The sequence below is a fragment of the Paenibacillus terricola genome (assembly GCF_014779765.1).
GTDB classification, from domain to species: domain Bacteria; phylum Bacillota; class Bacilli; order Paenibacillales; family Paenibacillaceae; genus Paenibacillus_T; species Paenibacillus_T terricola.
The window spans coordinates 115,344-203,676 of sequence record NZ_JACXZA010000009.1 but is presented as its reverse complement, the minus strand read 5'-3'; the positions used below and the strand labels follow the sequence as shown (position 1 = coordinate 203,676).

84 protein-coding genes, 21 tRNA genes, 1 rRNA gene, 2 pseudogenes and 1 other annotated feature (1 of these 109 running past the window's edge) are annotated in these 88,333 nt (G+C 52.1%); of the genes and pseudogenes, 87 read left to right on the top strand and 21 right to left on the bottom strand.

Annotation, left to right across the window (positions count from 1 at the left end; translation table 11 throughout):
- The 25 genes from H8B09_RS27795 to H8B09_RS27675 all read left to right on the top strand — a co-directional run.
- Positions 1–90 (top strand): 23S ribosomal RNA (locus H8B09_RS27795); the annotation flags it as partial.
- Between the two features lie 146 nt (positions 91–236).
- Positions 237–313: transfer RNA gene (locus tag H8B09_RS27790), tRNA-Ile, on the top strand.
- A 14-nt stretch (positions 314–327) separates the two neighbouring features.
- Positions 328–403: transfer RNA gene (locus H8B09_RS27785), tRNA-Ala, on the top strand.
- A gap of 6 nt (positions 404–409) precedes the next feature.
- Positions 410–485: transfer RNA gene (locus H8B09_RS27780), tRNA-Asn, on the top strand.
- A 5-nt stretch (positions 486–490) separates the two neighbouring features.
- Positions 491–581: transfer RNA gene (locus tag H8B09_RS27775), tRNA-Ser, on the top strand.
- A 13-nt stretch (positions 582–594) separates the two neighbouring features.
- Positions 595–669, top strand: a tRNA-Glu gene (locus tag H8B09_RS27770).
- A gap of 16 nt (positions 670–685) precedes the next feature.
- Positions 686–761 (top strand) — tRNA-Val (locus H8B09_RS27765).
- A gap of 10 nt (positions 762–771) precedes the next feature.
- Positions 772–848 (top strand) — tRNA-Met (locus tag H8B09_RS27760).
- Between the two features lie 15 nt (positions 849–863).
- Positions 864–940, top strand: a tRNA-Asp gene (locus tag H8B09_RS27755).
- A gap of 21 nt (positions 941–961) precedes the next feature.
- Positions 962–1,037: transfer RNA gene (locus H8B09_RS27750), tRNA-Phe, on the top strand.
- Between the two features lie 18 nt (positions 1,038–1,055).
- Positions 1,056–1,131 (top strand) — tRNA-Thr (locus tag H8B09_RS27745).
- An 8-nt stretch (positions 1,132–1,139) separates the two neighbouring features.
- Positions 1,140–1,224: transfer RNA gene (locus H8B09_RS27740), tRNA-Tyr, on the top strand.
- Positions 1,225–1,234: 10 nt separating this feature from the next.
- Positions 1,235–1,308, top strand: a tRNA-Trp gene (locus H8B09_RS27735).
- Positions 1,309–1,324: 16 nt separating this feature from the next.
- A tRNA-His gene (locus tag H8B09_RS27730) sits at positions 1,325–1,400 on the top strand.
- A 9-nt stretch (positions 1,401–1,409) separates the two neighbouring features.
- Positions 1,410–1,484: transfer RNA gene (locus H8B09_RS27725), tRNA-Gln, on the top strand.
- Positions 1,485–1,495: 11 nt separating this feature from the next.
- Positions 1,496–1,568: transfer RNA gene (locus H8B09_RS27720), tRNA-Lys, on the top strand.
- A gap of 15 nt (positions 1,569–1,583) precedes the next feature.
- Positions 1,584–1,669: transfer RNA gene (locus tag H8B09_RS27715), tRNA-Leu, on the top strand.
- Between the two features lie 10 nt (positions 1,670–1,679).
- Positions 1,680–1,766, top strand: a tRNA-Leu gene (locus tag H8B09_RS27710).
- 73 nt (positions 1,767–1,839) lie between these two features.
- Positions 1,840–1,914, top strand: a tRNA-Gly gene (locus tag H8B09_RS27705).
- Positions 1,915–1,918: 4 nt separating this feature from the next.
- Positions 1,919–1,992: transfer RNA gene (locus H8B09_RS27700), tRNA-Cys, on the top strand.
- A 16-nt stretch (positions 1,993–2,008) separates the two neighbouring features.
- Positions 2,009–2,085, top strand: a tRNA-Arg gene (locus tag H8B09_RS27695).
- Between the two features lie 15 nt (positions 2,086–2,100).
- Positions 2,101–2,174, top strand: a tRNA-Pro gene (locus H8B09_RS27690).
- 225 nt (positions 2,175–2,399) lie between these two features.
- Positions 2,400–3,809: an ABC transporter substrate-binding protein gene (locus H8B09_RS27685; protein WP_191206837.1), complete on the top strand. Its 1,410-nt coding sequence runs from the start codon at positions 2,400–2,402 to the stop codon at positions 3,807–3,809.
- 62 nt (positions 3,810–3,871) lie between these two features.
- Complete coding sequence (locus H8B09_RS27680; RefSeq protein WP_191206836.1) at positions 3,872–4,849, top strand: carbohydrate ABC transporter permease; 978 nt, start codon at positions 3,872–3,874, stop codon at positions 4,847–4,849.
- A 3-nt stretch (positions 4,850–4,852) separates the two neighbouring features.
- Positions 4,853–5,707 (top strand): carbohydrate ABC transporter permease, encoded by an 855-nt coding sequence (locus H8B09_RS27675; RefSeq protein WP_191206835.1) that lies wholly within the window; start codon positions 4,853–4,855, stop codon positions 5,705–5,707.
- A gap of 101 nt (positions 5,708–5,808) precedes the next feature.
- Here H8B09_RS27675 and H8B09_RS27670 read toward each other — a convergent pair whose 3' ends face one another.
- Complete coding sequence (locus H8B09_RS27670; RefSeq protein ID WP_191206834.1) at positions 5,809–6,870, bottom strand: Gfo/Idh/MocA family protein; 1,062 nt, start codon at positions 6,868–6,870, stop codon at positions 5,809–5,811.
- Between the two features lie 1,273 nt (positions 6,871–8,143).
- Between H8B09_RS27670 and ilvB the strand changes: the two genes are divergently transcribed.
- The gene (gene ilvB / locus H8B09_RS27665; protein WP_191206833.1) at positions 8,144–9,841 is read left to right on the top strand and encodes a biosynthetic-type acetolactate synthase large subunit; all 1,698 of its coding nucleotides are present in this window, start codon (positions 8,144–8,146) and stop codon (positions 9,839–9,841) included.
- Positions 9,838–10,062, top strand: a pseudogene (gene ilvN / locus H8B09_RS27660) (acetolactate synthase small subunit); the annotation flags it as partial. The gene ilvB and the pseudogene ilvN, both read left to right, overlap by 4 nt.
- An 87-nt stretch (positions 10,063–10,149) precedes the next feature.
- On the opposite strand, the gene H8B09_RS27655 reads toward ilvN, so the two are convergent.
- Positions 10,150–10,983 carry a hypothetical protein gene (locus H8B09_RS27655; protein WP_224754079.1) on the bottom strand — a complete coding sequence of 278 codons (834 nt, stop codon included), beginning with the start codon at positions 10,981–10,983 and terminating at the stop codon, positions 10,150–10,152.
- Between the two features lie 208 nt (positions 10,984–11,191).
- Between H8B09_RS27655 and H8B09_RS27650 the strand changes: the two genes are divergently transcribed.
- The 11 genes and pseudogenes from H8B09_RS27650 to H8B09_RS27600 form a co-directional block, all read left to right on the top strand.
- A complete protein-coding gene (locus tag H8B09_RS27650; protein WP_191206830.1) occupies positions 11,192–12,706 on the top strand; it encodes a spore germination protein in 1,515 nt (504 codons plus the stop codon).
- Positions 12,703–13,917: a Ger(x)C family spore germination protein gene (locus tag H8B09_RS27645; protein ID WP_224754078.1), complete on the top strand. Its 1,215-nt coding sequence runs from the start codon at positions 12,703–12,705 to the stop codon at positions 13,915–13,917. Before H8B09_RS27650 ends, H8B09_RS27645 begins: the two co-directional genes overlap by 4 nt.
- Before the next feature lie 5 nt (positions 13,918–13,922).
- Complete coding sequence (locus H8B09_RS27640) at positions 13,923–14,150, top strand: hypothetical protein (RefSeq protein WP_191206829.1); 228 nt, start codon at positions 13,923–13,925, stop codon at positions 14,148–14,150.
- Between the two features lie 16 nt (positions 14,151–14,166).
- A complete protein-coding gene (locus H8B09_RS27635) occupies positions 14,167–15,297 on the top strand; it encodes a GerAB/ArcD/ProY family transporter (RefSeq protein WP_191206828.1) in 1,131 nt (376 codons plus the stop codon).
- A gap of 14 nt (positions 15,298–15,311) precedes the next feature.
- The gene (locus tag H8B09_RS27630) at positions 15,312–16,082 is read left to right on the top strand and encodes a hypothetical protein (protein ID WP_224754077.1); all 771 of its coding nucleotides are present in this window, start codon (positions 15,312–15,314) and stop codon (positions 16,080–16,082) included.
- Positions 16,083–16,106: 24 nt separating this feature from the next.
- Positions 16,107–16,574, top strand: a complete 468-nt coding sequence (locus H8B09_RS27625) for a hypothetical protein (RefSeq protein ID WP_224754076.1) — start codon at positions 16,107–16,109, stop codon at positions 16,572–16,574.
- 131 nt (positions 16,575–16,705) lie between these two features.
- The gene (locus H8B09_RS27620; protein WP_191206825.1) at positions 16,706–17,302 is read left to right on the top strand and encodes a TetR/AcrR family transcriptional regulator; all 597 of its coding nucleotides are present in this window, start codon (positions 16,706–16,708) and stop codon (positions 17,300–17,302) included.
- Between the two features lie 80 nt (positions 17,303–17,382).
- On the top strand, positions 17,383–18,594 hold the full coding sequence (locus tag H8B09_RS27615; RefSeq protein ID WP_191206824.1) for an MFS transporter: 1,212 nt from the start codon (positions 17,383–17,385) through the stop codon (positions 18,592–18,594).
- 85 nt (positions 18,595–18,679) lie between these two features.
- The gene (locus H8B09_RS27610) at positions 18,680–19,801 is read left to right on the top strand and encodes a GNAT family N-acetyltransferase (protein ID WP_191206823.1); all 1,122 of its coding nucleotides are present in this window, start codon (positions 18,680–18,682) and stop codon (positions 19,799–19,801) included.
- Positions 19,802–19,833: 32 nt separating this feature from the next.
- Complete coding sequence (locus H8B09_RS31130) at positions 19,834–21,606, top strand: cache domain-containing sensor histidine kinase (protein WP_191206822.1); 1,773 nt, start codon at positions 19,834–19,836, stop codon at positions 21,604–21,606.
- 1 nt (position 21,607) lies between these two features.
- Positions 21,608–22,522 (top strand): annotated as a pseudogene (locus tag H8B09_RS27600) (ABC transporter substrate-binding protein); the annotation flags it as partial.
- Here H8B09_RS27600 and H8B09_RS27595 read toward each other — a convergent pair.
- Complete coding sequence (locus H8B09_RS27595) at positions 22,440–23,519, bottom strand: MFS transporter (protein ID WP_224754075.1); 1,080 nt, start codon at positions 23,517–23,519, stop codon at positions 22,440–22,442. The pseudogene H8B09_RS27600 and the gene H8B09_RS27595 sit on opposite strands and share 83 nt — an antisense overlap.
- 113 nt (positions 23,520–23,632) lie before the next feature.
- Between H8B09_RS27595 and H8B09_RS27590 the strand changes: the two genes are divergently transcribed.
- Positions 23,633–24,448, top strand: coding sequence for an AraC family transcriptional regulator (locus tag H8B09_RS27590; RefSeq protein ID WP_191206820.1), 816 nt, complete (start codon positions 23,633–23,635; stop codon positions 24,446–24,448).
- A gap of 45 nt (positions 24,449–24,493) precedes the next feature.
- Positions 24,494–24,758: a binding site (T-box leader), on the top strand.
- Between the two features lie 75 nt (positions 24,759–24,833).
- Positions 24,834–26,498, top strand: coding sequence for a 2-isopropylmalate synthase (leuA, locus tag H8B09_RS27585; RefSeq protein ID WP_191206819.1), 1,665 nt, complete (start codon positions 24,834–24,836; stop codon positions 26,496–26,498).
- Positions 26,499–26,584: 86 nt separating this feature from the next.
- Here leuA and H8B09_RS27580 read toward each other — a convergent pair whose 3' ends face one another.
- On the bottom strand, positions 26,585–27,778 hold the full coding sequence (locus H8B09_RS27580; RefSeq protein ID WP_191206818.1) for an MFS transporter: 1,194 nt from the start codon (positions 27,776–27,778) through the stop codon (positions 26,585–26,587).
- Between the two features lie 189 nt (positions 27,779–27,967).
- On the opposite strand from H8B09_RS27580, the gene H8B09_RS27575 reads away from it, so the two are divergent.
- Both H8B09_RS27575 and H8B09_RS27570 read left to right on the top strand, forming a co-directional pair.
- Positions 27,968–28,267, top strand: coding sequence for a winged helix-turn-helix transcriptional regulator (locus H8B09_RS27575; RefSeq protein ID WP_318152798.1), 300 nt, complete (start codon positions 27,968–27,970; stop codon positions 28,265–28,267).
- A 20-nt stretch (positions 28,268–28,287) separates the two neighbouring features.
- The gene (locus tag H8B09_RS27570) at positions 28,288–29,166 is read left to right on the top strand and encodes a PhzF family phenazine biosynthesis protein (protein WP_191206817.1); all 879 of its coding nucleotides are present in this window, start codon (positions 28,288–28,290) and stop codon (positions 29,164–29,166) included.
- Between the two features lie 93 nt (positions 29,167–29,259).
- Here the strand turns inward: H8B09_RS27570 and H8B09_RS27565 are convergent, their stop codons facing one another.
- Positions 29,260–29,673 carry a VOC family protein gene (locus tag H8B09_RS27565; protein WP_191206816.1) on the bottom strand — a complete coding sequence of 138 codons (414 nt, stop codon included), beginning with the start codon at positions 29,671–29,673 and terminating at the stop codon, positions 29,260–29,262.
- Positions 29,674–29,884: 211 nt separating this feature from the next.
- Here H8B09_RS27565 and H8B09_RS27560 point away from each other — a divergent pair, with 211 nt between their 5' ends.
- Both H8B09_RS27560 and H8B09_RS27555 read left to right on the top strand, forming a co-directional pair.
- Entirely contained in the window at positions 29,885–30,871 is a 987-nt protein-coding gene (locus H8B09_RS27560; RefSeq protein WP_191206815.1) for an aldo/keto reductase, read from the top strand.
- A gap of 69 nt (positions 30,872–30,940) precedes the next feature.
- Positions 30,941–31,321, top strand: a complete 381-nt coding sequence (locus H8B09_RS27555) for a MerR family transcriptional regulator (protein WP_191206814.1) — start codon at positions 30,941–30,943, stop codon at positions 31,319–31,321.
- 65 nt (positions 31,322–31,386) lie between these two features.
- Here H8B09_RS27555 and H8B09_RS27550 read toward each other — a convergent pair whose 3' ends face one another.
- Positions 31,387–32,100 (bottom strand): MerR family DNA-binding transcriptional regulator, encoded by a 714-nt coding sequence (locus H8B09_RS27550; RefSeq protein ID WP_191206813.1) that lies wholly within the window; start codon positions 32,098–32,100, stop codon positions 31,387–31,389.
- Between the two features lie 159 nt (positions 32,101–32,259).
- Here H8B09_RS27550 and H8B09_RS27545 point away from each other — a divergent pair, with 159 nt between their 5' ends.
- Both H8B09_RS27545 and H8B09_RS27540 read left to right on the top strand, forming a co-directional pair.
- Positions 32,260–33,153: an alpha/beta fold hydrolase gene (locus tag H8B09_RS27545; protein WP_224754074.1), complete on the top strand. Its 894-nt coding sequence runs from the start codon at positions 32,260–32,262 to the stop codon at positions 33,151–33,153.
- A gap of 152 nt (positions 33,154–33,305) precedes the next feature.
- Positions 33,306–34,355 (top strand): DUF2332 domain-containing protein, encoded by a 1,050-nt coding sequence (locus H8B09_RS27540; RefSeq protein WP_191206812.1) that lies wholly within the window; start codon positions 33,306–33,308, stop codon positions 34,353–34,355.
- Positions 34,356–34,380: 25 nt separating this feature from the next.
- Here H8B09_RS27540 and H8B09_RS27535 read toward each other — a convergent pair whose 3' ends face one another.
- Both H8B09_RS27535 and H8B09_RS27530 read right to left on the bottom strand, forming a co-directional pair.
- Positions 34,381–35,970 carry a sensor histidine kinase gene (locus H8B09_RS27535; protein ID WP_191206811.1) on the bottom strand — a complete coding sequence of 530 codons (1,590 nt, stop codon included), beginning with the start codon at positions 35,968–35,970 and terminating at the stop codon, positions 34,381–34,383.
- Positions 35,967–36,653: a response regulator transcription factor gene (locus tag H8B09_RS27530; protein ID WP_191206810.1), complete on the bottom strand. Its 687-nt coding sequence runs from the start codon at positions 36,651–36,653 to the stop codon at positions 35,967–35,969. Before H8B09_RS27530 ends, H8B09_RS27535 begins: the two co-directional genes overlap by 4 nt.
- A 411-nt stretch (positions 36,654–37,064) precedes the next feature.
- Between H8B09_RS27530 and H8B09_RS27525 the strand changes: the two genes are divergently transcribed.
- The 3 genes from H8B09_RS27525 to H8B09_RS27515 all read left to right on the top strand — a co-directional run bounded on the left by H8B09_RS27525 (position 37,065) and on the right by H8B09_RS27515 (position 38,192).
- A complete protein-coding gene (locus H8B09_RS27525) occupies positions 37,065–37,283 on the top strand; it encodes a YwbE family protein (RefSeq protein WP_191206809.1) in 219 nt (72 codons plus the stop codon).
- Between the two features lie 114 nt (positions 37,284–37,397).
- Complete coding sequence (locus H8B09_RS27520; RefSeq protein ID WP_191206808.1) at positions 37,398–37,952, top strand: hypothetical protein; 555 nt, start codon at positions 37,398–37,400, stop codon at positions 37,950–37,952.
- 87 nt (positions 37,953–38,039) lie between these two features.
- Complete coding sequence (locus H8B09_RS27515; protein WP_191206807.1) at positions 38,040–38,192, top strand: hypothetical protein; 153 nt, start codon at positions 38,040–38,042, stop codon at positions 38,190–38,192.
- Positions 38,193–38,216: 24 nt separating this feature from the next.
- On the opposite strand, the gene H8B09_RS27510 is transcribed toward H8B09_RS27515, so the two are convergent.
- Entirely contained in the window at positions 38,217–39,131 is a 915-nt protein-coding gene (locus tag H8B09_RS27510) for a polyadenylate binding domain-containing protein (RefSeq protein ID WP_191206854.1), read from the bottom strand.
- A gap of 552 nt (positions 39,132–39,683) precedes the next feature.
- Here H8B09_RS27510 and H8B09_RS27505 point away from each other — a divergent pair.
- From H8B09_RS27505 to H8B09_RS27490, 4 genes are all read left to right on the top strand, one after another.
- Positions 39,684–40,925, top strand: coding sequence for an MFS transporter (locus H8B09_RS27505; protein WP_191206806.1), 1,242 nt, complete (start codon positions 39,684–39,686; stop codon positions 40,923–40,925).
- 137 nt (positions 40,926–41,062) lie between these two features.
- Positions 41,063–42,193 (top strand): metallophosphoesterase, encoded by a 1,131-nt coding sequence (locus H8B09_RS27500; RefSeq protein WP_191206805.1) that lies wholly within the window; start codon positions 41,063–41,065, stop codon positions 42,191–42,193.
- A gap of 66 nt (positions 42,194–42,259) precedes the next feature.
- Positions 42,260–42,892 carry a fumarylacetoacetate hydrolase family protein gene (locus tag H8B09_RS27495; RefSeq protein WP_191206804.1) on the top strand — a complete coding sequence of 211 codons (633 nt, stop codon included), beginning with the start codon at positions 42,260–42,262 and terminating at the stop codon, positions 42,890–42,892.
- A gap of 192 nt (positions 42,893–43,084) precedes the next feature.
- Positions 43,085–43,708 (top strand): FMN-dependent NADH-azoreductase, encoded by a 624-nt coding sequence (locus H8B09_RS27490; protein ID WP_191206803.1) that lies wholly within the window; start codon positions 43,085–43,087, stop codon positions 43,706–43,708.
- A 98-nt stretch (positions 43,709–43,806) separates the two neighbouring features.
- On the opposite strand, the gene catR is transcribed toward H8B09_RS27490, so the two are convergent.
- Positions 43,807–44,115 (bottom strand): catDE operon transcriptional regulator CatR, encoded by a 309-nt coding sequence (gene catR, locus H8B09_RS27485; RefSeq protein WP_191206802.1) that lies wholly within the window; start codon positions 44,113–44,115, stop codon positions 43,807–43,809.
- Positions 44,116–44,295: 180 nt separating this feature from the next.
- Here catR and H8B09_RS27480 point away from each other — a divergent pair, with 180 nt between their 5' ends.
- The 4 genes from H8B09_RS27480 (at position 44,296) to H8B09_RS27465 (ending at position 47,124) form a co-directional block, all read left to right on the top strand.
- Positions 44,296–45,066 (top strand): dioxygenase family protein, encoded by a 771-nt coding sequence (locus H8B09_RS27480; protein ID WP_191206801.1) that lies wholly within the window; start codon positions 44,296–44,298, stop codon positions 45,064–45,066.
- Positions 45,067–45,307: 241 nt separating this feature from the next.
- The gene (locus H8B09_RS27475) at positions 45,308–46,075 is read left to right on the top strand and encodes a MerR family transcriptional regulator (protein ID WP_191206800.1); all 768 of its coding nucleotides are present in this window, start codon (positions 45,308–45,310) and stop codon (positions 46,073–46,075) included.
- A 217-nt stretch (positions 46,076–46,292) separates the two neighbouring features.
- Positions 46,293–46,496 (top strand): zinc ribbon domain-containing protein, encoded by a 204-nt coding sequence (locus tag H8B09_RS27470; RefSeq protein WP_318152792.1) that lies wholly within the window; start codon positions 46,293–46,295, stop codon positions 46,494–46,496.
- A 184-nt stretch (positions 46,497–46,680) separates the two neighbouring features.
- Positions 46,681–47,124 carry an NUDIX hydrolase gene (locus tag H8B09_RS27465; protein ID WP_191206799.1) on the top strand — a complete coding sequence of 148 codons (444 nt, stop codon included), beginning with the start codon at positions 46,681–46,683 and terminating at the stop codon, positions 47,122–47,124.
- On the opposite strand, the gene hisG is transcribed toward H8B09_RS27465, so the two are convergent.
- Entirely contained in the window at positions 47,056–47,748 is a 693-nt protein-coding gene (hisG, locus tag H8B09_RS27460; protein ID WP_191206798.1) for an ATP phosphoribosyltransferase, read from the bottom strand. The two genes, H8B09_RS27465 and hisG, sit on opposite strands and share 69 nt — an antisense overlap.
- 210 nt (positions 47,749–47,958) lie before the next feature.
- Between hisG and H8B09_RS27455 the strand changes: the two genes are divergently transcribed.
- The 6 genes from H8B09_RS27455 to H8B09_RS27430 all read left to right on the top strand — a co-directional run bounded on the left by H8B09_RS27455 (position 47,959) and on the right by H8B09_RS27430 (position 53,923).
- Complete coding sequence (locus H8B09_RS27455) at positions 47,959–48,696, top strand: SDR family NAD(P)-dependent oxidoreductase (RefSeq protein WP_191206797.1); 738 nt, start codon at positions 47,959–47,961, stop codon at positions 48,694–48,696.
- Between the two features lie 46 nt (positions 48,697–48,742).
- Entirely contained in the window at positions 48,743–49,450 is a 708-nt protein-coding gene (locus tag H8B09_RS27450) for a response regulator transcription factor (protein WP_191206796.1), read from the top strand.
- Between the two features lie 14 nt (positions 49,451–49,464).
- Positions 49,465–50,622, top strand: a complete 1,158-nt coding sequence (locus H8B09_RS27445) for a sensor histidine kinase (RefSeq protein WP_191206795.1) — start codon at positions 49,465–49,467, stop codon at positions 50,620–50,622.
- Positions 50,623–50,698: 76 nt separating this feature from the next.
- On the top strand, positions 50,699–51,634 hold the full coding sequence (locus H8B09_RS27440; RefSeq protein WP_191206794.1) for an ABC transporter ATP-binding protein: 936 nt from the start codon (positions 50,699–50,701) through the stop codon (positions 51,632–51,634).
- A 12-nt stretch (positions 51,635–51,646) separates the two neighbouring features.
- Entirely contained in the window at positions 51,647–52,771 is a 1,125-nt protein-coding gene (locus H8B09_RS27435) for an ABC transporter permease (RefSeq protein WP_191206793.1), read from the top strand.
- A gap of 3 nt (positions 52,772–52,774) precedes the next feature.
- The gene (locus tag H8B09_RS27430) at positions 52,775–53,923 is read left to right on the top strand and encodes an ABC transporter permease (protein ID WP_191206792.1); all 1,149 of its coding nucleotides are present in this window, start codon (positions 52,775–52,777) and stop codon (positions 53,921–53,923) included.
- A 99-nt stretch (positions 53,924–54,022) separates the two neighbouring features.
- Here the strand turns inward: H8B09_RS27430 and H8B09_RS27425 are convergent, their stop codons facing one another.
- The 4 genes from H8B09_RS27425 to H8B09_RS27410 form a co-directional block, all read right to left on the bottom strand.
- A complete protein-coding gene (locus H8B09_RS27425) occupies positions 54,023–54,508 on the bottom strand; it encodes a GyrI-like domain-containing protein (protein ID WP_224754073.1) in 486 nt (161 codons plus the stop codon).
- A gap of 111 nt (positions 54,509–54,619) precedes the next feature.
- Positions 54,620–55,066 carry a GyrI-like domain-containing protein gene (locus tag H8B09_RS27420; RefSeq protein WP_191206791.1) on the bottom strand — a complete coding sequence of 149 codons (447 nt, stop codon included), beginning with the start codon at positions 55,064–55,066 and terminating at the stop codon, positions 54,620–54,622.
- 97 nt (positions 55,067–55,163) lie between these two features.
- Positions 55,164–56,024 (bottom strand): hypothetical protein, encoded by an 861-nt coding sequence (locus tag H8B09_RS27415; RefSeq protein ID WP_191206790.1) that lies wholly within the window; start codon positions 56,022–56,024, stop codon positions 55,164–55,166.
- 90 nt (positions 56,025–56,114) lie between these two features.
- On the bottom strand, positions 56,115–57,617 hold the full coding sequence (locus tag H8B09_RS27410; protein ID WP_191206789.1) for a malate:quinone oxidoreductase: 1,503 nt from the start codon (positions 57,615–57,617) through the stop codon (positions 56,115–56,117).
- Between the two features lie 570 nt (positions 57,618–58,187).
- On the opposite strand from H8B09_RS27410, the gene H8B09_RS27405 reads away from it, so the two are divergent.
- On the top strand, positions 58,188–59,354 hold the full coding sequence (locus H8B09_RS27405; RefSeq protein ID WP_191206788.1) for a glycoside hydrolase family 27 protein: 1,167 nt from the start codon (positions 58,188–58,190) through the stop codon (positions 59,352–59,354).
- A gap of 11 nt (positions 59,355–59,365) precedes the next feature.
- Here the strand turns inward: H8B09_RS27405 and H8B09_RS27400 are convergent, their stop codons facing one another.
- A complete protein-coding gene (locus H8B09_RS27400; protein ID WP_191206848.1) occupies positions 59,366–60,151 on the bottom strand; it encodes a helix-turn-helix transcriptional regulator in 786 nt (261 codons plus the stop codon).
- Between the two features lie 130 nt (positions 60,152–60,281).
- Between H8B09_RS27400 and H8B09_RS27395 the strand changes: the two genes are divergently transcribed.
- Entirely contained in the window at positions 60,282–61,871 is a 1,590-nt protein-coding gene (locus H8B09_RS27395; protein ID WP_191206787.1) for an RNA polymerase sigma factor, read from the top strand.
- An 82-nt stretch (positions 61,872–61,953) separates the two neighbouring features.
- On the opposite strand, the gene H8B09_RS27390 is transcribed toward H8B09_RS27395, so the two are convergent.
- Together H8B09_RS27390 and H8B09_RS27385 are read right to left on the bottom strand one after the other, a co-directional pair.
- Positions 61,954–62,712 (bottom strand): response regulator transcription factor, encoded by a 759-nt coding sequence (locus tag H8B09_RS27390; RefSeq protein ID WP_191206786.1) that lies wholly within the window; start codon positions 62,710–62,712, stop codon positions 61,954–61,956.
- Between the two features lie 3 nt (positions 62,713–62,715).
- Entirely contained in the window at positions 62,716–64,533 is a 1,818-nt protein-coding gene (locus tag H8B09_RS27385; protein ID WP_191206785.1) for a sensor histidine kinase, read from the bottom strand.
- Positions 64,534–64,694: 161 nt separating this feature from the next.
- Between H8B09_RS27385 and H8B09_RS27380 the strand changes: the two genes are divergently transcribed.
- The 14 genes from H8B09_RS27380 to H8B09_RS27315 all read left to right on the top strand — a co-directional run bounded on the left by H8B09_RS27380 (position 64,695) and on the right by H8B09_RS27315 (position 77,968).
- Positions 64,695–65,567, top strand: a complete 873-nt coding sequence (locus H8B09_RS27380; RefSeq protein ID WP_224754072.1) for a carbohydrate ABC transporter permease — start codon at positions 64,695–64,697, stop codon at positions 65,565–65,567.
- On the top strand, positions 65,564–66,397 hold the full coding sequence (locus H8B09_RS27375; RefSeq protein ID WP_224754071.1) for a carbohydrate ABC transporter permease: 834 nt from the start codon (positions 65,564–65,566) through the stop codon (positions 66,395–66,397). The genes H8B09_RS27380 and H8B09_RS27375 overlap by 4 nt, the downstream gene beginning before the upstream one ends.
- Positions 66,398–66,506: 109 nt before the next feature.
- A complete protein-coding gene (locus H8B09_RS27370; RefSeq protein WP_191206784.1) occupies positions 66,507–67,871 on the top strand; it encodes an ABC transporter substrate-binding protein in 1,365 nt (454 codons plus the stop codon).
- 141 nt (positions 67,872–68,012) lie between these two features.
- Positions 68,013–68,354, top strand: a complete 342-nt coding sequence (locus tag H8B09_RS27365) for an L-rhamnose mutarotase (protein ID WP_191206783.1) — start codon at positions 68,013–68,015, stop codon at positions 68,352–68,354.
- 6 nt (positions 68,355–68,360) lie between these two features.
- The gene (locus H8B09_RS27360; protein WP_191206782.1) at positions 68,361–69,131 is read left to right on the top strand and encodes an SDR family NAD(P)-dependent oxidoreductase; all 771 of its coding nucleotides are present in this window, start codon (positions 68,361–68,363) and stop codon (positions 69,129–69,131) included.
- 73 nt (positions 69,132–69,204) lie between these two features.
- The gene (locus H8B09_RS27355) at positions 69,205–70,281 is read left to right on the top strand and encodes an enolase C-terminal domain-like protein (protein WP_191206781.1); all 1,077 of its coding nucleotides are present in this window, start codon (positions 69,205–69,207) and stop codon (positions 70,279–70,281) included.
- Positions 70,282–70,304: 23 nt separating this feature from the next.
- Positions 70,305–71,324 carry a zinc-dependent alcohol dehydrogenase gene (locus H8B09_RS27350; protein ID WP_191206780.1) on the top strand — a complete coding sequence of 340 codons (1,020 nt, stop codon included), beginning with the start codon at positions 70,305–70,307 and terminating at the stop codon, positions 71,322–71,324.
- A gap of 34 nt (positions 71,325–71,358) precedes the next feature.
- Positions 71,359–72,195, top strand: coding sequence for an amidohydrolase family protein (locus H8B09_RS27345; RefSeq protein ID WP_191206779.1), 837 nt, complete (start codon positions 71,359–71,361; stop codon positions 72,193–72,195).
- A 51-nt stretch (positions 72,196–72,246) separates the two neighbouring features.
- The gene (locus tag H8B09_RS27340; protein WP_191206778.1) at positions 72,247–73,221 is read left to right on the top strand and encodes an aldose 1-epimerase; all 975 of its coding nucleotides are present in this window, start codon (positions 72,247–72,249) and stop codon (positions 73,219–73,221) included.
- A gap of 38 nt (positions 73,222–73,259) precedes the next feature.
- On the top strand, positions 73,260–74,363 hold the full coding sequence (locus H8B09_RS27335) for a fatty acid desaturase family protein (RefSeq protein ID WP_191206777.1): 1,104 nt from the start codon (positions 73,260–73,262) through the stop codon (positions 74,361–74,363).
- Positions 74,364–74,449: 86 nt separating this feature from the next.
- On the top strand, positions 74,450–74,767 hold the full coding sequence (locus H8B09_RS27330) for a MocE family 2Fe-2S type ferredoxin (protein ID WP_191206776.1): 318 nt from the start codon (positions 74,450–74,452) through the stop codon (positions 74,765–74,767).
- 64 nt (positions 74,768–74,831) lie between these two features.
- Positions 74,832–76,079, top strand: a complete 1,248-nt coding sequence (locus H8B09_RS27325; RefSeq protein ID WP_191206775.1) for an NAD(P)/FAD-dependent oxidoreductase — start codon at positions 74,832–74,834, stop codon at positions 76,077–76,079.
- 19 nt (positions 76,080–76,098) lie between these two features.
- Positions 76,099–77,085 (top strand): aldo/keto reductase, encoded by a 987-nt coding sequence (locus H8B09_RS27320; protein ID WP_191206774.1) that lies wholly within the window; start codon positions 76,099–76,101, stop codon positions 77,083–77,085.
- The gene (locus H8B09_RS27315; protein ID WP_191206773.1) at positions 77,063–77,968 is read left to right on the top strand and encodes a creatininase family protein; all 906 of its coding nucleotides are present in this window, start codon (positions 77,063–77,065) and stop codon (positions 77,966–77,968) included. Before H8B09_RS27320 ends, H8B09_RS27315 begins: the two co-directional genes overlap by 23 nt.
- Positions 77,969–78,024: 56 nt before the next feature.
- Here the strand turns inward: H8B09_RS27315 and H8B09_RS27310 are convergent, their stop codons facing one another.
- Positions 78,025–79,020: a DUF1835 domain-containing protein gene (locus tag H8B09_RS27310; protein ID WP_191206772.1), complete on the bottom strand. Its 996-nt coding sequence runs from the start codon at positions 79,018–79,020 to the stop codon at positions 78,025–78,027.
- Positions 79,021–79,109: 89 nt separating this feature from the next.
- Between H8B09_RS27310 and H8B09_RS27305 the strand changes: the two genes are divergently transcribed.
- The 3 genes from H8B09_RS27305 (at position 79,110) to H8B09_RS27295 (ending at position 81,415) form a co-directional block, all read left to right on the top strand.
- Entirely contained in the window at positions 79,110–79,526 is a 417-nt protein-coding gene (locus H8B09_RS27305; protein WP_191206771.1) for a VOC family protein, read from the top strand.
- Positions 79,527–79,566: 40 nt separating this feature from the next.
- Positions 79,567–80,358, top strand: a complete 792-nt coding sequence (locus tag H8B09_RS27300) for a class I SAM-dependent methyltransferase (protein ID WP_191206770.1) — start codon at positions 79,567–79,569, stop codon at positions 80,356–80,358.
- A gap of 274 nt (positions 80,359–80,632) precedes the next feature.
- Complete coding sequence (locus tag H8B09_RS27295) at positions 80,633–81,415, top strand: IucA/IucC family C-terminal-domain containing protein (protein ID WP_191206769.1); 783 nt, start codon at positions 80,633–80,635, stop codon at positions 81,413–81,415.
- 59 nt (positions 81,416–81,474) lie between these two features.
- Here the strand turns inward: H8B09_RS27295 and H8B09_RS27290 are convergent, their stop codons facing one another.
- Complete coding sequence (locus H8B09_RS27290) at positions 81,475–82,284, bottom strand: ABC transporter ATP-binding protein (RefSeq protein WP_191206768.1); 810 nt, start codon at positions 82,282–82,284, stop codon at positions 81,475–81,477.
- Positions 82,285–82,458: 174 nt separating this feature from the next.
- Between H8B09_RS27290 and H8B09_RS27285 the strand changes: the two genes are divergently transcribed.
- The 4 genes from H8B09_RS27285 (at position 82,459) to H8B09_RS27270 (ending at position 86,756) form a co-directional block, all read left to right on the top strand.
- Positions 82,459–83,229: a hypothetical protein gene (locus tag H8B09_RS27285; protein ID WP_191206767.1), complete on the top strand. Its 771-nt coding sequence runs from the start codon at positions 82,459–82,461 to the stop codon at positions 83,227–83,229.
- Between the two features lie 118 nt (positions 83,230–83,347).
- Positions 83,348–84,619 carry a stalk domain-containing protein gene (locus tag H8B09_RS27280; RefSeq protein ID WP_224754070.1) on the top strand — a complete coding sequence of 424 codons (1,272 nt, stop codon included), beginning with the start codon at positions 83,348–83,350 and terminating at the stop codon, positions 84,617–84,619.
- An 83-nt stretch (positions 84,620–84,702) separates the two neighbouring features.
- Positions 84,703–85,716 (top strand): FecCD family ABC transporter permease, encoded by a 1,014-nt coding sequence (locus H8B09_RS27275; protein WP_191206765.1) that lies wholly within the window; start codon positions 84,703–84,705, stop codon positions 85,714–85,716.
- A complete protein-coding gene (locus tag H8B09_RS27270; RefSeq protein ID WP_191206764.1) occupies positions 85,713–86,756 on the top strand; it encodes a FecCD family ABC transporter permease in 1,044 nt (347 codons plus the stop codon). Before H8B09_RS27275 ends, H8B09_RS27270 begins: the two co-directional genes overlap by 4 nt.
- 17 nt (positions 86,757–86,773) lie before the next feature.
- Here H8B09_RS27270 and H8B09_RS27265 read toward each other — a convergent pair whose 3' ends face one another.
- Entirely contained in the window at positions 86,774–87,691 is a 918-nt protein-coding gene (locus H8B09_RS27265; protein ID WP_191206763.1) for an aminoglycoside phosphotransferase family protein, read from the bottom strand.
- 149 nt (positions 87,692–87,840) lie between these two features.
- Here H8B09_RS27265 and H8B09_RS27260 point away from each other — a divergent pair, with 149 nt between their 5' ends.
- Positions 87,841–88,333: the 5' portion of an NAD(P)/FAD-dependent oxidoreductase gene (locus H8B09_RS27260; RefSeq protein WP_191206762.1), read on the top strand. 422 nt of this gene lie beyond the right edge of the window; only the first 493 of its 915 coding nucleotides appear in the window; its start codon is at positions 87,841–87,843; its stop codon lies off the right edge, out of view.

Here is an 88,333-nt window from a genome sequence, read left to right as displayed (position 1 = left end):
CCCTGGAAGACGACCAGGTTGATAGGCTCGAGGTGGAAGCGCAGCAATGCGTGCAGCTGACGAGTACTAATCGATCGAGGGCTTATCCTAAGCGTTTTGGCGAATGCCAAAATCGCAACTTCGGAAGCATATATTACTTAAGCTAAAATGGTTTGCTACCATATTCATATTCAGTTTTCAGGGTGTGATCACCATACAAGAAATCACACCACAGTGTTGTGGTTTTTTTGTCTCAATGGCCTTTAGCTCAGCTGGTTAGAGCGCACCCCTGATAAGGGTGAGGTCGGTGGTTCGAGTCCACTAAGGCCAACCATTTCAATATTATATGGGGCCATAGCTCAGCTGGGAGAGCGCCTGCCTTGCAAGCAGGAGGTCAGCGGTTCGATCCCGCTTGGCTCCACCATGTTATTCCCTGATAGCTCAGTTGGTAGAGCACTCGACTGTTAATCGAGTTGTCACAGGTTCGAGTCCTGTTCGGGGAGCCATTTATAGAGAGGTGTCCGAGTGGTCGAAGGAGCACGATTGGAAATCGTGTAGGCTCTAACCGGGTCTCGAGGGTTCGAATCCCTTCCTCTCTGCCAGAACTTTATATAAGGCCCGTTGGTCAAGGGGTTAAGACACCTCCCTTTCACGGAGGTAACAGGGGTTCGAATCCCCTACGGGTCACCATTAATACTTCCATTATGGAGGCTTAGCTCAGCTGGGAGAGCATCTGCCTTACAAGCAGAGGGTCGGCGGTTCGATCCCGTCAGCCTCCACCATAATGAATATCGCGGGGTGGAGCAGCTCGGTAGCTCGTCGGGCTCATAACCCGAAGGCCGCAGGTTCAAATCCTGCCCCCGCAACCAATTTAATTCTAGTGTGGAGCCGTGGTGTAGAGGCCTAACATGCCTGCCTGTCACGCAGGAGACCGCGGGTTCGAATCCCGTCGGCTCCGCCATTTTTAACAAACATGCATTAAGGCTCGGTAGCTCAGTTGGTAGAGCAGAGGACTGAAAATCCTCGTGTCGGCGGTTCGATTCCGTCCCGAGCCACCATTCTTGACAACTTAATATGCCGGTGTAGCTCAGTTGGTAGAGCAACTGACTTGTAATCAGTAGGTCGTGGGTTCGACTCCTATCGCCGGCACCATGTTTCATGGAGGATTAGTGAAGTGGCTAAACACGGCAGACTGTAAATCTGCTCTCTCTGAGTTCGGTGGTTCGAATCCATCATCCTCCACCATTTTCTTTATAGGGGCATAGTTTAAAGGTAGAACAAAGGTCTCCAAAACCTTTGGTGTGGGTTCAATTCCTGCTGCCCCTGCCACTTAACTGTTTGTATGGCGGTCGTGGCGAAGTGGTTAACGCATCGGATTGTGATTCCGACATTCGGGGGTTCAATTCCCCTCGATCGCCCCATTACAATATTGGGGATTAGCCAAGTGGTAAGGCAACGGACTTTGACTCCGTCATTCCTAGGTTCGAATCCTTGATCCCCAGCCATTTTCTAATAAGAGCCATTAGCTCAGTTGGTAGAGCACCTGACTTTTAATCAGGGTGTCGTAGGTTCGAGTCCTACATGGCTCACTTTTAACTTCATATGCGGTTGTGGTGGAATGGCAGACACGCTATCTTGAGGGGGTAGTGGGCGTACGCTCGTGGAGGTTCGAGTCCTCTCAACCGCACCAAACTTAATACGCGGTCATGGCGGAATTGGCAGACGCGCTGGCTTCAGGTGCCAGTGGTGTAACAACCGTGGAGGTTCGAGTCCTCTTGACCGCACCATAATCCCCACAAAGTGACGTGAAGCTCTGTAGCTTAATCCGATTACTTGCGTGGACCTCGCTAAAATCAATATGCGGAAGTGGCTCAGCGGTAGAGCATCGCCTTGCCAAGGCGAGGGTCGCGGGTTCGATTCCCGTCTTCCGCTCCATTATGGCGCCATAGCCAAGCGGTAAGGCAAAGCTCTGCAAAAGCTTTACCCCCAGTTCGAATCTGGGTGGCGCCTCCATTTTCTTATTATCCATGTGCCCTTAGCTCAGCTGGATAGAGCGTTTGACTACGAATCAAAAGGTCGGGAGTTCGAATCTCTCAGGGCACGCCATCTTTACAATACTTACGGGATGTAGCTCAGCTTGGTAGAGCACCTGGTTTGGGACCAGGGGGTCGCATGTTCAAATCGTGTCATCCCGATTAAATGAAAAAACCGTTATCCATCCAATGGATAACGGTTTTTTTTGTGCTGCAATAATGACATAATGTCATTATTTTGAACTATTATTCAAATCTACATCTTCAGCAACATCTAATAAAAGTGGTACTTTACCCAATGGCGGAATCCTTACGCAATTCGTACTTTCGTCCTACAATATGAAGGCGGTTACATTTAAACAGGGTTGTAAAAAAGGGAGGCAAAGTATGAAACGATTCAAACATGCTTTAATGGGAGTCTCGGCAATGCTTGTCGTAACAACAGCACTCACAGCTTGTGGCAGCTCGGACTCGAAGTCGAATTCAAACGCATCCTCAGACACTGGCTCTAGCACGACTGCAACGACTACTGACACTGCGACGAAGAGCAATGAGAAAGTAACGATCAATCTCTGGAGCTTCACTGACGAAATTCCGAATATGACGAAAAAGTATACCGAAACGCATCCGGACGCGAACGTAGAGTTCAAAACGACGGTTATCGCAACGACGGACGGCGCTTATCAGCCTGCACTTGACCAAGCACTCGCTGGCGGCGGCAAAGACGCTCCAGACATCTACGCAGCTGAATCGGCATTCGTACTCAAGTATACGCAAGGCGATGCATCCGACTATGCTGCTAACTATGCAGACCTGGGTCTCACGGATCAATTGGTGAAGGACGCTGGCATCGCTCAATATTCCGTAGATATCGGCAGCAAAGACGGCCAGCTTAGAGCACTCGGTTACCAAGCAACGGGCGGCGGCTTCATCTATCGTCGTTCGATCGCAAAAGAAGTATTCGGCACTGACGATCCTGCAACGATCAAAACGGAAGTTGGCCCGGGTTGGGAAAAGTACTTCGAAGCAGCTGACAAGCTGAAAGCAAAAGGTTATGCAATCGTTTCCGGCGACGGCGACATCTGGCACCCAATCGAGAACAGCTCCGATCAAGGCTGGGTTGTTGACGGCAAGCTTCACATCGATCCGAAGCGCGAGCAGTTCCTTGACTACTCCAAGAAGCTGACGGACAACGGCTACAGCAACGGCACGCAAGACTGGCAGGAAGCATGGTATGCGGATATGTCCGGCGCAGGCGCGAAACCAGTATTCGGTTTCTTCGGCCCAGCATGGCTCATCAACTATGTTATGAAGGATCAAGTTAAAGACACGAACGGCGACTGGGCTGTTACGGAACCACCAACAGGCTTCTTCTGGGGCGGCACTTGGCTGCTCGCGAACAAAGATGTTACTAAGGACGAAGCAAAGAAAAAAGCAGTTGCTGACTTCGTCAACTGGGTAACGCTCGACACGTCCGACACAGGCCTCCAATACTATTGGGCTAACGGCACGATGAAAGAAGGCGAGCAAGGTACGAAAGACAGCGTTGCATCGTCTGTTGTAATGGATAAGTCCAATGGCGAAGTTCCACTGCTCGGCGGACAAAATATGTTCGAAGCATTCGTTCCGGCGAACAAAAACGCTTCGGGTAAAAACCTGACGCAATACGACGAGTCCATCAACCTGATCTGGCGTGACCAAGTACGTGCATACGCAGCAGGCAACAAGACGCGCGATGCAGCACTCAAAGACTTCAAGCAAACAGTTAAAGACCAACTCGGTATCGAAAGCGAATAAGAGGCGCCGAAGGGGCGGGGCGGATTATCCCGCCCCTTTATATCAATTGATGAGGTGAGTACATGCGCCGCAAAGGAACAATTAATTACGCGAAATACGGCTATATTTTCAGCATTCCTTTTGTATTAGTGTTTCTCGTTTTCGCTTTGTATCCAACGCTGTATACGGCTTTTATAGGGTTCACCGATATGAAAGGGGTTATCCCGAAACCGGTTCATATCTTGGATAATCCGTTCCAGAACTTCAAGGAACTTATTTTCGACAATGCATCGTTCAGACAATCACTATCTAATACATTTATTCTCTGGATTACGAACTTCATCCCTCAGATTGCTCTTGCACTCTTGCTTACGGCATGGTTCACGAACCAGCGCCTGAATATTAAGGGGCAGGGCATGTTCAAAGTTTTGCTCTACATGCCGAATATAATCACGGCGAGTACGATCGCTGTGCTTTTCAGTACCTTATTCGCTTTTCCGATGGGTCCTGTGAATAGTTTGTTCGATGCACTCGGGTGGTCCGATGCGCCAATTCAATTCCTTCAACAGAAAAATACTGCAAGGGGCATTGTTTCGTTCATTCAGTTCTGGATGTGGTACGGTAACACGATGATCATTCTGATCGCAGGCGTCATGGGCATTAACCCGGCTCTCTTCGAGGCTGCGGCAATTGACGGCGCCAGCGGGTTCCAGACCTTCTTCCGCGTCACGCTGCCTAGTCTTCGTACGATCATGTTGTTCACGCTCATTACGTCGATGGTCGGCGGTTTGCAAATGTTCGATATTCCGCAGCTGTTCATTACCCCTGCGGGCGGTCCGGATAATGCGACTTTAACGACATCGGTGTTCATCTATGGGCAAGCATTCAAAGGTGCTTACATGTATAACAAAGCCGCTGCAGCAAGTATGATTATGTTCGTAATTGCAGCTGCATTGGCAGCATTGATGTTCTATCTGATGCGCGATCGCAGCGAAGGACAGCTGCGGAAGAAGCTCAGAGCGCAAAAGAAAGCTGCAAAAGCAGCAGCAAGGGGGATGTAATCAATGGCAAATTCAGTGACTGCAGCAAAGGCCACGCGCGGCATCAACAAGACCATCATCTATATCGTCTGCATCGGCCTTGCAGTGCTCAGCATCCTCCCGTTCTGGATTATGTTCGTCAATGCGACGCGTTCTACAGCTGAAATTCAAAGCGGCCTCTCGCTGCTGCCGTCGACTCATCTCAAGACCAACTGGGATGTGCTGACGAGCAAAAGCTTCGATCCGCTTAAAGGGTTCTTGAACTCGTTCATCATCTCGGCTTCATCAACCGCCTTGTCCGTCTATTTCTCGGCGTTGACCGCATACGGGCTCGTGGTTTACAACTGGAAGTGGCGTCAAGCGTTCTTCACTTTCATTCTGTGTGTCATGTTGATTCCGACACAAGCAAGTGCAATTGGCTTCTACAAGTTCATGTATCAGCTGCACTTGAACAACAGCTTCCTGCCGCTCATTCTGCCAGCGATTGCAGCGCCGGCCATGGTGTTCTTCATGCGCCAATACCTGCTGTCGACGCTGTCGCTCGAAATCGTTGAAGCATCGCGTATTGACGGCTCGGGCGAGTTCGCTACGTTCAACCGGATTATCCTGCCGCTCATGACGCCGGCACTAGCGACACAAGCGATTTTCGCTTTCGTCGCAAGCTGGAACAACTTGTTCATGCCGCTCATCTTGCTCACGGATAAGTCGAAGTACACGCTGCCGATCATGGTCAGCTTGCTCCGTGGAGATATCTATAAGACGGAGTTCGGCTCGATCTACATGGGTCTGGCGCTGACGGCATTACCGTTGTTCGTGATCTACTTCTTGCTGTCCCGTTACATCATTGCAGGCGTCGCGCTTGGCGGCGTTAAGGAATAGTACAGCAAACAGAGATAGAACGCGCAAGAATTGGGTTAGAAAAGTCAAACAAGCCTCTTCCATGTGGAAGGGGCTTGTTTGTTATCTGGCGGCCTTACTGACTATCCAATACGAACAGTGACAGCTCCCTTGCTCGCGAGCGCCTCGTCCATGCTTAACCCCAGGCGGACATCTGTTAATGCCTCGGCCAAGGAATAGAAGGAGGTGCCATCTTTCAGGAAGGTATGCATGCGTAGCAGCGCTTCGGCGATGCCGATCTCCTCATCCGACAGCGAGTGAGGATAGAAGGGATTGCGATAAAGGATGTCAGCGCCTGCTTGAAGCTGGGCAAGAGAAAGGTTGAACAAGCTTCCCTCCTGGCCATGCTGGGAACGCTGAATCGTAACGGTCTCGAAGTGATCTGGCCCTATTTTGCGCGTAATCGTATTGTCTTGGATCTCACCATGTGTGCCGCGAATGAGGATGCGATTGCTTCGAATGGTGGAGAAATATTGGGAGCGGGCGAAATCAAGCACAGCGCTCTTGCCATCGGCAAAACTGAAGATCGCGATGTCCTGCTGCTCGATGCCGGGTTCGTTCGACGAGGCTTGTCCTCGATGTGGGGTGTCTGCAATGGGCATAGAAAAGCGTCGTCCGATAATCTCGCACTCCAGCGTCGTACCGATGGACAGCCACTTGCGAATAAGGCTGATCCCATGGTAACCGTGACCGGCCGACACTTGAACGTGCATCACATCACCAAGTTTGCCGGAATTGATGTAGGCCGTGCGTGCTTGGTTATGCGGCAGAAACGGGTATTGCTCTGCAACTTGAATGCGGGGATTGCGTGCTGCAATAGTCGACAACTGCTCGTATTCGGCAAGACTTGTCGCGGGCGGCGTTTCGGCTAACATTGGGATATCGGAGGCAGCTAGGTCGGTAATATAGGCAGTGGCAGATGTTTTGGATACCGCTAGAACGAGAAAATCACTCTCGGCGGCAAGTTCCTCGGCTGAACGAAAGGCGCGAACACTCCAACGTGCGAGAAGGTCGCTGTATTTGGCCGGGTCGCGCAGGACGATCCCGGTTATATGAAACAGATGCGGAAGCAGGCTTGCAATACGAAGATAATAGGCAGCACGCCAACCACCTCCAATAATGCCGATCCGTAGCGGTGCATTCATACTGATCACTCATTTCTAATACAAGTTAACTCCATTGAAGCAAGCTTTGGAACAGAATGCAATGGCTTACCCGTTGTCATTAGTACAAAAATGATGTGACGCTGGCGGGCGAAACGCTGAATCTGCTCGGTGTCGGCCATTTGCTCATCGCGTTCGATTAATATTAATTCTCGAATATACACAATCAAGGTTGAATCTCCCTTAGTCCTTGTGCTAATATAAGTCCAATATCTTCGGCGTTGATGAGAAAAAATGACAAGAGCGCTTATGTCCAGAGAGCGAAGGGAATGCTGGAACCTTTGCCGTAATCTCCTGTCAGATGTCGTCTCGGAGCGGGTTGACCGAACGTTGAATCACTGCGAAGCAGTAGATTCGACCAGTAGGCTCAAACGGAGTGGCACACGTTATCGTGCTGCAGGTAAGGCGCGCCTTACCTCATGAGACCGGAATCGCAAGGTTCCTGGTAAATCAGGGTGGTATCACGAAATGTTCCCCTTTCGTCCCTGTGGCATGGCAGTCGAGTACTGTCTTTGCTGCAGAGATGGGAGGGGTTTTATTATTTCTATACACATATTTCCTAAGCAATGATGAGATTAAATGACAAGGGCTCTTATGCACAGAGAGCGGAGGGAATGCTGAAACCTCGGCCTTAATCCCATGTCAGATGTCGTCTCGGAGCTTGTCGACCGAACGAAAGGATTCACGCGCAGCGTGTGGATTCGATCAGTAGGCTTGAACGGGTTGGCACACGTTATCGTGCTGGAGGTAAGGTACATCATCGCATGTTCTTACCTCATGAGGCCGGAATCGGAAGGTTCCCGGTGAATCAGGGTGGTATCGCGAGAGGTCCCCTTTCGTCCCTGCAGCAAGACAGTCGTGTACTGTCTTGCTGCAGGGATGGAAGGGGTTTTTGTTTACCTCCAACCATATTGAATAAGCGATGAAAAGATTAAATGACAGGGCTCTTATGTACAGAGAGCAGAGGGAACGCTGAGACTTCCGCCTTAATCCCTGTCAGATGTCGTCTTGGAGCTTGTTGACCGAACGTTCTAGTCCACGCCGCGGGTGGATTCGACTAGTAGGCTCAAACGTAGTGGCACACGTTATCGTGCTGCAGGTGAGGCGCTGCCTCACCTCTTGAGGCCGGTACCGTAAGGTTGCCGGTGAATCAGGGTGGTACCACGAAAATTCCCCTTTCGTCCCTATGGCAGATCAGCTTCGTGCTGTCTGCCGCGCGGATGAAGGGGGATTTTGATTATAGGGAGGAAATACGATGGAACAGAAGCTGATGACGGGATCTGAAGTGCTGCTTCACGCTTTGCTGAAGGAAGGAACGGAGTGCGTATTCGGTTACCCGGGGGGCAATGTACTCTACATCTATGATGCGATGGTCGATAACGATGAGTTCAAGCACATTCTGACGAGGCACGAGCAAGGGGCTATCCACGCGGCGGATGGCTATGCGAGATCGACGGGTAAGGTTGGCGTATGTATCGCGACCTCGGGACCGGGGGCAACAAATCTGGTTACAGGTATCGCAACGGCTTATATGGATTCGGTTCCGCTTGTTGTTATTACGGGCAACGTTCCGACGACGGTGATGGGAAGCGACGCTTTCCAGGAGGCTGATATCGTCAGTATTACGATGCCAATTACGAAGCATAGCTATCTGGTTCGCGATGCACAGGACATTCCACGCATCGTTCATGAGGCGTTCCATATCGCAAATACAGGAAGAAAGGGACCTGTCCTTATCGATATCCCGAAGGATATCTCGAATCACAAGATGCAGTATGATCCGGCCCAGAGCGAAACGATCGACTTACGCGGATACACCGCCACGCCGAAGCCAGATCATGCGGCAATTGATCGACTGCTTGATGCGATCGCCCAAGCCGAGAAGCCTGTCATCATTGCAGGAGGTGGGGTTGTTTACTCTGATGCATCGAATGAACTGCTAGAATTCGTAAGACAGACGCAGATTCCTGTCACCACCACATTACTCGGACTAGGCGGGTTCCCCAGCGGTCACGAGCTGTCGCTCGGGATGCTCGGCATGCATGGCACGTATGCCGCTAATATGGCGGTTCAGAATGCCGACCTGCTCATATCGATCGGCTCCCGATTCGATGACCGCGCAACGATGAACACGGCAGGTTTCGCCCCGCATGCGAAGACGATTGCTCATATTGATGTTGACCCTGCGGAGATCGGCAAGAACATTAAGACCGATATCGGCTGCGTTGGCGACATCAAGGACGTTCTCCAGTATGCCAACAAGAGGGCGCAGCCTTATCAGATCGGCAGCTGGAGGGCGACGATCGAGGCGGACCAAACGGCGAGACCTCTAAGTTACACGGATTCCGAGACGGAACTGAAGCCGCAGTATATTATCGAGATGATCAGCGAGAAGACGAACGGGGAAGCGATCATTACGACTGACGTTGGCCAGCATCAAATGTGGGCTGCGCAATTCTACAAATTCAAGCGTCCTCGGTCCATTATCAGTTCAGGCGGATTAGGTACGATGGGCTTCGGATTCCCATCAGCAATCGGTGCACAAATCGGTAATCCTGACCGACTTGTTGTCTCGATTAACGGGGATGGGGGCATGCAGATGTGCGCGCAAGAGTTGGCGATATGCGCCCTAGATCAGATCCCTGTTAAGATTGTCGTTATCAATAATCAGGTGCTCGGTATGGTGAGACAGCAGCAGGAGATCATCCACGGCAATCGGCTCAGCCATATCGATCTGGCGGGAAGTCCTGATTTTGTTCGACTGGCTGAAGCTTATGGGGTAAAAGGACTGCGAGCAAGCACGAAGGCTGAAGCGGAGCGGGTATGGCAGGAAGCTGTGGAGACGAACGGTCCTGTACTGGTGGAGTTTGTTGTAGCGAGAGACGAGAATGTATATCCTTTCGTTATCGGCGGAACGAACTTGGATCAAATGTTATTGGGGGAGAACGAATGATGCAGACCTATACGATTAAAGTACTTGTAAATGATCAGCCCGGTGTCCTGCACCGGGTGACCGGGTTATTCAGCCGCCGCGGTTTCAACATCGACAGTATGACGGTTGGAGCCAGCGAAGAAGTTGGCTTGTCGCGAATGACAATAGTGTCATCGGGGGATGAATGGGTCATCGATCAGATCGAGAAGCAGATGAATAAGCTGATCGATGTTATTGAATTAACGGTTGAGAGTGGAAGCTAAGGGCGAATCGAACAAGGGAGATGGCTCTTGGCGATGGGGCTGTCCTGAATAATCAGGGCAGCCTAATCATTGCTTCAACCCATTCAACGCATACCTGGACTTCACGAGCAGCCAAGCAATTAGACCATGGCAGACAAGGAACATTGGGTAGAACAGCCAGAGTGATATATAGATGCGTATGATCCCTGTCGCGTAGAGAACGATCTGAATGGCAGTCACAATGGCAAGCGCGGCTATGATCCAGCGGAGAGCGGTAGTCCAGTAGATTGTGCTTGTCAGAATGATGCCGGTTCCCAAGATGAATAGAAAGCTCACGACAACGTTGTCTCGCGTTGGATTCGCGAACCATCCGATATAGAAATCATTCGATCCTGCAAGAAGCATTAGAAAGGAAACGGTGTTGCACAAGCATACACAGAACAGCAACATGGATAAGTATCGAAATAACTTGGAACCACGGACAGTCTGATTAGCCCAGAAACGCGAAAGCCAGAAGAAAAGCGTCATAAATACGAAGGTGTAGGACAATCTCCACCAGTGGTGCTCATAGATGCCGAGACGAATAAACAACCATTCGACCCCCGTGAAGAATAGCGCAAATACAATGAACCATATGAAACGAAGACGAAAGGTAACGATTGTAATTCCGACAACAGGGACGGCACAGAAGTTGGATACAAGTGCGCCAAATAGCGAATCCAGATAGGGGTTATCAATAAGTTCAGGATAGTAGGTGTAGGAATTGAAAAGCACCAGAACGATGAATTCGAACACGAAAATCAATCCCGAAAGAGCGAGGAACCATACAAGCGTTATATAGGCTCTCGTGCGTAGAAAGACATAGGTCATCGTTACGACGGACAGGAAAACTAAAATCAAGTATGGAACAGCATTTGGCATATTGATCAGGTTCCCCTTGCTTCACAATAAGTAGTATGATCCCGCCGGAAATCCTATGAAATTCCTCGAATTTCCTGATGTCATCATTACCCGATATGGATGAACTTATTCTTGCTTTAAGCTGAACGCATGATATCGATGGCGTTTAGAATAATTAACCTCCGTTAATAATGGTCGATAACAACCAAGATGACGGGAGGGATGCGAAATGCCGACGAATACGAACTTGAAGACGCAGACCAACCTGGAAACGAACATCGAGGAGATCAGAAGGCAGACATGTTACAGCGATGACCTTATTATCCGCAAGGTACGGGTCGGAGCGGATTCCTATCCGATCAAGATCGCACTTTTATATTTTGACGCCTTATCCGATGAACAATTGATTTATCAGTTTATTTTGGAACCGCTCATGCAGGAATCGGTATCGATGGAGGGCCGTCAGCAATCCGAACTGCCCGAACTTATGATGGATTCTATCTTGGCGGTTGGACAAATCAGCAAATTCGACAGCCTGGATTCAGCGGTGCAATCGCTGATGAAAGGCTGTGTTGTCGTTATCGTAGATGGCTATACGGAAGGGTTCATCATACCGATGGCCGGTTGGGAGCAGCGTGCGGTTGCGGAACCGACGAACCAGACTGTCATTCGGGGTCCCAAGGAGGCCTTCACGGAAAACATTCATGTGAACATCGCCTTGATTCGCAGAATCGTCAAATCCCCGAATCTCGTGATGAAGAGCCGTACCATTGGCACGATGTCGCAGACGAATGTCTCGGTCATGTACATGGAGGGGCTAGCCGACAAGGATGTGTATGAGGAAGTATTCAGACGGCTGGATTCGATCGAAATAGACGCTGTTCTTGAGAGCGGGTATATCGAAGAGTTTATCCAAGACGAAACGTTCACGATTTTCCCGACCATTATTAATACCGAGAGGCCAGATGCGATCGCTGCATCCTTGCTTGAGGGGCGTGTCGCCATCCTAATCGATGGAACGCCGCATGTGCTGCTCGTGCCGAGCTTGTTCGTGCAATTCTTTCAAGCGGCTGAAGATTATTACCATCGTGCCGATATCAGTACGATCATTCGGGGGCTGCGATATTTCGCTCTATTCATTGCAACGCTTGTCCCGGCCTTGTACATCGCCATTACAACCTATCATCAGGAGATGATTCCAACTCAGCTCCTGATCAGCTTAGCGGCCCAGCGCGAAGGGGTGCCATTCCCTGCTTTCGTCGAGGCGATCATTATGGAAGCGACCTATGAAATATTGCGTGAAGCCGGGGTGCGGATGCCCCGAGCAGTTGGACAAGCTGTTTCCATTGTAGGGACGCTCGTTATTGGCCAAGCTGCTGTAGAAGCGGGAATTATTTCAGCCAGCATGATTATCGTCGTATCCATCACGGCAATATCCAGTTACGTTATACCGGAATTCGATATGTCGATCGCGGTCAGGATCAGCCGGTTTTTCTTCATGGGTCTTGCCGCAGCCTTCGGCATGTTCGGGATTTTCATTGGAATTGTCGCTATCCTGCTGCATTTGACCAGCTTGCGTTCCTTCGGCGTACCATATATGTCCCCAGTAGGTCCGTTTAACTTCGGCGATCAGAAGGACGTTATTCTACGGGTTACCCAGCGAAAAATGAACAAAAGGCCAAGCATGTTCGGCAAGCTGAATCCGTTCCGTCAGCCTAATCCGAGAAGGTGGAAGCGTACATGAAGGTTAGCATGAAAAGGTGTGCGGTCATGTTAATCGTCGTGTTCTTGCTGCTGCCGCTGACTGGGTGCTGGGATCGTAGAGAATTGAACGAGCTGGCGATTGCGGTCGGACTGGGGATCGATAAGGTCGGGGAGCGCTATCGCGTAACGGCGCAGGTCGTGCAGCCTAGCGAAGTGGCGACCTCGAAAGGCTCTGCCGGTTACTCCACGCCGGTTACGACGTATCGGGCCAGCGGCGTTACGATATTCGAAGCGATCCGTAAGATGACGACGATCAGTCCGAGAAAAATATATGCGGCTCATCTTCGCGTTGTCGTGATTGGAGAGGAGTTGGCGCGAGAGGGCATCGCAGAAGCGTTGGATCTTCTATCCAGAGACTATGAGCTTCGGATGGATTTCTATGTAATCGTAGCTAAAGAAACAAAAGCAGAGGATCTGCTGGAATTACTCACCCCCCTCGATAAAATTCCAGCCTCCAAAATATACAATTCGATTCAAGTTTCAGAGAAAGCATGGGCGCCTGTGTCCGCTGTTACGCTGGACATGTTCATCCGAGACTATGAGAGCAAGGGAAAAAATCCGGTGCTCAGCGGAATCAAAGCTACAGGCAACGAAGAAAAAGGGAAGCAGAAAAGCAATGTGGAAAAGCTTCAGCCAGATGCGAGATTGCGGAATAACGGACTTGCCGTTTTTCGATACGATAAATTAATCGGCTGGCTGAGCGAAGAACAGAGCAAAGGATATAACTATATTGTGAATCGTGTAAAAAGCACGGTCGGCCATGTCCCTTGTCCGAGCGGTGACGGCAATATCGCGCTAGAGATTATTCACTCGAAATCACGCATGAAGACGGAAGTCCGTAACGGGAAGCCGAAATTGACCGTCGATCTGCGAGTCGAGGAGAATGTAGGGGAAGTCATGTGCCAGGCGGATTTAACGGAGAAAAGTGTAATCGATGCGTTAGAGCGCGAGGCCGAACAGTCGTTGAGAGACATTATAGAGCGAACGATAAAGACGGGACAAGAAAAGTTTCATTGCGATTTCTTCGGATTCGGAGAAGCCCTGCATCGCAGCAATCTGCGGGTCTGGAAGCAGATGGAGAATGATTGGGAAGAGCACTTTGTCGATGCATCAATTACCGTAAATGCCAAAGTCGTCATTAAACGTACGGGTACAGTAGACAACTCGTTCATAGTAGATAAGGAGAGATAACAGGCATGTGGACCATTGCAGGGATTCTCGTCATAGCTGCATTCTGTTTCTTAATCGAGATTCCTTCCCTCAAGAAGTTCAAGAAGGACCTTTGGACCTTCTGCATGATGATGCTGGTGGCCATTTCGCTGAGCATCGTCTCGGCACGGCATGTGCCCATTTCGAATCCATTGGATTGGGCAGCGGCCGTGTTCGAACCGATAGGCGAATCGATGAAGAAAGCCTTCGAGTAACGATCGAGAAAGTGGGATGGCTTTGCTTGATAACGGCAAAATAAATGGACGTCAGTTAATGGTGCTTGTTTTCTTATTTTCGGTCGGCACGACGGTTCTCGTCATCCCTTCAGGGTTAGCCGGTATTGCGAAGCAGGATGCATGGATCGCGGGGCTTGTCGGCATTCTGCTCGGGATTTTGATCGTCGGCTTATATGTTTTGCTGTGGCGCATGCATCCAGAGAAAACGTTTGTTGGCATTTGCGAAGCGGTGCTTGGGAAGTGGGCGGGGACCGTTGTGTCGCTGATCTATTGCTTGTATTTGTTCATGCTGACAGCAGCCGTGTTGTTCTATGTATCCAACTTCTTTCAGATACACTTTCTGCCGCGAACGCCCGTTGTGTTCACCTGCGCGTTGTTCGCCATCATTGTCGTCATGGGAGTTCGAATGGGGCTAGAGTCAATCGCGAGAACGTCGGAGCTGATGCTTCCGTGGTTCCTTATTCTATTCTTCGTTCTCGTCACGACCCTGACGCCACAGATTAACGCGGACAATATGCTGCCTGTCTATGAAGCGGGTACGAAATCGGTTATCTGGGCTGGAATCATATTTGCAGGTACCGCTTATATGCCAATGGTGTTCCTATTCGCATTGCTGCCGAAGGTGCAGGATCGTCAGATGAAGCTGGCTCGCTTGGGGGTTTTCCTTGCTGCGGCAGCAGGCGGACTATGTGTCGTGCTCGTTACGCTGTTGTGTGTCTTGATTCTAGGCCCCGATTATACGATGCGAAGCATTTTTCCAAGCTATGCCTTGGTTAAGAAAATAAGCATCGGAAATTTCATTCAGCGGATCGAGGCCATATTAGCGGCCTTGTGGTTCATAACAACTTATATGAAGACGACCTTCTACTTCTATTCCTGGGTCACGAGTTTGTCGGAAATATTGCGGTTGAACAACTATCGAACGCTCACCTTACCGTGCGCGATCATTATGATCGTATTCTCGCAGATTGTTTACCCGAACGTCATCTATATGCAGCACTGGGATGAGACTGTCTTTCCGCCTTATATCATAACGATTGGAGTAGTCATTCCTGTCGTACTATGGATTATTGGTCTTATGAGGGGAACCACGGACGTTTCGCGCCAGCCCAAAATAACAGATTAGGAATGAGACAACCAATGCAGCGCACGACGGCATCCAAGTTTCCGAGAAGATTTACGAGTATCACAACAGGGTTCGATATCAACCAAATTTGGACGCGCAATCCTTGGGTCGTTGCATGGTGGTCTGCTGCTTTTCCCGGATTCGGGCATTTACTTCTTGGCTACTATACGAAAGGATTTGTACTGATCGCTTGGGAATTGTTCATCAATACGAAGGTCAATCTCAATGAAGCGATGGTATTCTCCTTCAACGGCAAATTTGATGCGGCCAAGGAAGCGTTAGTGCCGAGATGGCTGCTTCTCTATATCCCGATTTACTGCTATGCGATATGGGACAGCTACGGCAAAACAATCGAGCTGAACAAACATTGCCTGCTGGCGCAAAGCGAACCGGAGCCGATTAAGTTGTTCTCGATGAAAGGGATCGGTATCGCGCTGCTCGATAAACGGTCGCCGAGGCGCGCGTTGATTTGGTCGCTGATCTTCCCTGGACTCGGCCATTTGTATCTTCAGCGGCTGCCGATCGGCACATTCATAGCGGCGAGCTGTATTGGGATCTCGTATTACTCCCATCTGGCGGAGGCCGTCGTGCTCGTGATTCGCGGTTCGCTGGAGCAAGCGCGAGCGGTTGTAGATCCGGAGTGGTTCAGCTTCTTCCCGTCGATGTACTGCTTTGCTGCTTATGCAGCGTATGTTATGGCGGTGGAGATGAATGAGCTGTACGATCGGGAGCAGTGCCAGTATTTCAGAACAGACGTACAGCCCCCTGATTACCAGCTGCTATAGATGATAGGGAACGAGGGATTGCCATTGCATATTATCGCCGCATTCGAACCATCCGACGATTTGGAGATGGCAATACTTGCGCTAGAACGGGATGGAATCGACAGGAAGCATATCGCTGCCGTTCCGATGGAGTCGACGGCGGCCAAGCGGAATCTCCTTCATATCGTACATCGCGGAGGCGGCAACGGAGCATTCGATGCTGCGGCAGTTATCGGCACGATCTGTTCCGTCTTAGGTGCCTCCTTTGGTTTTGATCTGAAATGGGGTCCGATCCTATGGGGGCTTATCGGCTTAGCAATTGGTGCCACTATAGGTTACATACTGAATAAGGCGTTCGCTAATAGGGGAAATCAAGCGACGCCAAGTTCAAGCGTGAAAGCATCGGTCGTTCTGATCGTACGATGCGAAGCGAGCGAATGGCGAGCGGTGAACGAAATACTCAGACAGTTCTCTGCGATCAGTATCGGAACGCTGAATAGGCAGGAGGCATGACACGATGCATGAAACCTGCTATTAGCCAGCGAGTTTTTATTTTGAACAACCAAGGGAGGTTTGCTAAATGGTCGATCACAGGCTATAATACTGAATAAAAGTTCAGTATTATTCTATGAAGGTGAATCGTCATGAACAAGAAGAAGATGCAGACCGAGCAGACGAAGAAGAAAATAGCTGACGCGGCGAGAGCGCTGTTCGTGCAGAAGGGCTACAAGGCGACTGCAATTGAAGAGATCGTGAAGGCGACGGGCTGCAGCGCCGGCAACATTTATTATCATTACAAGAGCAAGGAAGGGCTCTTTCTTCACTTGGTGGAGGAGTGGAATGCCGAGTGGGAAGAGGCTTGGCAGCAGAAGGAATCGCTTTATTCAACGACGATCGACAAGCTGTACGGCATGGCGGAGATGATTGCGCTTGACCAGTTGAATCATCCGTTGACGAAGGCGATCGATGAGTTCTTCAACAATACAGAGAAAGACTCGGACATCGAGGAACGTATTAAAGAGATGAGCCAAGGTTATCTTAACTTCAACCAGCAGCTGCTTCAGCAAGGAGTCGACGATGGCGAATTGGCGATGGCGAATGTAGCTGGGCAGGCCATGATTCTCGATAGCTTGCTCATCGGGATCAGTTATCATACGCGCTATATGGGACGAGAGGAAACATTGGCAGCTTACCGGCTGGCCATGGACGTGTTTCTGCACGGCATCGCGAAGCCGAGCTAGCTAGTCCCCCTTTTTTTGTCATAATCTAGAATGAATATTCAGTATCTGTGAGCAACAAGATGCATCCGGAGGTTTTACGTATGGCCATTTTATTGAAAAAGCAAGGCGCCGTCCTTATTCTCATGTTAAATCTGTTCCTCGTATTCACCGGGATCGGACTCGCAATACCGATTATGCCGAAATTCATGGAAGAGCTCGGCATTACAGGCTCGGCAGTTGGCTTGCTTGTCGCGGCCTTCTCGCTGACGCAGTTTCTGTTCTCGCCGCTGGCCGGACGGCTGGCTGACTCTTATGGCAGGAAGAAAATGATCGTCATCGGCATGTTCGTCTTCGCCGTATCGGAGTGGTTGTTCGGCATCGCAGAATCGTCAACGCTGCTGTTCGTCTCTCGGATGCTTGGCGGTATTGCCGCTGCCTTAATTATGCCCGCCGTTATGGCATATGCTGCCGACGTCACTTCAGAAGAGGATAGAGCAGCTGGCATGGGCTATATTACCGCATCCATTACGACTGGTTTTATTATTGGTCCTGGCATTGGCGGCTATGTAGCCGAATTTGGTGTGCGAGTGCCGTTCTTCGCAGCGGCTGTGGCAGGACTCCTCGCAGCTTGTGTTACGATGCTGCTTCTGCGGGAATCTCGAACGGAACCGTCTAATGCTTCGGATAAGGCGGCTGCACCAGCCCAAGAACACAGCAATCTGTTCGTGCAGTTAATGAATTCGTATCGCGAGCCTTACTTTATCGGCTTGGTCATCGTGTTTGTTATGTCGTTTGGGCTAGCTAACTTCGAGACGGTATTTGGCCTGTTCGTCGATCAGAAATTCGGTTTCGAGCCGAAGGATATTGCCTTTATTCTAACATTTGGTTCGATTGCGGGTGCAGTCGTTCAATTGACGGCATTCAGCTGGATTCTAAATACATTCGGCGAGCGGCGGGTTATCTCCATTTGTTTGCTCTTCGCAGGTTTGTTCATTATATTGACGTTGTTCGTGCACAAATATTGGTTGATCTTCGCGGTTACGTTTATCGTATTCTTAGCGACCGATATTCTGCGGCCCGCGGTTAGTACGCAGATGTCTATGCTTGCGAAGGATCAGCAAGGCTATGTGGCAGGGCTGAACTCAGCGTTCACCAGCCTAGGCAATATCGTGGGACCCATTGTAGCGGGTGCGCTGTTCGATATAAATATCAACTACCCATATGGACTCGCTTGTGTCGTACTGGTTCTCTGTTTCGGCTTATCGCTCAGAGCCGGGAAGCGGGAACGGGAGAAATCGAAAGCTGCGGCTTAATCAATCCTGCAGCAATAGCAGGAGACTGGCCATCGTATCCGAATTGTTAAATAAGACAATTTAACAGTTAAGGAGCACGGTGACAATGGCTGAGTATAGAAGAGCACAACCTGAAGAAAGAGAAACGTATATTGATTTCGCCAACTACGTTTTTGGTATAGATTTTGAAGCCCTTCTTCCCAAAGTATACGGCGAGGGGATCGATTCTTCTTCTTTGCATATGGCGGCTGTAGACGAGCAGGGCAGAATGCGTGCTTTAGTTGCGGTCTTGCCGGAATTGCTGCAAGTCGGCGATAACAAGCTTCAAACCGGCTATTTGGGGACGGTATCCGTTCATCCTCGCGCGCGCGGCGAAGGGCATATGAAGGTGCTCATGAACCATTGGTTAGAGACGTTGAGGGCAGATTCCTACGATATGATTGTGTTAGCCGGCCAACGCCAACGTTATGAATATTTTGGCTTCACCGTCGGGGGATTGAAAGTCAAACATACGGTAACGCAGACGAACATTCGTCATGCGTTGAAGGAGGCAAGTCCGGATGGCTTGTCTTTTTGCCCGTTATTTGAAGTCGATGGTGCGGTGAGTTTTGCGAACAAGCTGAATATGGCAAGGCCGGCATATGTCGAGCGTGAAGAACAATTGCTGCCCCTTACCCTTAAGACATTTCGTCTAAATCCAATTGGCGTATTGGAGGGGGGCGAATTGATCGGCTATCTTCTCGTCAATCATGAGGGGAACGAAATATCGGAAATCGCGATGGAGCACCAAGACGATATTGTGCGTACGATCAAAGCTTATATGGTCAAACGGAGTGTGGAGCGGGTTACCATTTACTCTCCTGAGTATGATACAGCGCTAAATAGACGTCTCGGCGAGTTCGCTGAGGATTACGCTATCGAGACGTCTGATATGTACAATATTTTGGATTTTGCCAATGTGCTGCAAGCATATTTAACGTTGCAACATCGAACAATCGGACTTGTCACCGGGCAATTCTCCGCTATTATGGACGGGCAGCCTGTTACAGCTCGTGTTGATGAGAACGGTGTGACCGTTGAGCGGACGGCTAAGTCTGATGCAGTAATACTTAACAAGCAGCAGGCGCAGAAGCTGCTTCTCACGCAGCATAGTCGTTACATGGAGGTCGGCGCACCACAGGGCTGGTTCCCGCTGCCTCTGTTCTGGTATAAGACTGATAAGTTCTAAGTGGCAACGACAACTCGTGGGAGGCGTCACTCGTGACCCGCAAACCATCTATCCTTACGCAGCTGATTATCGGGTTCTCTGTCATTCTGCTGCTGATCCTGTCGATTACAAGCTTCTTCTCCTATCATTATTCCTCTCGTGTCGTCGTCGAGAAGACGTCGCGATTCATGCTGGAGTCCGTGAAACAAATTCGCGGCAAAACAGATGTTATGCTGCTTGAATATGATCGATTGTCTCAGCGCGTCGCCTTTAGTCCGCAGGTGCAGCAGCATTTTGCCGCAATAAAACGGGGGAAAGCTGTTACGCTCGGCAAAGCCGACATCATCCGCTTCGCTTCCGAGCAGGCGAGGCTTACCGGCTCTGAACTAACGATCCATTTGGTCGATTCGAAAGGTCAATTCTATTCCCATAATGATGCATTAACTTTGAATTGGAGCACGGAGGAGGAGCTGCACCGGATCGATTGGTATTCGGAAATCCATGCTCGCGACGGACGTATGTTATGGGTATCCGGGCCAGCCTGGAGCAATGGAACCGTTCATGCGGTCATCGGGGCGAGGCAGCTGAATGAATGGTCGACGCTGGAGCCGCTGGGAGACTTATTCGTGATGTTCTCCATCGACACGCTGCGCCGCGTGATTGAAGAGGATGACCAAAGCTTGACCCGGAATATCCAATTTATCGATTCGCGCGGCATCATCGTCTATTCGATGGATGCCAATAAGATTGGAACGCCGGCCGACACCTTCCTGGTCGAGCGAATGAAGAATAAAGAAGAAGGTTTGTTCAATTGGAGCGAAGAGGGACAGCCGTCGTACGTCGCCTATTCCACATCTTCGTACAGCGGCTGGACGGTGGTTGCTTACATTGATGCTGCAAGCGCTGTCAAGGATTTGAAGCAAATGCAGAAGGGCAATTTGTGGATCGGTATATTTGCGATTTGCGCAGCATTGCTGCTTGTCACGTTCTTCGCGTGGACGGTTACTCGGCCGATTCGTTATCTCGCCCATCGTTTGAGCAGAGTCGAGAGAGGCATTCTAACTCCGTCGAAGAGCAGGCTCATCAACCATGAGGTCGCGACGTTGTTCGAAAGCTTCAATCGGATGGTCACGCATTTGAACGAGACGATTCAGGATTTATCCAGTCGGCAGGCGACGGAGAAGCAGGCGCAGATTATTGCGCTTAAGGCGCAATTCCGGCCGCATTTTCTCTATAACTCGTTGAACACGATTTATTGGCAGTTGATCAATGATGACAATGAGAAGGCAGCCGAAATGGTGCATACGTTAAGCGATTTGATGCGATACAGCATTCAGCCTGGCTCTGAATTCGTAACCGTTCGAGAAGATCTAGACCAGTTGGATCGTTATTTACTGCTTCAGCGAGCCCGATATGGCGAGAAGCTGCAGGTGATCATCGAGACGGATGAGGCGTTATATCCGTGTAAAATGATGAAAATGCTGCTGCAGCCGCTTGTCGAGAATGCGATATCGCATGGGCTCGAAACGGTAAAAGGACGGAAATGGCACATTCGTATCGAGATTCGGCATACGGAGGAAGGGCTCCTGCTTGCGGTCGAAGATAACGGCATTGGCATGAGCATGGACGAGATGGCTAGAGCGCTTGATCCGAAAGACGACATGGCAGCGACGACAATGCTCCATTCCGGATTGGGATTGGCCAACCTGCATCAGCGAATCCGGCTCGTGTACGGGAAGGATTATGGAATTAAATTGATGAAAGGCTCGGAAGGCGGGCTGCGGGTCGAGATCGTACTGCCGCTGGATAGCGAAGGAGGGATGTAGCATGCGACAATGGATATACATAGCCCTCCTGATGATGTTCGCTGCTTTAACGGCGTGTTCGGCTGTACCGGTGTCGGAGGTCGATTCGCTGCAAGAAGATCGCCCAATCGAATTGTCGGTCTGGCTTCTGCCGGGTACAGGACTCGAACCGCTAATCGCCGAGTATGACCGTGATCATCCGGAATTGAAGATTCGCGTTGTGACCGCCCAATATGCCGATGTTCACAGCAACCTTCAGACGGCTCTCGCGGCAGGCTACGGCGCTCCCGACGTGGTCGTGATTGAAGGCACGTTCATCGACCGGTTCAAAGGATTTTCCTCCCACTTCTATAATTTGTACGATTATGGGGCGAAGGCGCTTGCGGGGGAGTATCTGGATTGGAAATGGATTAACGCGCAAAACGCGGATCATTCATTTCTACTCGCACTGCCAACCGATATCGGTCCGATTCTGCTCGCTTATCGGCGCGACTTATTCGAGAAAGCAGGACTTCCATCCGATCGGGAATCGGTATCCCGGTTGCTGAGCAGCTGGGACGATTATATCGAAGTCGGCAAGACGCTGAAGGAGAAGATCGGTACGAAGATGTTCAACAGTTTGCGAACGATGTACCGGTTAATGTTCAGCCAACTGGGGGAGCAGTACTTTGATCAAACGAGCGGGAGATTGATTCTGCAGGACAACGCCGAAGTTCGAAAGGCTTGGGACTACACGATGAAAGCCGCCAGTCTAGGGCTTTCCGCCGGTATAGAGCCCTATTTGCCGGAGTGGGGCATGGGGCTCGAACAAGGCAGCTTCGCCGTTATGCTGGCGCCGCCATGGATGACAGGCATCATGCGCAATACCGCTCCCACAGCAAGCGGCAAATGGGATCTGGCTGAGCTTGGGCCGCAACAATATGGCAATTGGGGCGGGTCGTACCTGGCGCTGCCCAAGGAAGGCGAGCATCCGGAGGAAGCATTCGCCTTGATCCGTCGATCGGGCTGGCGTAAGGGAGCCAGAGAGAGAACGGCGCCGTGCCGGCTATCGAGAACCAGATAATTCGCTTACGTCCGAACTTATCCGCGAGCGGTCCGCCCAGCAGCGTGCCGACCATACCTGCGAATTGCAGAGCGAACAACGATACCTGCGCGCGTTCCAGCGACAAGCCGTATTTCTCCATGAAGTAGAACGAATAATAACCCGTCATACTTGCGATATAGACGAATTTGGAGAAGAGCAGTACGATCAGAATCCCAAGCACGAATACGATGAATCCGCGGGAGAAATGCCGATCGCTGCTCGAGACAGCAGCAGCCTTCTTCCCGCTTGCTGCACGAAGCTGCATATGGTTCCCATACCATCTGCCGACATACCATTGAATGATAAAGCCGCAGACGGCTAGCAGTGTGAACCACAGGAAACCATGCTGTCCTTGCGGCGTAATGATGAAGGCAACCATTAGCGGCGCAAGCGCCTGACCGGTGTTGCCTCCGACTTGAAAGATGGACTGCGCGAGCCCTTTGCCGCTGCCGGCGACGAGATGCGCGACGCGCGACGACTCCGGGTGAAGCACGGAGGAACCGATGCCGATAAGCGCGGCGGAGAGGATCAGCATGCCAAGTCCTGGGGAGATGGCAAGTCCAATCATCCCGAGCAGCGTGAACACCATGCCAAGCGGCAGCAGCCCTGGCATCGGCCTGCGATCCGTGTAATAACCGATCAGCGGTTGAAGGATCGAAGCAGTAATGTTCAGCGTGAAGGCGACCCAGCCGATCTGGGCGTAACTGAGGTGGAGCGATTGTTGAAAAATAGGAAAAACAGCAGGGACTGCGTTCTGCATGGCATCATTAAGCAAATGCGCCATGCTGACGCCAAGTAAGACGAAATTGGCCGTCTGTCTAGTCGTCACGGCCACAGCAGGTTGAGACATTGCGATCACCTTTCTCGTTTTTTCCTATCGTATCGGAATCGCTGCGGCCCGTCTTTGCGATAATTGCTTGGCGAATGCGCAATTATTGCTATAATGAATTCGGGTGAAGAGAGATGATCGTTCAAATTACGACGCCGCGGATGGAACTGTGGCGGATAGATGGACCGTTCTCGAACGTTCCGCATATGCATGAGGATGATTTTCAGATTACAGTGCCGATGTATGGCACATGTGATTTCATACAAGAGAATCGCAGCTACCGGCTGTCCGATGGAAGCGGGCTCGTCCAGCATCCGCGGGAACGCCATGTGTTCGAGATTGGCGAGCAGGCTGGCGTTGTGATCTTCAAGGTGCGGCAGGCGGGTCTGGAAACGTTCGCGCGCAGAGATTCGCTTGAGCTTGACCTTCGGCAGCAGTTCGACCGGACGCAGCTTGCGGCGCAGTTTCACCAATGGATTGGCGCGCTGATGACCCATGATCCGAACGATCGGCTCGCGCAGGATGAGACGGAGGAGCACGTATTCACCTACTTATGCGACGCTTTGTCCGGCAGCCATAGGGACAATAACAGCGCAGCTGCGCAGGCTCATATTGCCGCCTTTGGCGTAGATGCATATATGACGCAGGTGCTTGAATTTATACATGCGCATTACACGGATGCGATCACGATCGAGGACCTTGCTTCGATCGCGAAGCAGAGCCGGTTTCATTTTATACGAAGCTTCAAATCGTCCTTCGGGGTTACGCCTTATCAATATGTGCTGCGGCTGCGAATCGACGAGGCGAAGCGGCTGTTGACGATCACAGATCGTTCCATTACGGACATCGGACTGCGGCTTGGCTTCTCCAGCGGGAGCGCCTTCTATCGGGCGTTCGTGAAGTCGGTTGGCGTTACGCCGGAGCACTATCGGATGGATCGACGGGTTTGATGGTTGATTTCGGGGCTTTGGTGGTATATAATTTGATCTAAATATTCAAGAACGTTGAAAAGGGCTAGTACGATTGTTCGAAGCGCTCAGAGAGCTGTTGGTTGGTGCGAAACAGCCGCGAAGAAAATCTGAACTCACCTTGGAGTTGCTCGCTGAACCTTAAGTAAGCGGAGCCGGAACCTGACCGTTATCAGCAGGAGGATAGCTCGTGTGTATGCGAATGATGCAGCAGACCCCTATCCGTAGAGTGCATGCCTGAGGGCATGAATTCGGAGTGGTACCGCGTAAGACACAGTCTTTCGTCTCTGTTAATGGAGATGGAAGGCTTTTTGTTTTTTCATAATAAACGTGCCAGCTGCAGATACGAATGAGAGGGTGGATCGCCATGAAGAATGTTGACAAATACACCAGAGGATATTTCATGCCGCCGGTGACAAGCTTGAAATGGACGCAGAAGGAATATATCACGGAAGCGCCAACGTGGTGCAGCGTGGACCTGCGCGACGGCAACCAGGCATTGGTCGTACCGATGAACCTGGAGGAGAAGCTGGAGTATTTCCAAATGCTCGTCGATATCGGCTTCAAAGAAATCGAAGTCGGATTCCCGGCAGCATCGGAGACGGAGTTCACGTTCCTGCGCACGCTGATCGAGCAGAACCTGATTCCGGACGACGTTACCATTCAAGTGCTTACCCAATCGCGTGAACATATTATTCGCAAAACGTTCCAATCGCTCGCAGGCGCTAAGAAAGCCGTTGTCCATCTGTACAACTCGACGTCCGTTGCGCAGCGCGAGCAAGTATTCCGCAAGTCGAAGGAAGAGATCATCGAGATCGCCCTCACAGGCGCGAAGCTGCTGAAGCAATGTGCGGAAGAGACGGAAGGCAACTTCCAGTTCGAATATTCGCCGGAAAGCTTCACGGGTACGGAGATTGAATTCGCGCTTGAGATTTGCAATCGCGTGCTCGACGTATGGCAGCCGACTTCGGCGAATCCGGCCATCATCAACCTGCCGGCGACGGTACAGATGTCGATGCCGCACGTTTATGCAAGCCAGATCGAATATATGAGCGAGAACCTGAGCTATCGCGATGGCGTTATTCTGTCGGTGCACCCGCACAACGACAGAGGTACGGGCGTTGCTGACGCAGAGCTCGGCGTACTGGCTGGCGCACAGCGCGTCGAGGGCACGCTGTTCGGCAACGGCGAGCGTACAGGTAACGTTGACGTTGTTACGCTGGCACTGAACATGTACTCGCATGGCGTGGATCCGAAGCTGAACTTCGACAACATTCCAGCCATTATCGCGGTGTATGAGCGTCTGACGAAGATGAAGGTCGGCGAGCGTCAGCCGTACGGCGGCGAACTCGTGTTCACGGCATTCTCGGGATCGCACCAAGATGCGATCGCGAAAGGCATGTCATGGCGCGAAGAGAAGTCGAGCGACAAATGGTCGGTTCCTTATCTGCCAATCGATCCGAAGGATATCGGCAGAGAATATGAAGGCGACATTATCCGCATCAACAGCCAGTCCGGCAAGGGCGGCATCGGTTATATTTTGCAGCTGAAATACGGTCTCGATCTGCCTGCTAAGATGCGCGAGCATTTCGGCTACTGCGTGAAGAACGTATCCGACCAGCAGCAGAAAGAGCTGATGCCGGAAGAAATCTATGACATCTTCAAGAACCAATATGTGAACCTGAAGGCGCCTATCGAGCTGGTGAAATGCCGTTTCACGGAAGAAGATGAGCAGGACTTCCAGACGATCGTTACGATTCGTACGGATGGGGTAGCGTTGGAAATCGCAGGATCGGGCAATGGTCGGCTCGATGCAATCAACAATGCACTGCAGACGCATCTGGGTATCGATTATTCCGACCTGGTGTACAAGGAGCATGCGCTTGAGATCGGTTCGAAGTCGCAAGCTGCTTCGTATATCGGCATCACGGCATCGAACGGTACGGTGTACTGGGGCTGCGGCATCGACGCGGACATCATGACATCGTCGGTCAAAGCACTGTTCAGCGCTGTTAACCAAATGGTTCGTTAATAGGGAAAGCCCGATCTTGAGGATCGGGCTTTTTGTTTTGCTCTGTTGCATGCTGCTCCCTCTATCACAGTGAGCCGCTGCCGCCGTTAATTCGTCGAACGCTGTTGAACCTTTTGAACAAGCCGAACGCGCATCTTGTGGTTCTGAACAGACAGGACAGCCGCTGTCAATGCGAGCAGGACGAACAAAGATGCAAGCCAAGGAAGGTATAACGCGTTAGCTTTATCGTTCAGCCTCACGAGCCAGCCTCCTGCACTTGCGCCAATCGCAAGGCCGAGATGAGTAACGGAAGTGTTCAGACTTAGAATGAAGCTAACAGAGCTTGGCGCGGTACGGACAATGTAGGCGTTAACGGCGGGGACAGCGCTGAATATCGAGAAGCCCCATATGCCGATCAGCGCTAAGCTGATTGCCGGGGAAATGTCAGCGAATAAGGGCATGGCGACTAAGGATAAGAATGAACCTGAAAGGCCAATGATCATCATTCGTACACTTCCGTAACGGTCAATGCCGATTCCGCCGAGCTTGGAGCCAGCGATGCCGACTACGCCTACGGCTAGTAGAACAACGCTTGGTGCATCGGATGACAGCTTCAGGGCGTGCTCAACGAACGGCGCAATGTACGTCAGCATAACCGAATTGCCTGCGCCGAGAAGCATGGATAGCAGCAAAGGACCGGCTACCGATACATTCTTCAATACCGTGAACTGCTGTAGGAAAGGTTCGGGTTTATCTGCTGGGATATCCGGTAGGCTCCGCTGCAGTGGGAGGAGAACGAATAGGCCGCCGATGGCCAGCGCGTAGAAAATCGACTCCCATCCCCATAGCTTCGACATGACAGCGCCGATAGGTACGCCCAGCACCATCGAGAAGCTGAAGGCAAGCGCGATCGTTCCCATCGCATTGCCTAGTTGATTGTCCCGAACAAGCTTCGTAATGGACCCGAGGGCAATGACGCAGAACACACCTGCGCTAATCCCGACAATCACGCGTATCGACATGAGAAATGCGTAATGGCTGCTGAATGCAAAGATCAGGTTGCTAAGGGAGAAAGCCAGCAGGGAAACCATCATCAATCGTTTGCGGTTTATGCGGGACGTCAGTGCAATAAGGATCGGCGTTCCGACTGCAAATCCGATTGAATAGGCTGTAACGAGCATCCCGGCTTGTGCGATCGAAATCCCTACGCTAGCTGCAAGCATGCTCAGAATGCCCGAAATGATAAGTTCGGCTGTCCCGGCGAAGAAGGCGCCAAGCGCGATAAGGTATACTTTGTTCATCTCCATCATCCTTCCAATTGACTATGGAAATGATTATAAGTAATTGACTAAAATATAGTAAGAAGGCAAATCATTCTGACCTAATCCAGTTATTCTGACCAACTTACCGAACGGTAAGTAGAGGAGGTATTATTAGTGGAACAGCAACCAGCACATGGAGAATCCCCTGATCCGGGCGAAAATGAAGCGATTCCGAACATTTGCGAAGCGCTCACGATTCTGGGGGCGAAATGGAGCTTCATGGTCATTGCTCAGCTAACCGGAGGTCCGCAGCGGTTCAAGCAGCTGCTGCGCAATGTGAAGGTCGTGAAGACGCAGTCGCTGACCGATACGCTGCGTCATCTCGAGGCGACCGGTATGGTGCGACGCGAGGTATTTCCAACGATTCCGGTGACAGTCGAGTATTCACTGACGAGCAAAGGGCATGATTTTCGCCGCGTGATTGATGAGATGGAGCAGTGGGTGGAGAAGTGGAAGCCGAAGGATTAATAATCGAGTGAGGTGAGCTTGTGGCAATCATCAACGTCTATCATTATGATGCATTCAGTACGATTCCGAATCAGGGTAACCCAGCGGGCGTTGTGCTTGACGGCGAACATTTGACCGAAGAACAGATGCTTGCCATAGCGGAGAAAGTAGGGTTCAACGAAACGGCATTTCCGCTGCCTTCCCATATTGCAGACCTAAGAATTCGTTTCTTCACACCCGGGCATGAGATCAATCTATGCGGACATGCGACGATGGCGACGATCTATGCGCTGGCGACACGAGGGATGTTAGGCGATCGAACCGAACTAACGATTGAGACGTTGGCTGGCGTATTGCCGCTTCGGCTGCATAGAGGCGAGAAGAATGTGCTTCGGATTACGATGATGCAGGCTGCGCCGCAGTTTCAACCGTTCAACGGTTCGCTGGCGGAGTTGGCTCAATCGATTGGAATCGAGGAGCAAGATATCGCAGCCGACATGCCTACGGTGTATGGCAGCACGGGAACATGGACGCTCATCGTACCCGTCGCCAGCCTTGCTGCATGCGAGCGGATGAAGCCGGACAACGCGCGGTTTCCGGCGATTTTGCAAGAGATGCCTCGGTCGTCGGTACATCCTTTCTGCCTCGAAACGTATGATTCCGCCGCACATATGCACGCACGTCATTTCTCATCGCCGTTCTCGGGCACAATCGAGGATCCGGTAACGGGGACGGCTTCTGGTGTGATGGGGGCCTACTTCGCACAGCATATCCGATCTGAACCTACGCTGAATCTGGTCGTTGAACAGGGACAGGAGATTGGCAGGGACGGCCGAGTCGAGGTTACAGTAATGAATGGCAGCGAAGTGACGATTACAGGCACAGCGGTGTACGTCGGAGAGTTCGCAGTGGAGATTTAGCAGTTGCAGCTATGTAAAATATAGCAAAGGCGACCGGACGGATCCCCTCTGCGGTCGCCTTTGCCATGAAATTGCTTGTCCACCCCATTACCTCTATTGCTCGACTTCGTCCTCATCCTCAGACGGCCAACCACCCCAGAGGCTTACCGCATTGCCGTCCGGATCGATAATTGTGAAGCTGTGACCGCCGCCTCGGATGAAACGCATATCGCTCGCCTCAATCCCCTGATCGCGAAGCGACTGATGGACATCGTGGATATTGTCCACTTGGAATTGAACAAGCGGCCGCCAAGCACCGTGAATATCTTGGTAATCCAATTGCGGAACGTTGGCAGTCTGAACAAGCCCGAAGCCTACATTTCCTAGATTCAGCCATGCGGCATCGTCGCCAGGTGTGTAGGGGAAGGTGAGGGAAACGCCCAGCATGTTCTGATACCAAGCTAAGGATCGTTCGAGATCTTTGACTGGCCATTGGACAACAGCCAATCCTTTGGTTTGTGTGGGCATGAGCAAACACTCCTTCTTTTCAAATGGTTTCGCTATAATAACGGAAGATCAGGGGCAAAAGAAACGGACAACTATAAAATAAATGAGTGCCCGGACAACCTTTTTGCACAGGTGAGTCGATTGGACCTTGACTTGGAGTGAACTCCAGAGGGTAGAATGCTCTTGTTAGGATAATAACAGATACCAGTTACAGGGAGCGAGGAGTAATCGAATGGAGTATGTAAAGCTTGGCAACACAGGTATGGATGTATCCCGCATTTGTTTAGGCATGATGAGCTTCGGCGTTGCCGAGCGCTGGACGCACCCTTGGGTGCTGAACGAAGAAGACAGCCGGCCGATTATTCGCAGAGCGCTGGAGCTTGGCATTAACTTCTTTGATACCGCGAACGTCTACGGTGGCGGAACTAGCGAGGAAATCACGGGACGAGCGCTCAAGGATTTCGCGAATCGGGATGAGGTCGTCATTGCAACGAAGGTGTTCTTCCGGACGAGTGAAGGCCCTAACGGCGCAGGATTATCCCGCAAAGCGATTATGAATGAAATTGATAACAGCCTCAAGCGACTGGGGACGGATTACGTGGATCTGTACCAAATCCATCGCTGGGACTATAATACGCCGATCGAAGAAACGATGGAGGCGCTGCACGATGTAGTGAAGGCGGGCAAAGCGAGATACATTGGCGCTTCCGCGATGTATGCATGGCAGTTCCAGAAGGCGCTGCATGTTGCAGAGAAGAACGGCTGGACGAAGTTCGTAGCGATGCAGAATCATATGAATCTCATCTACCGCGAAGAGGAGCGGGAGATGATGCCGCTGTGCAGATCGGAGAAGATCGGCGTTATACCGTACAGCCCTCTGGCTTCCGGCCGTTTGGCGCGCGATTGGTCGGAGACGACCCATCGGTTCGAGACGGATCAGGCACAGCATTCCAAATACGATGCGATGATGGAGGCGGACCGTCCGATCGTAGAACGGCTTGCGACGATTGCCGAGCAGCGTAACATTCCTCGTGCGCAGATCGCACTTGCTTGGCTGCTGCAGAAACAGCCGGTCACAGCACCAATCATCGGCGTTTCCCGAATGTCGCATCTCGACGATGCGATAGCATCATTATCCGTTAAGCTGACGGCGGAAGAAATCGCATCGCTGGAGGAGCTATACGTTCCGCATCCGGTTGTCGGCGCGTTGTCCGAATAAGCAGCAAGAACGCCCTAACGTTCGAGATAGGGCGTTCTTCATTTTTCCCGAAGGCAGGTGAACCACTTTATGTTAATTGCAGAAGTAAGCGAACGCTATGACTTGTCCCAAGATACGCTGCGTTATTACGAGCGCATTGGACTTATTCCACATGTTAATCGCAATAAGAGCGGCATTCGGGACTACAATGAAGAGGATTGCCGCTGGGTCGAATTTATCAAATGCATGCGTGGCGTTGGTCTGCCGATCGAGTCCTTAATCGAGTATGTACGTTTATTCCAACAGGGTGACGACACGGTGGAGGCGAGACAACAGATTCTGCAAGAGCAGCGGCAGTCGCTGGCGGCTCGAATGGAAGTGATCAAGGCGGTGCTGGATCGGTTGGATGACAAAATCGCTCGCTACGACCAGACGATCGGCAAGCGGGAGCGAGCATTGAACAGATCATAACAGGAGTGAATGCGGCAGCCAAACAGCAGAGGTGGGGTGGGGCGCATGCACGAGTGCCATCACTATCACCCTGCTGTCGTCCTGCGCATCTCTACATACTTCATCAGCTCCGCGATAGCCGCGAACTGATAATGAAGCTGACCATTCAGCTTCTGCAAGGCAAGCTGGACGGATTGCTCCACCTGCTCATAGTGCTGGGTGTCCAGCTCTTGCAGCAATTGTTTCATGTTGTCTATGTAATACACCGTCTTGCGCAGGCTGCTGATCAGAACAATTTTGCGCAGCTCCGTCAGTGTGAAGACGCGGTACCCGTTCTCCTCATTCCGTCTCGACGCAATAAGCCCCTCTTGCTCCCAATGCCGAATGGCGGATGCATTGACCCGTGCAATTCGCGCTGCCTCACCGATCGTCATCGTATCTTCTGCATGAATGCCTTCGAACGATGTCCAGTTCGTATCACGAAGCATGCGCAACATCTCTTCGACGCGCTGCTTCTCCGATTGAAGCTTGTACTGTTGTTGATTGAGCAGCCATAGCGCATCCGACAGCCCCTCATTGTTTACTAGTCGCATGACCTCATAAGCCACCGGAATTTCATAACCCCGCAGCAAGGCGCGAATCGTTACGAATGCCTGCAAGTGCAAGGGTGTGTAACATCTGCGATTGCTGACTGTCCTCGGCACATCCGGAATCAATCCTTGCTCCTCGTACCGCCTAAGCGTCGTCGTACTGACAAGCAGTTGCTCGGCAATCTGTAACGGCGTATATTTGTCATTCATCATGTTAACTCCTATACCTTCAAGTCAAACCTTCAAGTGCTGCATCAACATTGTCAACCATCTCGTCAACGAAATCAAGCTTCTCCACCTGCCGAACCGAAAGATTGCATGAATGTTATACGATGGAGCTATAACCATAACCGCTAAGGAGTGAGCGCATTGCATCCATCGATCCAACGAATCCGGCTATCGAATCATTCGGAGATTGAGGTCGGCTTGGCCGGTGATACGGCTTGTCCTATCATCATGCTTCCTGTAGCGAAACGATCGGTCTACGGAGAGGAGGCGGAGACGCTGAAGCTGTGGGGTGTCGATCCTGAACTGGGCAAGCACTTGGTGGACGGACTCGCGGACGCGTTTCAAGTTCTCTATTTTGATTACGAGGGGCATCTCTTTCAGCATCCTGCGAAACAGCTTACGGCCGATCATATCGCAAACGACTTCCTTCATATTGCTGACCAAATGAATATTAGCCGCTTCAGCTATTACGGTTACTCGTGGCTGGCGCTTGCCGGATTGCAGCTCGCCATTCGTACCGATCGGCTCGACAGCTTGATCATGGGCGGCTTTCCACCTTACGGCGGGCCGTATGAGGAGATGCTCGCCGTGACACGTCATACCCATCGGCAAGCGATGGCGAACCTGGCTGATCAAGCAGAGGCTGCTCCGCAATCCACAAGCACGATGGCACCGGAAGAGATCGATTGGAACAACATCAAGGTGACGATTAACCCGTTGGTGACGCAGCAGTTTGTGACGTTGTACGAGAGTCTTGCGGGCTTCGATGACCGCAGCATTCAGTCGCAGTTGAACATGCCGCGTTTAGCTTTTGCAGGGGAGAAGGATACGATTGTGTACGGGGAAGCGTTCGGGCACGAGACGGTAGATATCGCAGGTCAACTACTGAAGAATGCGGCGCAGCTCCGTCAGCATGGCTGGGACATTGAACGACTTGAAGGGAGCCATATGGACCATACGCAGGCGATGCAGCCGACTACGGTTCTGCCGCTCATTAAGCCATGGCTCATGAAGCAATTAGGCATAGGAGACTAACCGAGGCACAGCTGTGTACTAGAAAGCGATAGCAGGCTGTACCGACCATCCTGCCAGCGATCGATAAACGAACGTTATCGAACTAATAAAAACGTTAAGTTTTAATTATTATTCGATTCGTATTATGCTGGAAGCAACAGATGGGAATCGAGGTGAGCCGTTTGGAGGTATTAGCGAAGCAATTCCGGCTATTCGCCGCGAGAGAATGCCGTGGCTCAAGCGAGTTATATGGCTATCTTGCATTAGGCATAGCCGGAAATCCGGCGCTATTGCAATTGGCAGCGCATGCAAGACCTGATCAGCCCGTACCGAATATGCTGCTGGGAGCGGTGCATTACTTGCTATTAAGCGGAATTGAACATCCGCTGGCGGCTTATTATCCGAATATCGCTGTCGAGCAAACATTAGAACCGTCATATGCGATTTATGAATTTGCAACCTTCTGTGAGCAGTATGAGCAGGAGATCATTGAAATATTAAACAGCAGGTTAGTGCAAACGAACGAAGTAAGACGCTGCGCTTATTTGTATCCGAGCTTTTGCACTATTTACGCTATGGCGCGCAAACCGCTGGCCTTGATCGAGATCGGCACAAGCGCTGGTTTGCAGCTATTGTGGGATCATTATGGATATAGCTACGGCGATCGACAGATGTATGGAAATAAGCAGTCCGATTTTGTCATTCCATCCGAAATTCGCGGTGAATATATTCCGTTTCTGTCGGAGCATAGTCCGCCAGTCTCCGATCGTATAGGCCTGGATTTGCACGTGAACAACCTGACCAATCCCGATGATTACCTCTGGTTAAGAGCGCTTATCTGGCCGGAGCATACGGATCGACTTGACCGATTCGATCAAGCAGCAGCGCATATCAAACGGCATCCGCCAATACTAATCGAGGGTAACGGCATCGCATTGCTCCCCGACTTAGCGTCTAGGATAAGCGAGGAGTCCGCACTTTGCGTGTTCCATACCCATGTTGCGAACCAGCTCAGTCCGCAGGACAAGGCTGCGCTCGAAGCTTATATTCAGAAGCTGGGCGGCGAGCGAGACGTGTTCCATCTGTACAACAATATGTCGGACACGTACCTGCATCTGGATTGCTATATCGGCGGGAAGGAGCATCTATCGACGATCGCGCAGACGGACGGGCACGGTCGATGGTTCCGCTGGCTGCAGCCAACCATAGAAGAAAGGGACTGACGCGAAGTCAGTCCCTTTCTTCTTCTTATTTGCCGCTGTCCAGCAGCGGGAGCGTGAATGTGAACGTCGAGCCGACGCCGAGCTCGCTCTCAACGGATATCGTGCCTTCGTGCGCTTCGACCAGCGACTGCGAGATGGCGAGGCCAAGACCTGCGCCGCCTTGCTTGCGCGTACGGGAAGTGTCGCTGCGATAGAAGCGGTCGAACACATGCGCCACATGTTCCTCAGCGATGCCTACGCCATTGTCACGAATGGAGCAAGCCACTTGCCCGTTTTTCGTATGGACCGATACTTCGATAACGCCGTTGGACGCGTCCGTATGCTGCACTGCATTGTGGAATAAGTTAAGCACGACCTGCTTGATTTTGTCCGCGTCGCATTTCACGAGTATGTTCTTATCCAGATGGAAGCGAACCTCGCGATCGCCAGCCAGCATGTGCAGATGCGGCTCCATCTCCTCCATGAGTCGGTCGAACCGTACCTCAGACAGATGAAGTTGCGGTGCGCGGTCGAGCTTGGCGAGCGTCAACAAATCTTCAACAAGCTTCTTAATGCGCGTTGATTCGCCATGCATGCTGTTCAGCGCGGGATACAGCTGTTCGCGGCGATCCGCTGCTCCGCGCAGCAGCACCTCGATGAAGCCGTGAATCGAGGTGAGCGGCGTCCGCAGCTCGTGCGATGCGTCAGCGATGAAACGCCTCATCTGCTCCTTGGCTTCTCGCTCGGCCTCGAATGAGAGCGCGAGCCGCTCCAGCATGCCGTTGAACGACTCCGCAAGCCGGTCGATCTCAAGCTGGCCCTGCACAGCGGGGAAACGCTCGTTCAAGCTGCCTGCATCGATCCGTGCCACGGTCTCGACCATCCGATTGAGCGGCCGCAGCGTTCGTCGCAGGATGGGCAGGAACAATAGAATGCCGCCGATCAGTGCGAGTAGAGACAGTCCTGCGAAGATCGATACCTGACGGATCAGCACGTCCTTGAGCGGAGCCGTCTTTTGCCCCAATTGAAGAATCGCATTGGATCCCGGGCTCGTATTCGTGAATACAAGCAGTTGTTCGGTGCCATCCGCGGATGTCGCAACACGGTATTGGACCTCGCGCTGGTGACCCATTTGCTCGCGTACCTCATCATATTGCGCATCGGTCAAGCGGGGAGAAGCGATGCCACGGCTTGCAGTTACGTCTGTATAGGCACCGTCAATGTCGATGATCGCCATCGATTTATCAAGCATGAAGAACACCGGATTGTCAGGTCGACTGCCATTGTTGCCATCATAGCTAGGAACGGTGCCCGGCATCTGCGTCCCATCGCCGGAAGTATTACCATGCGTGGTGTTGTCCTCATGATTCCAATCGCTTTCTTTATGCGTCTTGCCGGGCAGATCACCCATCGACCAGCCGCCTCCGAACAGATCGCGCGGCATGTTGCGGAGCTCCGACATCATCGCTTCGGCTTGATTGCGATACAAGAAATCGCGCATAAACGTATACTGCAAGCCGCCGATCAGAATGAGCAGAGCAGCTATTATGAATAACGACCGGGCAAGCAGCTGCGACCGGAGCGACTTCGTCGTTAAGCGTTGTTTCAGCTTATGAAGCCCTCCACGCGCGCTCATGACAGATCAACCCGGTAGCCTGCGCCGCGCAGCGTACGGATTAACTGATGCTCTTTGTCGCCGAGTTTGTCACGCAGCGAGCGGACGTAAACTTCGACGATATTTTCCTCGCCGCCAAAATCATAACCCCATACCTTATCCAGAATCGTCGCTTTGCTTAATACGATACCGTGGTTGGTCACCATATATTTCAACAGCTCGTATTCGGTAGGGGACAGCTCCAGCACTTGGCCGTTGTATACGATCTCCTTGCGGCGGTCGTCGATCTTGAACGGTCCGATGGCGACTTCGCCGAACAACATCGGGAACTGATTGCGAAGCCTCGCTCGAATGCGGGCGAGCAACTCGTCGAAGCTGAATGGCTTCACCAGGTAATCGTCCGCTCCAATCGTCAGCCCCTTCACCCGATCGTCGACCTCATCCTTCGCGGTCAACATGATGACGGCGATCTCGCTGCCCCCTTTTTTCAACATGCGGCATACTTCGAATCCATCCATACCCGGCATCATGACGTCGAGAATGACGATATGGGGATTGAACTGCTGGGCGAGCGTAATCGCAGTCATGCCATCCGGCGCTGTGCGAATGTCGAAGCCTTCGTTCACAAGGCCAAGCTCAAGAAATTGCAGAATATGCGGTTCATCATCGACCAGCAGAATGCGAATGCCGGGAATCGGTTTCATAGATGGTTCCTCCTTGGTGTGCAGTTGCAGGTTCGTACGTATATGAGAAGGCTTGCGCTATCTTAGGACTTGTGTAAGTGATCTTAATCTTTATTATCGGACTTCTAGCTGAACTTTGGCTGAGTGCGTACTGAGTGGGCGCTTAATCGTTCTTATGTATGGAATTGCAGCGTCTTACGGTCATTATAATATCTCAATAATTGTATAAGCCAATTGGCATGTTATACAATTTAATTAACGACATTAGAAAGAGCAGTTCTGGCGAAAGCTCGTCTGTACGATTAACGACGATTATGGCGGCAGCGGGTTTCGGCCAAACCATGCTTGTTGTGGAATGGATTGATATCCATTCTACCTGATATTCTTATGCAGTCCATATATACTCAAAGCGTGAAAGGATTGAATATACAAATGAGCACCAATGGAACCATTCGAGCAAACATCAAGCCAGGCATGCAGGTCGATATCGTCTTGAAGCAGGATCAGCGCACAGGCCGAACGACACGAGGCATCGTCAAAGACCTGTTAACGAATTCACCTCAACACCCTCACGGCATCAAAGTTAGACTGGCTGACGGCCAAGTCGGACGAGTGAAACAGATCGTACAGTCTCCTGATGGGAGTCTATAGTTGAGGCAGGGTATGTGCCCTTCCCGTCGATTACAGCTTTCCATACAATGAAGGGCATCCATCCTTGCAGCCTTTTATTGTATGGGACATTGATCAATCGCGAGGAGGAATACGATGGTTGTTGCCGCTACACGAAATAAAGCGCAGGTTCATCTATCTCCGCCGCAATTGGAGTATTTTAACCTTATCAAGCATTCAGTCGGCAATGATCCGTTAGTTACGGTAGAACCGTTGGAGCAGCTGCCAAGCGGCGATTTTCTTATCGCACTGCGTGTGCGGGGGCTGCGCAAGGCACGAGCATTAGCAACGCTCCTCGTGGCAAGCGTGGCGGTAGGCGCGGTTCGTTTGCATGTGAAGGTGCGGACGACAGGGGGCACGCTGGTAAAACCAATTCGTCGTACTTTCACGCCTGCTCAAATCGTGGGGCTATATCAAACAGCGCTTCGTACGAATAAGCTGTTTCTTTCTGTAAAGGTGGTTAGGTTTTTCGGGAAAGCAGCGATCTACCCTGTATTCCGTGCGCGCATCATCCAATTCTTTAATGACGACTTATCCGACTTCTATCGCAACTACAACAACGTCGCCGCCTTCGTCTTCCGAGACGTTCTACGTCGCACAATTAGCCGCACATCCATACGCTGCTCGACCGCTCAACTTAAAAGCAAGTAACGCGCTCCATCTTGCGCAACTCCGTGGTTTACATTATTTTACATGAAAGTGTATAGTGAAGTAGTGTAGACGAGAGGGGCTGTTTCAATGTCGTTGCCTGAGCAGACAGACAATAAAATCAGGATGGAACGCAGAAAGCGCAATTGGCTGGAGTGGGAGTTCTGGACTGAGTTTCTGGGCGAGATGGCGGGCATCGTCATCCGAATAGCGGGTAAAGCAGTAAAGGGACTGTTCGACTAAGAACGGTCCCTTAATTTATTTCGTTTAGCAGAATGCGAAGAGGATTTGGAAGTTTGGCACGAGGCAAGGCGTCAATGGATGGCACCAGCCAATGACGAAGCCGAATAGGTTCGCGACTGGGAACATCAGAAGGACGTTGTTGCGCGTAAAGATCAGCGACCAGCGGTTGAAGCAAAAGCCTGGGAGAAGACGTACATCATCCTCAGCGTCGCGCGGGCCCATTGCTCCCGTTTGCGCGAATTGCACCCCTTGTTGCAAGGTTTGCGGACGCTGTGTGATAAATGACTGCAGCATTTGCGGATTGCGGCGCAGCGTGTTGAACAGGAACAGCATGTCGGCTGGCGGCTGACCTACTGGTCTTGGATATTGGGCGAGCACATTAGGGAGATTCGCTTGCGACAGTTGTGCGGGCACGGCGCCTTGGCCTGGCACGGCAAACGGCGACACGCCGCCTGTACCTGGAGCAGGGAACGGCAAAGGATCCATGCCGCCTTGGCCCGGCATCGGCGCAGGCATCATGGAGCCGCCTTGGCCCGGCATCGGCGTAGGCATCATGGAGCCGCCTTGGCCCGGCATAGGCATAGGCATCATGGAGCCGCCTTGGCCCGGCATAGGCGTAGGCATCATGGAGCCGCCTTGGCCCGGCATCGGCCAAGGCATCGTGCCGCCGCCTTGACCCGGCATCGGCGTAGGCATCATGGAGCCGCCTTGGCCCGGCATCGGCGTAGGCATCATGGAGCCGCCTTGGCCCGGCATCGGCATAGGCATCATGCCGCCGCCTTGGCCTGGCATCGGCGTAGGCATCATCATGCTGCCTTGGCCCTGCATCGGCGTAGGCATCATCATGCCGCCTTGGCCCGGCATCGGCCAAGGCATTTGAAACGAGCGAGGATCATAGTAGACCGTTTGAACTTTCGGTTGGCTGCAAGAGCATGGCATTAGGGGAACACCCTTTCCCAATTGATTGGCGCTATCATCGTATGCGGCAAACGCCTAAAGGTGCGAGCGCCGTCGATGGGTCATGAAAGTATGGAGTAAGCCCCTGTCCTTCTTACAGAAACACATCGTATGGGATCCTGATAACATCACTATCTTTAATTCCACGATAGAAGGCGAAGCCATATCTGATCTATCGGAATTGCACCGGCCGTGTCAACAAGAGCGGAATCGGCGATCATGCTCGAATAGCACATTTTTTTATATTCGATTCACCCGCCGCCAGCCTGTTTCCAGACCAGACTCCCTCGCATGAGGGCGCTGGTTTTTTTGTTTTTATATGACTTTATTAACAATTCGGACGGGAATGCGCTTCTCAGGCCATCTTACCCCGTATCGGGCGATATTGGTTCATTAAGGACGTGTAAAGCTGCATCCTCGGCGGAATGCGGCGGTATGCTTTGGCGGATGGCTTTTGAACGATGGGAGTGTGAGGCGTATAGTTACGGTAAAGCATTGGTTCGGTATCCAAATTAATGATGGGAAGTGAGGGAAATGGCATCCTGGCAGCGTCAAATGTGGATTCTGTGGGCAGGCGTTCTGCTCTGCAGCTCCAGCTATACGATGGTTATTCCGCTGCTTCCGCTGTTCCTTCCAGAGCTCGGTGTCTCGGATAGCTCGTTGTACTGGTGGGCTGGCGTCGTTCAATCGTCTGCTTTTCTAGTCGGGGCGGTCATGGCTCCTCTATGGGGGGCATTGGCAGATAAGTATGGTAAGCGCAAAATGATCATCCGGGCCGGCCTCAGCCTTGCGGTCGTCTACGCAATGATTTCACTTGTCCACAATCCGTGGGAGCTAGTCGGTATCCGTCTGCTGCATGGCCTCGTCGGCGGATTTGTTCCTGCCTCGATGGCGATTGTCGCATCTATCGCACCAGAGGAGCGTATGGGCTGGAGCCTCGGCATGATGCAGGCTGCTTCGATGAGCGGCGGCATTATGGGTCCGCTCATCGGCGGATTGCTGTCGCACGCATTTGGCCAGCGGCTGTCGTTCGTCGTCGCAGGCAGCTTTATTCTGCTCGCCACGCTCGCTGTCGTTTTCTTCGTCCACGAAGGCAAAGCGCCTCCGAAAGTGGCAATATCGCCGACTCAGCCCAAAACAACGGCTCGCAGCGATTATTGGTCGGTGCTGCACAACCGCCAGCTGTTGAACTTGCTTCTTCTGCTTCTGTTGTTCCAACTGTCGTACAACATGGTGCAGCCGCTTCTTACGCTCCATATCGCAGACCTGCAAGGCGGCGTGAAGGATGTGGCAGCGACAGCAGGCTTCGTTCTATCGCTGATCGGTATCGCGGGAATTCTGGCATCGCCGCAATGGGGTAAGATAGGCGAGCAGCGCGGGTATATGCGAGTGCTGATCTTCTGCTTGATCGCATCGGGCTGCGTGATCAGCTTGCAATATTTTGTTCATACGTTGTGGTTATTCACCGTTGTACAATTCGTGTTCGGGCTATTCCTTGCAGGCATCGTGCCGGTAGTGAATACGCTCGTCGTCCGAAGCACCGACCTGACGTTCCGCGGCCGTTCCTTCGGGCTGACAACGAGCGCCAACCAGACAGGCTCTTTGCTTGGTCCGCTCATCGGCGGCGGCCTTGGCAAATTCGTCGGCATCGAGTGGCTGTTCGTGATGACAGGCACACTGCTCGTAGCTGCAGGCACCACCGTCGCTCTTCGCAGCTTCACCGAGCGCGCCGCCGCGTCATCCGTGCAGTCGAACTCCAAACGAACTGCGCAATAGCGCATCAGTCGAACCTCCATTCCTGCACAAACGCAGGAGCGGGGGTTTTTAAATCCCGATTTTGATCCTCAAGTAGACTGTGGTACATTTCTATTAGATAGATTTGAAAATCTGGATAATTAATAGGAGAGATTGCATTGATCATTCGTCTCGTTATTATGCTAGGTTTGTTCGTGTTCCTTAACGTCTATGTCGGCTGGCATGGAGAATTGGCGCTGGAACATGCTGGAGCGGACATACCGCCCGCCCTTTATTGGGTGCTGTATGCTGTGATCGCACTCGGTTATTTGTGGGGCAGACTCGCCAAGTCGCTTGGTGCAATAGGTCGACTATGGAAAGTCATAGGCGCAGTCTATCTAGCAATCTTCGAATTTACTGTTCTATTGCTTCCGTTCGCTGATCTTGCTGGCTGGATCATGGTTCAATCGGGAATGTCGAGAGATAATACCATTCAAGTGTTATCGATTGTTGTAGTAGGCATCCTGCTTATCCTGATGCTGCGCGGTTCATATAATGCGTGGACACCAATCGTTCGTACGCACCAGCTGTCCGTGGACAAAGCTGCGCCAAGCGGCAACCACCGTACGCTTCGTGTAGCGGCAGCCTCGGATCTTCACCTTGGCAATACGGTCGGCAATCGTCATCTGCGTAAGCTCGTGAAACAGATGAACGCGATGAACCCGGATGTCATCCTGCTAGCCGGCGATGTGCTGGACGATGTGATCGAGCCGTTCCTGCGCAATCAGATGGCGGATACGCTGAAGCAGTTGAGGGCAAAGCACGGCATCTATGCGGTGCTCGGCAATCATGAATATTATGGCGGGCATATTGAACAATATGTACAGGTCATGCAAGAGATCGGCATTAAGGTGCTGCGCGATGAGACGGTAACGGTGGACGGATTGTTCCATGTGGCAGGCCGTAAGGATAAGACGGCGGAAGCAAGAGAGGGCAGACTGTCGATGAAGGAGCTCGTATCGAAGCTTGACCCGTCACTCCCGCTGCTGGCGATGGACCATCAACCGTACGGTTTCGCACAGTCTGCGGAAGCGGGCGTCGATCTGCTCGTATGCGGCCACACGCATCGCGGCCAAATGTTCCCGAACCACTTCATTACCCGCCGATTGTTCGAACTTGATTGGGGTTATATGCGCAAAGGACTCATGCACGTCATCGTATCATCTGGCTTCGGCACTTGGGGACCGCCGATTCGGCTCGCCAGCCGCTCGGAGCTGATCGATATTAAGCTGCAGTTCAATGGACGCTAATACGCCTTGTCATAAAATACGGAGCTTGCAAGCTCCATCAATCTATATCTGAAGGAGTCGATAACGATGGGAAGCGAATTCGGATCTATCCGTAATGTATACTGTGTCGGCCGCAACTATGCGCTGCATGCGAAGGAGCTCGGCAACGATGTGCCGGAGGAGCCGATGATTTTCTCGAAGCCGACGCATGCCTTGCACCCTGTCGAAGGGGAGCTTAAACTTCCATCTGGAGTTGGCTCTATCCATTATGAGACGGAGCTTGTTGTCCATATTGGCCGCACGTATGAGCCTGGTGTTCCAGTTGAGCAGTTGGTGGATGGGCTGGCGATCGGAATCGACTGGACGGCACGCGATGTGCAAAATGTACTGAAAGAAAAGCGCCATCCGTGGCTGCTGGCCAAAGGGTTCAAGAACGCAGCCGTGCTGTCGCCATTTCGTGCATTTCCCGGCCTCGAGGCGTTCGAGGCACTGCAGTTCAGTCTGCTGCACAATGGACAGACGGCGCAAGAGGGAAGCCCGCGGGACATGATTTTCCCGCTGGAGAAGCTGGTGGCGTACATCGGCGAGCATTTCGGACTTGCCGAAGGCGATGTTATCTACACCGGTACGCCCGCTGGCGTCGGTCCAGTGAAGGATGGCGACGAACTCGTGCTTATGCTAGATGGGGAGCGGTTCGGACCGCTGCACATTAGAATGTAACGTACTGCGCAACGAGAAGCATCTACGACTTTAGTCGTAGATGCTTTCTTTATTTTCAACGTCTAAAGCAGTAGATGGTCTTGCGACCATTCACCGACGCATGCGAGTGCAATCCTCTGTACAATGAGCACATAGCAATAAAACAAAGCAACTTACAAAAATAGAGCAACACAATTTGGAGGAGGAACCATCATGACAAACGTACTTTTCGTTAAAGCAAATGACCGTCCAGCTGACCAAGCGGTTAGCGTACAGCTGTACAATGCCTATGTAGATAGCTACAAGAAAGCACATCCAGACCATCAAATCACGGAACTGGATCTGTACAAAGAGGAGCTTCCATACCTCAACAACACGATGATTACGGGTCTTTTCAAAACAGCACGCGGCATCGAAGCAACGGCTGAGGAAGCGCAAGCTGCAGCTATCGCTGGCCGTTACCTGGATCAGTTCATCGCAGCTGACCTCGTCGTATTGGCATTCCCGCTCTGGAACATGACGGTGCCAGCACCGTTGCACACGTACATTGACTACCTGAGCCAAGCAGGCAAATCGTTCAAATATACGCCAGAAGGTCCTGTTGGTCTGTTGGGCGGCAAAAAAGTCGTTCTGCTTAACGCACGCGGCGGCATTTATTCCGAAGGTCCAGCGGCTGCAGCAGAAATGTCTTACAACCTCGTTGCGAACCAACTGCGCTTCTTCGGGATTACGGACATCGAATCCGTTATCGTTGAAGGCCACAACCAGCTCCCTGATCAAGCAGCATCGATCATCGGTGGCGGCCTCGAGAAAGCTGCAGCGCTTGCAGCAGTATAATAAGATAACCGGTTAACGAAAAGAGCCCTGCACGGAAGACGATAAAGTCTTCTGTACAGGGCTTTTGTAGTTGGTTGGGGGTTATTAGGCTGCTTGCATTACAGCCAGTTGGATGACCAAGTGCCAATCTCAGCCAGAATAGGCGCCAGCGCGCGTCCTTTGTCCGTCAATGAGTATTCAATACGAACGGGCATTTCAGGGTATACTTCTCTTCGTACGATTCCTTCCTGCTCCAGCTCTTTCAGCCGCTCTGACAACAGTCTGCCGCTAATGTTCGGGAGGGACGCTTCCAAGGCGCAAAATCTGCTCGGTCCGTGGAGCAGCTGGAATACGATGAGCGAAACCCAGCGTTTGCTCAGTATACCGACTGCTTTCTCGAAACGTGGACATATCGCCGTCTCGTTCATCTAATCACCTCAATGAAATTATTATATCGCAAGTGCACTAAAAAAAATATAGTTAGTAGTTGGGCTAAACCATGTAACAAACGATTGACTTACGCCTGCTTATTCGGTACACTTACTTACATAAAGTAATTAAGTTACTTATTATATATAACCACAACAAACGTTAAGGGGGCTTCTCTTATGATGCCAGCTTTGTTCATTGGTCACGGATCGCCGATGATGGCGATTGAAGATAACGAGTGCGGTGTATTCCTATCCCAATATGGTTCGACAATCGGACGTCCGAAAGCGATTGTACTGTTCACCGCGCACTGGGAGACAGAGGTGCTGACGATCTCTGCAGTTGAAGGACGTTACTCCACTATCCATGACTTTGGCGGTTTTCCACAGCCGCTGTTCGATATGCGATATCCTGCGCCAGGTTCAGTCGAATTAGCAGAAGAAGTCGGCAACCGTTTGGGTGAGCGAGGCATTCCTGTTCAATATGATACGAAACGCGGACTTGACCATGGAACATGGGTTGTCCTATCGCGCTTGTACCCGGACGCTGACATTCCGGTTGTACAAATTTCCGTTCAGCCCTTCCAGACGAATGAATATCAATTCCATGTAGGCGAGGCGCTGCGAGGTCTCGGCGCAGAAGATATTCTTGTGATCGGCAGCGGCGCGACGGTGCATAACTTCCAACAGATGCGCTGGGGCGGCGGAGATCCCGAGCAGTGGGCGATCGATTTTGACGACTGGCTGGTGGATCGCATGACCGAGCGCGATCTTGAATCCTTGTTCCGCTACGAGGAGCTTGCGCCGAATGCACGGAAGGCCGTGCCGCGTCCGGAGCATTTTGTCCCCTTGTACATTGCCTATGGCAGCGGTGATCCGGAGAACAAACCTGAAGTCATCCACCGCAGTTATGAAATGGGAACGCTAAGCTACATCTGCATGAAATTTTAAGCTGAATAGGCTATAAGTAACGGGGCTTTGCCATAGGCAAGCCTCGTTGTGCTGTGTAGGTCTTAACGCACATGTGGATAAATAAGGAACGGGAATGCGCATAACAATGCGGTTATCCATAGGTTTATCCACATTATTCACATTTTGTGCTGGGGATAAATTCTGTATAACCTGGTCCTAAAAAAGGCGTTGACTCTCACGTTACGTGATCCTTTACGATACAAGTAAGAGGTGATGCGACATGTATTATAAAGTAAAAGAAGTAGCTAAGTTGGCGGGGGTCAGTGTGCGCACGCTGCATCATTACGACGAGATCGGACTGCTGAATCCTTCGGAGATTGGGGATAACGGCTACAGGCTGTATAGTGAGCAGGATCTGGAGCGGCTGCAGCAGGTGCTTTTCTTCCGGGAGATGGAACTGCCGCTGCAAGAGGTCCGTCTTATCCTGGACGATCCCGCGTATGACCGCCAGCGAATGCTGCGTATCCACAAGGAACTGCTGCTCAAGAAGAAGCATCGCCTCGAACAAATTATCCAGTCGGTGGATCGGACGATCCAATCGATTGAAGGAGGATATTCGATGAGCAAGAAGGATATGTTCGAGCCGTTCGATATGAAGGAAATCGAGGAGCATCAAGAGAAATACGGCAAGGAAGCAGAAGAACGTTGGGGCAGTACGGACGCTTATAAGGAATCGGCGCGCCGCACGGCCAAGTATACGGAAGAAGATTGGCGCCGCATCAAGGAATTCAACGATGAGGTTTATCGAGTGTTAGTGGAGCGGATGCCGTTTGGGCCAGCAGACGAGGAAGTGCAGCGTACCATTGCCGCTCATCGGCAGCATATTACCGACAACTTTTATAACTGCTCGACCGAGATGTATCGCGGCTTGGGCGAAATGTATGTGAATGATCCACGGTTTACGGCGAATATCGATAAATATCAGGAGGGACTCGCAGCGTTCATGCGTGATGCGATGATTCTGCATTGCGATCGGGCAGAGGCGTAGAACGTATAATTTTAGTTGCATGCAGGTAGTCAGAGGCTTATCCACGTTAGGGCAAGCAAGTAAGCGCTTCAAGTTACACACATAACGCACAGCTTATCCACAATATCCACACAATCACATGTGGATGGAATCTGAATAAAAATACCTAGTTCCAACTGCAACCTATTTCGGGCTGATTCGTCATTAATGGTAAATCAGTACGAGAGGGGCTGGCGTTGTGGAAGGCTTGGATTGCTTGCGCTGCAGCGGAGACATGCAGTTTCTGAAGGAGTACCGATTCGAATCGCGGGACAATAACCGTGGCCTGCTTGGTGCATTCTTCGATGTTGAGGAGCATTTGTCCTTTAACGTATATGTCTGTCCGAACTGTGGACATAGCGAATTTTTCCACACGGGAATTCATAAACGGCTGGGCGATTGATTCGGAAACAGAAGCGAATTGAGGATAAGTGTTGAAGGTGATAAGCGCGTCTGCTGAAGCAGGCGCGCTTGTGCTATCCAAGAACCCGTTTATTTGGCAATGTACCGCCTCTATAATAGAACTGTTACCATTACTGATTTCCTAGCAATTTTCTTTCTAATCCGATCGTTGTGGAGGGTGCGGTATGATTCGTAGAGCAGTCGGCGGCATTATTCTGAATGTGGATAACGTTCTGTTAGTTCATAAGGTGAAAGGCGCGCAGGGGAAAATATCAGGCAAATGGGATTTCCCCAAGGGCGGCATGGAACAAGGTGACATAGATGTGGAGCAGGCGCTGTTCCGAGAACTGAAGGAAGAAACCGGCTCAAGCCAATTTGTCATACGCCGCCGATTCGAACAGAAGATATGCTTTGTTTTCGATGCAATCGTGCGCGAGAAGCTGGGTCTAGAACGGCAGGAGACAACGATGTTTCTGGTTGAATATACAGGTGACGGTACGGATCTAGCTCCGCAGGATGATGAGATCGATGAAGTGCGCTGGTTCCATGTGGATGAGATCTCAGAGCTCCTTTTCCCCGAGGCTTGGGCGTTCTTCGAGCAAAATGTGCGCAATCGTACGTTCTTCTAATGCAGCCATAGAGGAAATGGTGGAACTTAACCGATCACATAGCAGCTTAATCTCATCGCCTCGCAGCATATAGCTTGCACAATTGGCGATCAGGCGGCTGGATACGCGGTGAATGGTGTCCAGCAGAGTAAGCCCAGCATCTTCCCAAACATAAATTGAATCATCAAGGTCCACGATGCAATCCACGAAACCTGATGAGATCGCAAGCTCGAGGGACCCGTTCAACGGGATGATCTCGGCCTGTTGCCCCTTATTCTTATAATAAGCTGCAGTGATGCTAGAATAGGGGGTGGCCACTTGTGGGTTCACCTTCGCATGCCCCGGCTTACCTATGACCGCTATTGTCCCTTCCGTAATCGCAAGGTCCAGCAGCTCATAGACATCCCGCGGATTCTCAAGAAGCATTTCTTTGCCCACAATGCCTACATCAGCTGCACCATAGGCTACGATGGTCGGGATGTCGATTGCCTTCGCAAGGATAAAGGTCAGGTTCGTGCAGGGGATAGGAATGATATACTTACGCGAGTTATCCAGACCTTCGGGCAGTGGATATCCGGCTTGCTTGAACAGGTGCGAGACGTCGTTATTACCTTTGGGTACTGCGATGCGAAGCTGTGATTGCATGATCGATCGACTTCCTTTCAGCAGTCACTTCATTATGCTAACACTTTAATGCGATAATATAATAAAGTATACAGTCCGGAATAAGCCAATGCAATGTTGAAATTCCAGTTGGCTTAGAATGAATCCAGTAATTCCTACGAGCGAGTCTAGACAAAAGGTTACTAGAATCTTACAATAGACGCACTTATGTACATAAAGGAGTGGATGAACATGGAATTGAAGAACAAGGTAGCTATTGTGACAGGCGGAGGCACGGGTATCGGCAAGGCGACGAGCTTGGCGCTGGCAAAACGCGGAGCGATTGTGGCGGTCAACTATTCTCGCTCGCAGACGGATGCAGAGGAGACGGTGCAGCAGATCATTGCGGAGGGCGGCCAAGCGATAGCGATCCAAGCAGACGTTTCCAAGGATCAGGAAGTGCGCGGCATGGTACATGCAGTTGCTGAACAATTAGGAACGATCGACTTGCTTGTGAACAATGCCAGCATCACTCGCCATATCCCGATGAATGATCTGGAGGCTGTCACCGATGACATCTGGGACGAACTGATCGACGTGAACGTGAAAGGGATGTTCTACAGTGCTAGGGCCGTATCTTCTTATATGAAAAATAACGGCGGCGCCATCGTCAACGTTGGCAGCATCGCCGGTACGACCGGGTTAGGTTCATCGCTCCCTTATGCCGTGTCCAAGTCAGCCGTTCACGGCTTGACGAAGTCGCTCGCTAGAGCGCTCGCGCCTAACATCCGGGTCAACTGCATCGCACCGGGAGCGGTAGCAACTCGGTGGTGGGCAGGACGGGAAGAGCAGATGAACAGGTTGGCCCCAAGGCTGCTGCTGCAGAGCATCTCCACGCCAGAGGATATTGCCTCCATGATCTGCTCGACGCTCGAACAAGAAGCATTGACCGGTCAGATTATTACGGTGGATAGCGGACAGACGCTCTAATTCTGCTGTGATATTGGCTCTCGACAGACAGGAGGGATGCGATCCCATGAAAATCAAGGTGCTTATCGCCGACGATAATTCATTCATCCGGGAAGGAATGAAAATTATTTTGTCCAGCTTCGAAGAATTCGAAGTTGTCGCCACCGTCGGCGACGGAGCGGAGGCGCTGGATTATTGCTGCAGCAACGCGGGCCAAGTCGACGTTGCGCTGCTGGATGTCCGCATGCCGAATATGAACGGCGTCGAGGCGACACGGTTGATCGTGGAGCGGACGAAGGTCAAGCCGCTTATCCTGACCACCTTCGACGATGACGAATTTATTTTGGAAGCCGTCAAATCAGGCGCGCGCGGCTACCTACTCAAGAACAATGATCCCGAACAGATTCGTGACGCCATCAAAAGCGTCTACAACGACCACCATGTGCTGCAGGATGTTGTGCTGGACAAGATCAAATTGAATTTGTCGACCGCGCTTCAGCCGTCTTCCTCTGCCCCGCCGGCCGGGCCTGTTCCGGTCGTACAAGAAACAGGCGGTTCCAAGTTTGACCGCAGCTTGTTCACAGAACGCGAGCTCGACGTCATGGAACAGATCGCCCAGGGACTTTCGAACAAGGAAATTTCGAAGAAGCTGTTCATCTCCGAAGGTACGACCGCCAATTATATTACGTCTATCCTGAACAAAACCGGTCTTGAACACCGCACGCAAATCGCCATCTACGTGCTGACGGGCGAGGCGAAGCCGACAAGCGATTAGGAGTTAGCATCTCTATGGAACTTTGGACGATCGGGAATAAAGCCGGACTGCTGCTCTACGTCATACTCGCCTCCTATTTCAGCGCTGAAGCAACCGACAATCGGCTGCTGCTCGCCTATCTGATCTACCTGTGCCTGAACATTGCGATTCCGATTTTTCGCGACAACTTGCTGCGTCGCCTGCTGGCCACCCTTTCGGCAGCCTTTATCATCTACTGCGCGCTGTGGCTCAATCCGCTGTTCATACTGCTGCTGCCCGTCAACCTTTACGAATGGACTGACTACGGCCGGCTGCACAGAGGAATCGCGTTTCTGCTGATGCTCGTACCGCTGTTTCTCGCCCCTTGGTCCGTCATCCCCTCGTATGCGCTGGCCGTTTCTTTAAGCTACTTGTTTTATGCGGCGAACCGTTCCCATACCGCTTCGCTGCAGCGATTGGACGACGAGCGTGAGAGCTTGCGGCTCAACCAACAGCGACTGCAGCGGACGATCAGCGAGAACGACGAATTTATGCGCCAATCCGCCTACACGATTAAGCTTGAGGAGCGAAATCGGCTCTCCCAGCAAATTCACGACGAGATCGGCCATTCGATGGCCGGCGCGCTTATTCAGATGGAAGCTTCCCGCCGCCTGCTGGACGCTAACAAGGAGAAGGCGGCGGAGTTGCTCGGCAATGCGATCTCCATTTCCAAAGAAGGACTGGAGCGCATTCGGCTTACACTCAAAGATATGAAGCCCCGCTCCGAGGAGCTTGGCATCAACCGGCTGCGTCTGTTCGTGGACGAGTTGGCTTCCCGGCAAGGCATGACCGCGACCTTGACCCATGAAGGGGATATGGACCGGATCACGTCGATACAGTGGAAGGTCATCCAGCAGAACGCGACTGAAGCGGCCACGAATTCGTTCAAATACAGCGAAGCCACGGCCATCCGCATTCATGTTCAGGTGCTTAACCGGTTCATCAAGGCGGTTGTGTCGGACAACGGCAAAGGCGCAGAGAAGATCGTCAAGGGACTCGGCATTATCGGTATGGAGGAGCGGACTGCGGCGCTTAACGGTACGGTCATCGTCGATGGCACGCAAGGGTTCTCGGTCACGACCCTGATGCCGCTTGGAGCTGAGGGTGAGAATGTTCACCCGACAGAAAGTGAATATTCTCATGGTGAAGGATGAACTTATGTACTGACATAGGTTCATCCCTTTTTCTTATAATGGGACCATAACCGAGAACGAAGAGGGAGTGAGCCTAATGAACGTATTGGAAATCCGCAATCTAACTAAAAAGTTTGGCGATTTTATCGCTGTTGACAACATTAATCTGTCCGTCGCGGAAGGGGAGATTTTCGGCTTCCTAGGTGCCAACGGAGCCGGCAAGAGCACGACGATCAATATGATCGCCTCGCTGCTGCGGGCCACCCGGGGCGAAATCGAGCTGCTCGGCCGAAACATCGCTAAGCACAACAAATTCGCCAAGATGAACATTGGCATTGTGCCTCAGGATCTGGCCATCTACGAGGATATGACTGCTTACGAGAACGTCAGTTTCTTCGCCGGACTATACGGCCTAAGAGGCAGTCTGCTGCATGAAAGAACCGAAGAAGCGCTGCAATTCGTCGGTCTGGGCGACAAACACAGGAGCTTTCCGAGAAATTTCTCCGGCGGCATGAAGCGTCGCCTCAACATCGCCTGCGCCATCGCCCATCGGCCGAAGTTGATCATAATGGATGAACCGACCGTAGGCATCGACCCGCAGTCCCGCAATTATATTTTGAACTCGGTTCGCAAGCTGAACGATATGGGCTGCACGATCATCTATACCAGCCACTATATGGAGGAAGTCGAAGAAATCTGTACCCGCATCGCGATTGTCGATCATGGCAAAATTATCGCTGACGGTACGAAGGAACAGCTCAAATCAACGATTACGGACACGAAGGACATCTGGATCGGTGTCAAAAGCGCCGAGTCGCTCAAGGTCGACTCGCTGCGAAACGTGCAGGGCGTAACGGCGGTTCGGATGGATGAGCAGATACTGAAAATTAATTCCAAAACCGAAGTGAACAATTTGAACGACATTATTCAGAAGCTGATTCGCGACCGAGTGGAAATTCGCTCGGTTGAAGAGCAGGAACCGAGTCTGGAGACCGTGTTCCTGACGCTGACCGGACGGAACTTGCGGGATTAGGAGGGGTAACCGATGCAAATCTGGCATATCGCATGGAGGGAAATCAAAGTCAATTTGCGAGATATGAGAACTTTCGTTTTAATGCTCGCATTCCCGATTGTATTGATGCTTATCCTTGGAATGGCGCTGACGAATGCCTTTACAAGCGGTCTTTCGCTCGGCGACATGAATCTGCTCTACCGCGACACGGCGGATAATCCGCAGCTTGAGGCCAGCTGGGACCAATTCACCGCGGCGATCGCCAAGGAAGGTGTCACGCTGACGCCGGCGCCCGTCGATACCGATGGCAAAGCTGAAGTGAGCGCCGACCATTATACGGCTTACGCCGAAATCAGCAACAACGGCATCGCCTTCTTCGGCGGCGTCATGCATACGCTGGAGAGCAATGTGCTGCAAGGTATGCTGGCCACCTTCGCGGACCGCTACAATTTGGCGGCGGCGGCCATGATCGATTCGCCTGAAAAGGCTGAAGCCATTCTAACCGACACCTATGCCGGCGGCGACTTTGTGGCGGAAACGGCACTCGGTTCGGAGAAGAAACCCGGATCCATCGATTATTACGCGATGGCGATGACGACCATGGTCGCCTTTTACTCCTGCATGTCGGGAAGCTTCCTGATCCGCGGCGAGAGACTTCGCAATACGGCCATCCGGCTGTCGGCCGCGCCCGTCTCCAAGGGGACGATTTTCGCGGGTAAGGTGATCGGCTGCACGGCCATTAACTTCCTCTGCGTCGCTGCTGTCTTCCTGTTCAGCAAGTTCGTGTTCAAAGCCGATTGGGGCGATCATTATGCCGCCGTCCTACTTGTGCTGTTGACTGAAGTGCTGCTCGCCGTCAGCATTGGGTTGGGCTGCAGCTACCTGTTCATGGAAGACGGCGGGCGGTTGGTCGTTCTCATCTTCACGCAAATCGCCTCCTTCCTCGGCGGAGCTTACTTTCCGGTCGACGACGCCACGAACTTCATGAAGATCGCGAGGGACATTTCGCCGATGCGTTGGGCGAACCAGGCCTTGACGCAAATCATTTACGGTCATGACTGGCTGGCGGCGATGCCGGCAATCGGTCTGAACACGGCGGTAGCAGCAGCTTTTCTCGCAATTACAGCCATTCTAATGCGCAGACGGGAGGCGCTCTAATCTATGAAAGATATTATATGGCTCATTCGAAAGACGCTCATTAGCAAATTCCGCAACAAGAGAAGCTGGTTCCTCTATTTCGGTCTTCCGATCGCCGGCGCATTGCTGTCGATGCTGCTATACGGGAATGCCAGCGGCACCGATCTGAGGGTCGGCATCGTCAACGAAGACGGCAATCAGGCCATAACTGCCGATACGATTCAATTCGTCGGCGAACTGAAGCAGGTCAGGGTGAATGCGACTGACAAAACGTCGCTCAATCAGGCAATCGAAGACGGCAAGCTGGACATCGGCATCATAATCGATAAGGGATTTGCGGACAGCGTTCGCAGTGGCAACCCCGGCAAGATGACGATCGTATCGATCAAAGGCGCGCAGGTGACCGCAGCGGTAAAATCGATGCTGCAGAGCTACATCGGCAACATCACCGCCATCGGCAAGGAAACAAGCGGCGATCAAGAAGCATTCGACCGCATTTATGAAGGCTACCGCCAGCCAAGCTTCAAGCTGACGGCGGATACGGTCAAGGATACGTCCAGCACCAAAAGCGTCACGTACCAGACCTTCGGCTATCTCATCACATTCATGATGTTCTCGGCAGTTAACATGTCGGGGCTGATTCTAAGGGAGAAGGAGAATCGCACGTTTCTGCGCATCTTCTCCTCGCCGATCTCGGCGCGAACTTACGTGCTGGCCAATGTCGCCGTGAACGTTATCATCATGCTGCTGCAAATCGTCGTGACGCTGTTTTTCATGAGAAATGTGTTCCATATCGATTCCGGCGTTTCCTATATCGAGTTTGTTCCGGTACTGCTGTTGTTCGGCCTGTCGTCGGTAGGTCTGTCGCTGATGATCGTCGCCTTTGCCCAGAGCGGCGCTATCGCCGGGGCCATGCAGAATCTGATCATTACGCCGACATGCCTGCTGGCCGGCTGCTTCTTCCCAATGGATATTATGCCCGATACGGTGCGGAGAATCTCCAATTTCCTGCCGCAGCACTGGCTGCTCGATACGGTCAACAAGCTGCAGCAAGGGAATAAGCTCGGCAGCCTGTACCTGAATCTGGCGATTATGGCCGCCTTCGCGGCAGCCTTCTCACTGATCGCTATCTATCGGTTCGGCCGCAACAACGATACGAGAATGTTCGTATAGAGGGACCAGAACGCGAAGCAGAGCTTCGCAGTGCAATAAGAAATGGCGGTGTCGGGTGGTATCCCCTGCACCGCCATTTCCTATTTTTTGAACATTGTGTTATCGCTTCTTCACCGGCGTCCAAATCTGCATCTCGCTCCGATCATCATCGGAACCGACCACCGTCTTCTCGTCGTAGCGCTCCAAATAATAAGCGACATCGTCGTATTCATAACCGTTATCCTTCAGCCACTGGGTCGTGAAATCATAAGCGTTGCCCGTCTGGCTGGCAGGCCCTTTATAATGAGTCATGGCATACACACGGGGAAGTAGATGGAGATGTACCATCCCATGCGGCAGGCTTTCAATCGGGTCGACCTCATAACAGCTGTAGAAATCGACGACACCGTTATTGCCCTTATAATTGGGTGGAGTTATCCCATATGTAACGTTAGTGTTCCGGATATTCTTAATTTCATCGCTCCTGCTGATTAGTTCGTCGAATGCACGGCCAACCGCAGCACCTAGATCCGAGAAATACGCGCATGCCCTTACCCCTATATAGGTTGAGATACGCTCTGTCTCCACAATCTCCACTCGCATCATCGTTTCACTCTCCCATGACCGCAGCAACAGCCGCCCAATCAACAGACCAAACCGAACAGATGACCTTTCAACCGTTCAACCTCTTCAGGCGTTCGATGCATATCTACGCATTCATTCACGTCCACCAACTGGAACTAGGATTTCAGCTTGATACTTACTTTCCTCTTTGCCAAACTGAAATACTTCAAATGAAACGGAATTTGAACTTTGCATTCCTTTGTCCCTTAGAAATGTTTCGATAAGTCCATATGGTTCTTCACCATTGGACTGTACTTTTACATATTGGTTACTTGGCACTTCAAAACCAATCATACCCTCTGGAATAGGTTGTAGTTCGGTTACTTCCATGCAATAGACATAGGTGAACAATACTTCGTTTGCAAAATGAACACATACATAAGTGCTGTCGTCTGCTTTACTTTGAATTTCATCTTTTCTTTCCATGAAGAGTTGGTGTGCTTCGCCAATTCCTTTAACCTTCTTCAAGGGGGAGGTTACCGCAATGCCGATATATTTCCTCTCGCCTAATCGAACGATTTCAATCTGTGCATCACTCATTGCGCTTTGTCTCCTTATAAAGTGTAGTTGTCATACAGGGAGCCAATCACTTAATAAACGACAGCCGGAGGCGAAACCAAACATGGCCGTGAAAAAATTATTCCCAGCGATAGGATTGCAGCGTAATGAGGCTCTTAACCGTCCGATAAGCTCGCCATTCCAACCTCGCAAGCTCACTCGGAGGCTGCCATTGAATCGGCCAGCCGCCGTCCTCATCCTGTTCGGACGCGAGCGCTTTCAGATGCTCTTCGATCACAGCATCCGAGAAAAGCGGGCGGCAGTACGAATTCGCGACAGGGGCGAAGTCCAGCGGGGTGAGACCATAACCCTCGGTGGCAGCATCCAATCGGAACCATTGTGCGGCCATCAGCTCGTCCGACAGCTTGCCGTACAGTTTCTTAATCGCCTCTGTCTGCGGTAAGCTCTCGAGTAGACAGAATGCCGTTAGAATCGTGTGCGAATCTTCATATTTCTCGGAAGCGATATGCCGCAGGCAGACGTCCACTGCATTGTCCAGCCAAGCGTTCTGAATGCCTTGCCATTTCAGCAATCCAACAAGGCCGGTTAGACGGCTGAACGATGGCTGTTCCGATTGCGGGTGGTTCCAATGCTCAGCGCGAGGATAATGGCGTGACGATTCGGTAATCGTCGCGATCCCTTGCTTCAGATCCGCATGCTGTGCGATGTAGCGGCAGACATCGCTGGCGAGCGCAGCATCCTGAATACGCGATTCGTACAGCGTACGAAGACCAAACTCCGCGAAGAGCGGTTGGCTGTCAGGCGCTCGCAGATCCGGCTCCAGCGCATTCCCGAAGCCGCCATCGTCATTCTGATAAGCTCGCAATGCCTGTACAACATCATGGGCCGAACCACCGAAGAAGGCATGGTCGAACACTCTCCGTTCGAGCAGTCTTGCATTCGCCCATATGTAATGGGCAGCTGTCTGTTTGTTTAACATTGGACACCTCTATCGCAGTAGGATAACAAAATAGAAGAAGCGGCCTTTGCCCCGCAATCGGGATGAAGGCCGCTTCGTGTGTGTGGATATTTATTTAGCTGCAGCTTGCAGCTCGGATTTCAAACCAAGTGCACGACCTGTCGTCGCTTGAATCTCGCGGACCAGCGCAGGGTTCTCCATCAGCTTCACGCCATACGAAGGAATCATTTCTTTGATCTTCGGCTCCCAAGCCTTGATATGCTGCGGGAAGCACTTGTTGATCACTTCGAGCATAACGGAAACAGCTGTCGAGGCACCTGGGGATGCGCCGAGCAGTGCGGCAACCGAGCCGTCAGCTGCACTGATGACTTCGGTGCCGAATTGCAGCGTACCTTTGCCGCCTGTAGGCGTATCCTTAATGATCTGTACGCGTTGACCCGCAACGAGCAGATCCCAGTCTGCACCATTCGCATCTGGAACGAACTGACGCAGATCGTTCATGCGTTGTTCTTTGGACAACATCACCTGTTTGATCAGGTACATCGTCAGCGAAGCGCTCTTCACGCCAGCTGCGAGCATCGTTAACAGGTTGTGCGGTTTAACCGACGTGATCAGGTCAAGCATGGAGCCCGTCTTCAGGAACTTCGGCGAGAAGCCTGCGAACGGTCCGAACAGCAGCGATTCCTTGCCGTCGATCATACGCGTATCCAAGTGAGGCACGGACATCGGAGGCGCGCCTACCGGTGCTTGGCCGTATACTTTGGCACGGTGCTTCGCTACGACTTCTGGATTGCGGCACACCATGAACAGGCCGCTTACAGGGAAACCGCCAACGCCTTTGCCTTCTTTAATTCCGGTTTTCTGGAGCAGGTGGAGACTGCCGCCGCCGCCGCCGATGAAGACGAATGGCGCTGCGTGACGCTCTACGCTGCCCGTATCGAGGTTGCGAACCTTCAGTTCCCACAAGCCGTCGCTCTTACGTTTGATGTCCTCAACGCTGCGTTTGTATTCCAGGTTTACATTCTGTTTCTGCAGCTGCTTGAACAAGATGCGCGTCAGCGCGCCGAAGTTAACGTCCGTTCCGGCTTCGCTTCTCGTTGCCGCGATCGGCTTGTCGACAACGCGGTTCTGCATCATAAGCGGAATCCATTCTTTCAGCTTCTCTGGGCTGTCGGAGAATTCCATACCTTCGAACAGCGGGTTAGCAGACAGCGCAGCGAACCGTTTGCGAAGGAAATTAACGTCCTTGTCGCCTTGCACGAAGCTCATATGAGGTACGGATACGATAAAGTCCCGTGGATTGCGGATCAGGTTGTTGTTCACGAGGTAGGACCAGAACTGTCTGGACACCTGGAACTCTTCATTAACCTTAATCGCTTTATTAATATCAATGGAGCCATCCGGCTTCTCATTCGTGTAGTTCAGCTCACACAGGGCAGAGTGGCCAGTACCTGCATTGTTCCACTCGTTGGAGCTTTCTTCGCCAGCGCTTCCGAGCTTCTCAAACACGGAAATTTTCCACGATGGCATCAGTTCTTTCAGCAGCGCCCCAAGTGTTGCACTCATGATTCCGGCACCAATTAAGATAACGTCTGTAGTTTGTCTGCTACTCATGATTTACCGTCCTTACGTACTATTATTCAGGGTGTGAATATTGTCACACACCTTTAGTCAATCGATCATTGCCTGTTTCCGTGATAAATTAGATTATGATACTAACTATTATATGATAGTTAAAAGCTATTTGAAAGTAAGATCACCGAACCGTATATAAAACCCTAATACATGCAGAAAAAGCCAAAGTCCTTACCATGTGGGGGGCTTGCGGTGCGACTTGCCATATCGGATGTTAGCCATGATCGCCCGTCATTGTTCAACATCTCCTTCCACGTGTGAATTATCCTCCACATATGTACAGCATTCCGCTGCAAACCAACTATCTTTTATGATACGACGATATGAGGGCATGTGCTAGTTGAACGAGGCATGTTACGTATACAATTAATTTATCGATTTAATCGGAAAAATCTTTCGCAATCCTCCTAAGCAACAATTGTCCATATAGAAGCAACGTCAGGATATAGGCTAGGCAGAGGCGCTTATGATTTAATTCCATTAGCAATTCGACAATGGAATGGACAATAGTTGATTCCCGCCAGCACGGGAACACAGGAGGCGCTAATCATGGAATATTCGAAACCGCTTGGTCTGACCCCGCCGATGGGATGGAATTCATGGAACACGTTCACGTGGGATATTAATGAACAACTGATTCGAGACGTCGCAGATCTATTCGTATCAGAAGGCTATAAGGATGCGGGTTACGAATACATCGTCATCGATGATTGCTGGAGCTTGAAGCAGCGGGACATGGAGGGCAATTGGGTAGTAGACCCTGTTAAATTCCCGAGCGGCATGAAAGCGCTTGCGGATTATATTCACTCGAAGGGCCTCAAGTTCGGCATGTATTCGTGCGTAGGAACGAATACTTGCGCGGGTTATCCGGGCAGCTTCGAGCATGAATTCCAAGATGCGAAGAAATTGGCGGAATGGGGCGTCGATTTCCTCAAATTCGATTACTGCTTCAAGCCGCGGCAGATGTCGGGTGAACTGCTGTATAAGCGGATGAGCCTGGCGCTCAAGAACAGCGGAAGAGATATTCTGTTCTCCGCCTGCAACTGGGGAGAAGACAATGTATATCAGTGGATTCGCGAGTCAGGGGCGCATATGTATCGCTCGACGGGGGATATTCAAGATAAGTGGGATTCCATCAAGAGTCTAGCTCAGTCGCAGTTGGACAAGGGCTGCTATACGGGCTCGTTCTGCCACAACGATATGGACATGCTCGTTGTCGGCATGTATGGCGGCAGCAACGACGGATTTATCGGCAAAGGCAATGGAGGCTGTACCGATACGCAGTATAAGACGCATTTCTCGTTATGGGCAATGATGGGATCGCCATTAATGATCGGCTGCGATGTTCGTTCCGGTAACCAAGCAACGAAGGACATTTTGCTGAACCGCGACATCATCGCCATCAATCAGGATGCCGAAGGCCGCGGCGCTTATCGGATCAAGCCGGAGCCGAATTGGTTCCACGGAAATGACGTCTTTATGCTCGTGAAGGTGCTCAGCGACGGCGATCTGGCTTTCGGCTTCTTCAATCTAAGCGATCATCAACGTGAGGTGCCGCTGTTATTCTGGGACGTTGGCATTCCTAATGCCGCAGGGATGTCGCTGTCGTTGTACGACTGCTGGGAGCACAAGGAGCTCGGCGTGTTCCAAGAGCGCTTCGCGCCTCATGTGCCGGCACATGACTGCGTAATTGTACGAGCTAAGCTGGTCAAATAACGAATGAATCACTAACCATGATGCAGCGTCATATACTCCGATGGGGTATAGGACGTTGCTTTTTTAAATACACGAGAGAAATAGAGCTGATCCTTGTACCCGACCGAATAAGCGATCGATTTGATGGACAAGTCCGACGTTCGAAGCAGCTCGCAGGCACGTTGGATTCGATAGTCCGTCAAATAACGTAAGAGCGACATGCCTGTGGCGTCCTTGAATAAGCGGAAGAGGTAGCTGCGTTCTAGCCGTACTGCATTCACAATATCGGTGACAGTCAGGTTCGCTTTCCAGTAATGATGCTCAATAAATTGTTTGGCCATTATGGCATAGTCGGCAGCAGGAATTGTTGTTTCATTCGGATAATACTCCAAATAGTGCGACAACAAGAGACGAAGCTGTGACTCGGCTCGTATGCGTTCAAACGGCTTGGCGTCTGCATTCGGAGCCGCAGGGTATAAGGCGGTCAAATCACATGGAGCCGCTGAGGCAACGGGCCGATCCCGTGTAAACTGCGTCTTAGACAGCAGATCGGGAACTTCGTCGCCTTTGATCTCTAACCATACATACGCCCAAGGATCGCTCAGATCGGGGTAGTAGTACACCTCGGTGTCCGGATAGATCACGAAGCTGTCGCCAGCTTTCAGATGAAAGCTCGAGCCTCGCGTCTCTAGCACGCCCTTGCCGCTGACGATATAGTGAAAAGCATAAAGATCACGTACCCCCGGTCCCCATTTATGCAGATTAGGGGGCTTGTGGCCATTGCCGATACAAACCAATGGATGATGAATAGGCTTCATATGCTGCACCCGCGTTCCTTCCATAATGGAATAAGGAGTCTAGTTGATTATAGCAAAAAAGTTTTCGAGCAGACCGAACCATCTCGCATTATTCGACACTATTGAGATAAGAGGCAGGTGAAGCTTGTATATGCCGGACACGATGGCTGCGGAGATTCAGCGGGATTATCTTGAGAAGCTGTATTACTTTTCATTGAAGAAAACGGGCAGTAGAACGGAAGCAGAGGATCTGGCACAGGACATTGCCTCGCAGGCGCTGCTCAGTCTTGCGAACGGAAGCCGTCCGGCCGATCTCGGCCGTTGGATCTGGACAATCGCAAGGAACCGCTATGCGCGTTGGGCCAAGGAGAAGAAACGCCGCAGCACGACAATCTTCGGAGACGGGCCGCTGGCAGCCGTGGCTGACGAGGGCGCGACGGCGGAAGAGCAACTGCTGCTGCGGGAAAATCTAGCGCTGCTGCGCCGCGAACTGTCGCTGCTCGCATCCGGCTATCGCGAAATTATCGTCGCCTATTACTTCGACGGCGAACGAATCGGTACGATCGCGAGAAGGCTTGGTCTTCCCGAAGGAACGGTCAAGCGCAAGCTTCACGAATGCCGGACCAACATGCGGGAGGGGATCGAAATGGCAAGAGAAGTTGGCGTGCGCAGTTTCAAAGCGGAGAATATCTGGTTTAGCAAAAGCGGAAGGGACGGGGATGACGGCTCGCCGTGGAAACTCATTCAACGACTTATTCCGAAGAACATCTTGTTCGCGGCGTATCGGAATCCTTTAAGCTTGGAGGAGCTTTGTCTCGAGTTAGGCATCTCGATGCCGTACATGGAAGAAGAGGTCAAGCTGCTGGTAGACAGCACGCTGCTGAAGGAAGTGGCGAGCCAACGCTTCGAGACGGACTTTATTATCGTTGATAAAGATATGCAGCGTGAGATTTTTCAGATAACCGAAGAGGCGGCAGCCGATTTTGCGCCGAGGTTGATTGAACTGCTGGATAAGGCGATACCGGAATTGCAGCAGTTGTTGGAGCATCCATGGGATCGCAGCTTCCTGCTCTGGACACTCATTCCGATGGCGGTCGACTTCGTGGCACATGATGTGCAGCGCGTTAATGGGATTAGCGGCGGATATACGAAGCGTCCGCACGAAGGACATTGGGATATTGTCGGCTATGAAGACTTCCATCCCGCATACAGTATGTCATCGGGGAATAATAACACAGTGAATGGGCAAGTTAGGATGGCTTTCTATAAAATCGGTGGCACGCAAGACATCTGGGATCGGGCAGGTGAGATGTCGTCGCATGAGGTCAACATTCTCGCTTCTGTCATTCAAGGAAATCGTAAGTTGCATGCACTCGGCACAGTAGAGCAAGAAGTTGTACACAGTCTGGCGAATCGATCCTTTATAAAGCTGCAGGATGACGATATTATCCTGAACTTCGTCTTATTAAAACAGAAACAATTCGCGCAGATCAGCCATCTTACGAGCTTGCCTGTGTACACGCAGCTGCAAGAGATCATGGACCGCTTCTACAAATCGATATACGTTGTTATCGGACGTGATGTACCGGCTCGGTTAAACGAACAGCTGAAATTTGTATCCGGTCAGTTTCTATACAACATGCGCACGATGGGCTGGCGGCATGCGCTGGAGCAAGGCGATATTACGCTGCCAGATGATCCGAAGAGAAGCACAATCGCGATGTATATGACGCTTGGCTAAAATAACAAGGTTCTTCCCGCCGACAAGACGGGAAGAACCTTTTTTCGATTGGAATCGCCCGACGGTCATCGGAACGACGCAGCTATCCGCTCTTCCCCCGATATTCGCTTGGCGTCATGCCTGTTGCCTGCTTGAACATGCGGCTGAAGTAATACGGATCCGCATAACCGACACGTTCGCCGACTTCCTTGATGGACCATGATTTCTCTTGATCAAGCAGTCGCTTGGCTTCGCTGATGCGCAGCCGGATCAAATATTTGGACGGCGGCTCGCCTGCGTGCTTGATGAAGATCTTCGTCAGATACGACGAATTGAAGTTGTACTCCCGCGCAATCTCCTCTAGATTCAACTCCTTCGCATAATTGTTCTTCAGGAACAGCTGGACGGACTGAACAATCTCCTCCGGCGTATAGGTGTGATTATCCAGTTTGGCCGCCTTCGCCGCGCCGCGCGCTTCCTGCTCTTGGCTCATCTTGATTTTGATTTTGCCCAGCACCAGATCCAATTCGCTTGGCTTGACCGGCTTCAGCAAATAATCGACAACCTCGTGCTTCAGCGCATGACGAGCGTACTCAAAGTCGTTATAGCCGCTTATGATAACCTTATGAATGTTCGGGTGCTTCAAGTGCGTCTGCCGAATGAGCTCCAGCCCGTCGATGACCGGCATATGGATGTCGGTGATCAGCAGATCAATCGGCGAGCGATCGAGCAACTGCAGAGCCGTTTCACCGTCAGTTGCTGTATCTATGATTTCAAATATGGGATCGACCGCTTGGATTTTCTTAACTAGATTCCGCAAAATAAGCTCTTCGTCCTCTGCTACAATCGTGCGAATCGTCATTCGTTACGCCTCCTCCGCTCGGGATTGAATGCCGCCAATCGTAACGACGGCGCCTCCTGTAGGCGCGTCGGAAATCCGGAACGTCATTCGATGGTTGTTGTACAGCATCTTCAGCCGGATATATACGTTCAATAGACCCATGCCGTCTACGCGCAAGCTTGGTGCTCGGCCTGTCCGATTCATCTCCTCTATCGCTTGCTGAATCCGTTCACGCCCTTCGGCGCTGAAGCCAGGCCCGTTATCCTGCACCTCGGCAAACCATAACTCTCCCTCCGAATAGATGCGGACCGCGATATGCCATGGCGGAGCGACCTTCGTGCCGTATTTGACGGCATTCTCTACGAGCGGCTGAATAATTAGTTTCGGCACTTGGACGCTGCGCAGCACAGGGTCGATGTCGATCGAATACGTTAGCCGGCTGCCGTACCGGAAGCCGATGCAGCGGAGAAACTTCTCCGTGTGCGCAAGCTCGGTCTCCATATCGACATTCGATCCATCGTCCGACGAGATATAGCGCAGCAGGTCGGACAAATTGTCGATCATCCCGACTATCTCGTCATTCATGTTTTCTTCCGCCATGACACTGATCGTAGCGAGCGTGTTGTATAGAAAATGCGGGTTGATCTGTGATTGCAGCGCCAGCATTTTCGCCTGCATCTCTTGATGCTGAGCAGTCATGAGCTCTTCCATCGAATACTTAAGCCGTTCGCCCATCTTGCCGAACGCCAGCTGCAGTCGGTCCAGCTCATTCAGGCCGCTGGTCGGCTCCATCGGTCCCATCGTCGTAATGGTCTCAAGATCGGTTGACTTGATCAGCTTATGCATACGCGCTATCGGCTTCGTAATGCGCTGCGCAGCTGTATAGGTTAAGGCAACAGCGAGCAGCAGAACAGCGACCGCGAGTATGGTGAATGCCTTCGTAAAGGAACGAAGAGGGGCCAATAGCGACTTCTCTGATAGAATGACAGCCGAGTTCCAGCCCGTATAGTCGGAATGGGTAATCGCATACAGCTCACGATCGCCCGTTACGGAATTGACCGTTTTCCCTTCGCCTGGATGCCGAAGAAACTGCTCCACATAGGCCATCTCGGCGTCATGACCGGATCCGGTCGGATAGATCAGCTTGCCTTCGTCGTTGTATATGATGATGCCTTCGCCCTGCGAGGAGACAACCGATTTGAACAGCTCATCGGCTGTTTTCTTCACTTCGACGATGCCTTCAGGCGTATTGTATTTATCGGTGAAAACACGCAGCAAGGAGATGGAGTAGGCGTCCTTCCGAGTCGTAACGACAGAACGCAATTGCTCATCGATCTCCGGCGTCGTCAGCACCTTGCCGTATTCCCCTGACATCACGTCCTTGTACCACGACTTCTCGCTGAGCTCCATCTTCATCCGACGGTTATCGAAACCCGATGCGAACAGATTGCCTTCGAAGTCGTACAGGTTCACCTGTTGAACCGGCAGTGCAGGGCCATTGGCGGCGACAAGGATGTCTGCCAACTCCTTCGCATTGCGTATGCGCCCTGCAGCATCGGATACATCGGAGTCATCTTCGGCTTTGCCCGTAAAGAAGAGAAACCGTTCTTTGACCAGATTCGAGTACAAAATATTTTGCGACACGGTATCCATCTTCTGCACTTCGAGATCGAGCTTATCCTTGACGGACAACGAGGTGCCGGAGATCGTATCGGCCGCTCGCTTGTGCAGCGTGTCCGACGACCAGAGATAGAAGAGCAGCAGCGATATGAATAAGATAAGCGCGATAATAACCGAATAAGTCAGGAATAGGACGGAACGAATCGATCGCTGACGCAGCATCGCAGCAGTCACCTCCTTGCGCAGAGCATTCTTCTTAGCGGGTAAAATTTGTGCATCCCACTAGTCTGTTTTCTGCATGGCCGATTGGTTAGTTGTAATTCTATAATGAATCATAGCAAAAAGAAAGCGTATACAAAGCGCTCGATTGGAGTGATAGGGGCTTGAACAACAAGACGTACCCGTATTATTTTTCGCTTGGAGCCATGCTGCTCTATGTGCTGCTGCTCGTCATTCCTGGTGTTGCGGGCATCGCTTACGCTTTCACCGACTGGAACAGCTACGATTCCGCCGTTCATTGGATCGGACTCGACAATTTCAGGAAAGTGTTCTCTGGAGACAATATGTATGTTTCTTTTATCCGAAATACGCTTATTTTTACCGTTGCTACCATTGTGCTTAAGACGGTTATCGGTTTCTTCCTCGCACTGCTCGTCAATAAAGGGGTGCGCTTCCGTAATTTTCACCGCGCAATTATGTTTATGCCAGCCGTCGTGCCGATGCTGATCGTTGGCCTTATTTTCAAATCGGTGCTGCACCCGGACACGGGGCTGCTTAACGAGTTTCTGCGTACGATTGGTCTCGGCTTTCTCGCTCAGCATTGGCTGACCGACCTTGACTTCGCGTTCAAATCGATCATCGGCGTCGACGTCTGGAAGGGCGCCGGCTATATCATGGTCATTCTGCTTGCAGGCTTGCAATCGATTCCGAAGGATTACGATGAAGCTGCTGAGATTGATGGCGCCGGCTATTGGCGCCGCATCTGGAACATTACGATTCCGCTGCTTATGCCAGCGCTGACGGTTACGCTCGTTCTTAACATGCTGTATGGTCTTAAAGTATTCGATACGGTGTACGTGCTGACGAACGGTGGTCCAGGTTATGCTACTGAAGTGTTGTTCACGGGCGTATTCAAAGAATTCTCGATGGGGCGTTATGGGCTTGGCACCGCGCTATCGACGGTCTTGTTCGTCTTCATGACGATCATTGGCTACTTCGTTGTGAAAGTGATGAGCCGAGAGGAGGACTCGCATTGAGCACGAACAAATTCATTCGCACGTACATGCCTTGGGGCAAGAATGTGCTCGTATGGGTGATCAGTCTCGTAACGATCGCACCGCTTATCCTTATTGTCATCAATTCGCTCAAAGACAGCGCGCAAGCAAGCTCGATGGGGATGGATCTGCCGACCTCGCTTCACTTCAGCAACTTCAAGACCGTGTTCGAGCAGGGCAAACTGGCTGGTTCGCTCTGGAACAGCGTGCTGTACGCCGGCGTGTCGACGCTGCTGTGCGTGCTGCTGGCATCGATGGCTGCCTATGTGTATGCCAGAAGAAAATCACGGCTGAACCGCTTCAGCTATCTGTTTATGTTGCTTGGGCTCGCGATGCCGCTTAACTATTTCACCTTGATGAAAATGATGCAGCTGCTGCATCTCGTCAATACGCAGTTCGGCATTATTATCTTATACGCAGCGGTTCAAATTCCGCTCAGCGTCTTTATACTTTATGGTTTCGTCGGCGGTGTTCCGAAGGAACTGGACGAGGCGGGCATCATCGATGGCTGCGGGCCGATCCGGCTGTTCTTCGAAATTATTTTGCCATTGCTCAAGCCGGCTGCCGTTACGGTATTCATCTTGGCTTTCCTCAATTCGTGGAACGAGTTTCTGCTGCCGCTGTACTTCTTGAACTCTGCCTCTCAGTGGCCGATGACGTTGTCGGTGTATAATTTCTTCGGGCAGTTCCAGATGCAGTGGAACCTCGTCAGCGCGGACATTGTGCTCACAAGCTTGCCTGTCGTTATCGTCTATTTGCTGGGCCAGCGCTTCATCATCGCGGGAATGACAGCAGGTTCGGTGAAGGGCTAATCGGTTAAAAAAGTGCAGGCATGAAATCGGATTAGTGCATTTCAAGCGCAATCGGCTGAATTATACAATGTAAGCGCAAACAAAATTGAATCTAAAGGGGTATCATTCGATGAGAAAAGCGGTTGGCATCTTAGCAGCAGTCAGCTTGACCCTCGGTTTGCTAGCAGGCTGCGGAAGCAGCTCGAACGAATCGTCCGCGAAGGAACCGTCATCCGGCACAAGCACGAACACATCGGATAATAAGCCGACGTCGGATACTGCTAAACAGAAAGTAACGCTAACGTACATGGCCAGCCAAGATTGGATTAAAGACTCGGAGATGCAGCTCGCGAAGAAATTCGAAGAGCAGACCGGCATTCATATCGATTATCAGATCGTTCCGGCCGACCAGTATCAAAACTTGCTGAAGGTGAAGCTGAATTCGAAGGAAGCGCCGGACATCTTCGGCGGACAGGACGGCAAGTTCGACCTTGGCCCGCTGTATGACGTGGAGAAGAATGCAGTCGACCTGACAGCGGAGGAATGGACGAAGCGCGAGAACAAGCTGTTCCTTGAGCAAGCGACTTGGAATGACAAGGTCTATGCGCTGACGATCTGGGATCCAACGTACGACTACTATGTTGTGTATAACAAACAAATTTTCGAGAAACTCGGACTAAACGTGCCGACCAGCTATAGCGAATTCCTCGCCGTATGCGAAGCGATCAAGCAATCGGGTGTTACGCCGATCTATGAGCCAGTGTCGGACGGCTGGCATCATGTGCTCTGGTTCCCATCGATCGGACCGAAATTCGAAGAAGCGAATCCGGGACTCGTCGACAAGCTGAACAAGAACGAGATCAAATCCGTTGACGTGCCCATTATGGAGCAGGCGCTGACGCAGTTCAATGAACTCGTGAAAAAGGGCTACATGGGCGAGAGCTACTTCTCCAACACATTTGCGGATACGGAGAAAAATATGGCCGGCGGCAAATTCGCGATGACGGTGCATAACCTCGGCTTGCCGCAAACGATCGAAGCCGCATTCCCAGAGACGAAGGCGGATCAATTCGGGTACTTCCCGATTCCGCTCGTCGACAACCAACTGATGAACATCGCTCCGGCAGCGCCAAGCAAATTCATCTACACCGGTTCGAAGCATATCGAGGAGGCGAAGAAGTACTTCCAGTTCTTGACGCAGCAAGAGAATCTGCAATATTTCCTGGACAATGAACCACGCTTCCTTGCACTTAACTTCGATGGTATCAACGGCAGCTTCACGCCGGAGCAGCAGAAGTTCTTCGATACGTACGGTGCGAAGCAGGGCTCGGGCTTGCAGATGACTGCGAAATATGTGAACCCGCAATGGATGGATATCGGCAAAGACATGAGCGCGATGATCAGCGGCGCGATGGAGCCGAAAGATATTCTCAAAAATATGGATAAACGCCGCGAGGAGCAGGCGAAGGCTGCGAAGGATTCGGCTTGGCAGTAAGGCGTGAATGCTAAGCGCAATCCATTATGAGCTGTAGGGAGGAGAAACCGGTAGTGTGGCTGCCATAACGGCACTGCCGGTTTTCTTATACCCATAAACAGGGATTGGAAAGGTAATTCGGCAAGAAATGAGGGTTCGGGAATGGTTGAACGATCATTATGGATGGCTGTATTGAAGCCCGATAAAGTGGAGCAATATGAACGGCTGCATGATGAGCAGCCAGCGGCGATTGCGGCACAGCTGCAGGATAAAGGCTTTGTGAACTTGTGCATTTACAGATCGGATCTCACGGTGTTCATGACATGGGAGATTGACTCGGACCGGATATTACCCAGCCGAATCGTGCGCGAGCACGCGGAGCGGGAATGGGATAGGCTGACAGGCGATTGCTTCGCGGAAGGGTGGACGGAGGTTCCGTCTATTTATCGCTTAGCCGATCATTCACATAAAACGGCAAGCTTGAACGACGCACTAGGGGAGTGACGACGGATGAAGATAGACATGAAGGGGATGACGGCGATCGTGACCGGCTCTACGAGCGGAATCGGTCAATCGATCGTCGAGAAGCTCGCTGAGCAAGGCGTGCGGGTTGTTGTGCATGGACGTAATAAGGACGCAGGCGAGCGTGTCGCGAGGAGCATCCGTGAGACGGGCGGCGAGGCCTTGTTCATTCAAGCGGATCTGCTTGATCCAGATGCGCCGGCGAAGCTCGTAAGCGAGACGGTTCGGCTGTGGGGACGCATCGATTTCATCATTAATAACGCGGCGCTCGTCTGCAACAAGCCGATCGAGGAAGTGGAGCACAGCGACTGGGACCAGCTGCTGCAGGTCAATCTGAAGACGCCGTTCTTCCTTGTCCAGACCGCTCTCCCTTGGCTGGAGGCAAACAGAGGTGCAGTCGTTAATGTCGGCTCGATCAACGGGACGATCAACAAGCCGAACAATTTTATCTATGATTCGATCAAAGCAAGCTTGAACCATATGACGCGTGGTCTCGCGCTTGATCTGCGTGACCGGGGCATTCGGGTGAACACCCTTATGCCAGGAGGCGTCGCAACGCCGCTCATCGATCAATGGTTCCATCAGATGTACGAGGACAAAGCAGAAGCGCAGCGGTTGGCAGATGCGGAGAAGGCGAAGCCGTTCATGGGTCTGCCCGAGCAGATCGCGGATGCGGTTGTCTTCCTGTGCGGCGGCGGTTCGTCTTGGATCAACGGCGCAGTCATCCCGATCGATGGCGGTTATAACATTGGACTGTAAGTGCGAGTTCAAGAGTGATGCCTCGTGATCAAAAGCGGACTTTGTGAACTTACTCCAGGGAGCGGATGAGGTTATGAGAATAGTAGACGTAAAGGCATATGCAGTGAAGCAGAAGGTCGACATTCCGTTCAAATGGCGCAAAGGGCTTCCAGAAGGGGCGCATCTGAACGAGATGGGCATTCTTCGCATCATTACCGACGAAGGAATCGAAGGGATAGCCGTCGCGCAGCGCGGGCTCATGACGGTTGATTATACAGAGCGCAGGCTCAAAGAAATGCTGATCGGCAAGGATCCGCTGCTTAAGGAGCAGCTGTGGCACGAGATTTGGGAGCTGGATCGCGCGGAAGAGTTTCAAATCTACTACATGGGGCTCGCGGATACGGCGCTGTGGGATATCACGGCGAAGAAGGCAGGCATGCCGCTCTACCAGCTGCTCGGCGGTTCGCGTAATCGGGTGCAGGCGTACGCCTCTACTGTTACGTACAACACGACAGAGGAATATTTCCGTGTGGCAGACTACTGCCTGGAGCAGGGCTATAAGGCAATCAAGCTGCATGCATGGGGCGATGTGAAGGCGGACGCGAAGCTGTGCGCCGATCTGCGCAAGCATGTGGGCGATGACGTCATCCTGATGTATGACGGCTCTGCCGGCTTTAACTTGCAAGAGTCTATCTATCTCGGCAAAGCGCTGGAGCAGGCAGGCTATCACTGGTATGAAGAGCCGATGCGAGAGTTCAGCATCTGGAACTATAAGAAGCTGTGCGACGAGCTGACGATTCCGGTGCTCGCGGCGGAGACATCCGACGGCTGCCATTACAATGCGGCGGACTTCATCGTGCATGGCGCATGCGACATTATCCGTACGGGAACGGTGCTCAAAGGCGGTATTACCGGCTCGCTCCGCATCGCGCATATGGCGGACAGCTTCGGGATGAAAGCAGAAATTCACGGCGGCGACCAGGCGAACGTGCAGCTGGCTTGCGGCATTAATAACAATACATTTTTCGAAGTGCTTGTCTGGGGAACCGGACCGATCGGCTTCGGTTATCCGGTTGAATCGGACGGATTCATTACGGCGCCGCAAGGACCTGGCATCGGTTATTCGTTTGATTGGGAAGAGATCGAGCGCAAAGCGTACGCGAAGATATAAACAACGAGAAGGAGAGTCTGGCGATGAGAGCGATCTACTACGAGGGGAGCAAGAAGCTGGTCAGCGGTCCGGCGGCGGAAGTGCTGCCGGGGCCGGGAGAGGTTCGCATCCGCGTTGCGTATGCGGGCATCTGCGGCACCGATCTTCATATCTACCACGGTCATATGGATGCGAGAGTAACGATGCCGCAGGTGATGGGGCATGAGATGTCAGGCGTCATCGAGAATGTTGGCGATGGTGTAGAGGGGCTGCAGCAAGGCGATAAGGTAACGGTTATGCCGCTGCATCCTTGCGGGCAATGTCCGGCTTGCGAAGCGGGACACAGCCACATTTGTCACAAGCTGAAGTTTCTAGGCATCGAGACGCCGGGCGCGTTCCAGACGTTCTGGACCGTACCGGCTTTCACCGTGCACAAGATTCCTCAGTCTCTGGATTTGAAGCTTGCCGCTATGCTAGAGCCGCTTGCGGTTGCGTGTCATGATGTTCGGATGGGCAGCGTTAAGGAGGGCGACTTCGTCCTCGTGATCGGCGGCGGGCCGATCGGTGCGCTCATCGCGATGGCTGCGCGTGAGAACGGAGCTCGGGTACTCGTGTCGGAGATTAACGCGTATCGGCTGGAGCTGCTGAGCCGTCTGGGCTTCGAAACGGTGAATCCGATTGAGACGGATGTCGTTGAGTTCGTGAACGGCACGACCGCAGGCAAGGGCGCGGACGTCGTATTCGAAGTGACATCATCGCAGGCTGGCGCTGAGCTGATGACGAAGGCTGCGAAGACGCGCGGGCGAATCGTCGTTGTCGGTATTTTCAACAAGCCGCCAGCTGTCGATCTGCATCGCTTCTTCTTCCGGGAGCTGCAGTTGTACGGCGCTCGCGTGTATGAGACGGAAGACTTCACCCGAGCGATCCAGCTTGCAGCGGAAGACGCGCTTCCGCTTAGCGAGCTGATTACCGACGTGCTGCCGCTGGAGCAGGTGGAGGACGGCTTCCGCAAGATGGAGAGCGGCGGCAATGCGATGAAGATTTTGTTAGACTGCGGCGCTTAATAGAACACGAACGAAAAGGAAGAGGTGCGTAAGAGTGGCCATCGATTCGCACGTTCATATATGGAACATCGACCGGGTCCGCTATGCATGGCCCACGTCAGAAGATGGTGACCTGTATCGCAATATCGAGCCAGCTGAATTGAAGCCGCAGCTTGTTCGAGCGGGCATTACAGGTGCGGTGCTTGTACAGGCGGCTGACCATGCGGAAGAAACGGCTTATTTGCTGGAACAAGCAGAAGCCCATCAGGAAATCGTGGGAGTCGTCGGCTGGTTGCCGCTTGACCAGCCGTATGAAGCAAGAAGGCAGCTGGAGAAGTATGCGGGCAATCGGTATTTCAAAGGCGTCCGCCATCTCATCCATTGCGAGGAAGATCCGGATTGGCTTGTTCGGCCATCGGTCATAGAAGGATTGCGCGTGCTGGCCGCATATGGCAAAACGTTTGATGTTGTCGCCGTGTTCCCGAACCATCTACAGCATGTGTCTTATGTGGCGCAGCAGGTGCCAGAGCTTAAGATGGTGCTCGATCATTTGGCGAAGCCGCCGATCGCATCGGGTGTTGGAATGGAGAGATGGGCGGCGCAGCTCGAAGCGGCGGCGGCATATCCGAATGTATACGGGAAGCTGTCCGGACTGAACACCGCCTGCGACTGGAACAACTGGAGCTCGGCTGATTGGCAGACGAGCGTTGAGGTCGCGATGCGCGCGTTCGGCGCAGAGCGGCTGATGTATGGAAGCGATTGGCCGGTGGCCAATCTGGCTGGCGGATATGAACGCGTATGGGCAGCGGTGAATGAAGTGCTTGCCGGGTTGTCGGAACGGGAGCGAACTGCGGTGCTGGGCGGCACAGCTGCAGCATTTTACAAACTGTAAATATGAAGTTCAAGGATCCGTCTATTACGTACAAAATGAGGTGTTCGCACGATGTTCCAATATGCAGCTCGAAGTGTGACGAGAGACGGCTTCACCGTCATTGAGCTTCACGATGCGGCGACAGGCTCCATTGCGGAGCTCGTGCCGGACATCGGCTGCAACCTGTTCCGGTTCGACAGCCAAGGTCACCGCGTTATCGTATCGCCGGATAGTCTTACGTCGCTTAAGACAGGCGAATTCGCGATCTTCCGATATGGTACGCCGATTCTGTTCCCGCCTAACCGCGTGAAGGATGGACGATTCACTTATGGTGGCAAGGACTATGAGCTGCCGCTTAACGAGCCGCCCGCTTATCATCTGCATGGCGAGCTGTGCAGCCGACCTTGGGAAGTGGTGGAGCTCGGGGCAGACTCGGATGGAGCGTTCGTATCGACACGGTTTCGTTACAGTGCCCATCCCGATATGTTCCAGTATTGGCCGCATGAGATGGAATTTACGATGAAGTACCGTTTGTTTGAAGGTGTTGTACATGTGAATGCATCCATTCATAACGCCGGGATGAGCGAGGCGCCGTTCGCGTTTGGGTTTCATCCGTATTTTGCAGTGCCGTTCGGCTCTGGCGAGGAGATTACCTTGACCGTACCTGCGACGGAGGAGTGGCCGATTACGAATCTATCCTTCGTTACGGGTCGGCCTAGTGCAACGGATACGGTAGAGCGTGTCAATGAAGGACTGAACATCTCCGATTATCCGCCGCTTGGCTGTACGATGCTGACGCTTGCTGAAGGAGATTCCGTATGCCGAATCTCGATGAAGTCGCGTAACTATACGATTGCCTATCGATTGTGCGAGCAATTTCCCTATATGCTGCTGTTCCGTCCAGACTGGGCGCAGGCTTATTCGCTTGAACCGTATACGTATGTAACCGACGCCTTTAATCTGCCGTACGAGCCGGGCCTAACGGGGATACGGGGCATCAGAGCGGGCGAAACGATTGAACTGCAAACCGCAATGTGGGTGGAGTAACGTTCATTATCTAATGAAGAAAGTGAGGCGTTAAAGCAATGGCTGCACAACCGAAGAAACGGGATTACAGCATTATCGGTCCCGAGAGCAAGCGCGCGCAGGATCGGGGGCTCGCATCTGCGGATTGGTACGCCAGCCCGATTCCGCGCAAAGAAATGAAGGAACTGATGAAGCGCAGTAACGGCCCGGCCATCCGCGACACGATCATTTGGTTCGGTGGATTGATCGTGCTTGGCTATTTTGCTTACTTGTCCTGGGGAACGTGGTGGGCGATTCCTGCTTTCCTCGCTTATGGCATTCTGTATGCAACGCCTGGCGACTCCCGCTGGCACGAATGCGGCCACGGAACCGCGTTCAAGACGCCTTGGATGAACGAAGTCATGTACCAGATCGCGTCGTTCATGGTGCTTCGTTCCGCAACGCCATGGCGCTGGAGCCACGCTCGTCATCATACGGATACGATTATCGTTGGGCGTGACCCTGAGATTATTACGGAGCGTCCACCGGTGTGGAAGATTCTGATGCTGCAAATTTTCCACCTGTACGGCGGTCCGATTGAGATCAAACGGTTCATCCTTCATGCGTTCGGCAGGATGGAGGCGCAAGAGAAGGAGTATATTCCGCAGTCGCAGTTCAAGAAGGTGTTCTGGGAAGCTCGCGCTTATATGCTCATTATCCTTGGCGTTATCGCCGCTTGCTTCTGGGCAGGTACAATTCTGCCGGCAATGTTCATCTTCCTGCCGTCTTTCTATGGTGCGTTCGTCGTTATTACATTCGGTATTACTCAACATCTTGGCCTGTACGAGGATGTGCTGGATCACCGCCTCAACTCGCGTACGATCTATATGAACCCCGTGCTTCGATTCCTGTACTGGAACATGAATTATCATACGGAGCATCACATGTTCCCAATGGTGCCATATCACGCATTGCCGAAGCTTCATGCGGCGATGAAGGACGATTGCCCGGCTGCACGACCTGGCTTATGGGCTGCGCTTAAGGAAGTTTTCCATGCGCTGCGTCAGCAGAAATATGACCCGGCTTACGTTGTTGTTAAGCCGCTGCCGCCTACCGCTCGTCCGTATATGGACGGCATCGCTCACGAGCTCGACTTCGAGAAGTGGATGCAGAAGCAGGCTTAACGATTAGGCTATCTGTCGGTTTATCTCGTTTTTGAAATCTCACTCATTTATCAATACCATTATTTCAATCAAAGGAGCTGTTCACCATGACGAACCCGCAATGGATTGAAGCTTGCGAAGTTGACGACGTAGAAGAAGAGGACGTTATTCGATTCGATCACGGAGACCGTACATTCGCGATCTATCGCACCGATAAAGGCGAGTTCTATGCATCGGACGGCTACTGTACGCATGAGAAATTCCATCTGTCGAACGGTCTCGTCATGGGCAGCGTCATCGAATGCCCGAAGCACAACGGACGATTCGATATTAAGACAGGCGCAGCGAAGAGGACGCCGGTATGTGTAGACCTTCGGACTTATCCGGTTAAGATCGAGAACGACAAGGTGTTTATTCAAATCTAATTCGCGATGATCTTATAAAAAGTAGTCGCCATCATACGATCCTACGACGAAGGAGCATATGCGCATGACAGACAACGGAATGGTGATCGTCGGAGCGGGAGAGGCAGGCGCGCGTGCCGCAGTTGAACTGCGTGCACAAGGATATGACGGAACGATCACGTTGATCGGCGACGAGCGGCACTTCCCGTATGAGCGCCCGCCACTCTCAAAGCAGCAGTTGTGTGAAGCGGAGCCGCCAACGCCAGCGGTCATTCTCGCGCAGGAGAAGCTGGATGCGCTTCGGATTCGGCTTCTCTCTGGCGATGCTGCTTCGCGCATCGATCGCAGCCGACATATAGTTCAATTGGCGAGCGGCCGTGAAGTGCCCTATTCGAAGCTGCTGCTTGCAACTGGCGCTAACCCGAGACGACTCACGGTGCAGGGAGATGCATCGGAGGAGCTGCATTACCTCCGTAAGTTCGACGATGCGATTGCCATTCGTGACAAGATGAAGCCGGGCGCTAGAGTTGCTGTTATCGGCGGCGGCTTCATCGGCCTCGAAACGGCCGCCAGTGCAATAACGCGCGGTTGCGACGTTACACTCATCGAGGTTGGCCCACGCATTCTGATGCGAGGCGTGCCGCAGCAAATCGCTGAGATGGTCGAAGCTAGCCATCGGAAGGCTGGGGTCAGCTTCGCCATTGGCGTTATGATTGAACGCATCGACCGTGATGGAGAGGGATTTGTAGTCAAGCTGGTAGATGGTTCGGTCATCGGATGTGACCTGATTATTGCAGGGATCGGCGCGGTGCCGGAGACGACGCTTGCGGAGGATAGCGGACTTGCCATTGAGAATGGCATCCAGGTTGACTCGCATTTAATGACGAGCGACCCTGATATATATGCGGCAGGCGATTGCTGCTCGTTTCCGAATCCGATGTATAGCAATCGTCGAATTCGACTCGAGGCTTGGCGCAATGCGCAGGATCAAGGCACGCAAGCAGCCATTAATATGCTTGGTATCACGCCTGTGCCGTACGCTGCGCTGCCATGGTTCTGGTCGGATCAATATGATCAGACGCTGCAGGTGGCAGGACTTGCGGACGGGGCAAGTTCGACGATTGAACGGGATTTGGATGAAGCGGGCAAGCTGTTCTTCCATCTGGCGGAGGACGGACGTTTATTGTCGGTTAGCGGGATGGGACCAACTGGCGCATTCTCTAAGGAAATGAGGTTGGCCGAAATGCTGGCCGAGAAACAAGCACGGATTGATGCAGCACTTCTGGCTGACCCAGCGGTTAAGCTGAAAGCGTTGCTTCGGGAACTTGATTAGGGGAGGATGATTCTACATCATGCAGTATAACGCATTCGGCAAGCTCGGTAATCAAGTATCACGGCTTGGATTCGGCGCAATGGGCCTTGGCGGCTCGTTCGGCAGTTATTCGGACAAGGAGCTCGTTTATTCAGTTCTTCATAGCCTTGATCAAGGCGTTAATTTCATCGATACGGCGCGCAATTATGGGGAATCGGAGCGCATTCTTGGATTGGCGTTGAAGGAGTGGAAAGGCGAGAAACCATTCATCGCTTCCAAAATCCAATCCAAAGGTGCAGGCAACCTCGGCTGGGGTCAGCCGATCCCGGTCGAGACCGCATTCCCGAAGGGCTGGCTGCGGGAGAGCACGGAGACGTCTCTGAGTCTTCTTGGTGTCGAGACGATCGATCTGATGCAGCTTCACCAATATTGGCCGCAATGGGACCGTGTCGACTATTGGATGGACGAACTGCTGCAGTTGAAGCAAGAGGGCAAAATCCGCGGCATCGGCGTATCCGTACCGGATCAGCGCCACGATATTGTTCTATCGCTTGTGCAGAGTGGTCGCATTGACTCGGTGCAGACGGTGTTTCATATTTTTGACCCGCTTGCGTTGGATTGTCTCGTTCCGATTGCACAGGAAAATAATGTGGCGATCATCGCGCGCTGCATTCTGGATGAAGGCGGATTAACCGGCTTCTTGAAGGAAGATACAACGTTCGCGGAAGGCGACTTCCGCCAATCGTACTTCGAATATTTGCCTCGTGAGATTTACATCGAGCGCGTTCAGCGTTTGAAGGAAGCTTTCGTTCCCCGATATGCAGACAGCTTGGCGGAACTGGCGATTAAATTCGTGCTTCATCATCCTGGTGTAACGACGGCGATCAGCTCCATGCATGTGACGCAGTATGCGGATGAGAATATTCGGGCGGCTGGCAAGGAACCATTGCCGGACGAGGTGTTCGAAGAAATTCGCCGCCATTATCGGTGGGTGAGGAACTTCTATGAGACCAAGTACTGGGTCTAAGGTGTTATGGTCGGAGCTGCTGCCTCACGAGTTCCGCAACCGGATGAAGTACAATCCGACCGTCTACTTGCCCCTAGGCCTGTGCGAACCGCATGGACAGGTAAGTGCATTCGGCCTCGATACGATCAAGGCCGAATGGCTGTGCGAGCAGGCGGCACTGCGAGTAGGCGGCATCGTAGCGCCATCGATGGGCTATCACATCCATGAAACAGGCTATCATGCACGTTGGCTGGAGGAGGAAATTGGCGATAACAATCCGCATATGACTGGCATTCCGCCGGCGGTCATGCTGCAGTTGTTCTTGTACCAGCTGCGTGCGTTCGTTAACGCAGGCTTCCGTACGATCATCGTCATTTCGGGCCATAGCGGTGGCAATCAAGTTGATATCCGGCGGGCGGCGGATCTATTCATGCGGCATATTCCGGTTCATGTCTGGGTTCGCAGCGATCCCGAGCTAGTGGAAGGATTATATGAAGGCGATCATGCGGGCAAATACGAGCTGTCGCAGCAAATGTACCTTCGTCCCGATCTGGTGGATATGCGTGCAAGATCGTACGAGAACGAGCCGGATTCAGGTGGGAGATTAGCGCTAGGGCTGGATGCAGACGAAGCCTCGCCGGAACTCGGCAAGCTAATTATGGAGGCTTGTCTGGATCGGCTGTGCGTCGAAGCTGATCGGATGAAGCGAATGTATGCTAACGAAGAGATCCCGCCAATTAATTACGGTTTGATCCAAATCATCTGGTCGGAGCTGTTGCGAACGGCCGACGAATGGGTGACGGCACAGCCTTGGCCTAGCCAGGAGGAAGTGTCCCCTCAGTCGAGATGGAAGCCGTATGAGCGGTATTCGCCTAACGGCACAGGAGCGGAATATCGCTTCTAATCAAAAAGGTTCTTCTCACCATTGAGGCGAGAAGAACCTTTTTCTCGTATGGCTCACTATTGCGGCGTTCGCAGCCGTCCCTCGCGGGAATCCCAGCGCCAGTCGATTGGTCCTTGCAGGTGCAGGCCGCCGTACCATTGGTCGATGCCTGCGATCGTTATCCAGTCATGCTCTCCGGTTAGAACGCTGCGGCCTAATGCTGTGATCATTATGGTGCTGTTGCGGGGAGGCAGTGGTGCATCCAATGAAACTTCATTCAACTGACCTGTGTCTTGAAGTTCTAGCAGCGCGTGCGGCTGTTGGAGCATTCGCCGCAGCCAATGACCGAACTCTACATCTCCCATGCCCAGCACATGCAGTCGATCTCCCGTTTGCCGGAACAGCTCAGCTGGAGTAGTTACACCGTCGCTCACAAGCTCCAAGATGGTCTGCTCCACGATGCCAAGTCCGTTGAAGGCAAAAGGAAAGCGAGCGAGATGATGGGTGAAAGCAGTATGGGCATAAGGCAACGCAGACGTATTCATACATACAACCGCTAAGTGGTCTTCAACCTTCGATGAGGCGTACGCTTGCCAAATCGCGCTCCCCAGTGCGAACTCGTCCTTCCCTATCTTCCGCCATGTGCCTTCCAGCGTCTCCAGTTGTTCCACGCTTAGTTGGCCTAATCCGTGGAACGGTTCGATGCCAGGGAACTCACCGATACATAGCAGATGGACACGCGTATCCCCCAACGACTGCTTGAAGAGTTGATGCAGCAAATATGCGAGCATCGTCTGATCGAACAAGTCATGCTCGAACCAGAGCACAACATCTTCATGCTGATGGATGCCCCTAAGCTGCTCCTCTTGCGAGTTGCAGCCTTCCACGAATTCTGCAGCAGGAATGCCCAACGTCCGCGCAAGATACTGTGCCCGAAACTGCAGCTCGTCTTCATTCATATCCGGAAATACAGGGCCGAACGAGTATACCTCACGCCAGACGAGAATATCGCCTTCAATCCGGCTCAGGCGCAGCTTATCTCCAACAGAATCGCCATTCACTATATGAAGCATGGGATCACCTCTACATTTCAATATCGGAAAATACTGGATTATGATATAACCTTTATAAGACGCACATCCAACTTAAGGAGGCGGTATTCGTGGCGGAGATCACAACGGGTTCGAATCACGAGCTTGAGCAGCCCGACATTCTAAACGAGATACAAGGTGTCGTTGTAGCGTATCTTCCGGCTTATCAGCTAGAGGAGTCCGCGGCATGGTATGAACAATTCGTTGGCTATCAAGTTACACATCGGGGCGACGTATTTACGTTAGAACGCGAAGGCTATTTGAAGCTTATTTTAGTGGAAATCGGCAGTACAAGCCATCCTATTCAATTCGAGCGCGGCGACAACTCCAACACTGTACTCATGATTGGATCCTCCAATATTGATCGATACCGCTCATATTTAGCTCAACAAGGTGTAGATGTAACAGAGTTGATAGATCGCGGCGTATGCGGCAGGAGCTTTCAAATGAAAGATCCCGCAGGCAACCGCATTGTTGTGGACGGTTAAGCTTATTACATATATTGTATAAAGTTTGGAGGAGACATCATTGAGCGAATGGAAAGCGTTGACCGATGAATCGCGTGCAAGATGGGACCAGGTAGCGGGGTTCTGGGACGATTACATGGGCGAGCATAGCAATCGGTTCCATCGGGAAATCGTTCGTCCAGCAACTGAACGGCTGCTTGAAGTGAAGGAAGGCGATACGGTGCTCGATATCGCTTGCGGCAACGGCAATTTCTCTCGACGATTGGCGGATTTCGGTGCACAAGTTGTTGCGCTTGACTATAGTGCGGTCATGATCGATCGTGCTAAGCAGCGGTCCACATCGTATGGTGACCGAATTGATTATCAGGTGGCTGATGCCACGGACTATGAAGCGCTGCTCGCTTTCGGTGCAGAGCGCTTCGATCGAGCGGTTGCGAATATGGCGCTTATGGATATTGCGGACATTAGGCCGCTGACGAGTGCGCTTAGCCGGCTGCTGAAGCGGGATGGCGTATTCGTGTTCTCCATTCCGCATCCTTGCTTCCAATCGCCGAACGCACGCAAAATCCATGAAACAGAAGAAATCAACGGACAGATCGTAACGCGCAACAGCGTGCAGGTTACGAAATATTTGACCCCGGAATCGTTCGAAACGATTGGCATCCGGAACCAGCCCGTCCCGCATCTGCTGTTCCATCGGCCGCTGGCGTATTACATGAATCTATTCTTAAGTGCAGGGTTCGTGATGGACGGGTGGGAGGAACCAAGCTTCGAGCTCGATGCTGACAGAGCATCACGATTCGATTGGTACGAGCTTCCGCCAGCTGTCATATTCCGATTCAGAAAGCGGTAGTGTGCAAAATAAGAACCTCGCGATTTCTACTCCTTTAGTAGAATAGCGGGGTCTTTTGCTTATTTTTGCCCAAGAGTAGTTGGACGGGGAGCTAGACTGAAACGTTGTTGAGGCCGTATGAAGTAGTGTTGTATAGGCAGAGCGGCAGGTTTCGTGTGGGGGAGTGGGAGTAAAGGTGGAAGTTTGAATATAAATAATCTAGTGGTTGTAAAATTATCCAGACATCCATATAATGATAATGAGATTCGTTATCAATTAAATGGAGAATACGTGAATGGAAACGATAAATGACTTGTTTCTTCCTGAAGAACTGAACGTGCTGATGGACGATTACCGCCTTGCGATTGAACCATCAGAGGACCGTACATATTCGATCGCAGCAGTCGATCTGCTCGATCCAGATCAATGTCTTGCTTATATTGAACGGCTCAAGGATATCTACGAGACGGATTCACAGATGGCTACAGCGTCTATGTTCGCGAAGCGGTACAGCTATCTCACCATTGCTTCCGGCTTATATGCGATGTCGCTGTTCAACAAAGGGCTCGATTACTCCATTGAGAACTGCCACCTGGAATCGATCCGCCAAGGTGCTGCCTGGCTGCCGAAAGTAAGACTCGCGCAATGGGAAGCTCATACGCCGGAGCGATGCCGGAACGAGTGGAGAGATCGCGTCATCAAGAACATCTTCGCGGATAACCTTGCGAAGGCTTGGCGGGCGCTCGCGAAGACCGCGAAGATATCGCCTGCGATTCTATGGGAGAATACCGCGATCTATGTGTACTACTTGTATGAGAACAGGCTTGAGCAGGGGGCGACGCCTAAGCAGATTGCCCGCATTCGCGACGATTACGAGTATCTGCTGAACGAAGCGCCTGCGCATCTATTCGGCGAGAGCAACAATCCGCTGACGCGGTTCAACACGCCGAAACGGCTGACGGCCGCTTCAGAAGAACCGGTCCGCCTTCGCAAAACATGCTGCTTCTACTATGTAGTTGCCGATGATCCGGAAGATTACTGCCATTCCTGTCCGAAAATCAAACACCAATTCGTCTAACCGATAAGCGGCGCATCTACCTGCCACCATGCAGGCAGCAAGCTAGATCCGCCGCTTTATTAGGCATAAACCGCCTGTCTAATTGTTCTGCCGTTCCCATGCGGGACGCAGAGCGGCGTGCCGAATAACGGATCAGCTATAATTTGCGCTTTCATATGGAACACCGATTCGATCATATCAGCCGTTACGATGTCCTCAGGGGCTCCTTGCGCGAACACTTTGTGATCTTGGATCGCTACGATCTGATGCGCATATCGGCAGGCTAAGTTTATATCGTGCAGCACCATGACAATGGTTCGCTGCTCCTGGATATTCAATTCATACAGCAAATCCAATACCTCGATCTGATGCGTCAAATCTAGATAAGTCGTCGGTTCATCCAGCAGTACGATGTCGGTTCCTTGCGCGAGCACCATCGCGATCCACGCCCGTTGCCGCTGGCCGCCAGACAAGGAATCGACCGTCCGCTCGGCAAGCTCGGTCATGCCGGTCGTCTCGAGCGATTGACGTACGCAGCGCTCATCCTCCTTGGACCACTGCTGAAGCCAGCTCTGATACGGATATCGTCCCTGCTTCACCAGCTGAAGGACGGTTAATCCTTCGGGGGCAGAGGGACCCTGCGGCAGCAGTGCCATCCGTTTGGCTACTTCTTTCGTTGGCATGGAGGCGATGCTCTGACCTTCCAGCAGCACATTGCCCTGCTGAGGCTTCAGCAGGCGAGCCATCGTGCGCAGAAGGGTGGACTTCCCGCAGCCATTGCTGCCGATAAGCACCGTTATTCGTCCGCGATCGATCGACAGGTTTAAGTCTTGAAAGATGAACTGATTGCCGTACGACACGGCCAATGCTTGCGTTTCCAAGGCGCTCAATCCGCTCAACTCCTCCGTATTCCTCGACTGTATTTTAGTGGCAGATTATGGTTGTGTCAATGAGTATGAAAATCATTATCAATATTTTTCTTGAAAAACTTTACCGTTGTGAAATAAAATAGCAACTAGTGAATTTGGATGGATTTGCTATCAAAGGACTGGAGGAGAAACAACATGCGGAGACCATACTGGATGATTGCCGCCATTGCAGCGATGATGCTGTTAGCGTCAGGCTGCGGGTCGAGCTCGAATGCGGGCAGCACATCGAATGAACAGACGAAGGAGAAGTCAGCGCCGTTAGCGGCGGGGACGGTTCCGTTCGCGGAGGATGCCTTTGACGCTATCGATACAGAAGTGCAGCCTGATAATAAACAGGCAGACGCGCCAGTCGAAGAGCAGAAGGTTGAGACAGCGGAAGTCAAGTCACCAGCTGATGCAACAGCAGTGACAGAGCAGAAGGAAGAGGAGAAGAAAGAAGAGAAGAAGCCGGAAGCGGAGCAGCCGGAGAAGAAGCCAAGCAAGAAGAAAGTAGAGAAGAAGGTAGAGGAAGCGACGAAGAGCAATGCCGCAGTCAATCAGGCGGTGACGGACTCTATCATGGACAATATCGATGATAAGGCTGCTGTGAAGAGCGCTGATCAGGAGAAGCTGAAGAAAGCGATCGAACAGATTCGCACACAGATCAAAGAGCTGAAACAAAATGCAGATAGCAACGATGCAGAGAAAATGAAGGCGAGTGCGGCGACTATTATGCAGAGCTGGGAGTCGATGAAGGCAGATGTTAAATCATCGGCACCATCGATGGTCGATTTTCTGAGTGAGAAAGTAAAAGGGCTGAATGATGTGAAGGATGCAGAAACAGTCGATCAGGCGGTGGTTCTTCAACTGGACTATGAGCTGTACCAGGCTTTCCGGCAGCTTGCAGATAAACTTGGCGTGAATTAATCCACTTTGTTCATATTCTTCTTGACATAGGAAATTTATAGCTCTATCATTAATCCTCGTTGACAGTGATAATCATTATCAATTAAATCATTACCGAAAGGCAGGTACAACGATTATTATGTTTAAGCCCTTATTCCGTAACATGGCTCTCACCCTCGCCTTGATCGTAGCGCTCGCTTCCATTCCGTTCACAACGGCAGCGGCGTCTCCAATCAGTGTCATTCTTGATGGCGAGCGTCTGTCCTTCGATGTTCCTCCACAAGTCATTGGCGGGTCGACGATGATTCCGTACAGCGCATTGACGAAGAAACTTGGCGCAACGCTGAGCACGGATGCGAAAGCGAAGAAGCTGACCGTTAAGCGCGGCAGCACGACGGTTGAACTGACCGTCAACAGCAGTACAGCTGTAATCAATGGCAAGTCGGTTAAGCTTGACGCGAAGGTTGTGGAGAAGAACGGCCGTACGCTCGTGCCGCTCCGTTTCCTGGGCGAAGCATTCGGCCTGTGGATCAACTGGAACAATAGCACGAAGACGGTGAACCTAGAGAGCAAACGTACGATCAAGCATGCAATGGGCGAGACGACATTGACGTCCGTACCGAAACGCGTTGTGGTCCTGTTCAACGGAATGGTTGATATCTCCCTGACGCTGGGCGTTAAGCCGGTTGGCGCAATCGAATCGTGGGTTCAAGCGCCTTGGTACCACTACCTCCGTGCGGACATGGGCGGCGTAACGGATCTCGGCAGCGAGCTGCAGCCGAACCTCGAAGCGATCGTTGCATTGAAGCCTGATCTGATTATCGGCGCGAAGCCGCGCCATGAGAAGCTGTACAACCAACTGTCGGCAATCGCACCAACGGTTATGGCAGACCAATTGTTCGAGTGGAAAGACAATATGGCAATGATAGCTAAGGCTACTAATACGGAGACGAAAGCTAATGCTTTCATGGATAACTGGAACAAACGCGTTGCTGAATTCAAATCGAAAATCGGCAGCCGGAAGAACCTGGAAGTCTCGCTCGTTCGTTTCCAAAGCGACAACTCAGCACGTATCTACATAACGGGCTTTGCCGGTTCGATTCTGCAAGAGCTTGGCCTGAAGCGTCCGAAATCGCAGCAGGTAGAAGGCAAGATTCTGGTTGATCTCGATACGCCGGAGCAAATTCCGATGATGGATGGCGACATTATTTTCGACATGTCATCGAGTATCGGTGATGGCTCGGAGTTCAAGACGCAGCAGGAATGGCAGACGAATCCGCTCTGGCAGAACCTGAAGGCAGTGAAGAACAAGAAGTACTACAAAGTTAACGACATTACATGGAACATGTCCGGCGGCGCAACGGCTGCGAAGATGATGCTCGACGATCTGTTCTTCTACTTCGATCTGTAAGTTCTAATACTCGAATAGCAGCGCAGGGGAGAATGAGCTAAGTCGGCTCATTCTTTCGTGCGTATAGAGACGGGAGTGCGACTATGGGAAGGCTGTTACCCAGCAACCTAGCCAAGATCGCGGGCCTAGTATTCGGCCTCGTGATTATGATTGCGTTCATGCTGTCGAGCATGAAATACGGCATAACGCCGATCCGCTGGTCGGATGTATTCCATTCGTTTACGAACTATGACAACTCGTCGAATGAGCAAATTATCGTGCAAACCTCGCGTGTGCCAAGGGCACTTGTCGCTGCTGCTATTGGAGCAAGCTTGGCGGTAGCAGGCTGCCTCATCCAGGGACTGACGAGAAATCCGCTCGCCGATCCGAATGTGCTTGGCATTAATTTCGGCGCTTCCTTCGCAGTCGTCTTCACCGTGACGGTGCTGTCGGTGACGTCGCTTCCTATTCTGACAGGCGTATCATTCATCGGAGCCGCGGTTGCATCGTTAGCCGTTTACTTGCTTGGTTCATTCGGACGGGACGGTCTTACTCCACTCAAAATCATTCTCGCTGGCGCTGCGCTGAGCGCATTGTTCGCATCGTTCACGCAAGGCATGCTCGTATTGGACGCGCAGGGTTTGGATGAGGTAATGTTCTGGCTGACCGGTTCTGTGGCCGGCCGGTCCGTCGATATGTTAAAGGCGGTATTGCCATTCATGGCAGTAGGTTGGATTGGCTCCGTGTGGGCGACCCGTCATATGAATGTGTTGACGATGGGAGAAGATACGGCGCAAGGCTTGGGGCAGCGGACGATTGTGATCAAACTCATCGTCGGTCTTATTATTGTGGCACTGGCCGGCAGTTCGGTTGCCGTAGCGGGTCCAGTTGGTTTCATCGGCCTTATTATTCCGACAATTGCAAGGTTGTTTGCCGGAAGCGACTATCGTTGGATCGTACCTTATAGCGCGCTGTTAGGTGCCATTCTTGTATTGGCAGCTGACATCGCTGCCCGATTCGTCATTCAGCCGAGCGAGCTGCCGGTTGGCGTCATGACGGCGGTCATCGGCATCCCAGCGTTTATTGCGATTGCAAGGAAGGGAGTGGTGAAAGGGTGAGAGACTATACCTATATCCGATCTGAGAAGCTGTCGATCTCTTTCTTCCTTCATAAGAAAACGGTCGTACTGACGCTGGCACTTGCGATTGCGAGTGTGGCTGCATTGCTGCTGAGCATGGCGATGGGCGATATGCGCATTGCACCGATGGACGTCATTCGGGCATTGACAGGCGGAGGGACGGAGGAATATCAGCTGGTGGTCCGCACGCTGCGCCTGCCGCGAATTATTGCAGCATTCTTAGTTGGCGCATCGCTGGCTGTTGCCGGTTCCATCTTGCAGGGCATTATTCGCAATCCGCTTGCCTCGCCGGATATTATCGGCATCACGAGCGGCGCTTCTGTAACGGCAGTCGCTTTCATTAATTACTTCGCGGGAACAGTCAGCATTCTCTGGATGCCGGTTGCGGCAATGATCGGGGCGGCGATTACAGCAATACTTATTTACTCGCTTGCATGGAAGAAGGGGGTAACGCCGATTCGGCTCGTGCTTGTCGGTATCGGGATCAACTTCTTGTTGGCATCCCTAACGAAGGTCATGCTCGTCATGAATCCAGAGACGACGGCGGCGCAAGCTTATGTATGGCTGGCTGGGACGGTATACGGGACCGATTGGGCCGTAGTGAAAACGATTGTGCCTTGGGTGTTCATCTTTATTCCACTAGCGTTCCTGCTCGCACGCAATGTGAACGCGCTGCAGCTTGGCGACGATATCGCTTCGGGTGTAGGCAGCGCAGTTCAGCGGCAGCGGTTCGTGCTGCTCATGGTCAGCGTTGCGCTGGCTGGCGCGGCTGTATCGGTCGGGGGCGCTATCTCCTTCGTCGGACTGATCGCCCCCCATATGACGCGTAAGCTGGTCGGGCCAGCTTTCGGCGGCGTTCTGCCGATTGCAGCCTTTATTGGCGGCCTAATCGTCGTTATCGCGGATACGATCGCGAGAACGGCATTTCTGCCCTATGACATTCCGGTCGGCGTATTCACCGCTGGCGTTGGCGCGCCATTCTTCATCTATTTGCTGTATCGCAATCGGAACGCGGCCTAACTAAGGCCGCGTTCTTTTCATTCTTGGAGCAGACTCTCAGCGAAAGCTGCAGTCGCCAGCAGCTTCTTATATTCCTCAGGCGATGCGCCGTCCTCCACACACCAGCAGACGCCCATCGTCGTCTCGATATAGAGGCATTGACGCAGGATAGTGCTTGGGATGTGCAACTGCTGCTCGAACACAGCGATAATGTGATTGATTTTGTGCCGAAGCTCGGGGGTAATGTCGTCGCCATACTCGTTCAGAATAAAGCGCGGGGTATCAAATATAGGGTCGCCAATGACGCCTTTCGGATCGATAATCCGATATTCGCCTTCCTCGTCTAGCAGTATATTGTCGTGGTGGAAGTCGCCGTGAAGCAGCATCTGCTGCGAGTACGCAGCGGATAGAGATACGAGAGCCTCCTGTGCGCGGCGCATATGCCCATACAATTCGATGCAGTCCGAACGGGTGCTCATATAGTCGGTTATGCGATTGACCCAGCCTGAGTAGGTCGGGTAAGAATCAGCTGCCGCAGGCGGCAGATGCATGTCCCGATAGAGCGAGCAGAATACGTCAAGCCGTTTATCGAGCTCTTCTACCGCACGCAGCGGAGTGCCTGGCATCATTCCTTGCTCCAGCATAACGCCAGCTTCGAGGTCAGCATCGAACGCGAGACACATGCGCCGACCCGCATAATGATTGAGCGTCCGCCATTCGTTCTCGATGCCGCCGAATTCGGCTTTGCTGATCTTCAGCACGGCCTCGCCATATCGCTCGGAATGGCAGCGGAAGACGAGATTGGAAGAGTAGGATGGAATCAATTGCACGGAATGCAATGCCCATCTATGGGCGTAAGTATCGAGATCTTTCACAACTTTGTCATAGAACGGCTGACCGAATCGGTTCACAATGGCAGTTCTTTCATCAGTTTGAAAATGATAAGGGGTATTCATCCTTCGATACATTCCTCCATCGCTAAAATGATCCATATACCAATATTATACTACTTCGCTGAACAAGCAGGCGGCATTTCTTTTGCTTGAAGATGAACGGTTCAACCGTTTTCTGCTCATCCTATGGGAGTGAAGGAAGGAGCGGGAATATGGCTGATCAGGTTGTAGATGTTGTCATTGCAGGAGGCGGGCCGGCGGGCTTGAGTGCTGCGCTCGTACTCGGCCGTTCACTGCGGCGTGTCGTGTTAATTGACGAGGGCAAGCCGCGAAATGCGGTCACGCGCCGATCGCATGGCTTTCTGACGCGGGACGGAACGGAACCGGAGCAGCTGCGCATGCTGGCGAGGGAAGAACTAAGGCGTTACGAGACCGTCGATCTGCGGCATGACACGGTTGTATCGGCGGAACGAGCGGCAGGCGGATTCTTTCAGTCGCATACGAAGGAAGGGCTTAGGGTTACGAGCCGAATGCTTGTCTTCGCGACGGGGATGAAGGAGAAGCTGCCGGAATGGCCGGGGCTTCTTGACGTATACGGCCGATCCGTCTTCCCATGCCCCTATTGCGACGGCTGGGAGCTGCGCGATGCGCCGCTTGCGCTGCTCGGCAGCTGCAAGAGCAAGCTGCTTGCCCATGTTCAGCTCA

Excerpts from the sequence above, each read along its gene's own strand:
- H8B09_RS27685 (WP_191206837.1), top strand. The coding sequence starts at position 2,400 with ATGAAACGATTCAAACATGCTTTAATGGGAGTCTCGGCAATGCTTGTC.
- H8B09_RS27680 (WP_191206836.1), top strand. The coding sequence starts at position 3,872 with ATGCGCCGCAAAGGAACAATTAATTACGCGAAATACGGCTATATTTTC.
- H8B09_RS27675 (WP_191206835.1), top strand. The coding sequence starts at position 4,853 with ATGGCAAATTCAGTGACTGCAGCAAAGGCCACGCGCGGCATCAACAAG.
- H8B09_RS27670 (WP_191206834.1), bottom strand. The coding sequence starts at position 6,870 with ATGAATGCACCGCTACGGATCGGCATTATTGGAGGTGGTTGGCGTGCT.
- ilvB (WP_191206833.1), top strand. The coding sequence starts at position 8,144 with ATGGAACAGAAGCTGATGACGGGATCTGAAGTGCTGCTTCACGCTTTG.
- H8B09_RS27655 (WP_224754079.1), bottom strand. The coding sequence starts at position 10,983 with ATGCCAAATGCTGTTCCATACTTGATTTTAGTTTTCCTGTCCGTCGTA.
- H8B09_RS27650 (WP_191206830.1), top strand. The coding sequence starts at position 11,192 with ATGCCGACGAATACGAACTTGAAGACGCAGACCAACCTGGAAACGAAC.
- H8B09_RS27645 (WP_224754078.1), top strand. The coding sequence starts at position 12,703 with ATGAAGGTTAGCATGAAAAGGTGTGCGGTCATGTTAATCGTCGTGTTC.
- H8B09_RS27640 (WP_191206829.1), top strand. The coding sequence starts at position 13,923 with ATGTGGACCATTGCAGGGATTCTCGTCATAGCTGCATTCTGTTTCTTA.
- H8B09_RS27635 (WP_191206828.1), top strand. The coding sequence starts at position 14,167 with ATGGCTTTGCTTGATAACGGCAAAATAAATGGACGTCAGTTAATGGTG.
- H8B09_RS27630 (WP_224754077.1), top strand. The coding sequence starts at position 15,312 with ATGCAGCGCACGACGGCATCCAAGTTTCCGAGAAGATTTACGAGTATC.
- H8B09_RS27620 (WP_191206825.1), top strand. The coding sequence starts at position 16,706 with ATGAACAAGAAGAAGATGCAGACCGAGCAGACGAAGAAGAAAATAGCT.
- H8B09_RS27615 (WP_191206824.1), top strand. The coding sequence starts at position 17,383 with ATGGCCATTTTATTGAAAAAGCAAGGCGCCGTCCTTATTCTCATGTTA.
- H8B09_RS27610 (WP_191206823.1), top strand. The coding sequence starts at position 18,680 with ATGGCTGAGTATAGAAGAGCACAACCTGAAGAAAGAGAAACGTATATT.
- H8B09_RS27595 (WP_224754075.1), bottom strand. The coding sequence starts at position 23,519 with ATGTCTCAACCTGCTGTGGCCGTGACGACTAGACAGACGGCCAATTTC.
- H8B09_RS27590 (WP_191206820.1), top strand. The coding sequence starts at position 23,633 with ATGATCGTTCAAATTACGACGCCGCGGATGGAACTGTGGCGGATAGAT.
- leuA (WP_191206819.1), top strand. The coding sequence starts at position 24,834 with ATGAAGAATGTTGACAAATACACCAGAGGATATTTCATGCCGCCGGTG.
- H8B09_RS27580 (WP_191206818.1), bottom strand. The coding sequence starts at position 27,778 with ATGAACAAAGTATACCTTATCGCGCTTGGCGCCTTCTTCGCCGGGACA.
- H8B09_RS27565 (WP_191206816.1), bottom strand. The coding sequence starts at position 29,673 with ATGCCCACACAAACCAAAGGATTGGCTGTTGTCCAATGGCCAGTCAAA.
- H8B09_RS27560 (WP_191206815.1), top strand. The coding sequence starts at position 29,885 with ATGGAGTATGTAAAGCTTGGCAACACAGGTATGGATGTATCCCGCATT.
- H8B09_RS27555 (WP_191206814.1), top strand. The coding sequence starts at position 30,941 with ATGTTAATTGCAGAAGTAAGCGAACGCTATGACTTGTCCCAAGATACG.
- H8B09_RS27550 (WP_191206813.1), bottom strand. The coding sequence starts at position 32,100 with ATGAATGACAAATATACGCCGTTACAGATTGCCGAGCAACTGCTTGTC.
- H8B09_RS27535 (WP_191206811.1), bottom strand. The coding sequence starts at position 35,970 with ATGAGCGCGCGTGGAGGGCTTCATAAGCTGAAACAACGCTTAACGACG.
- H8B09_RS27530 (WP_191206810.1), bottom strand. The coding sequence starts at position 36,653 with ATGAAACCGATTCCCGGCATTCGCATTCTGCTGGTCGATGATGAACCG.
- H8B09_RS27525 (WP_191206809.1), top strand. The coding sequence starts at position 37,065 with ATGAGCACCAATGGAACCATTCGAGCAAACATCAAGCCAGGCATGCAG.
- H8B09_RS27520 (WP_191206808.1), top strand. The coding sequence starts at position 37,398 with ATGGTTGTTGCCGCTACACGAAATAAAGCGCAGGTTCATCTATCTCCG.
- H8B09_RS27515 (WP_191206807.1), top strand. The coding sequence starts at position 38,040 with ATGTCGTTGCCTGAGCAGACAGACAATAAAATCAGGATGGAACGCAGA.
- H8B09_RS27510 (WP_191206854.1), bottom strand. The coding sequence starts at position 39,131 with ATGCCATGCTCTTGCAGCCAACCGAAAGTTCAAACGGTCTACTATGAT.
- H8B09_RS27505 (WP_191206806.1), top strand. The coding sequence starts at position 39,684 with ATGGCATCCTGGCAGCGTCAAATGTGGATTCTGTGGGCAGGCGTTCTG.
- H8B09_RS27495 (WP_191206804.1), top strand. The coding sequence starts at position 42,260 with ATGGGAAGCGAATTCGGATCTATCCGTAATGTATACTGTGTCGGCCGC.
- H8B09_RS27490 (WP_191206803.1), top strand. The coding sequence starts at position 43,085 with ATGACAAACGTACTTTTCGTTAAAGCAAATGACCGTCCAGCTGACCAA.
- catR (WP_191206802.1), bottom strand. The coding sequence starts at position 44,115 with ATGAACGAGACGGCGATATGTCCACGTTTCGAGAAAGCAGTCGGTATA.
- H8B09_RS27480 (WP_191206801.1), top strand. The coding sequence starts at position 44,296 with ATGATGCCAGCTTTGTTCATTGGTCACGGATCGCCGATGATGGCGATT.
- H8B09_RS27475 (WP_191206800.1), top strand. The coding sequence starts at position 45,308 with ATGTATTATAAAGTAAAAGAAGTAGCTAAGTTGGCGGGGGTCAGTGTG.
- H8B09_RS27465 (WP_191206799.1), top strand. The coding sequence starts at position 46,681 with ATGATTCGTAGAGCAGTCGGCGGCATTATTCTGAATGTGGATAACGTT.
- hisG (WP_191206798.1), bottom strand. The coding sequence starts at position 47,748 with ATGCAATCACAGCTTCGCATCGCAGTACCCAAAGGTAATAACGACGTC.
- H8B09_RS27455 (WP_191206797.1), top strand. The coding sequence starts at position 47,959 with ATGGAATTGAAGAACAAGGTAGCTATTGTGACAGGCGGAGGCACGGGT.
- H8B09_RS27450 (WP_191206796.1), top strand. The coding sequence starts at position 48,743 with ATGAAAATCAAGGTGCTTATCGCCGACGATAATTCATTCATCCGGGAA.
- H8B09_RS27445 (WP_191206795.1), top strand. The coding sequence starts at position 49,465 with ATGGAACTTTGGACGATCGGGAATAAAGCCGGACTGCTGCTCTACGTC.
- H8B09_RS27440 (WP_191206794.1), top strand. The coding sequence starts at position 50,699 with ATGAACGTATTGGAAATCCGCAATCTAACTAAAAAGTTTGGCGATTTT.
- H8B09_RS27435 (WP_191206793.1), top strand. The coding sequence starts at position 51,647 with ATGCAAATCTGGCATATCGCATGGAGGGAAATCAAAGTCAATTTGCGA.
- H8B09_RS27430 (WP_191206792.1), top strand. The coding sequence starts at position 52,775 with ATGAAAGATATTATATGGCTCATTCGAAAGACGCTCATTAGCAAATTC.
- H8B09_RS27425 (WP_224754073.1), bottom strand. The coding sequence starts at position 54,508 with ATGATGCGAGTGGAGATTGTGGAGACAGAGCGTATCTCAACCTATATA.
- H8B09_RS27420 (WP_191206791.1), bottom strand. The coding sequence starts at position 55,066 with ATGAGTGATGCACAGATTGAAATCGTTCGATTAGGCGAGAGGAAATAT.
- H8B09_RS27415 (WP_191206790.1), bottom strand. The coding sequence starts at position 56,024 with ATGTTAAACAAACAGACAGCTGCCCATTACATATGGGCGAATGCAAGA.
- H8B09_RS27410 (WP_191206789.1), bottom strand. The coding sequence starts at position 57,617 with ATGAGTAGCAGACAAACTACAGACGTTATCTTAATTGGTGCCGGAATC.
- H8B09_RS27405 (WP_191206788.1), top strand. The coding sequence starts at position 58,188 with ATGGAATATTCGAAACCGCTTGGTCTGACCCCGCCGATGGGATGGAAT.
- H8B09_RS27400 (WP_191206848.1), bottom strand. The coding sequence starts at position 60,151 with ATGAAGCCTATTCATCATCCATTGGTTTGTATCGGCAATGGCCACAAG.
- H8B09_RS27395 (WP_191206787.1), top strand. The coding sequence starts at position 60,282 with ATGCCGGACACGATGGCTGCGGAGATTCAGCGGGATTATCTTGAGAAG.
- H8B09_RS27390 (WP_191206786.1), bottom strand. The coding sequence starts at position 62,712 with ATGACGATTCGCACGATTGTAGCAGAGGACGAAGAGCTTATTTTGCGG.
- H8B09_RS27385 (WP_191206785.1), bottom strand. The coding sequence starts at position 64,533 with ATGCTGCGTCAGCGATCGATTCGTTCCGTCCTATTCCTGACTTATTCG.
- H8B09_RS27370 (WP_191206784.1), top strand. The coding sequence starts at position 66,507 with ATGAGAAAAGCGGTTGGCATCTTAGCAGCAGTCAGCTTGACCCTCGGT.
- H8B09_RS27365 (WP_191206783.1), top strand. The coding sequence starts at position 68,013 with ATGGTTGAACGATCATTATGGATGGCTGTATTGAAGCCCGATAAAGTG.
- H8B09_RS27360 (WP_191206782.1), top strand. The coding sequence starts at position 68,361 with ATGAAGATAGACATGAAGGGGATGACGGCGATCGTGACCGGCTCTACG.
- H8B09_RS27355 (WP_191206781.1), top strand. The coding sequence starts at position 69,205 with ATGAGAATAGTAGACGTAAAGGCATATGCAGTGAAGCAGAAGGTCGAC.
- H8B09_RS27350 (WP_191206780.1), top strand. The coding sequence starts at position 70,305 with ATGAGAGCGATCTACTACGAGGGGAGCAAGAAGCTGGTCAGCGGTCCG.
- H8B09_RS27340 (WP_191206778.1), top strand. The coding sequence starts at position 72,247 with ATGTTCCAATATGCAGCTCGAAGTGTGACGAGAGACGGCTTCACCGTC.
- H8B09_RS27335 (WP_191206777.1), top strand. The coding sequence starts at position 73,260 with ATGGCTGCACAACCGAAGAAACGGGATTACAGCATTATCGGTCCCGAG.
- H8B09_RS27330 (WP_191206776.1), top strand. The coding sequence starts at position 74,450 with ATGACGAACCCGCAATGGATTGAAGCTTGCGAAGTTGACGACGTAGAA.
- H8B09_RS27325 (WP_191206775.1), top strand. The coding sequence starts at position 74,832 with ATGACAGACAACGGAATGGTGATCGTCGGAGCGGGAGAGGCAGGCGCG.
- H8B09_RS27320 (WP_191206774.1), top strand. The coding sequence starts at position 76,099 with ATGCAGTATAACGCATTCGGCAAGCTCGGTAATCAAGTATCACGGCTT.
- H8B09_RS27315 (WP_191206773.1), top strand. The coding sequence starts at position 77,063 with ATGAGACCAAGTACTGGGTCTAAGGTGTTATGGTCGGAGCTGCTGCCT.
- H8B09_RS27310 (WP_191206772.1), bottom strand. The coding sequence starts at position 79,020 with ATGCTTCATATAGTGAATGGCGATTCTGTTGGAGATAAGCTGCGCCTG.
- H8B09_RS27295 (WP_191206769.1), top strand. The coding sequence starts at position 80,633 with ATGGAAACGATAAATGACTTGTTTCTTCCTGAAGAACTGAACGTGCTG.
- H8B09_RS27285 (WP_191206767.1), top strand. The coding sequence starts at position 82,459 with ATGCGGAGACCATACTGGATGATTGCCGCCATTGCAGCGATGATGCTG.
- H8B09_RS27280 (WP_224754070.1), top strand. The coding sequence starts at position 83,348 with ATGTTTAAGCCCTTATTCCGTAACATGGCTCTCACCCTCGCCTTGATC.
- H8B09_RS27275 (WP_191206765.1), top strand. The coding sequence starts at position 84,703 with ATGGGAAGGCTGTTACCCAGCAACCTAGCCAAGATCGCGGGCCTAGTA.
- H8B09_RS27265 (WP_191206763.1), bottom strand. The coding sequence starts at position 87,691 with ATGAATACCCCTTATCATTTTCAAACTGATGAAAGAACTGCCATTGTG.